General features: G+C 63.5%; 111 protein-coding genes and 4 pseudogenes. 61 read left to right on the forward strand and 54 right to left on the reverse strand.

All coding sequences use genetic code 11. The features are described 5' to 3' along the window. Positions 1 to 104 precede the first annotated feature (104 nt). Complete coding sequence (locus tag V1293_RS28075; protein ID WP_334514000.1) at positions 105 to 986, forward strand: DMT family transporter; 882 nt, start codon at positions 105 to 107, stop codon at positions 984 to 986. 26 nt (positions 987 to 1,012) lie between these two features. Here V1293_RS28075 and V1293_RS28080 read toward each other — a convergent pair whose 3' ends face one another. Next, positions 1,013 to 1,732, reverse strand: a complete 720-nt coding sequence (locus V1293_RS28080; RefSeq protein WP_334514002.1) for a TonB family protein — start codon at positions 1,730 to 1,732, stop codon at positions 1,013 to 1,015. Between V1293_RS28080 and V1293_RS28085 the strand changes: the two genes are divergently transcribed. Beyond that, positions 1,725 to 2,942 (forward strand): MFS transporter, encoded by a 1,218-nt coding sequence (locus V1293_RS28085; RefSeq protein WP_334514005.1) that lies wholly within the window; start codon positions 1,725 to 1,727, stop codon positions 2,940 to 2,942. The genes V1293_RS28080 and V1293_RS28085 overlap by 8 nt on opposite strands. A 46-nt stretch (positions 2,943 to 2,988) precedes the next feature. On the opposite strand, the gene V1293_RS28090 is transcribed toward V1293_RS28085, so the two are convergent. Further along, positions 2,989 to 3,825, reverse strand: coding sequence for an N-acyl homoserine lactonase family protein (locus V1293_RS28090; RefSeq protein WP_334516947.1), 837 nt, complete (start codon positions 3,823 to 3,825; stop codon positions 2,989 to 2,991). A 241-nt stretch (positions 3,826 to 4,066) separates the two neighbouring features. On the opposite strand from V1293_RS28090, the gene V1293_RS28095 reads away from it, so the two are divergent. From V1293_RS28095 to V1293_RS28105, 3 genes are all read left to right on the forward strand, one after another. After that, positions 4,067 to 4,306, forward strand: coding sequence for a hypothetical protein (locus tag V1293_RS28095; RefSeq protein ID WP_334514007.1), 240 nt, complete (start codon positions 4,067 to 4,069; stop codon positions 4,304 to 4,306). A 4-nt stretch (positions 4,307 to 4,310) separates the two neighbouring features. Then, positions 4,311 to 4,922 (forward strand): 2-hydroxychromene-2-carboxylate isomerase, encoded by a 612-nt coding sequence (locus tag V1293_RS28100; protein WP_334514009.1) that lies wholly within the window; start codon positions 4,311 to 4,313, stop codon positions 4,920 to 4,922. Positions 4,923 to 5,252: 330 nt separating this feature from the next. After that, positions 5,253 to 5,642: a hypothetical protein gene (locus V1293_RS28105; protein WP_334514011.1), complete on the forward strand. Its 390-nt coding sequence runs from the start codon at positions 5,253 to 5,255 to the stop codon at positions 5,640 to 5,642. A gap of 330 nt (positions 5,643 to 5,972) precedes the next feature. On the opposite strand, the gene V1293_RS28110 is transcribed toward V1293_RS28105, so the two are convergent. The 3 genes from V1293_RS28110 to V1293_RS28120 all read right to left on the reverse strand — a co-directional run bounded on the left by V1293_RS28110 (position 5,973) and on the right by V1293_RS28120 (position 8,140). Further along, a complete protein-coding gene (locus tag V1293_RS28110; protein WP_334514013.1) occupies positions 5,973 to 6,419 on the reverse strand; it encodes a hypothetical protein in 447 nt (148 codons plus the stop codon). 152 nt (positions 6,420 to 6,571) lie between these two features. Then, on the reverse strand, positions 6,572 to 6,931 hold the full coding sequence (locus tag V1293_RS28115) for a DUF883 family protein (protein ID WP_334514015.1): 360 nt from the start codon (positions 6,929 to 6,931) through the stop codon (positions 6,572 to 6,574). Positions 6,932 to 7,006: 75 nt separating this feature from the next. Beyond that, entirely contained in the window at positions 7,007 to 8,140 is a 1,134-nt protein-coding gene (locus V1293_RS28120; protein WP_442894377.1) for an AI-2E family transporter, read from the reverse strand. Between the two features lie 277 nt (positions 8,141 to 8,417). Here V1293_RS28120 and V1293_RS28125 point away from each other — a divergent pair, with 277 nt between their 5' ends. Together V1293_RS28125 and V1293_RS28130 are read left to right on the forward strand one after the other, a co-directional pair. Continuing rightward, on the forward strand, positions 8,418 to 9,185 hold the full coding sequence (locus tag V1293_RS28125) for a L,D-transpeptidase (protein ID WP_334514017.1): 768 nt from the start codon (positions 8,418 to 8,420) through the stop codon (positions 9,183 to 9,185). 28 nt (positions 9,186 to 9,213) lie between these two features. Next, entirely contained in the window at positions 9,214 to 9,864 is a 651-nt protein-coding gene (locus V1293_RS28130; protein ID WP_334514019.1) for a DUF2865 domain-containing protein, read from the forward strand. Between the two features lie 190 nt (positions 9,865 to 10,054). On the opposite strand, the gene V1293_RS28135 is transcribed toward V1293_RS28130, so the two are convergent. Further along, a complete protein-coding gene (locus V1293_RS28135) occupies positions 10,055 to 12,148 on the reverse strand; it encodes a methyl-accepting chemotaxis protein (RefSeq protein ID WP_334514021.1) in 2,094 nt (697 codons plus the stop codon). A 202-nt stretch (positions 12,149 to 12,350) separates the two neighbouring features. Here V1293_RS28135 and V1293_RS28140 point away from each other — a divergent pair, with 202 nt between their 5' ends. Beyond that, on the forward strand, positions 12,351 to 12,506 hold the full coding sequence (locus tag V1293_RS28140; protein WP_334514023.1) for a Thivi_2564 family membrane protein: 156 nt from the start codon (positions 12,351 to 12,353) through the stop codon (positions 12,504 to 12,506). Between the two features lie 64 nt (positions 12,507 to 12,570). On the opposite strand, the gene V1293_RS28145 is transcribed toward V1293_RS28140, so the two are convergent. The 4 genes and pseudogenes from V1293_RS28145 to cysD form a co-directional block, all read right to left on the reverse strand. Next, positions 12,571 to 12,771: a CsbD family protein gene (locus V1293_RS28145; protein WP_334514025.1), complete on the reverse strand. Its 201-nt coding sequence runs from the start codon at positions 12,769 to 12,771 to the stop codon at positions 12,571 to 12,573. Positions 12,772 to 12,855: 84 nt separating this feature from the next. Next, a pseudogene (locus tag V1293_RS28150) lies at positions 12,856 to 15,019 on the reverse strand (malate synthase G). 132 nt (positions 15,020 to 15,151) lie between these two features. Further along, entirely contained in the window at positions 15,152 to 17,089 is a 1,938-nt protein-coding gene (cysC, locus tag V1293_RS28155) for an adenylyl-sulfate kinase (protein ID WP_334514027.1), read from the reverse strand. Between the two features lie 24 nt (positions 17,090 to 17,113). Further along, a complete protein-coding gene (gene cysD, locus V1293_RS28160) occupies positions 17,114 to 17,908 on the reverse strand; it encodes a sulfate adenylyltransferase subunit CysD (RefSeq protein ID WP_334516949.1) in 795 nt (264 codons plus the stop codon). Between the two features lie 253 nt (positions 17,909 to 18,161). Here cysD and cysG point away from each other — a divergent pair, with 253 nt between their 5' ends. From cysG to V1293_RS28220, 12 genes are all read left to right on the forward strand, one after another. After that, positions 18,162 to 19,598: a siroheme synthase CysG gene (gene cysG, locus V1293_RS28165; RefSeq protein WP_334514029.1), complete on the forward strand. Its 1,437-nt coding sequence runs from the start codon at positions 18,162 to 18,164 to the stop codon at positions 19,596 to 19,598. Further along, positions 19,595 to 19,906: a DUF2849 domain-containing protein gene (locus V1293_RS28170; RefSeq protein WP_214489196.1), complete on the forward strand. Its 312-nt coding sequence runs from the start codon at positions 19,595 to 19,597 to the stop codon at positions 19,904 to 19,906. Before cysG ends, V1293_RS28170 begins: the two co-directional genes overlap by 4 nt. Before the next feature lie 24 nt (positions 19,907 to 19,930). Beyond that, positions 19,931 to 21,586 carry a nitrite/sulfite reductase gene (locus V1293_RS28175; RefSeq protein ID WP_334514031.1) on the forward strand — a complete coding sequence of 552 codons (1,656 nt, stop codon included), beginning with the start codon at positions 19,931 to 19,933 and terminating at the stop codon, positions 21,584 to 21,586. Continuing rightward, entirely contained in the window at positions 21,573 to 22,088 is a 516-nt protein-coding gene (locus V1293_RS28180) for a DUF934 domain-containing protein (RefSeq protein WP_334514033.1), read from the forward strand. Before V1293_RS28175 ends, V1293_RS28180 begins: the two co-directional genes overlap by 14 nt. A 5-nt stretch (positions 22,089 to 22,093) precedes the next feature. Beyond that, on the forward strand, positions 22,094 to 22,816 hold the full coding sequence (locus V1293_RS28185) for a phosphoadenylyl-sulfate reductase (RefSeq protein WP_442894378.1): 723 nt from the start codon (positions 22,094 to 22,096) through the stop codon (positions 22,814 to 22,816). A gap of 138 nt (positions 22,817 to 22,954) precedes the next feature. Further along, entirely contained in the window at positions 22,955 to 23,944 is a 990-nt protein-coding gene (locus tag V1293_RS28190; protein ID WP_334514036.1) for a sulfate ABC transporter substrate-binding protein, read from the forward strand. A 69-nt stretch (positions 23,945 to 24,013) separates the two neighbouring features. Beyond that, positions 24,014 to 24,820, forward strand: coding sequence for a sulfate ABC transporter permease subunit CysT (cysT, locus tag V1293_RS28195; protein WP_334516953.1), 807 nt, complete (start codon positions 24,014 to 24,016; stop codon positions 24,818 to 24,820). A gap of 10 nt (positions 24,821 to 24,830) precedes the next feature. Further along, positions 24,831 to 25,748, forward strand: coding sequence for a sulfate ABC transporter permease subunit CysW (gene cysW, locus V1293_RS28200; protein WP_334514038.1), 918 nt, complete (start codon positions 24,831 to 24,833; stop codon positions 25,746 to 25,748). After that, a complete protein-coding gene (locus V1293_RS28205; RefSeq protein WP_334514040.1) occupies positions 25,738 to 26,787 on the forward strand; it encodes a sulfate/molybdate ABC transporter ATP-binding protein in 1,050 nt (349 codons plus the stop codon). The genes cysW and V1293_RS28205 overlap by 11 nt, the downstream gene beginning before the upstream one ends. A 184-nt stretch (positions 26,788 to 26,971) precedes the next feature. Further along, on the forward strand, positions 26,972 to 27,469 hold the full coding sequence (locus V1293_RS28210) for a CAP domain-containing protein (protein ID WP_334514041.1): 498 nt from the start codon (positions 26,972 to 26,974) through the stop codon (positions 27,467 to 27,469). A gap of 136 nt (positions 27,470 to 27,605) precedes the next feature. Continuing rightward, positions 27,606 to 28,781: a patatin-like phospholipase family protein gene (locus tag V1293_RS28215; protein ID WP_334514043.1), complete on the forward strand. Its 1,176-nt coding sequence runs from the start codon at positions 27,606 to 27,608 to the stop codon at positions 28,779 to 28,781. Positions 28,782 to 28,787: 6 nt separating this feature from the next. Further along, a complete protein-coding gene (locus tag V1293_RS28220; RefSeq protein WP_334514045.1) occupies positions 28,788 to 29,576 on the forward strand; it encodes a 3-hydroxybutyrate dehydrogenase in 789 nt (262 codons plus the stop codon). Positions 29,577 to 29,605: 29 nt separating this feature from the next. Here the strand turns inward: V1293_RS28220 and V1293_RS28225 are convergent, their stop codons facing one another. The 4 genes from V1293_RS28225 to V1293_RS28240 all read right to left on the reverse strand — a co-directional run bounded on the left by V1293_RS28225 (position 29,606) and on the right by V1293_RS28240 (position 32,587). Beyond that, the gene (locus tag V1293_RS28225; RefSeq protein ID WP_334514046.1) at positions 29,606 to 30,436 is read right to left on the reverse strand and encodes a sulfite exporter TauE/SafE family protein; all 831 of its coding nucleotides are present in this window, start codon (positions 30,434 to 30,436) and stop codon (positions 29,606 to 29,608) included. 200 nt (positions 30,437 to 30,636) lie between these two features. Continuing rightward, positions 30,637 to 30,930, reverse strand: coding sequence for a type II toxin-antitoxin system RelE/ParE family toxin (locus V1293_RS28230; RefSeq protein ID WP_334514047.1), 294 nt, complete (start codon positions 30,928 to 30,930; stop codon positions 30,637 to 30,639). Beyond that, a complete protein-coding gene (locus V1293_RS28235; RefSeq protein WP_334514048.1) occupies positions 30,927 to 31,163 on the reverse strand; it encodes a hypothetical protein in 237 nt (78 codons plus the stop codon). The genes V1293_RS28230 and V1293_RS28235 overlap by 4 nt, the downstream gene beginning before the upstream one ends. Positions 31,164 to 31,219: 56 nt before the next feature. Next, positions 31,220 to 32,587, reverse strand: a complete 1,368-nt coding sequence (locus V1293_RS28240) for an oligosaccharide flippase family protein (protein ID WP_334514050.1) — start codon at positions 32,585 to 32,587, stop codon at positions 31,220 to 31,222. Positions 32,588 to 32,787: 200 nt separating this feature from the next. Between V1293_RS28240 and V1293_RS28245 the strand changes: the two genes are divergently transcribed. Beyond that, complete coding sequence (locus V1293_RS28245) at positions 32,788 to 33,039, forward strand: hypothetical protein (protein WP_334514052.1); 252 nt, start codon at positions 32,788 to 32,790, stop codon at positions 33,037 to 33,039. 160 nt (positions 33,040 to 33,199) lie between these two features. Here V1293_RS28245 and V1293_RS28250 read toward each other — a convergent pair whose 3' ends face one another. Then, positions 33,200 to 34,036, reverse strand: coding sequence for a protein-disulfide reductase DsbD domain-containing protein (locus V1293_RS28250; protein ID WP_334514055.1), 837 nt, complete (start codon positions 34,034 to 34,036; stop codon positions 33,200 to 33,202). 135 nt (positions 34,037 to 34,171) lie between these two features. On the opposite strand from V1293_RS28250, the gene V1293_RS28255 reads away from it, so the two are divergent. Then, positions 34,172 to 34,822: a YqgE/AlgH family protein gene (locus tag V1293_RS28255; RefSeq protein WP_334514057.1), complete on the forward strand. Its 651-nt coding sequence runs from the start codon at positions 34,172 to 34,174 to the stop codon at positions 34,820 to 34,822. A gap of 229 nt (positions 34,823 to 35,051) precedes the next feature. On the opposite strand, the pseudogene V1293_RS28260 reads toward V1293_RS28255, so the two are convergent. Next, positions 35,052 to 35,937, reverse strand: a pseudogene (locus V1293_RS28260) (TauD/TfdA dioxygenase family protein). Positions 35,938 to 36,035: 98 nt separating this feature from the next. Beyond that, complete coding sequence (locus V1293_RS28265) at positions 36,036 to 36,815, reverse strand: SDR family NAD(P)-dependent oxidoreductase (RefSeq protein ID WP_334514059.1); 780 nt, start codon at positions 36,813 to 36,815, stop codon at positions 36,036 to 36,038. Positions 36,816 to 36,912: 97 nt separating this feature from the next. Between V1293_RS28265 and V1293_RS28270 the strand changes: the two genes are divergently transcribed. The 3 genes from V1293_RS28270 to V1293_RS28280 all read left to right on the forward strand — a co-directional run bounded on the left by V1293_RS28270 (position 36,913) and on the right by V1293_RS28280 (position 38,657). Further along, entirely contained in the window at positions 36,913 to 37,431 is a 519-nt protein-coding gene (locus V1293_RS28270; RefSeq protein WP_334514061.1) for a GNAT family N-acetyltransferase, read from the forward strand. A 26-nt stretch (positions 37,432 to 37,457) separates the two neighbouring features. Continuing rightward, complete coding sequence (locus V1293_RS28275; protein ID WP_334514062.1) at positions 37,458 to 38,192, forward strand: SDR family NAD(P)-dependent oxidoreductase; 735 nt, start codon at positions 37,458 to 37,460, stop codon at positions 38,190 to 38,192. Between the two features lie 90 nt (positions 38,193 to 38,282). After that, complete coding sequence (locus tag V1293_RS28280) at positions 38,283 to 38,657, forward strand: CsbD family protein (protein ID WP_334514064.1); 375 nt, start codon at positions 38,283 to 38,285, stop codon at positions 38,655 to 38,657. A gap of 105 nt (positions 38,658 to 38,762) precedes the next feature. Here the strand turns inward: V1293_RS28280 and V1293_RS28285 are convergent, their stop codons facing one another. After that, on the reverse strand, positions 38,763 to 40,487 hold the full coding sequence (locus tag V1293_RS28285) for an SGNH/GDSL hydrolase family protein (RefSeq protein ID WP_334514066.1): 1,725 nt from the start codon (positions 40,485 to 40,487) through the stop codon (positions 38,763 to 38,765). 225 nt (positions 40,488 to 40,712) lie between these two features. Then, positions 40,713 to 42,077 (reverse strand): lytic murein transglycosylase, encoded by a 1,365-nt coding sequence (locus V1293_RS28290; protein WP_334514068.1) that lies wholly within the window; start codon positions 42,075 to 42,077, stop codon positions 40,713 to 40,715. Positions 42,078 to 42,320: 243 nt separating this feature from the next. Here V1293_RS28290 and galU point away from each other — a divergent pair, with 243 nt between their 5' ends. Beyond that, on the forward strand, positions 42,321 to 43,199 hold the full coding sequence (galU, locus tag V1293_RS28295) for a UTP--glucose-1-phosphate uridylyltransferase GalU (protein WP_334514070.1): 879 nt from the start codon (positions 42,321 to 42,323) through the stop codon (positions 43,197 to 43,199). A gap of 484 nt (positions 43,200 to 43,683) precedes the next feature. Here galU and V1293_RS28300 read toward each other — a convergent pair whose 3' ends face one another. Continuing rightward, positions 43,684 to 44,769, reverse strand: a complete 1,086-nt coding sequence (locus V1293_RS28300) for an AbrB family transcriptional regulator (protein WP_442894295.1) — start codon at positions 44,767 to 44,769, stop codon at positions 43,684 to 43,686. A 132-nt stretch (positions 44,770 to 44,901) separates the two neighbouring features. Continuing rightward, positions 44,902 to 45,165: a PsiF family protein gene (locus V1293_RS28305; protein ID WP_334514071.1), complete on the reverse strand. Its 264-nt coding sequence runs from the start codon at positions 45,163 to 45,165 to the stop codon at positions 44,902 to 44,904. A 177-nt stretch (positions 45,166 to 45,342) separates the two neighbouring features. Between V1293_RS28305 and V1293_RS28310 the strand changes: the two genes are divergently transcribed. Beyond that, a complete protein-coding gene (locus V1293_RS28310; protein WP_334514072.1) occupies positions 45,343 to 45,849 on the forward strand; it encodes a hypothetical protein in 507 nt (168 codons plus the stop codon). Positions 45,850 to 45,890: 41 nt separating this feature from the next. Here V1293_RS28310 and V1293_RS28315 read toward each other — a convergent pair whose 3' ends face one another. Next, positions 45,891 to 46,496 carry a TetR/AcrR family transcriptional regulator gene (locus V1293_RS28315; protein WP_334514074.1) on the reverse strand — a complete coding sequence of 202 codons (606 nt, stop codon included), beginning with the start codon at positions 46,494 to 46,496 and terminating at the stop codon, positions 45,891 to 45,893. 98 nt (positions 46,497 to 46,594) lie between these two features. On the opposite strand from V1293_RS28315, the gene V1293_RS28320 reads away from it, so the two are divergent. The 4 genes from V1293_RS28320 to V1293_RS28335 all read left to right on the forward strand — a co-directional run bounded on the left by V1293_RS28320 (position 46,595) and on the right by V1293_RS28335 (position 48,870). After that, positions 46,595 to 46,810: a thioesterase family protein gene (locus V1293_RS28320; RefSeq protein WP_334514076.1), complete on the forward strand. Its 216-nt coding sequence runs from the start codon at positions 46,595 to 46,597 to the stop codon at positions 46,808 to 46,810. 5 nt (positions 46,811 to 46,815) lie between these two features. Continuing rightward, on the forward strand, positions 46,816 to 47,292 hold the full coding sequence (locus V1293_RS28325; RefSeq protein WP_334514077.1) for a PaaI family thioesterase: 477 nt from the start codon (positions 46,816 to 46,818) through the stop codon (positions 47,290 to 47,292). Between the two features lie 90 nt (positions 47,293 to 47,382). After that, positions 47,383 to 48,168, forward strand: a complete 786-nt coding sequence (locus V1293_RS28330; RefSeq protein WP_334516957.1) for a sulfite exporter TauE/SafE family protein — start codon at positions 47,383 to 47,385, stop codon at positions 48,166 to 48,168. Between the two features lie 30 nt (positions 48,169 to 48,198). Next, the gene (locus V1293_RS28335) at positions 48,199 to 48,870 is read left to right on the forward strand and encodes a DsbA family protein (protein WP_334514078.1); all 672 of its coding nucleotides are present in this window, start codon (positions 48,199 to 48,201) and stop codon (positions 48,868 to 48,870) included. A 74-nt stretch (positions 48,871 to 48,944) separates the two neighbouring features. Here the strand turns inward: V1293_RS28335 and V1293_RS28340 are convergent, their stop codons facing one another. The 5 genes and pseudogenes from V1293_RS28340 to V1293_RS28360 all read right to left on the reverse strand — a co-directional run. After that, positions 48,945 to 49,151 (reverse strand): hypothetical protein, encoded by a 207-nt coding sequence (locus tag V1293_RS28340; protein WP_334514080.1) that lies wholly within the window; start codon positions 49,149 to 49,151, stop codon positions 48,945 to 48,947. Positions 49,152 to 49,204: 53 nt separating this feature from the next. Then, positions 49,205 to 50,275 (reverse strand): phospholipase, encoded by a 1,071-nt coding sequence (locus V1293_RS28345; protein ID WP_334514082.1) that lies wholly within the window; start codon positions 50,273 to 50,275, stop codon positions 49,205 to 49,207. Positions 50,276 to 50,416: 141 nt separating this feature from the next. After that, positions 50,417 to 51,388, reverse strand: a complete 972-nt coding sequence (locus V1293_RS28350; protein WP_334514083.1) for a S1C family serine protease — start codon at positions 51,386 to 51,388, stop codon at positions 50,417 to 50,419. 163 nt (positions 51,389 to 51,551) lie between these two features. Continuing rightward, positions 51,552 to 53,069 (reverse strand): AMP-binding protein, encoded by a 1,518-nt coding sequence (locus V1293_RS28355; RefSeq protein WP_334514085.1) that lies wholly within the window; start codon positions 53,067 to 53,069, stop codon positions 51,552 to 51,554. 127 nt (positions 53,070 to 53,196) lie between these two features. Beyond that, positions 53,197 to 53,350: pseudogene (locus V1293_RS28360) on the reverse strand (LysR family transcriptional regulator); the annotation flags it as partial. On the opposite strand from V1293_RS28360, the gene V1293_RS28365 reads away from it, so the two are divergent. Then, on the forward strand, positions 53,343 to 54,047 hold the full coding sequence (locus V1293_RS28365; RefSeq protein ID WP_334514086.1) for a hypothetical protein: 705 nt from the start codon (positions 53,343 to 53,345) through the stop codon (positions 54,045 to 54,047). The pseudogene V1293_RS28360 and the gene V1293_RS28365 overlap by 8 nt on opposite strands. A gap of 128 nt (positions 54,048 to 54,175) precedes the next feature. Beyond that, positions 54,176 to 54,535 (forward strand): SPW repeat protein, encoded by a 360-nt coding sequence (locus V1293_RS28370; protein ID WP_334514087.1) that lies wholly within the window; start codon positions 54,176 to 54,178, stop codon positions 54,533 to 54,535. A gap of 98 nt (positions 54,536 to 54,633) precedes the next feature. Here V1293_RS28370 and V1293_RS28375 read toward each other — a convergent pair whose 3' ends face one another. Both V1293_RS28375 and V1293_RS28380 read right to left on the reverse strand, forming a co-directional pair. Further along, on the reverse strand, positions 54,634 to 54,966 hold the full coding sequence (locus tag V1293_RS28375) for a hypothetical protein (RefSeq protein WP_334514089.1): 333 nt from the start codon (positions 54,964 to 54,966) through the stop codon (positions 54,634 to 54,636). A 117-nt stretch (positions 54,967 to 55,083) separates the two neighbouring features. Beyond that, positions 55,084 to 56,007, reverse strand: coding sequence for a division plane positioning ATPase MipZ (locus V1293_RS28380; RefSeq protein ID WP_334514090.1), 924 nt, complete (start codon positions 56,005 to 56,007; stop codon positions 55,084 to 55,086). Positions 56,008 to 56,276: 269 nt separating this feature from the next. Between V1293_RS28380 and groES the strand changes: the two genes are divergently transcribed. Next, entirely contained in the window at positions 56,277 to 56,591 is a 315-nt protein-coding gene (groES, locus tag V1293_RS28385) for a co-chaperone GroES (RefSeq protein WP_334514092.1), read from the forward strand. Between the two features lie 53 nt (positions 56,592 to 56,644). Further along, positions 56,645 to 58,285 carry a chaperonin GroEL gene (gene groL, locus V1293_RS28390; RefSeq protein ID WP_334514094.1) on the forward strand — a complete coding sequence of 547 codons (1,641 nt, stop codon included), beginning with the start codon at positions 56,645 to 56,647 and terminating at the stop codon, positions 58,283 to 58,285. Positions 58,286 to 58,426: 141 nt separating this feature from the next. Here groL and V1293_RS28395 read toward each other — a convergent pair whose 3' ends face one another. The 3 genes from V1293_RS28395 to V1293_RS28405 form a co-directional block, all read right to left on the reverse strand. Next, positions 58,427 to 58,732: a BrnA antitoxin family protein gene (locus V1293_RS28395; RefSeq protein ID WP_334514095.1), complete on the reverse strand. Its 306-nt coding sequence runs from the start codon at positions 58,730 to 58,732 to the stop codon at positions 58,427 to 58,429. Beyond that, complete coding sequence (locus tag V1293_RS28400) at positions 58,713 to 58,916, reverse strand: BrnT family toxin (protein ID WP_334514096.1); 204 nt, start codon at positions 58,914 to 58,916, stop codon at positions 58,713 to 58,715. Before V1293_RS28400 ends, V1293_RS28395 begins: the two co-directional genes overlap by 20 nt. Positions 58,917 to 59,488: 572 nt before the next feature. Next, positions 59,489 to 60,046, reverse strand: a complete 558-nt coding sequence (locus V1293_RS28405) for an HNH endonuclease (RefSeq protein WP_214493640.1) — start codon at positions 60,044 to 60,046, stop codon at positions 59,489 to 59,491. 194 nt (positions 60,047 to 60,240) lie between these two features. Here V1293_RS28405 and V1293_RS28410 point away from each other — a divergent pair, with 194 nt between their 5' ends. Next, positions 60,241 to 62,001, forward strand: coding sequence for a chloride channel protein (locus V1293_RS28410; protein ID WP_334514098.1), 1,761 nt, complete (start codon positions 60,241 to 60,243; stop codon positions 61,999 to 62,001). Between the two features lie 96 nt (positions 62,002 to 62,097). On the opposite strand, the gene V1293_RS28415 is transcribed toward V1293_RS28410, so the two are convergent. After that, a complete protein-coding gene (locus V1293_RS28415; protein WP_334514100.1) occupies positions 62,098 to 62,232 on the reverse strand; it encodes a hypothetical protein in 135 nt (44 codons plus the stop codon). Positions 62,233 to 62,280: 48 nt separating this feature from the next. Continuing rightward, a complete protein-coding gene (locus V1293_RS28420) occupies positions 62,281 to 62,706 on the reverse strand; it encodes a YybH family protein (RefSeq protein WP_334514101.1) in 426 nt (141 codons plus the stop codon). 207 nt (positions 62,707 to 62,913) lie between these two features. Here V1293_RS28420 and V1293_RS28425 point away from each other — a divergent pair, with 207 nt between their 5' ends. Then, positions 62,914 to 63,819 carry a LysR family transcriptional regulator gene (locus V1293_RS28425; RefSeq protein ID WP_334514103.1) on the forward strand — a complete coding sequence of 302 codons (906 nt, stop codon included), beginning with the start codon at positions 62,914 to 62,916 and terminating at the stop codon, positions 63,817 to 63,819. An 11-nt stretch (positions 63,820 to 63,830) separates the two neighbouring features. Here V1293_RS28425 and V1293_RS28430 read toward each other — a convergent pair whose 3' ends face one another. The 3 genes from V1293_RS28430 to V1293_RS28440 form a co-directional block, all read right to left on the reverse strand. Beyond that, complete coding sequence (locus V1293_RS28430; RefSeq protein WP_334514105.1) at positions 63,831 to 64,802, reverse strand: peptidyl-alpha-hydroxyglycine alpha-amidating lyase family protein; 972 nt, start codon at positions 64,800 to 64,802, stop codon at positions 63,831 to 63,833. 94 nt (positions 64,803 to 64,896) lie between these two features. Then, a complete protein-coding gene (locus V1293_RS28435) occupies positions 64,897 to 65,577 on the reverse strand; it encodes a response regulator transcription factor (protein ID WP_334514107.1) in 681 nt (226 codons plus the stop codon). 2 nt (positions 65,578 to 65,579) lie between these two features. Beyond that, on the reverse strand, positions 65,580 to 66,971 hold the full coding sequence (locus V1293_RS28440; protein WP_334514110.1) for a sensor histidine kinase: 1,392 nt from the start codon (positions 66,969 to 66,971) through the stop codon (positions 65,580 to 65,582). A 202-nt stretch (positions 66,972 to 67,173) separates the two neighbouring features. Between V1293_RS28440 and V1293_RS28445 the strand changes: the two genes are divergently transcribed. Then, complete coding sequence (locus tag V1293_RS28445; RefSeq protein ID WP_334514112.1) at positions 67,174 to 68,124, forward strand: DUF2380 domain-containing protein; 951 nt, start codon at positions 67,174 to 67,176, stop codon at positions 68,122 to 68,124. 15 nt (positions 68,125 to 68,139) lie between these two features. Here the strand turns inward: V1293_RS28445 and V1293_RS28450 are convergent, their stop codons facing one another. The 5 genes from V1293_RS28450 to V1293_RS28470 all read right to left on the reverse strand — a co-directional run bounded on the left by V1293_RS28450 (position 68,140) and on the right by V1293_RS28470 (position 75,112). Next, positions 68,140 to 69,900, reverse strand: coding sequence for a flavin-containing monooxygenase (locus V1293_RS28450; RefSeq protein ID WP_334514114.1), 1,761 nt, complete (start codon positions 69,898 to 69,900; stop codon positions 68,140 to 68,142). A 106-nt stretch (positions 69,901 to 70,006) separates the two neighbouring features. Then, entirely contained in the window at positions 70,007 to 71,098 is a 1,092-nt protein-coding gene (locus V1293_RS28455; protein WP_334514115.1) for a DUF2855 family protein, read from the reverse strand. 244 nt (positions 71,099 to 71,342) lie between these two features. Continuing rightward, positions 71,343 to 72,875, reverse strand: a complete 1,533-nt coding sequence (locus V1293_RS28460) for an acyl-CoA synthetase (RefSeq protein ID WP_334514117.1) — start codon at positions 72,873 to 72,875, stop codon at positions 71,343 to 71,345. A gap of 33 nt (positions 72,876 to 72,908) precedes the next feature. Further along, entirely contained in the window at positions 72,909 to 74,105 is a 1,197-nt protein-coding gene (locus V1293_RS28465) for an ABC transporter substrate-binding protein (protein ID WP_442894296.1), read from the reverse strand. Between the two features lie 32 nt (positions 74,106 to 74,137). After that, complete coding sequence (locus V1293_RS28470; RefSeq protein WP_334514121.1) at positions 74,138 to 75,112, reverse strand: NAD(P)H-dependent flavin oxidoreductase; 975 nt, start codon at positions 75,110 to 75,112, stop codon at positions 74,138 to 74,140. A gap of 196 nt (positions 75,113 to 75,308) precedes the next feature. On the opposite strand from V1293_RS28470, the gene V1293_RS28475 reads away from it, so the two are divergent. Next, positions 75,309 to 76,196, forward strand: coding sequence for a LysR family transcriptional regulator (locus V1293_RS28475; protein WP_334514122.1), 888 nt, complete (start codon positions 75,309 to 75,311; stop codon positions 76,194 to 76,196). Here the strand turns inward: V1293_RS28475 and V1293_RS28480 are convergent. Continuing rightward, on the reverse strand, positions 76,153 to 76,845 hold the full coding sequence (locus tag V1293_RS28480; RefSeq protein ID WP_334514124.1) for a DNA-3-methyladenine glycosylase family protein: 693 nt from the start codon (positions 76,843 to 76,845) through the stop codon (positions 76,153 to 76,155). The genes V1293_RS28475 and V1293_RS28480 overlap by 44 nt on opposite strands. Positions 76,846 to 76,882: 37 nt before the next feature. Here V1293_RS28480 and gluQRS point away from each other — a divergent pair, with 37 nt between their 5' ends. Next, on the forward strand, positions 76,883 to 77,785 hold the full coding sequence (gene gluQRS, locus V1293_RS28485) for a tRNA glutamyl-Q(34) synthetase GluQRS (RefSeq protein WP_334514127.1): 903 nt from the start codon (positions 76,883 to 76,885) through the stop codon (positions 77,783 to 77,785). Positions 77,786 to 77,849: 64 nt separating this feature from the next. Continuing rightward, on the forward strand, positions 77,850 to 79,106 hold the full coding sequence (locus tag V1293_RS28490) for an ATP-binding protein (RefSeq protein ID WP_334514129.1): 1,257 nt from the start codon (positions 77,850 to 77,852) through the stop codon (positions 79,104 to 79,106). On the opposite strand, the gene V1293_RS28495 is transcribed toward V1293_RS28490, so the two are convergent. After that, a complete protein-coding gene (locus tag V1293_RS28495; RefSeq protein ID WP_442894379.1) occupies positions 79,030 to 79,890 on the reverse strand; it encodes a YihY/virulence factor BrkB family protein in 861 nt (286 codons plus the stop codon). The genes V1293_RS28490 and V1293_RS28495 overlap by 77 nt on opposite strands. Positions 79,891 to 80,079: 189 nt before the next feature. Between V1293_RS28495 and V1293_RS28500 the strand changes: the two genes are divergently transcribed. From V1293_RS28500 to V1293_RS28525, 6 genes are all read left to right on the forward strand, one after another. Then, the gene (locus V1293_RS28500; protein WP_334514132.1) at positions 80,080 to 80,274 is read left to right on the forward strand and encodes a twin transmembrane helix small protein; all 195 of its coding nucleotides are present in this window, start codon (positions 80,080 to 80,082) and stop codon (positions 80,272 to 80,274) included. A gap of 22 nt (positions 80,275 to 80,296) precedes the next feature. Beyond that, positions 80,297 to 80,869 carry a cob(I)yrinic acid a,c-diamide adenosyltransferase gene (locus V1293_RS28505; RefSeq protein ID WP_334514133.1) on the forward strand — a complete coding sequence of 191 codons (573 nt, stop codon included), beginning with the start codon at positions 80,297 to 80,299 and terminating at the stop codon, positions 80,867 to 80,869. Positions 80,870 to 81,004: 135 nt separating this feature from the next. Next, positions 81,005 to 81,754, forward strand: a complete 750-nt coding sequence (locus V1293_RS28510; protein WP_334514134.1) for an electron transfer flavoprotein subunit beta/FixA family protein — start codon at positions 81,005 to 81,007, stop codon at positions 81,752 to 81,754. After that, positions 81,754 to 82,698, forward strand: coding sequence for an electron transfer flavoprotein subunit alpha/FixB family protein (locus tag V1293_RS28515; RefSeq protein ID WP_334514136.1), 945 nt, complete (start codon positions 81,754 to 81,756; stop codon positions 82,696 to 82,698). Before V1293_RS28510 ends, V1293_RS28515 begins: the two co-directional genes overlap by 1 nt. 165 nt (positions 82,699 to 82,863) lie before the next feature. Further along, a complete protein-coding gene (locus V1293_RS28520; RefSeq protein ID WP_334516958.1) occupies positions 82,864 to 83,745 on the forward strand; it encodes a 3-hydroxybutyryl-CoA dehydrogenase in 882 nt (293 codons plus the stop codon). A 199-nt stretch (positions 83,746 to 83,944) separates the two neighbouring features. After that, on the forward strand, positions 83,945 to 84,133 hold the full coding sequence (locus V1293_RS28525) for a putative motility protein (RefSeq protein ID WP_334514138.1): 189 nt from the start codon (positions 83,945 to 83,947) through the stop codon (positions 84,131 to 84,133). Positions 84,134 to 84,200: 67 nt separating this feature from the next. Here the strand turns inward: V1293_RS28525 and tlpA are convergent, their stop codons facing one another. Then, positions 84,201 to 84,878, reverse strand: a complete 678-nt coding sequence (tlpA, locus tag V1293_RS28530) for a thiol:disulfide interchange protein TlpA (RefSeq protein ID WP_442894297.1) — start codon at positions 84,876 to 84,878, stop codon at positions 84,201 to 84,203. 124 nt (positions 84,879 to 85,002) lie between these two features. Here tlpA and argH point away from each other — a divergent pair, with 124 nt between their 5' ends. The 4 genes from argH to V1293_RS28550 all read left to right on the forward strand — a co-directional run bounded on the left by argH (position 85,003) and on the right by V1293_RS28550 (position 90,282). Next, positions 85,003 to 86,400 (forward strand): argininosuccinate lyase, encoded by a 1,398-nt coding sequence (argH, locus tag V1293_RS28535; protein ID WP_334514140.1) that lies wholly within the window; start codon positions 85,003 to 85,005, stop codon positions 86,398 to 86,400. Positions 86,401 to 86,512: 112 nt separating this feature from the next. After that, entirely contained in the window at positions 86,513 to 86,776 is a 264-nt protein-coding gene (gene lptM, locus V1293_RS28540) for an LPS translocon maturation chaperone LptM (protein ID WP_334514141.1), read from the forward strand. A 70-nt stretch (positions 86,777 to 86,846) separates the two neighbouring features. Continuing rightward, on the forward strand, positions 86,847 to 88,112 hold the full coding sequence (gene lysA / locus V1293_RS28545; RefSeq protein WP_334514143.1) for a diaminopimelate decarboxylase: 1,266 nt from the start codon (positions 86,847 to 86,849) through the stop codon (positions 88,110 to 88,112). 967 nt (positions 88,113 to 89,079) lie between these two features. Next, on the forward strand, positions 89,080 to 90,282 hold the full coding sequence (locus V1293_RS28550; RefSeq protein WP_442894298.1) for a hypothetical protein: 1,203 nt from the start codon (positions 89,080 to 89,082) through the stop codon (positions 90,280 to 90,282). Positions 90,283 to 90,298: 16 nt separating this feature from the next. Here the strand turns inward: V1293_RS28550 and V1293_RS28555 are convergent, their stop codons facing one another. The 4 genes from V1293_RS28555 to V1293_RS28570 all read right to left on the reverse strand — a co-directional run bounded on the left by V1293_RS28555 (position 90,299) and on the right by V1293_RS28570 (position 94,589). Next, positions 90,299 to 91,309: an N-acetylmuramoyl-L-alanine amidase family protein gene (locus V1293_RS28555; RefSeq protein ID WP_334514145.1), complete on the reverse strand. Its 1,011-nt coding sequence runs from the start codon at positions 91,307 to 91,309 to the stop codon at positions 90,299 to 90,301. Positions 91,310 to 91,456: 147 nt separating this feature from the next. Further along, the gene (locus tag V1293_RS28560; RefSeq protein ID WP_334514147.1) at positions 91,457 to 92,968 is read right to left on the reverse strand and encodes a L,D-transpeptidase family protein; all 1,512 of its coding nucleotides are present in this window, start codon (positions 92,966 to 92,968) and stop codon (positions 91,457 to 91,459) included. 171 nt (positions 92,969 to 93,139) lie between these two features. After that, on the reverse strand, positions 93,140 to 94,048 hold the full coding sequence (locus V1293_RS28565) for an NAD(P)-dependent oxidoreductase (protein WP_334514149.1): 909 nt from the start codon (positions 94,046 to 94,048) through the stop codon (positions 93,140 to 93,142). A 160-nt stretch (positions 94,049 to 94,208) separates the two neighbouring features. Continuing rightward, on the reverse strand, positions 94,209 to 94,589 hold the full coding sequence (locus V1293_RS28570) for a carboxymuconolactone decarboxylase family protein (protein ID WP_334514151.1): 381 nt from the start codon (positions 94,587 to 94,589) through the stop codon (positions 94,209 to 94,211). A gap of 164 nt (positions 94,590 to 94,753) precedes the next feature. On the opposite strand from V1293_RS28570, the gene V1293_RS28575 reads away from it, so the two are divergent. After that, complete coding sequence (locus tag V1293_RS28575) at positions 94,754 to 97,396, forward strand: TIGR02302 family protein (RefSeq protein WP_334514153.1); 2,643 nt, start codon at positions 94,754 to 94,756, stop codon at positions 97,394 to 97,396. A 157-nt stretch (positions 97,397 to 97,553) separates the two neighbouring features. On the opposite strand, the pseudogene V1293_RS28580 reads toward V1293_RS28575, so the two are convergent. After that, positions 97,554 to 97,929 (reverse strand): annotated as a pseudogene (locus V1293_RS28580) (response regulator). 41 nt (positions 97,930 to 97,970) lie between these two features. After that, entirely contained in the window at positions 97,971 to 98,858 is an 888-nt protein-coding gene (locus tag V1293_RS28585; protein WP_334514154.1) for an MJ0042-type zinc finger domain-containing protein, read from the reverse strand. Positions 98,859 to 99,104: 246 nt separating this feature from the next. On the opposite strand from V1293_RS28585, the gene ftsE reads away from it, so the two are divergent. From ftsE to V1293_RS28600, 3 genes are all read left to right on the forward strand, one after another. Further along, positions 99,105 to 99,764 carry a cell division ATP-binding protein FtsE gene (ftsE, locus tag V1293_RS28590; RefSeq protein WP_334514155.1) on the forward strand — a complete coding sequence of 220 codons (660 nt, stop codon included), beginning with the start codon at positions 99,105 to 99,107 and terminating at the stop codon, positions 99,762 to 99,764. Continuing rightward, positions 99,757 to 100,728: a cell division protein FtsX gene (locus tag V1293_RS28595; protein WP_334514156.1), complete on the forward strand. Its 972-nt coding sequence runs from the start codon at positions 99,757 to 99,759 to the stop codon at positions 100,726 to 100,728. Before ftsE ends, V1293_RS28595 begins: the two co-directional genes overlap by 8 nt. 75 nt (positions 100,729 to 100,803) lie before the next feature. Next, positions 100,804 to 101,520, forward strand: coding sequence for a YdcF family protein (locus tag V1293_RS28600; protein WP_334514158.1), 717 nt, complete (start codon positions 100,804 to 100,806; stop codon positions 101,518 to 101,520). Between the two features lie 274 nt (positions 101,521 to 101,794). Here the strand turns inward: V1293_RS28600 and V1293_RS28605 are convergent, their stop codons facing one another. Together V1293_RS28605 and V1293_RS28610 are read right to left on the reverse strand one after the other, a co-directional pair. Continuing rightward, a complete protein-coding gene (locus V1293_RS28605; RefSeq protein ID WP_334514160.1) occupies positions 101,795 to 102,505 on the reverse strand; it encodes a class I SAM-dependent methyltransferase in 711 nt (236 codons plus the stop codon). Between the two features lie 359 nt (positions 102,506 to 102,864). Next, complete coding sequence (locus V1293_RS28610) at positions 102,865 to 103,470, reverse strand: gamma-glutamylcyclotransferase (RefSeq protein ID WP_334514162.1); 606 nt, start codon at positions 103,468 to 103,470, stop codon at positions 102,865 to 102,867. 111 nt (positions 103,471 to 103,581) lie between these two features. Here V1293_RS28610 and V1293_RS28615 point away from each other — a divergent pair, with 111 nt between their 5' ends. Beyond that, on the forward strand, positions 103,582 to 104,769 hold the full coding sequence (locus V1293_RS28615) for a DUF2125 domain-containing protein (protein WP_334514164.1): 1,188 nt from the start codon (positions 103,582 to 103,584) through the stop codon (positions 104,767 to 104,769). Positions 104,770 to 105,196: 427 nt separating this feature from the next. Here V1293_RS28615 and V1293_RS28620 read toward each other — a convergent pair whose 3' ends face one another. Further along, the gene (locus tag V1293_RS28620; RefSeq protein WP_334514165.1) at positions 105,197 to 106,105 is read right to left on the reverse strand and encodes a DUF2189 domain-containing protein; all 909 of its coding nucleotides are present in this window, start codon (positions 106,103 to 106,105) and stop codon (positions 105,197 to 105,199) included. A 537-nt stretch (positions 106,106 to 106,642) separates the two neighbouring features. Here V1293_RS28620 and V1293_RS28625 point away from each other — a divergent pair. The 5 genes from V1293_RS28625 (at position 106,643) to V1293_RS28645 (ending at position 111,172) form a co-directional block, all read left to right on the forward strand. Continuing rightward, complete coding sequence (locus V1293_RS28625; RefSeq protein ID WP_334514167.1) at positions 106,643 to 107,476, forward strand: cytochrome c oxidase subunit II; 834 nt, start codon at positions 106,643 to 106,645, stop codon at positions 107,474 to 107,476. Between the two features lie 75 nt (positions 107,477 to 107,551). Continuing rightward, on the forward strand, positions 107,552 to 109,327 hold the full coding sequence (locus V1293_RS28630; RefSeq protein WP_334514169.1) for a cbb3-type cytochrome c oxidase subunit I: 1,776 nt from the start codon (positions 107,552 to 107,554) through the stop codon (positions 109,325 to 109,327). Beyond that, complete coding sequence (locus V1293_RS28635) at positions 109,324 to 110,028, forward strand: cytochrome c oxidase subunit 3 (protein ID WP_334514171.1); 705 nt, start codon at positions 109,324 to 109,326, stop codon at positions 110,026 to 110,028. Before V1293_RS28630 ends, V1293_RS28635 begins: the two co-directional genes overlap by 4 nt. A gap of 10 nt (positions 110,029 to 110,038) precedes the next feature. Continuing rightward, entirely contained in the window at positions 110,039 to 110,761 is a 723-nt protein-coding gene (locus tag V1293_RS28640; protein ID WP_334514173.1) for a heme-copper oxidase subunit III family protein, read from the forward strand. A gap of 9 nt (positions 110,762 to 110,770) precedes the next feature. After that, complete coding sequence (locus V1293_RS28645) at positions 110,771 to 111,172, forward strand: cytochrome C oxidase subunit IV family protein (RefSeq protein ID WP_334514175.1); 402 nt, start codon at positions 110,771 to 110,773, stop codon at positions 111,170 to 111,172. Positions 111,173 to 111,200: the final 28 nt, after the last annotated feature.

Consider the following 111,200-nt stretch of genomic DNA (forward strand, 5'->3'; position numbering starts at 1 on the left):
CTTATCCGGCGTGCTCCATCAGCGCGCCGGATTTTTTTTCGCGCAAAAGAGCCTTGCGCGAGCTGACCATGGAGCTACCGGTTCCAAGCTGCTAGGCAAGCAGCATGGATGCGGCGCGGCGCGGCAAATGGATCGGATTTCTCTGTCTTGGCGTCACGGCCTTCGGGTGGGCGCTGAACTGGCCGCTGATGAAGCTGCTGCTGCAACAGTGGCCGCCGCTGTTCGCCCGGGGGCTCGCTGGCGTCGCCGCCGCGCTCATTCTGTTTGGAATCGCGAAGGCGAGGGGGCAACCGCTTGAAGTCCCGCGCGAGGCGGTGCCGCGGCTGCTGTTCGCGTCTTTCACCAACGTCTTTGCCTGGATGGGATTTTCGACGGTGGCGATGAAGTTCGTACCCGTCGGCGAAGGCGCGCTGATCGTCTACACCATGCCGATCTGGGCTACGCTGCTGGCATGGCCACTGGCCGGCATCCGGCCGAAGCTGGTGGATATCGCAGCCCTTGTCTTCGGCGTCGGCGGCATCGCCGTGCTGCTGGGCGGCGATGGATTTTCCTTCGACAGCGGACGGATCATCGGGATCGCGTTGCTGTTTTCCGCGGCGATCCTGTTTGCGATCGGCAACATCCTCAACCGCGTGGCCTTGCCGATGCCGCCGCTGGTCGTGGTCGCCTGGCAGGTCGGTCTCGGCTGCCTTGTGATGCTGGTCCTCGGCGTTGCGTTCGAGCAGCCGAACTATGGCGCGCTCACAGCGCAGGGCTTCGCTTGCTTCATCTACATGACGCTGGTGCCGATGGGCCTCTGCTATCTCACCTGGTTCGAGACCCTGCACCGCCTGCCGCCGTCATCGGCCTCGACCGGCATGCTGCTGGTCCCCCTGATCGGCGTGATCTCGGCGGCCCTGATTCTGGGCGAGCCGCTCGGCCTGCGCGAAGTGGTGGCGATGGTGCTCACGCTCGGAGGGGTGACGCTTGCGCTGCGGAAGGCGTGATGGGCGGATTGGCGCGCTGACGCGGCTCAACAGCCGCGGCAGATGGTGTCCACTTTAGCCTTCAGCTTGGCCTCCCCCTGCTCCCAGGACGAGGGCTGGTTCGCGAAAATATTGGGCCGGTTCGCAAAAATAAATGCGATTGCAAATCTCAGATCATCTTCTTTCAGGTTCGGCGGAGGTATCGGAAAGGGCTGGGCACGTTCGACGATCGCCAGGCTTTCTTCGTCGAGCGCGCGATTGCCCGTACTTTCCACCAGCCAGTGAGAAACCAGTCCGGCGTTTCGGTCCAGGACGAAGCCGACCTTGGCGGTGCCGCGCTGGTCCAATGCTGCCCGTGGAAAACGCTTGCCGTTCTCCAACTGGGCAGAGATCTGTTTGCTCCATTCCTCGACGGTGCCGGACTGCGCATTACCAGCCATAGCGATAGCGATGAGCAGTGCAATAAGGCTGATCCGGCGCAACATAGAGAACCTTCGATTTCCAACGCGCCGGATCATATTCGCGTTCCGGTTGATTGCAAGGCAGGTTGATCGCTCGACCTCCATTCCCTGCGCATAACTCGGCGGCGTAACGCTGGCCTCGCAGAAGGCGTGATGGGCGGATTGCTTGTTGAACTGCTCTCCACGCCCGCATAGGCTCGCCGCTAGCAACAACAAAAGAAACGGGAACGTCCCTTCGCCGATGCAGTCTGCCGCGCGGCCTTTCCCCCACCGCCGGGGCCTGATCATCGTTGCGACATTGGCCACCGCCTATGTCGCCAGCCATTTTTTCCGCGCCTCCAACGTCACCATCGGTCTCGACCTGATGCGCGATCTCGCCATCGGGCCGGAAGCGCTGGGGGCGCTGACCGGCGCGTTCTTCTTCGGTTTCGCCGCGATGCAGATTCCCTGCGGCTTCTTCTTCGATCGGTTCGGGCCGCGCTACACCGTGGTTGGCATGCTCGTCGTCGCGAGCCTCGGCGGCGCCACGTTCACGCTGGCGCCGAGCTGGCCGATGCTGTTGACCGGCCGGGCGCTGATGGGCGCCGGCTGCGGCGTGATGCTGATCGGCAGCATGGTGGTGATCTCGCGCTGGTTTCCGCCGGACCGCTTTTCCACGCTGACAGCCATGGTGCTGTCCATCGGCCTGCTCGGCAATCTCGCCGCCACCACGCCGCTCGCCTGGGCATCGCAGGCGGTCGGCTGGAGGGCGGTGTTCGGCGCCGTCGTCGTATTCACCGCACTGGCGACGATTGCGATCTGGCTGGTGGTGCGCGACGCGCCATCCGGTCATCCCTTCCTGAGCCGCAAGGTGGAACCATCAGGCGAGATGCTCAACGGCCTGATCGAGGTGCTGCGCAACCCGCGCCTGAAGCCGATCCTCGCGCTGAATTTCTGCAACTACGCCTGCACTTTCACCGTACAGGGCTTGTGGGGCGGCGCATTCCTGCGCGAGGTGCATGGCCTAAGCCCGATCGCGGCCGGCAATGTCCTGCTCTTCGCCGTGATCGCCTACCAGGCCGGCATGCTCACCTTCGGCCCGCTCGACCGCCGGCTCGACACCCGCAAGGGTATAGCGATCGGCGGCACGCTGGTGATCGTTTGCCTGCTGGCGATCCTGGCGCTGTTTTCCCACCCGCCAGTCTGGCTGCCGATAGCCGTCATCATCGCCATAGGGTGCTTCTCTGCCTCCAGCACCATGGTGATGACCCACGGCCGCGGCATCTTCCCGGATCGCCTGATCGGGCGCGGCATCTCGACCATGAACACGTCAGTGATGCTCGGCGTCGCCTGCATGCAGACGCTGTCCGGCATCATCATCGGCGCGTTCGAACCGCTCGCGAACGGCGCCCGCACCGAAGAGGCTTATCGCGCGCTGTTCGGGACGCTGACGCTGGTGCTGATTGTCGCGGTCACGATTTACAGTCGGTCGCAGGATGTGAAGCCGAGTGATGAAATGCGGGCGGTGAAGCGATAGCGGCCTGCCGACCCTGAAAAAGCTGGGCGCGACCGGCATTACCGCCTCACTCATAAAAGTCCGGCGCCATCTTCAGGCTGTCGCGTTGCATTTTGTCATGGTTGATCCAAAGCTGCGCGTTTTCCTTGGCGAGAATGTCAGCTATCCGCTGCAGTGATGCCGAGGTCTGCTCCTTGTTGAAATTGATGTCAGGCACGCGGCGGTTTTCCCAATTATCCCTGAAATGGACGGCGTCGCCCGAGAGCAGGACTGCGCCGGTGTTGGGCAGTTTGATCAATAGCGATTGATGGCCGGGCGTGTGCCCGGGGGTCGCGATGAGCATCACGCTGCCGTCGCTGAAGACGTCATGATCCCCCTCCAGCTTGTTGACCGCGGATGGTCCGGCTTGAAGGGCCCGGGCGAAGGGCGAAGGCCACTCGTATTCCGCCTTTTGCACCAACAACGTTGATTGCGGAAACATGCTGATATTGCCGACGTGGTCGGGGTGGGTGTGTGAGACGGCGACGTATTTGATATCCGAGGACTTGACGCCAAGCTGCTCGAACTGGTTCGCGAGCGTCTTCGGGCGTTTCCAATGGGTGGCGCGCGCATCCGTCGGCTTCTGGCCATCGGGCATGGCGGCAATCGCGTCGGTCACGCCGGTGTCCCACAGCAGCCAGCCCTGGCTGTGTTTGATCAGGTAGCAGTTGTCCACGAACTCCATGGACTTCCCGACGTTGACGCCGGGCGACCAGCGGGAAATATCGCCAGCAACGCCTTCGCCGCAATTGAGGATGTAGAGCCGCTCCACGCCGGGCTTGGCTTGAGCGTAGCTCGCTTCGTTGGAAAACAGGGTTGCCGAAGCAAGACTGAACGCCACGGCGATGGCTGATATTCTGGTCATGGGCGAAATCCCTTGGACCAATATTCCCCGGATCAACTCTGGAACGGCGGCAGATGGTAACAGACCGAGAACCGCATGTCTGCTTAGGCCACAACCCGACCGGGGCGCTCGTAACCGTGATGTCCGTTTGACGGACATCGTCAGCTTGGAGCCAAGCCCGCTCTAATTCCCGGTTGCAGTGCACGATTGCCATTCCGCCCCAGCGGGAGGATGTTTCAAGATAGGCACAAGGGAGAGCGGCATGAGCAAGGCAGTTCCCGACAATCACCGCAACCAGGATGGCGACATCTGCCACAAGCACGGCGCTACACCCATCGGCACATTGCGCAAGATTTACGGGCAAGGTTTTGCCGCCGGTTATCCCCCAACCGACAGGCTGAGCGAGGCTTTGCCTTACCTGAACGAGACATCGCTGAGTCAGCTTCGCCGCGACTACAAGACCGGTCATCTGGATCACAAGATCACCAACGCCTCGGGCTGAAAGCGTGCCGGTCACCATCGACTACTACCTGTCGCTCAACTCGCCGTGGACCTATCTCGGCAGCGCGCCGTTCGCCGAGATTGCGGAGCGCAATGGCGCGATCGTCAACATCAAGCCCTGCAAGTTCGGTCCGATCTTTGAGCAGACCGGCGGGCTGCCGCTGCCGAAGCGCTCGCCGCAGCGGCGCGCCTATCGGATGATGGAGTTAAAGCGCTGGCGCGAGGTGCGGAACGCTCCCATCCATCTCGAGCCGAAGCATTTCCCGTGCGACGACGCCGCGGCGGTCCGCCTGGTGATCGCGGCCAAGCTGCAGGGCAAGAATGCCCACAGGCTGTCGCTGGAACTCGGGCGTGCGCTGTGGGAACGCGAGGAAACGCTCGCCGATCCCACCACGATCGCGCTGGCGGCCGAGCGCGCCGGTCTCGACGCTGCGGAGCTGCGCGCAAGCGGGCCTTCAGACGCCGAACTCGACGCGCTGTACGAGAAGTTTACGCAGGAGGCGCTGAGCGCGGGCGTCTTCGGTGCGCCGAGCTACGTGCTGCCTTCGGGCGAGATCTTCTGGGGCCAGGACCGGCTGGACCTGCTGGAACGCGCTTTGAAAAAGCTGGCATCTTGAGAAGCTGACTTCATAGCGTTTTCGAACGGAGTGGAACCGGTTCGCGTGAAGAAAACGAATCAAAAAAATCTGGAGCTTCGGTTCTGAAGCTCCAGCCAAAAAAGCAGGGTGCGACCGGCATCACCACGGTCGCACCCTACGTCGCCGGTCAATGGGGCAGGGGGAATAACCGGCTGCCGGGATGACTCCGAACCCCCGGAGTCGTTCCATGGTGCCGCAAATATTTTTCGATATTTTCCGAACACGGTTAAGTGATCGAGAAGCGCCGGACCCCCTTCGGCTCGGCTCGGGTTGTCTGTGTGATCGCCATGGGGCGAGGGACACACCGCCATGTTACAGATATTCAAAGCAATTTTAGCCGCTCTCGCCGTCACTGCAGCATTTGGCGCCGTCCAGTTCGCGTCAGGCCATGATCTCGCCGGCCGTCGGCAAGTCGCCGCGGCCGCACCCGCAGCCGACGTCAACCGCACCGGCAAGGGCGACCGCGCAGCGCTTCGAGCCGCGCAAAGCCAGACCGAGACGATTACGATCCGGAGCGTCGGCCTCGACGACACGTCCGTGGTGGTGCGGGTTCCCGTGGCCCAGGAGGCGGTGCGGAACCGTCCGCCGCCGCCGGCCGCCAAGCCCGGCCCATCGAAGAACGCCATCGCCTGCGAACCGCCGGTCAGCGTGTTGACCGAAGTCGCCAAGCTGCTTCAGCCCGGCCGCTGCGTGACCTGATCGATCCTGGATCCGTAGATCCGTGAGGGTGGGCAAAGGCGCGCCAGCGCTGTGCCCACCATTTCACGTTCGCTCGGGATGGTGATTTCGAAGAGGGCAAACGAAGATGCAAACCTCGGGCGCAAATGCGCCGCGAGAGCGCCACCTCATATTCAGTCGTCATCACCCGCCTTGTGCGCAATTGCGCACTGGGGCGGGTGATCCAGTATTCCAGAGGCGTCAATGATTGACCGACCGATACACCGCGGCGTACTGGCTGCCCGCCTGCGCGGGCATGACAGCTCTCTCCGCATCATGCCGGTTACCTCGCATTCGCGAGGAGGAGACTTGCTACTCCGCCGGGGCTTCACCGCCGCTGGTGTTGGCGCGGCTGGCGAAAAATCCCAGTGCGAGCCCGCCGACGGCAAGGATCGGGATCAGCTTCTTGACGCCGATGGCGCGGATCACCTGGATGCCGGCTGCAACCAGCATCGGATCGGACAGCACGGTCTGCGCGGTGGACTTCGCCATCTTCGCTGCCTGCTTCGCGCGCTCCTCGTTCTGCCGCTTGCGCACCATATAGCTGCCGGCAGCGATCAAGGTGATGACGAAGAAGATGGCGGCGCCGGTCAGGCAGGCCTGCACCGGACCGTATTTCTCCAGCACGAACACGAAGGCGGCCGCGCACAGAAAGGCGGTCGTGACCAGCAGCGCCATGGCCGCCGCTGCCGCCAGCGAAGTCAGCCGCAGCGCGGTGCCGGTCGATTCCTTGAAATCATCGATCAGTCGCTGAAACATGGCCAAGCCTCGATTCGAGAGTCTCGATCTGAAAACGACGTCAACGAAACAAGCCTCAATACCTACGCCGCCGCGACGTCTGGCTCGCCGGCACGCGCCATCGAACAGTCTCGGCGTTGCAACTGCTTGCGCCAAAGCTACCTGCGCCAAACCTACCTGCGCCAGGTCACGCCGATCAGAAAGCCGATACCAAGCGCCAGCGCGACAGTCGCCAGCGGGCGCTGCGTGATGGCGTCTTCCAGTGTCTCCTCGATCGAGGACGCGGCGTCCTGGGCGGCGTCCATCATCGCGCTGCCGCGCTCGGACACATCGTCGACCGCCTGTTCTGCGCTGGCGCGCGCCTGCCTGTAGCCGCGGCGCGCCTGCTTGGTCGCGGTGCCGGCAAAACTGTTGAGGGCGTCGGTGATCTGTTCGGTCAGGGCTGCGATGTCGTTTTTCACGGCGGTTACATCCTTTGCCAGGCGTTCATAGGTGGCTTTGTCCGTCAGATTTGTCGTCGCGGCGTCGGACATCGAAAGCTCCCGGTACTGAATTCATTTGCCGAACAAACGCCCCGTCGAATGGGAAGTTCCCGTTGCGAAACCGCTTTAGTCCTCCGGCAGCTGCGGCGAATCCGGCGGCATCAAATGCGCCTTCACGATCAGCGCGACGATCAGGAGCGGCGACGACAGGAATGCGCCCATCGGACCCCACAGCCAGGTCCAGAACGCAAGCGCCAGGAATACGGCGAGCGCGTTCAGCGCCAACCGGCGGCCGACGATCATCGGCGTCAGGAAATGACCTTCCAGGAAGGTCATGCCCGCGAACATGGCCGGCGCCAGCAGGCCGGCGCTGATGGTGGGGAGCGCGACGATACCGACCACGACCAGGACGGCGAACATCGCCACCGGGCCGATGATCGGAATGAAATTCAGGATCGCCGCCAGCGCGCCGAGACCGGCCGGGTTGGGCATGCCCGTTACCGCACATATCAGGCCGGTAACGATGCCGACGCTGACATTGATCGTGGTCACCATCAGGAGATAGTTGCCGAGATTCTCCTCGATCTCGTTGAGTATCCGCAGCGTCCGCAGCCGCCACGTTCGTTCGCCGAAATTCATGATCAAGGCCCGGCGCAGCTCCCGCCAACTCGCGATGAAAAGGATCAGGGTTGCGATGAACAGCAGGAATTCGGCAAAGGTCGGCGACAGGAATTCCACTGTCGGCTGCACCCAGTCGATCTTGGGCAGATGCAATGTCGTCAGCGTGTCGGGACCGCCGAGCATGCTCTGCAGCTCCTGCCAGAGCATGAGCGGCCGGTCGAACACGTGCAGCTTGTCCTTCAGCATTGCCCCGAGCTCCGGAAGCTTGCCGCTCCATTCCACCGCGGGCGAGGCGATCAGGCCGACCATGAAGGCGACCCCGGCGCCGGCGGCCGCCACGATCAGCACGGCGGCGACCGCGCGCGGAATGCGGCAGCGTTCGAGGAAACTGGCAGCCGGCGACAGCATGGTGCCGACGATGAAGGCCATCGTGATCGGCAGAAAGAACGCCTTGGCAAGATAGAGGCCGGCGATGATGCAGATGAGCAGAAGGCCAACGAGGCAGATGGCCACCACTTCGGTGCGGCGGATCACCGGCGGCAATTCGACCTTGCTGTCGTGGGCCGGCGTGCCTTCGTGCCCGTTGGGAAGCTGGCGTTCCCCGGGCAAAGGTTTTGTCGGCGGAGATTTGGAAGCCAAAGGCTTTGCGATCGAAGGCTTGGTGGGCGAGGGCTTGGTGGGAATGACGCTCACAATGGTTTTCCCCCCGCCCGAGGCGGCAATCATAGGCAGACGCGACCTCGCGATCCGGACTGGCACCACAACGTGGCGCAGACACGCGGGTTCCAATCGCGGAGGTGTGAGCTTTGTCGCGCCCGACAAGGTTGCGCCGCAACGTTGCCGACGGAACTGCCGACCCCCGGGCGCGTTTGTTGGTGCAGAGCATCCAATGATGCACATCCAACGGGGCAGTCCCATGACACAGTCCTTTGATCGCCGGCCTTCGTCGCGCGTAACGGGCGCACTCGTTCTCGTCAGCGCCGTCCTGCTGGCGCCGGTATTGTCCAGCGATGCGCGCGCGCAGACCTTTGGCTACGCTTCCAGCCAGCCGAATGCCTATCCCAGCGATGAGGTGATCGCGTCCGACGAGGGCGCGACGCCGGAGCGGCTTCGCCGCGCCGTCGTCGCCTTCGGTACGGCGGAGGCGCCCGGCACCATCATCATCGATACCGGCAACACCACGCTGTATTACGTGCTCGGCCAGAGCCGGGCCATCAGGTACGGCGTCGGCGTCGGGCGCGACGGCTTTACCTGGTCCGGGGTGCAGACCATCAGCCGCAAGGCGGAATGGCCGGACTGGCATCCGCCTCACGAGATGATCGCGCGCCAGCCCTATCTGCCGCGCTTCATGGCCGGCGGTCCCGGCAATCCGCTCGGTGCGCGGGCGATGTATCTCGGCTCCAGCCAGTACCGCATTCACGGCACCAACGATCCCTCGACGATCGGAAAGTTCGTCTCGTCGGGCTGCATCCGCCTGACCAATGAGGACGTCATCGATCTGTTCAGCCGGGTTGATGTCGGAACGAAAGTCGTGGTGCTGCCGAAGAACGCGCCGGTGATGGCGCGCGGCGGGGATAGCCGGAGCGGCATCGTAGCGCGTCCAGCCGGCGCGCATCCGCGCCCGGTCGCGGCGACGCCCTCGGGCCGCCAGGCGATGAACCTGACGGCGCCGCAAGTCAACTGAGCCGGGTGGAGTATTGCAGGAGATGAAAATGCGCGTGCGATCAGGAAAGCGAGTAGCATGGGGGACAGCCGCGATCATATGCGCTTCGGTGCTGGCGCCTGCCGCGCAGGCCCAGGATTTTTTCTCGCAACTGTTCGGCGGGTTCGCCCGCCCGCGCCACCAGCCCTACATCCAGATGCCGTTCGGCAACGACGACGGCCAGGTGTACGCGCCGCGTGGCGAGGGGCGCGTCCGCTACGGTGGAGGCGGCGGCCAGGCGTATTGCGTGCGGACCTGCGACGGGCGCTATTTCCCGGTCACCGCCTCAGACAATGCGAGCCGCGCGGCCAGCTGCAACAGCTTCTGCCCGGCGAGCGAGACCAAGCTGTTCTACGGCAGCAGCATCGACAACGCGATCGCCGAAAACGGCAAGGCCTATTCGGAGCTGCCGAACGCATTCCGCTATCGCAACGAACTCGTCAGCGGCTGCACCTGCAACGGCAAGGACCAGGTCGGTCTGGCGCCGGTCAAGATCGAGGACGACCCGACGCTGCGCAAGGGCGACATCGTCGCCGGCGAGAACGGTCTTCTGGTCGCAGGCCGCAGCGCCGACAGACGCGGCGCCGAACTGAATTTCTCGCCCGCCTCTGACAAGGTCCGCGCGAAGTATGGGCGAGTGCCTGTCGTGGCGCGGGAGTGAGGGAGTGAAGCGCGGCGGCGAAGGCTTGCCCCTTCTCCCTCGCCCCGCTCTTGCGGGGGCGAGACGAGCGAAGCTCGCTCTTAGAGGGGCGGGGTGAGGGGCTCTCTCCGCGAGTGATGAGTGTCGTGAGACCTGTACCCCCTCACCCGGCGCGTTGCGCCGACCTCTCCCCGCAAGCGGGGAGAAGTTATTAAGCCGCGCGGATCTTGCCGAGGAAATCCGTGACCTGATTGCCGAGTTGCTGGCTCTGCGTCTCCAGCGTCTGGGAAGCCTGCTTCACATCCTCAGCGGCGGCGGCTGCTGCGTCCGCATCGGCCTTCACGCCGGTGATGTTGTCGGATACGTTCTTGGTGCCCTGGGCGGCAAATTGCGTCGAGCGCGTGATCTCCTGCGTCGCGGCGCCCTGTTGCTGCACGGCGGCGGCAATCGCGGTCGCGACCTCGTTGACCTCGCCGATGATGCTGCCGATGCCCTTGATGGCGTCGATGGCTTCGCCCGCGACCCGCTGGATGTCGGAGATCTGCTCGGAAATTTCCTCGGTCGCCTTCGCCGTCTGGCTCGCCAGCGATTTGACCTCGGAGGCGACCACCGCGAAGCCACGGCCGGCCTCGCCCGCGCGCGCGGCCTCAATCGTGGCGTTGAGCGCCAGCAGGTTGGTCTGCGCGGCGATGGTGTTGATCAGGCCGACGACTTCGCCAATCCGCCCGGCCGATTGGGCGAGGCCCTGGACGGTGCCGTCGGTGTTGCGCGCCTGGCCGACCGCGCGGCTGGCGATGCTGGCCGCATGCGCCGCCTGCTGGCTGATGTCATTGATCGAGGCGCTGAGTTCCTCCGACGCGGCAGCGACGGTCTCGACGCTCATCGACGCCTCGCCGGAAGCCTTCCCGGCGACCTGGACGCGCTCGTTGGTTTGGCGCGAAATCGTCGACAGGCCGGCCGAGGTGGTCCGCATCTGGCCGGAAGCGTCGCCGAGCTGGCTGAGCGTCTGGCGCACCATGCTCTCGAACTCGCCGACATAGCTCTCGATCGCCTGCTGCCGCGCCGTGGCGCCGGCATTGCGCTCGCGCTCCTGCGCCTCGATCCGCACCTTGTCGGCGGCGTGCTGCTTGAAGGTCTCCAGCGCGCCGGCCAGCGCGCCGATTTCGTCGTGGCGCGCGGCGTATCCGGTATCGACATGGAGGTCGCCGGCTGCGACCTTCAGCATGGCGTCGCGCATGATGTGCAGCGGCTTGATGGCGCGGCGGGTGACGATCGTTATGGCGCCGAACGCCAGCGCCAGCGCGCCGGCCAGCAGCGTGAGCTGCATCGTCAGCGAACGCTGGGCGGTGAAGCGCAGATGCGCGGCGTGATCCTTGGCGGCGTCGAGCGCGCCTTCGGCGACAGTGACAGCGGCACCGAGACGCCCGACCGTGACCGGGGTCCACTGGTTGGCGTTAAGCTCCGCTTTCTCGCCGGCCGCGATCTGCGTCAGCAGCCGGTCGCGCAGGGCCAGATAAGACGGTTCGAAATAGGCGGTCTTGGTCGCGGCGATCGCGCTCGAGATCGTCGGCGGCAACTGCATTCCCGACGCAGTCAGTTGCAGCGCGCCCCATGCGGCGTCGATGCCGCCGGCATATTTCGTGTAGGCATGGTTCGCCTCCGGCGAGACCTTTCCGGAGCTGAGGCCGGTCGACACGATCAGCGAGGCTTCGCCGGCGGTGTTACGCAACAGCCAGGCGATCTGCTTGATCGCCAGCAATTGGTCGATGGTCGCGTCCTGGTGATTGACGGCGGCGGAAAGGGCGCCGGAAAGCTTTTCGAGCACCTCCAGCATCGCGTTCGCCGCAGCCATGTATTCCTTGGCCAGTTCGGGACGGCGCTGCGCCTTCGGCTTGGCCACCGCTTCCCAGAACTCCTTCTGCAGCGTGCCCATCGTCTTGAACACGCGGTCGAATTCCGGCACGAGCGTCTGTTGCTGCGCGAATTCAAGGCCGCCGAGCAGGCCGAGCGCGCTGCCCATCGCCGGCATTTCGGTGTCGCGGATGTTGCGCAGATACTTCTCGATGTCGGGGTCCATCGGCGCATCGGAATTCAGCAACCGGTTGGTCGTGGAGCGGTCGGTGCGCAGATTGTGCATCGCCTTGAAGATGTTCGCCGAGGCATCGGCGATGACAGCAATGCGGCTCGCCGCCTGCAAACGGCCCCAGGAGTCCCAGGCGTTGAGCGAAAATCCAACCACCACGCAGAAGGAGGTGACGAGGATGACGGTCTTCAGCAGCGCGGATACGGTCAGACGGTTCAACATGGACGCTCCCCCAAGGCTTGCGGGCCATTTGGGGGAAGAACCGTAAAGACTTAACGAGGACGGCTTCGTAGAACTACGAGGGTTCCTGAAATGATTGGAGTTTTTCGATCACGCAATGTTCCCTCTGATGGAACCGGCAATGCCCGTTCACGTTAACAAGTTGCTAACAGCACATTTCCCGTGAATGCCGAAGGGGGCACGTATGCTTGTCAGTATCCTCATCACGTTCCTGGTCGTTATCCTCGTTCTCTATCTCATCAACCTCCTGCCGCTCGACGGCCGCGCCAAGCAGATCGCGCGGGTTGTCGTGATCGTGCTGGGCGTGATCTCGCTATTGAAATACATCGCCGTGTTCTAGGCCGATCACCAACGAAAAAAGCCCCGGCCAACGCCGGGGCTTTTGATGTTCGCGAAGCGTGACCTTACTTCAACGTCCGGAACCAGTCGTCCACGTCCTTGCGGATCTGGTCCTTGGCGAAGCCGTAGCGCTGCTGCAGCTTGCCTTCGAGTTGTTCGCGGCGGCCCTCGATCACGTTGAGATCGTCATCGGTGAGCTTGCCCCACTTCTCCTTGGCGGCGCCCTTGAACTGTTTCCAGTTGCCTTCAACCCTGTTCCAATCCATTGTCATCTCCTCCTGTATTGAGATGACGATCAACCGCAATCCGCGCCTGACGTTCCTGCCGGACCCGCGGCATCATGACATGGTTCAGCCTGCCGCCTTCGCCTCGCGGCGGCGCGCGGTGAGGATGTATTCGGTGTAGCCGTTCGGCTGCTCGCGTCCCTTGAAGACGAGGTCGCAGGCGGCCTGGAAAGCGACGCCGTCGAACGAAGGCGCCATCGGCTTGTAGAGCGGGTCGCCGGCATTCTGCTTGTCGACCACGGCCGCCATGCGCTTCAGCGATTCCATCACCTGATCCTTGCTGACGACGCCATGCGCCAGCCAGTTCGCCAGATGCTGGCTGGAGATGCGCAAGGTGGCGCGATCTTCCATCAGGCCGACGTCGTGAATATCGGGCACCTTGGAGCAGCCGACGCCCTGGTCGATCCAGCGTACGACATAGCCCAAAATGCCCTGGCAGTTGTTGTCGATCTCCTGCTTCACATCGTCGGGCGCCCAGTTCGACTGCGACACCGGAATGGTGAGGATGTCGGAAAGCTTTGCGCGCTGGCCGCCCCTGGCGAGTTCCTGCTGGCGCGCGATCACGTTGACCTGGTGATAATGCAGCGCGTGCAGCGTGGCCGCGGTCGGCGAGGGCACCCACGCGGTGGTCGCGCCGGCCTGCGGGTGGCCGAGCTTCTGGGTGAGCATGTCGGCCATCTTGTCGGGTGCCGCCCACATGCCCTTGCCGATCTGGGCATGGCCGGGCAGGCCGTCGATCAGGCCCATGTCGACGTTCCAGTCTTCATAGGACTTGATCCACGGCTGCGCCTTCATGTCGTTCTTGCGGATCATCGGCCCCGCTTCCATCGAGGTATGGATCTCGTCGCCGGTGCGGTCGAGGAAGCCGGTGTTGATGAAGCAGATGCGCTTCGACGCGTTCTGGATGCAGGCCTTGAGGTTGACTGTGGTGCGGCGCTCCTCGTCCATGATGCCGACCTTCATGGTGTTCTCCGGCAGCGACAGCAGCTTTTCGACCTCGCCGAACAATTCGCAGGTCAGTGCGACCTCGTCGGGGCCGTGCATCTTCGGCTTGACGATATAGACCGAGCCGGTGCGGCTGTTTTTGGTTTTCGAAGAACCCTTGAGATCATGGATCGCGAGCAGGCCGGCAACAGCGGCATCGAGCAGGCCTTCGGGAATCTCCTCGCCCTTCTCGTCGAGCACGGCGTCGGTGAACATGTGGTGGCCGACATTGCGCATCAGCAGCAGGCTGCGGCCGTGCAGCGTAAGGCCCTTGCCGTCGGGCGTCTTGTAGACGCGGTCGGGATTGAGCGAACGCTTGAGCGTCTTGCCGCCCTTCTCGAAATCGGCCGAGAGCGTGCCGTTCATCAGGCCGAGCGTGTTGCGATAGACCAGCACCTTGTCCTCGGCATCGACGGCGGCGACCGAATCTTCCATGTCGAGAATGGTGGAGACCGCCGATTCCAGGATCATGTCGGCGACCGCCGGCCGGATCATCCTTGCCGATCGCGTGGCTGCGATCGATCTTCACTTCGACATGCATGCCGTTGTTGACCAGCAGGATCGCGGAAGGTTGAGCAGCATCGCCGTGATATCCGGCGAATTGCGAAGCATACTTCAGCGCGGTCGCGTTGCCGCTCTTCAGCTTCACGGAGAGCTGGCCGGCGATGACGCTGTACGACGTCACATCCGTGTGGCTGCCGGTCGCGAGCGGCACGGCGGCATCGAGGAAGGCTTTTGCCCTGGCGATCACCTTGTCGCCGCGTGCCTTGTTGTAACCCTTACCGCTCTCGCTCGGATCGTGCGGGATCGCGTCGGTGCCGTAGAAGGCGTCATAGAGCGAGCCCCAGCGCGCGTTCGCCGCGTTCAGCGCATAGCGGGCATTGGTGAGGGGAACGACGAGCTGCGGTCCGCAGATCTTGCCGATTTCTTCGTCGACATTTGCTGTCTCTACCTTCTGAGTAGCCGGCTCGGGAAGGAGATAGCCGATCTCCTTGAGGAACGCTGTGTAAGCGTTCATGTCGATCCGCTTGCCCTTGTTGGCGCGATGCCAGCCGTCGATCTTGGCCTGCAGCGCGTCGCGGAAGGCGAGCAGCTCACGGTTTTTCGGCCCGAGCTTCTTGATGATGCCAGCGACACCGGCCCAGAACGCGTCGGGGGAAATCCCGGTTTTGGGGGTCGCCTCCTTGGCGATGAAATCGAACAGGACAGGGGCGATCTTCAATCCGTGGGCATCGACACGCTTCATGACGGGCTTTCTCAAAAGAAATGGCGTTTACAGGCCGCTTTCAGACGAAAAGCAGCAAAAAACGCGCCAAAGGGGCAGCGTTGGCCGCCCTTTTAGCCCTAAAGCCGGGTCGATGAGAAGGCCCCAAAACGCCTAGATATTGGCCGCCAGGTCCACCAGTTCGTCGAACAAAATGCCGGTTTCCGCCAGCATCCGCTCGATCTCGTCGGTCGCATCCGAAACCGTTTTGGCCGAGGTGTCGATGCTGAGCTCCGCCCGGGCCGGCGGCTGGTAGTCATTGCCGATCCCGGTGAACGCCTGCAGCGTGCCGGCGCGCGCCTTGGCGTAATGGCCCTTGGGGTCGCGGCTCTCGCAGATCTCGGCCGGCGTTGCGACATAGATCTCGCGGAACGTCGTGTCGGCGATGCGGCGGGCGGCGGCGCGATCGTCCGCTGACGGCGACACCGCGGCAACAACGGCGATATGGCCGTTGCGCGCCAGATGGGTCGCGACTTCGGCGAGCCGCCGGATGTTTTCGGTGCGGTCCTGCGCGGAGAAGCCGAGGTCGCCATTGAGGCCGGCGCGCAAGGTGTCGCCATCGAGCAGGATCGGCGAACCGCCGCGCGAAAACAGCCGGCGCTCCAGCGCGCGCGCCAGCGTCGATTTTCCGGAGCCCGGCAAGCCGGTCAGCCAGATCACCGCGCCGTTGTGGCGATAGCGCGCCGAGCGCTCCTCGGGTCGCAATGCGGATTCGACCGGCACGATGTCGATCGGGACGGCGCGTTGTCCGGCGTCGACCGACAGCACGAGGCCGCCGCCGGCGATGCGGCCATTGACCTCGATCACCAGCCGCCCGGTCCGCGGATTGTCCTGATAGGGGTCGGCCGCGATCGGCTGCGCCAGCGAGATGTCGATTTCGCCGACATGATTGCGCGCGATCGCCTTGGTTTCCTCGTTGGAGAGTTCGCCGGGATCGACCGCCTTCTCGATCGCGACCACGCTGGCGCGGCTTTCCCGCGTGCCGAGGCGGATCAGGATCTGATCGCCCTTCGACAGCGGTTTGTCGTGCAGCCAGAAAATCCGCGCGCGAATTCGCCGCGTGTCGCGCGGCGTCGCGCCGGCGTGTGCAATGACATCGCCGCGTTCGATGAACAATTCGCGATCGAGCGTGATGCCGACCGAACGGCCGGCGCCGTGGCTGCCTTTGAGCGGCGTCACCGGCCAGCTCTCGACCGTCTTGATCTTCGCGATCTTGCCGGCGGGCATGATGACGATTTCGTCGCCGGCGCTCAGATGTCCGGACTCGATACGGCCCGCCACGATGCGGCGGTCGTCGAATTTGTAGATCGCCTGCACCGGCAGCCGCAGCGCCAGTTGCTCCAGCGGCCGCGCCGGTTCGAGCGCGTCGAGCGCTTCGACCACCGTCGGGCCTCGATACCAGCCGATCCGCGGCGTGTGTTCGGCGACGCCGTCGCCATCGCGCGCAGAAATCGGAATCACGGCCGAGGGCGTCACGCCGAGACCGATCAGATGCGCCGAAATCTCGTCGCTGATTTCCTTGAATCTGGCAGCGCTGAAATCGACGCGGTCCATCTTGTTGACGACGATGGCGACCTGCTTGATGCCGAGCAGATGCAGCAGATAGCCGTGCCGCCGGGTCTGGTCGCGCACGCCTTCCAGCGCGTCGATGATCAGCACCGCGCCGTCGGCCTGCGAGGCGCCGGTGATCATGTTGCGGAGGAATTCGGCGTGGCCCGGCGCGTCGATCAGCACGACGTCGCGCGAACGGGTGCGGAAGCGGATCTGCGTGGTGTCGATGGTGATGCCCTGATCGCGCTCGGTCTGCAGCGCATCCAGGAGGAACGACCATTCGAACGGCATGCCGCGCCGCGCGCTGACCGCCTTCAGCATTTCAAGCTTGCCTTCGGGCAGGCTGCCGGTCTCGTGCAGCAGGCGTCCGACCAAAGTGGATTTGCCGTGATCGACATGGCCGACGATGACGATGCGAACCTGCGGTCGCGTCGTGCCATTTGGCATCGACGTGGTACCGTTCGGCGTGGCCGAGACGCTTGCGGGGAGGATCATGTTCATTGCGACGCTCACACCAGATGTCCGTTAGAGATAGCCGGCGACACGCAGCCGCTCGAAAGCGTCTTCGGTTTCGTGATCAAGCGCGCGGCCGGCGCGCTCCGGCACCTTGGTGCCGTCGAGCTCGGTCAGGATCTCGTCGATGCTGGAGGCGGTCGATGCCACCGGATTGGTGATGTCCTGATCGCCCAGCGAGCGATAGCGCCTGCCGTCCTTGGAGAGATAAAGCGGGATGATCGGAATGTTCTCGCGCTTGGTGTAGGCCCAGATGTCGGCCTCGGTCCAATGCAGGATCGGATGGATGCGCAGATGCGCGCCTGTTGGAGGCGAGGCGTTGAACTGGTCCCAGAATTCCGGGGGCTGATCGCGCACGTCCCAGCCGCCTTCAAGCCCGCGCGGCGAGAACACGCGCTCCTTGGCGCGCGTCGCTTCCTCATCGCGGCGGATGCCGGCGATCAATCCGTCAAAGCCATATTTGGTCAGCGCCCATTTGAGTCCCTCAGTCTTGCGCGCGGCGGAACGTGCGGCCGGCGGCAACGTCGGATCGACAGCGTCGATCGGCGGGCAGGGCTCGATCTTGAGATCGAGCTCCCACTCCTTGCCGAAGCGATCGCGGAACGCATACATCTCCGGAAATTTCTTGCCGGTGTCGACGTGCAATGCTGGAAACGGCACGCGGCCGAAGAAAGCCTTGCGCGCCAGCCAGATCATCACGTTGGAGTCCTTGCCCAGCGACCATAGCAGCGCGAGCTTCTTCAGCCGCGCGAATGCTTCGCGCAGAATGTAGATGCTCTGCGCCTCGAGTTCATCGAGATGGTCCATCGACGGCGGCGGCAGTCGTCCGTCGGCGAAAATTTGCGGGACAGCGGAGCCGTTTTTGAGGTCGGTGGCACGCAACCGGTCTTTGGCGGAGTCGGGGTTGAGAAGATGCATCTCTGGGCCTTGGCCTTGGGGGGCGAAAATTCTATAGTCGCGCTGCAATAGAGAAGAAATAATTTTCTCTTTGCGGGTGTTGAACGACACATATATAGAAAATAATTCCAGTCAACCCCGAAGTGGGGGAAGCGAGTTTCGCATGCGATTCCTGCCCGTGTTTCTCGATCTGCAAAGCGGCGTGGTGCTGCTCGTCGGAGCCGGCGAACTCGTGCGCGCGAAATTGCGCCTCTTGGCATCGGCCGGAGCCAACATCCGCTGGTACGCGACTGACGGCAGTCATGACGTTTCGGGGCTCGATGCGGCTGATGCCGCCCGGATCGAACACGCGACCGGCGATCCGCTCGCTTCCGATCTGTCCGGCGTGATCGCAATCCTTTGCGCCGGCGCCGGCGACATCGGCGTTGCGATGTCGGCGCGCGCCAAGGCGGTCGGGCTGCCCATCAATGTGATGGACGATCTCGCGCATTCCACTTTCATCTTTCCCGCGATTGTCGATCGCGGCGATGTCGTCGTTGCCGTCGGCACCGGCGGCGCGTCTCCGGTGGTGGCGCGCCGCGTGCGTGAGCGCATCGAGGCCGTGCTACCGGCGCGCATCGGCGATCTCGCCGCCTTCATCGGCAGCTTTCGCAAATCGATGCATGCGCGCATTCCCGAATTCCCGTTGCGCCGCCGCTTCTGGGAGCGCGTGATCGACGGCCCGATCGGCGCGCTGGTGCTCGCCGGCCGCAGGGGCGAGGCCGAAAAAGCGCTGAACGAAATCGCCGATCCCTCCGCCTTCGCCGGCGCGAGCAAGGACGGCAAGGCCGAGGGCAGGGTGACGCTGGTCGGCGCCGGACCGGGCGATCCCGATCTGCTCACCATCAAGGCGCTGCGCGCGCTGCAGGATGCGGATGTCGTTTTCTACGACGAACTGGTCTCGCCGGAAATTCTCGATCGCATCCGTCGCGACGCTTCGCGCATTCCGGTCGGCCGCCGGGTCGGCAAGCCCGGCATCGGCCAGGATGCGATCAACAAATTGCTGATTGATGCAGCGAAATCCGGACAGCGCGCGGTGCGGTTGAAGGGCGGCGATCCCTTCATCTTCGGCCGCGGTGGCGAGGAGATCGAAGTGCTGCGCGAGGCCGGCGTCGCCTGTTCGGTGGTGCCCGGCATTACCGCAGGGCTCGGTGCCGCCGCGCAATTCGAGGCGCCGCTGACTTATCGCCACGAGGCGCTGCGCATCACCTTCCTGACGGCGCACAAGGCAAAGGACGCCGAGACGGTCGACTGGTCGGTGCTGACCGACAAGAAAATGACCATCGTGGTCTATATGGGCATGACCGCGGCGCCATCGGTGCGTGCCGGTTTGCTTGCCGCAGGCCGGTTGCCGCAAACACCCGTTGGTGTGTTCGCGCGGGTGACGCGGCCGGATGCGCAGGCCGTGGTCGGCACGCTCGAGAATCTTCCTGCGCTGGTCGAAAAAATCGATGGCGGTCCCGCCATCCTCATCATCGGCGACGTCGTTGCGCATTCCGCGCCGTGGCGCCAGTCCAACCTCAATCAAGTCATCTCCAAACTGCTGGATGCTGCCGAATGACCTCTCCACTTCAACAAAAAATCAAGATCACCGGACCCTCGATGGTGACCGCCAACCGCACCTCGGATGGCATCGTGATCTATCGCACCGCGCAGCAGGGCTGGTCGGCAAGCTTGTCGGACGCTGCGATCGTCCGCACCTCCGATGAAGCGCGGGCGCTGCTGGCCGAAGCCAATGCCGACGACGTCGGCGCGGTCGGCGCCTATATCGCGCCGGTCGAGCTCAAGGACAGCGGCGAGATCAAACCCGGCAATTTGCGCGAACGCATCCGGTCGAAGGGTCTCACCATCGACCTGCTTCCGGCCTAAACGACGTATCAAGGCTGATCCATCATGTACGCATATGACGAACTCGATCGCACGCTGATCAATGAACGCGTGTCTGAATTCCGCGACCAGGTGAAGCGCCGTCTCTCCGGCGAACTCACCGAGGACGAATTCAAGATGCTGCGGCTGCAAAACGGCGTCTATCTGCAACTGCATGCCTACATGTTCCGCGTCGCCATCCCCTACGGCACGCTGTCGTCGAAGCAGTTGCGGCGGCTTGCGCATGTCGCGCGCCGCTACGATCGCGGCTACGGCCATTTCACCACCCGGCAGAACATCCAGTACAACTGGATCAAGCTTGCCGAATTGCCGGATGCGCTGGCCGATCTTGCCGAAGTCGGCATCCACGCCATGCAGACTTCCGGCAACAACATGCGCAACGTTACCTCGGACCAGTGGGCGGGCGTCGCGCCGGGCGAGATCGAGGATCCGCGCATCTGGTCGGAAATCCTGCGGCAACACACCACGCTGCATCCGGAATTCTCGTTCCTGCCGCGCAAGTTCAAGATCGCGATCACGGCCTCCGACCACGACCGCGCCGCGATCAAGATCCATGACATCGGCCTGCGTCTCTACCGGAACGCGGAAGGCGAGACCGGCTTCGAGGTGCTGGTCGGCGGCGGGCTCGGCCGCACGCCGTTCATCGCCAAGACCATCAAGCCGTTCGTGTCGCGCCGCGACATCCTCAGCTATGTCGAGGCGATTCTGCGCGTCTATAACCAGTACGGCCGCCGCGACAACATCTACAAGGCCCGCATCAAGATCCTGGTGCACGAGCTCGGCATCGAGAAGTTCGCTGCGGAGGTCGAGGAGGAGTGGCAGCAGATTCGCGACAGCGCGCTGACGCTCGATGACTCCGTGATCGAGGAAATCCGCTCGCGGTTCTCCTATCCGGCCTATGACAAGCTGCCGCACATGCCGGAAGAGCTGAAGAAGGCGGCGCATGATCCGCATTTCGAGGCCTGGCGCCGCAACTCGGTGTTCACGCACAAGGTGCAGGGCTATTCGATCGTGACGCTTTCGCTGAAGCCGGTAGGCGGGCCTCCGGGCGACGCCACTGCCGACCAGATGGACGCGGTCGCCGATCTCGCCGACAAATATTCCTTCGGCGAAGTCCGCGTCGGCCACGAGCAGAACCTCGTGCTGCCGCACGTTGCCAGGCGCGATCTGCCCGCGCTGTGGAAGGCGCTCGACAGAATCGGCCTTGCGACGCCGAATATCAATCTGGTCTCCGACATCATTGCCTGTCCGGGGCTGGATTATTGCTCGCTCGCCAATGCACGCTCGATCCCGATCGCGCAGGAATTGACGCGCCGCTTCGCCAATCACGACACGGCGAACATGATCGGCCGGCTGCACATCAACATTTCCGGCTGCATCAATGCCTGCGGACATCACCATGTCGGCCACATCGGCATTCTCGGCGTCGAGAAGAACGGCGAGGAGTTTTACCAGATCACGATCGGCGGCCGTGCCGACGAGAACGCCCAGATGGGCACCTTGATCGGCCCGGCGGTGCCTTACGTCGACGTCGCCGACGTGATCGAGGACATTGTCGAAGCCTATCTTGCCTTGCGCGCGCGCCCCGACGAATTGTTCGTCGATACGGTGAAGCGGCTCGGCGTCGAACCATTCAGGGAGCGGGTCTATGCCACTCGTTAAGGACGGAAAGATTGCAGCGGACCTGTTCGTCCATGTGCCCGACGGCGCCGAGTTGCCGGGCGATGGCGCGATCCTGGTTCCGGCGGCGCGGTTCCTCGAAGATCCGCAAGCCTTGCTGGCGCGCGCCGGCAAGCTCGGCGTGATCTGGCCGAACAATCGCGACATCGACGATCTCGTGCCGTATCTCGACCGGCTGGCGGCGGTAGCACTGGTGTTCCCGTCGTTCCGCGACGGCCGCGCCTACAGCCAGGCGCGGCTGTTGCGCGAGCGGTACGCCTTCGAAGGCGAGCTGCGCGCCACCGGCCAGGTGCTGCGCGACCAGTTCGTGTTCATGCTGCGCGCCGGCTTCGACGCTTTCGAGGTGAAAAAGGACAGCGACGCGGCGGCGTTTGCGGCAACCAGCAAGCGCTATTCGGTGTTCTACCAGCCGACCGGCGATGGCCGCGTCACCGCGCTCAATCGTCGGATGCAGTTGCGTCATTCGGAGAGTGCCGGCCAGTGAGCACGATCGTACAGCACGGCATCGCCGCTGACACGGCGATCCTTCATTCGGCGCAGACGCTCGATCATACCTTGCGCGACGCCTCGCCGGCGCATGTCATTGAAACCGCGCTTAAGCTTGTCGGCCGCGAACAGCTTGCCCTGGTGTCGTCGTTCGGCACGGAATCGGCGGCGCTGCTCAAGGTGATGGCGGACGTCGATCCCGCGATTCCCGTGATCTTTCTCGATACCGGGTGGCTGTTCGAGGAGACGCTCGCCTATCGCGACACGTTGATTGCTGCGCTCGGCCTTCGCGACGTTCGCTCGATCAAGCCGCTGGAAGAAGCGCTGTCACGCCAGGATCCCGATCGCGAATTGTGGTTTTCCGATCCCGACGCCTGCTGCCGTATTCGCAAGGTGGAACCGCTGGCGCGGGCGCTGAAGCCGTTCTCGGCCTGGATCAACGGACGCAAGCGTTTTCAGGGCGGCGCGCGCGCCGAGATTCCCGTCGTCGAGGACGACGGCGCGAAGCTGAAATTCAATCCGTTCGCCAACGCGTCGCGCGAAGAGATCGAGGCGATCTACAATCTCGCCAAGCTGCCGCCGCATCCTCTGGTCGCCTCCGGCTATTTGTCGGTCGGCTGCATGCCGTGTTCGAGCCGGACCGCGCCGGACGAGGATGCGCGTGCCGGCCGTTGGCGCGGCAGACCGAAGACGGAATGCGGCATTCACACGACGAAAACTTCTTGAGCGGCCGGATTTCATAGGACATTGAGGCTGCGGAACCGCAAACAATGAAATGCGGTTTCGTTGACGAAGCGGCCTTTCGTCGCGACTTATACGTTCGCGCTTGATGATATGCTTGATCAAGCCGAATGGAGATCAACGATGATCCGTCGCATTCTGCCGCTCGTCGCTGGACTGCTCTGGGCGAGTTCAGCTTTCGCCGCCGACTACACCCTGCTCAACGTGTCCTACGATCCGACGCGCGAACTCTACGCCGATTTCAACAAGGCGTTTGTCGCGGCCTATCAAAAAGAAACCGGCAAGAGCGTCGAGATCAAGCAGTCGCATGGCGGCTCGGGCTCGCAGGCGCGCGCGGTGATCGACGGGCTGCAGGCTGACGTCGTCACGCTGGCGCTGGCCTATGACATCGACGCCATCGCTGCCAAGGGCCTGGTGGCGGCCGACTGGCAGAAGCGCCTGTCGCTCAATGCCTCGCCCTATACGTCGACGATAGTTTTTCTGGTCCGCAAGGGCAATCCCAAGGCCATCAAGGATTGGGACGATCTGATCAAGCCCGGCGTGCAGGTGATTACGCCGAACCCGAAGACCTCGGGCGGCGCGCGCTGGAACTATCTGGCGGCGTGGGGTTTTGCGGAAAAGAAATTCGGCTCCGCCGACAAGGCGAAGAAGTTCGTCGGCGATCTCTTCAACAACGTGCCGGTGCTCGATACCGGCGCGCGTGGTTCGACGGTGACCTTCGTCGAGCGCGGCGTCGGCGACGTGCTGCTGGCGTGGGAGAACGAGGCGTTCCTGGCGCAGCGCGAATTCGGCAAGGACAAGTTCGAGATCGTGGCGCCGCCATTGTCGATTCTCGCCGAGCCGCCGGTCGCGGTCGTCGACAAGGTTGCCGACAAAAAAGGCACGCGCGCGGTCGCCGAGGCCTACCTGAAGTATTGGTATACCAAGGAGGGTCAGGAAATCGCCGCACGCAATTCCTATCGTCCGCGTGATTCGGAAATTGCGAGGGAGTACGAAAAATCCTTCGCCAAGGTCGAACTTTTCACGATCGACGACGTTTTTGGCGGTTGGACCAAGGCGCAGAAGGATCACTTCGGCGAAGGCGGTATTTTCGACCAGATTTACAAGAATTGATCTGGCCAAGAGCCGGCCATAGCGGAAGCAGGGGATTTTGTGAGCACAGCGGTCGCACGGCGCAGCACCTTGCCCGGGTTTGGTCTGACCATGGGCCTGACGCTGACGTGGCTTTCCGTCATCATTCTGATTCCGCTCGCCGGTCTGTTTCTCAAGACGCTCGAGCTTTCTCCGGGGCAATTCTGGGACATCCTCACCAGCCGCCGCACGCTCAATGCACTGAAGATTTCGTTCGGCCTTTCGTTTGCCGCCGCCTGCGTCAATCTGGTGATGGGGACGATCATCGTATGGGCGCTGGTGCGGTATCGGTTTCCGGGCCGGCGGCTGTTCGACGCCATCGTCGACATTCCCTTTGCGCTGCCGACCGCGGTCGCGGGCGTGGCGCTGACGCAATTGTTTGCGCAGAAGGGATGGCTCGGCGCGCCGCTCGCCGAACTCGGCATCAAGGTCGCGTTCACGCCGATCGGAATTTTCATTGCGATGGTCTTCATCGGAATCCCCTTCGTGGTGCGGACGGTTCAACCGGTGCTGATCGATCTCGATCCTGAAATCGAGGAGGCGGCGGCGAGCCTCGGCGCCAACCGCTGGCACACGGTGTTCCGGGTGATCCTGCCGAGTCTGATCCCGGCGCTCTTGACCGGCTTTGCACTGGCGTTCGCGCGCGCGGTCGGTGAGTACGGCTCGGTGATCTTCATCGCCGGCAACCTGCCGAACGTGTCGGAGATCGCGCCGCTCCTGATCGTGATCCGGCTGTCCGAATTTCGCTACGCCGATGCGACGGCGATTGCCGTCGTCATGCTGCTGGCGTCGTTCCTGATCATCTTCGCCGTCAATCGCCTGCAACGCTGGGCGCAAACCCGCATTCCCGCGCATTGAGGGCCGGTCGATGTCGACGCAAACGAGCTTTGTTACTCCGGCGACGCCGCTAAGGATCTACACGTCCACGGCGGCCCGCGCGGTGGCTTCGCCGAAGGATTTGCGAACCGAGCCCGCACCCGTCCGCTTCGTCATCATCGCGCTTGCCGTCACCTTCCTTACCGTCTTTGTGGTGCTGCCGCTGGTCGTGGTGTTCGCATCGGCCTTTTCGAAAGGCATCAGCGCCTATTTTTCTGCGCTGGCCGAGCCGGAGGCGCTGTCGGCGATCCAGTTGACCTTGCTGGTGGCGGCGATTTCGGTTGGCCTCAATCTCGTGTTCGGCGTGATCGCGGCCTGGGCGATTGCGAAATTCGATTTTACCGGCAAGACCTTCCTGATCACGCTGATCGACCTGCCGTTCTCCGTCAGCCCGGTTATTTCCGGCCTCGTCTTCGTGCTGCTGTTCGGCGCGCAGGGTTATTGGGGCACGTGGCTGCAGGCGCACAACATCCACATCCTGTTCGCGGTGCCCGGCATTGCGCTGGCGACGATTTTTGTGACGTTCCCGTTTGTCGCCCGCTCGCTCATTCCGCTGATGCAGGAGCAGGGCACGCAGGAGGAGGAAGCGGCGACCTCGCTCGGAGCGTCAGGCCTGCAGACCTTCTTCCGCGTCACTCTGCCCAATATCAAATGGGGCCTGTTGTATGGCGTACTCTTGTGCAACGCGCGCGCCATGGGCGAGTTCGGCGCGGTGTCTGTCGTGTCGGGTCATATCCGCGGCGAGACCAATACCATGCCGCTGCTGGTCGAGATTCTCTACAATGAGTATCAATTCGTGGCGTCGTTTGCGATCGCCTCGCTGCTGGCGATGCTGGCCCTGATCACGCTGGTCGTGAAGACCGTTCTCGAACAGCGTCTGGACGAAGGACAAATTCCAAGTGACCATTGAAGTCAAAAACATCGTCAAGAAGTTCGGCGCGTTCGCCGCCCTCGACAATGTCGATCTGAAGGTCGGCAAGGGCGAATTGCTGGCGCTGCTCGGCCCCTCCGGTTCGGGCAAGACGACGCTGTTGCGAATCATCGCCGGCCTCGACTGGCCGGACGCCGGCGAGGTGCGGATCGACGGCGAGGATGCGCTGGGACACGGCGCCAGCGAGCGCCATGTCGGCTTCGTGTTCCAGCATTATGCGCTGTTCCGCCACATGACGGTGTTCGAAAACGTTGCCTTTGGCCTGCGCGTGCAGCCGCGCGCCGTCCGCAAGGACGAGGCCACGATCCGCGCCCGCGTCAAGGAGTTGCTGGATCTGGTGCAGCTCGACTGGCTGGCCAACCGCTATCCCAGCCAATTGTCCGGCGGCCAGCGGCAGCGCATCGCGCTGGCGCGTGCGCTCGCCATCGAGCCGCGCATCCTGCTGCTCGACGAGCCCTTTGGCGCGCTCGACGCCAAGGTGCGGAAAGAGCTGCGGCAATGGCTGCGCTCGCTGCATTCCGAAATTCACGTCACCTCGATCTTCGTCACCCACGACCAGGAAGAGGCGCTGGAAGTCGCCAACCGCGTGGTTGTCATGGACAAGGGCCGTATCGAGCAGATCGGCACGCCGGGCGATGTCTATGACAATCCCGCCACCGCCTTCGTCCACGGCTTCATCGGCGAATCCATCGTGCTGCCGGTGGAGGTTGCCGGCGGCTCGGTGCGGCTCGGCGGCCGGCCGCTCAATATCGCCGCCGATGGCGCGGCCTCCGGCGCCTCAAAACTGTTCGTCCGCCGCCACGACATGCAGATCGGGCCGGCGGGAACCGGCTCGCTGGAGGGCGCGGTGCGCCATGTCCGCTCGTTCGGCCCGATTCAGCGGGCGGAGGTGGCGCTGACGGGCAGTGAGGGCAAGACCGTGATCGAGATCGATGCCCCCCGGGACCGGGAACTCCAGGCCGGCGAGATCATCGGCCTGCAGCCCCGCCGCTACCGGATCTTTGCGGCACAGGATTGACGGCGAAGTCGTCATTCCGGGGCGCGAAGCGAACTACGATGCGCGATTGCGCATCGGAGAATCTCGAGATTCCGGGTTCGATGCTTTGCATCGCCCCGGAATGACCGTGGATTTGGTCCCCCGTTCACCATTCAGCCACGGTTGGTATGCAACAACGGCCGTCCAGCTTTGGGGGATTCTTTCAGTGAAACGGGCGACTACCGCCATTATCGGGCTTTTTCTGCTTGCCGGCTGCTCGGCAGACGTCAAAATCCCGGATCAGCCGGCCATGTATCTCGACATGGCCCAACCCGGCGCCACGCTCGATACGGTCGCCGCCGCGACCATGATCTCGCAATACCGCCAGAACAACGGCCTCGGCACCGTGGTGGTCGATCCCGAGTTGATCAGGCTCGCCGAGCAGCAGTCGCAGGCGATGGCGGCGCGCAACAAGATGGACCACAATGTGAAGGGTCCGCTGGACAAGCGGCTGGGGGCCTCCGGCTATCCGGCGACGGTCGCGGTCGAAAACATTTCGGCCGGATATCACACCCTGGCGGAGGCCTTCTCCGGCTGGCGCGACTCGCCGCCGCATAAGGCCAACATGCTCAAGAACGGTGTCACAAAATTGGGCATCGCGGCGACTTATGCTCCAGGCACCAAATACAAGGTGTTCTGGACCCTCATCCTTGCATCAACCTGAAGCAGGCCCGGTTACGGGCTTCGATGCCTCACAGGGCGGTAAACTCGGCGTGATCCTTGCTTCGATCTCGCCGATTGACGCCGTCGCGAACTGCCGCCACGGTGCCGGCCTCTCTGTCCACTGATCGACGGTCACGATGGATCATTCAAACCCCGCGCCCGCAACCACGCCTGCCAAAGCGCAGCGCGTGCTGGTCCTGCAGGGTGGCGGCGCGCTCGGCTCCTATCAGGCAGGCGCCTTTCATGCGCTGTGCCGGGCCGGGTTCGAACCGGAATGGATCGCGGGCATTTCGATCGGCGCCATCAACGCCGCGATCATCGCCGGCAATGAAGGCGAGAAACGCGTCGACCGGTTGAAAGAGTTCTGGGAGATGGTGTCGTCCCCGGTGCCGTGGAATCCCGTCACAAACGGCGACCGCGCGCGCTCGCTGTTCAACGAAACCAGCGCCGCGCTGATCGCGACCTTCGGCGTGCCCGGCTTCTTCACACCGCGTATTCCGCCCGCGCCCTTGTGGCCGCCGGGCAGCCCGCAATCGCAGAGCTATTATGACACCGCGCCGCTGAAGAAGACGCTGGAGCGGCTGGTCGACTTCGACCGCATCAACGATCTCAAGACGAGGCTGAGCGTCGGCGCGGTCGGCGTGACCTCGGGCAATTTCAGATATTTCGACAATTTCGAGTTCAGGAAGCTCGGCAAGAAGATCGGGCCGGAGCACATCATGGCGTCCGGCGCGCTGCCGCCGGGATTTCCTTCCGTCGAGATCGAAGGCGAGCATTACTGGGACGGCGGCATCGCCTCCAACACGCCGCTGGATCACGTGCTGGGCGAGGAGAGCAACCGCGATCTGCTGATCTTCCAGGTCGATTTGTTCAGCGCGCGCGGCGATTTGCCGACGTCGCTGCTCGAGGCCGCCGAGCGTGAAAAGGACATCCGTTTTTCCAGCCGCACCCGCATGAGCACCGACAAGAACAAGCAGGTGCACAATATCCGCAAGGCGATGCGCGAGCTGCTCGGAAAATTGCCGGATCATCTCAAGAACGATCCGTTGGCAGAGATTCTCTGCAAAGCCGCCCAGGAAAACACCGTCACCGTGGTGCACCTGATCTACAAGAGCAAGAATTACGAATCCTCTTCGAAGGATTACGATTTTTCGCATGTCGCCATGCTCGAGCATTGGAACGCGGGCGTCCGCGACGTTCATCTGTCGATGCGTCACAAGGATGTGCTCGAGCGCCCGCAATCCGGCCAGACCATGATGGCTTACGATATGACGGGGAACGGTCCCAAATCCCGCGGAGGCAAGCAGGAGTGAATTGATATGGGTACATTAAAAGGCAAAACCGCCGTCGTGACCGGCTCGACCAGTGGCATCGGACTGGCATATGCGCGCGCTTTCGCCGGCGCTGGCGCCAATATCGTTATCAATGGCATGGGCGTCCCGGCCGATATCGAGCGCGAGCGTTCCGGCATCGAAACCGACTTCAAAGTCCGCGCGGTGCATTCGCCTGCCGACATGACCAAGCCCGTCGAAATCGCCGAAATGGTCGCGCTCGGCGAGAAGACCTTCGGCTCGGTCGATATCCTCGTCAACAATGCCGGTATCCAGTTCGTCGCCCCGATCGAAGAGTTTCCGATCGAGAAATGGGACGCGATCATTGCGATCAATCTGTCATCGGCATTTCATGCCATCCGCGCCGCCGTGCCCGGCATGAAGAAGCGCGGCTGGGGCCGCATCATCAACACCGCTTCCGCGCATTCGCTGGTGGCTTCGCCCTTCAAGTCGGCCTATGTCTCGGCCAAGCACGGCATCGCCGGGCTGACAAAAACGGTGGCGCTGGAGCTTGCGACCTTCAAGATCACCTGCAACTGCATCAGCCCGGGCTATGTCTGGACGCCGCTGGTCGAGCACCAGATCCCCGAGACCATGAAGGCGCGCAACATGACCAAGGAGCAGGTCATCAAGGACGTGCTTCTTGACGCCCAGCCGACCAAGGAGTTCGTGACGTCAGAGCAGGTTGCTGCGCTGGCACTGTTCCTGTGCAGCGACGATGCAGCCCAAATCACCGGGTCCAACTACTCCATCGACGGCGGCTGGACCGCGGAGTAGGAAATTGCGAACGGCCCCCGGGAGTGCGCCTAATGGGCAGCGCTCCCGGTAACGGCCGCGATACTTGCCGTCGACAAGTGCAACTCATTGAAGCCAAGCTTGCCGGCGACCAGAACAAGAACGGTGGCGAGTAGCAGCCTCAGCACCGTCTCCGGGACGCGGACCGCACAGTAACTACCGATCACGATGCCGGGCAGCGAGCCTATCAGCAGCACACCCATCAGCGCCCAGTCGACCGAACCCAGCGCCCAGTGGCCGATGCCGGCGACCAGCGTCAGCGGCACGGCGTGTGCAATGTCGGAGCCAACGATGCTTGCCATCGGCAGGCGCGGATAGAGCAGCAACAGCGCGGTGACGCCAACCGCGCCAGCGCCGACCGACGATATCGAAACCAGCACACCAAGCGCCACGCCGACCAGCACGGTCGCGTTGCCAGTCGTCGAGGCGCCGAGCCGTTCCATGCGCTGGCGGTATCGATCCATGATCGCCTTGCGGAAAATCAACGACGTCGCCGTGAGAATGAGCGCAAAGCACAGCACCAGATTGACCAGGCTGCGCGCGGCTTCTCCGTTGAGTTCGAGCTGCCACAGCACAAGCAGCGTGACGACGCTCGCCGGGATGCTGCCGCTGGCGAGACGGATCACCGCCGGCCAGTGAATGCTGCGGGCCACGCCATGCACCAGGCTGCCGCCGGTCTTGGTCGCCGCGGCGTATAGCAGGTCGGTGCCGACGGCGGTCGACGGATGGATGCCGAACAGCAGGATCAACAACGGCGTCATCAACGAGCCACCGCCGACGCCGGTCATCCCGACCAGCAGGCCGACGCCGAATCCCGAGGCAACATAAAGCGGATCAATCATTTCCGGGTGCAAGTTCCATTTCGCATATGCGAATATATATCAACGCAGGAGATAAACGTCCTATCGATGGCGGATCAGGCGAAATAAGAATATTTCATGCGCGCACCGGAATCCGGTGGTTGTTTTCCCCAATTTGCCGGTGCAGGGCGATACCGATGTTCTGCCTCGTCGATGGTGTCGGCCGTCCGGGCGGAACCCCATCAGTCGATCGTGTTCACAGGCCGTCGCGACGTGTGTCGAATGTGCAAGATATCGATCGTGTCGTTGCGCACGCGATAGAAAATCCGGAACGGATAACGCACGACGGTTACGACATGGACCTGAGATCGCTGCGAGACTTTCGGAGCAGATTCAGGGATGCGGCAAATGCGGTCAACGACATCTTCCAGCCGCCGTCCGACAGAATCAGCTATCGCGGGGCTTGCGCTGGCCGCGTAATAGGCCGAAATCCCATCGAGATCAGCGAGTGCTCGTCTTGAATAGACGAGCTTCATGCCTGGCGAAATTTTGCAAATGCCGTCGTGATTTCACCGTCGGTCGCGGTCTCGCCGGCGTCGATCGAGGCCATGGCCGCGTCAATGATCCGCAGTTCCTCTTGAGTCGCCTGATAGTACTGCCCTTGCAATTCATTCTCGATCTGGTTTGCGATCGCAACAAGCTCATCCTGTGCCTCTTCGGGCCAGGTTTGAGCGCGTTCCAGCAAATTCTTCAGGTCGGTCACGGTCATGGGAAGAATATATCATGCAGGCGGTTGTGTTCCAACCGTTCCAGTGGGCTCCAGGATCAGCGCTTCCCGAACGCCAGCACGTGCAGTCCGAGGCGCCGGCGCACGATCCAGAACAGCAGCACCGTCTCGAACGCCAGCGAGATCGAGGTCGCGGCCGCGGCGCCGTGGCCGCCGAAGCGCGGCACCAGCATCACGCACAGCACGACGTTCATGACGAAGGCGAGCGCATAGGCCAGCGCGCAGATATGCTGGTGGCCGAGCATGTTGAGCAGCCGCTCGACCGGGCCGATGGCGGAGCGCACCACGAGGCCGACAGCGGCAATGAACATGATGTCGTAGCCGACTAGGAATTGCGGTCCGAACAGCGACAACAGCGGCTTGCCCAGCGCCAGCAACAGGATGGTCGCGGCCAGCGATGGCCAGAACGTCCACTGGATCGCGTGCGCCACATAGGCCGACAGCCGCGGCCTGTCGCCCTGCGCGTGATACTCGGCAAAGCGATGCGCCGTCGTCGCCGCCATCGCGTAGTGAATGAAGGAGACCAGCGCCAGCGTCTTCACGACAGCGAAATAGACGCCGACTTCTTCGGAGGAGCGGAACTGCTGCAGCACCAGCACGTCGGTGTAGGACAGCAGCAGGTAAAAGCTTTCCACCAGCAGGGTCGGCAGCGAGACCGCGAGCCAGCCGCGGAAGTCATAGGCCTTGGGGCCGGGCTCGATGTGGCCGCCGAGCCTGCGGTTGAGCACGATCATCTGGCCGATCATCGCGATCCAGACCGCGGCGGCGCTGGCCCACATCGCGGCGGTGGCGCCGAGATTGAAGCCGAGCACGAAGGCGCCGGCGGTCAGGCCGATGATCAGCGACTGCCGCACGATGAATTGCGGCATCAGGCCGAGCTGCATCCAGTCATGCGAGCGGGCGATGCCGTCCTGGGTGTTGGCGACGACAAATGCCGGCAGCGTCAGGCAACCGATATAGAGGGGAACGATCGCGTTGGCGTCGATCCATGGCGACAACCCCCTCACCACGCCCGCCAGCAACAGCGCGACGATGGAGGAGACGGCGAGCGTCATCCAGCGGCTGCCGGAGAGGAAGCCGCGCAGCAGGGCATGCTCGCCCCGGGTGCGGTATTCCGGAATGATCTTCTGCGCGGATGCCGAGATGCCGAAATCCATCATGCTGCCGAGCAGCAGCACCCAGGTCCAGACATAGACATAGACGCCGTAATCCGAGCCGCCCATCCAGCGCGCCAGCAGGATCTGCGCGAAATAGGCGAGCGCTGCGCTGAAGACGCGGATGATGAAGATTGTGCCGGCCAGCCGCCTGGTGACGGAAGCCTCACTGGAGCCGCCAAGCAGCGCACGCAGGCGCGCGATCACGCCGGCGGGCGGAGCGGTTGCGGATTGCGTATCCATCACGGCCACAAGGGTGCATCCCCGAAACGCGCCGCGAGGCGGCGGCGATGCCCGGATGTATCAACCATTCGTTAAGATTCGGTTGGGTGGGAGGCTGCCGGGGGCCATTCACCAAGATCGCCCGGCCCACGCAATCCAGCTCGCTGGAACTTTTCCGGCCTTTTCCAACTTTAAGCTCCGGCCGCATTGTGTGGCCGGGGAGGAGAAATATGAAACTGCTTGTTACCGCTATTACAGTCGCCACTGCGCTGGCCTTCAGCCCGGCTTCCGCGAAGATGGCTTGCACGAGCGAAAACATGGCCAAGCTCGTCACGTCCAGCAACGCTATGCCTGACAGTCCCGGCAAGGCGGCGATGATGAAGGAGATGGGCGCGGCAAATGCCGCTATGGCGAAGGGCGATATGCGGGGTGCTTGCAAGAGCTATATGCGCGCCCAGCAGATGAGCGGTCAGAAAGGTTAGACAGTATTCTGCAGGAGAGCCGGCGCGGCCGGTTCTCCTCGGGTCGAAAGCATTCGCTGCACTGACTCGGAAAAGCCCGCTATCGCGAGGAGGTGTTTCTTGCGCGCTGGCGGAAGCTGGAGCCGCTTGGCGGGGGCTGCGCCTATACTGCCGGCGGACGTCAATTCAAATTGACATTGAACTCGTAGGCCCGGTCGCCGCCGACCAGCGTCAGTTTGAGCGCGGCGCCTTCAGGGATGGCGCCGGGCGGCAGGCCGTCGAGCTCAAAGGCAAAGCGTTTGATGCCGGGCGGGCTTGGCTCGACGAGCCTGGGAACCGGCAGCGCCCAGTCCGGCGTCGGCCCCTCGACGAACAGGGTGACTTCCTTGGCCTCGGGCGCTGTCACGTCGACCAGCACGTTGCTCTTTCCCTCGCGCTTGACGTCGCGGATGGTCAGCGGATTGGGGTCGCCGATATTGGCGGGCTTCGGCACCGTATTGAGCGCATCGGACAAATTGCCGTCCTCGGTGCTTGCCACGCTGGCAAAGGCCAGTTCGGCATGGGCTTCGACGGGAATGCAGAGCTTGTCGCAAACCGCGTAGCTGATATTGGCCCGCAGCGTCACCGGCTTGTCGGCGTTTTTGGCGACGATCCGCAACGGCAGCACGACCTGCTGCTTGTATCCCAGCGCGGTGCCGCCGGCGCCATCGTCGAATTTCTTCGGCGCCGGCCACAGCACGGTCACGGCTTCGACATTGTCCGATTTGGAGAAGTCGAAGCGGGGCGGAACGCCGGAATCGCCGGGCGTCCGCCAATAGGTCTTCCATCCCGGCTGCAACTGGATGGCAACGCCGCCGAGCAGCACCGTGCCGCTGCGCGATCCCGCCAGCAACCGCACTGCGGAATGCGCGTCACGTTGCCACGGCGACGCATCCTCGGCGCGAACCTCCGACGTCGCGCACGCGACACACAAAGCGGCGACGCCGAGCGCGGCGCGCAGGGGAACCATCACGATCATGGGACGTCTTTACAGGCAAGTTGCGGCGCAAACCATTGAATTGCGTGTGATCGGCAGGCGAATGGCGCCGGAAGCTTGATTGACAGAAACCGCACCCGATATCAGGATATGAATCAGCAAGAGAGGCCTTTGCGGATGAGCCCTGAAGGCAAGACACCGAAGCCCGTTCGCCGCAAAGCTGCCGGCATTGGCGACAATTCGTCCTCCGGCGGCTACCTGGACGGCCGGCTGCTGATTGCCATGCCGGTCATGGGCGACCCGCGCTTCGAGCGCTCCGTCATCTACATGTGCGCGCATTCGTCCGAGGGGGCGATGGGCATCATCGTCAACCGTCCGGCCGGCAGCATCGATTTTCCCGGGCTATTGGTCCAGCTCGACATCATCCAGAAGGCCGACCAGATCAAGCTGCCGGAAAACGCGGAGACCATGCAGGTGCTGAAGGGCGGCCCGGTCGACACCGGCCGCGGCTTCGTGCTGCACTCGAGCGATTTCTTCATCCAGGATGCGACGCTCAATATCGACGACGGCATCTGCCTGACCGCGACGGTGGACATCCTCAAGGCCATCGCCAAGGGCACCGGACCGAAGCACGCGATCCTGGCGCTGGGCTATGCCGGCTGGGCGCCGGGCCAGCTCGAGGACGAGATCCAGCACAATGGCTGGCTGCATTGCGACGCCGACCCGGAGCTGATCTTCGGCGACGATGTCGACGAAAAATACCAGCGCGCACTGCAAAAGATCGGCATCGACCCCGGCATGCTGTCGAACGAGGCCGGGCACGCGTAGGCGTGTTTTAGCGAGCATTCACAACAAGCACAGCGTCGTCCCTGCCTAGTGCGCAATTGCGCACGGGCGAAGGGACCCATACGCCGCGGCCTGCGTAATGGGCACACTGGGCGACGGCTTCGCTCAACAACTCACAACAGCAACCGGCTAACGCAGCGCGTCTGCTACCGCACCTCATCGATGGATCACGCGGTATGGGTCCCTGCGTTCGCAGGGACGCCGGAGGATATTACTCCGCCGCCTGCTGCTGCACCGTCGGCTCGGTGCCGGCTACCGTCGCACGTCGCATGTCGCGGGGCTGCGACTGGTCGTAGCGTCGCACGCGGTGCATGGTCTGGCGGTTGTCCCACATCACGAGGTCATGCACGGTCCATTTATGGACGTGGACGAATTCCGGCTGCGTGGCATGCTCGGTGAGATCGCGCAGCAGCAGCCGCGCCTCGGGCATGCTCATGCCCTGAATCGCGCCCGCGTGCGATGACAAATACAACGACTTGCGGCGGTGCACCGGATGCGTCCGCACCAGCCGCTGCAGCACCGGCTTGAACATCGCTTTTTCTTCGTCGCTATAATCCAGGAAGCCGAGCGAGCCGCGCGAATACATCAGCGAATGCTCGCAGATCATGTCCTCGATCTCGGCCTTGGTGTCGTCGTCGAGCGCGTCATAGGCTGCGCGCATGTCGGCGAATTCGGTGTTGCCGCCCTTGGGGTTCACGACCCGCGCCGACAAAAGCGAAAATTTTGCCGGGATCGGGCGGAACGAACTGTCGGAATGCCAGAGACAATTGCCGAGATTGAACAGATGGGTGCGGCTATCGCGCGGCAACGGCTTGCCGTCCTTGCCGAGATTGGAGACGGTTCAGCCCCGTGGTTAACCGGTAATCTTCCTTCTTGGTGATGTTGCCGCCGCGCGATGTCTCGCGCTCGCCGAAATTCAGCGCGAAGGCCAATTGCTGTTCGTCCGTGATGTCCTGGTTGCGAAACAGCAGCACGGCGTATTTGTCCATGCCGGCCTCGATGTCGGCCGCCTCCTGCGGCGTCAGGGGCTTTCGCAAATCAACGCCCGAAACCTCGCCGAAAAAATGCGGATGAAGCTGCCGGATCGTGACCGTCATGGCGTTTCTCCCAAAAGCCGCGGGCGGGTTAACCCGCTTCGTTTGTCAGAAAAATTACTCCCTGACGTGCCCAAGTCAACGCTGCGGACGCATGCCCGTTACGCGTTTCGCGCCATCAACCCGCCATCCACGGGGATAACCGCGCCGGTCAGGAAGGAGGCCGCCGGCAGGCACAGGCTCAGCGTCATGTGCGCCACCTCTTCGGGCTCGCCGTAGCGGCCGAGAGCGGTGCGGCGCTTGGCGTAAATCGTCTTGTGTTCTTCGGAAATGCGCTCGGTGATCGCGGTGCGGATCGGGCCCGGGCAGATGCAGTTCACGGTGATGCCCTCGCGGCCGAGCTCTACCGCAAGCGAGCGCGTCAAGCCGGTAACGCCGGCTTTCGCCGCCGAATAGGGGCTGTGCAATGCAGTCGCGCCGAGCGCCTCGGTCGAGGCGATGTTGACGATGCGCGGGCTCTTCGAGCGGCGCAGATGCGGCAACGCGGCGCGGATGATGCGCGGATGCGCGGTCAGCATTACGGCCAGCGCCTTGGCCCAGGCCGCTTCATAATCCTCGTCGTCGATCGCGACGCGCACGGAGACGCCGGCATTGTTGATGACGATATCGAGGGAGCCGAAATGAGCGGCGATGTCATTGACGACCTTGATGATGTCGTCAGGCTTTGCGACGTCGAGCGTCCATGCCTTCGCCGAACCGCCGGTTGTGGTGATCTCGCCGGCGACGGCCTGGGTGGTCTCGGCGTTGATATCGGTGACGGCGACGTTGGCGCCCTCGGCTGCGAACACGAGCGCGGTGGCGCGGCCCATGCCGCTGGCGGCGCCGGTGACGAGAACGGTCAGACCTTTGACCGAGCGGCTGAGCTCTTTGAAATCCGACATGGAATGACTCGCGGAATGGGAACTGATCGCGGTGCAGGATTGACAAGGCTGGCACCGATCCGCAGACAGGTCAAACCAGGCAGGAACAGGTGCAACGGTGGCCGATATTCCCCCTCTGCAGATTCGTCGCCTCGAGACTTCAGACACCGCCCTCTACAGGGACATCCGGCTGGAGGCGTTGCAAAGAAATCCCGAGGCTTTCTCCAGCACGTTTGAGAGAGAAAACGCGCAACCGCTGTCGTGGTTCGAAGCGGTCGTTGGCCGCACAGATATCTTCGGCGCATTCCTCGACGGAGTGCTGGTGGGAATAGCCGGATACGCCGCGCAGGAAGGTTCGAAGCAAGCGCATAAGGGGCTGCTTTGGGGGATGTATGTTCGAACCGCTGCGCGAAATTTGGATCTTGGAAAAAGACTTGTCGCGGCAGTGCTCGACCATGCGGAGGGGCGCGTTGAGATGGTTCAGCTGACTGTGGTGAACGAGAACAAGGCTGCGTGCCGGCTTTACGGTGTCATGGGCTTTGTCGAGTACGGCTATGAAAAGCGAGCCCTCAAGCAGGACGGCCGACATTACGACGAGGTTCTGATGGTCAAATTCCTCGACGAAGGCGTCAGTTAAAACACAATCAAAAAGGATCGCGAGCGATGAACGAACTGGATTTCAGCGGCAGGCAGGTGCTGGTGGTCGGCGGCTCCAGCGGCATCGGTAACGGCATCGCGCAGGCCTTCCGCGCCAAGGGCGCGCGTGTCGCCGTCTGCGGTACCCGCGCAAGCGCAGCCGATTATTCGCCCGGCGAAGGGTCGCATCTCGAAGGTCTCGATTACTTCCGGCTCGACGTCAGCGACGCGCAGGCGATCGGAGCCTTCAAGCCGCCGTTCGAAAAGCTCGACGTGCTGGTGCTGGCGCAAGGCGCGGTGATCTACCGCCGCGGCGAATTCGAGATGGATGGCTTTCGCAAGGTCGTGGAAGTCAATTTGATGAGCCTGATGGCGTGCGCAACCAGATTTCAGGCGATGCTGAGCGCGAGCCAAGGGTCGCTGATCATCGTCAGTTCGACCGCCGCCTTTCATTCCACCATGGGCAACCCGGCTTACAACGCCTCGAAGACCGGCGCCGTGGGCTTGACGCGCACGCTCGGCGAGGCGTGGGCCGAGAACGGCATCCGCGTCAACGGCATCGCGCCGGGCCTGGTCGACACCAAGATGACCAAGGCGACGACATCAAATCCGAAACGCCTCGAAGGCGCGCTGGAGCGGATCCCGCTGAAGCGGCTCGGCACGCCTGCCGACATGGCCGGCGCGGCGCTGTTCCTGGCCTCGCCGTTGTCGTCCTACATCATCGGCCAGACCATCGTGGTCGATGGCGGGCTTATACTTTGAGCCGAGCGTTCTGAACCGAGGCATTTCGAGCGCTTCAGGAACCCGGAGGGGGCTCGCCGGTTAGGTCCGCAGAAAACAGGAGTGACCGCAATGGACAAGGATCGGATTGCCGGCTCGGCCAAGGATTTCGCAGGTAGGGTCGAAAGCACTGTCGGCGACTTAGCGGGCGATGCGAAGGCGCAAGCCGAGGGCCGCGCGCGCGAAGCGGCCGGCACGGTGCAAAATATCTACGGCCAGGCCAAGGATGCCGCCCGCGACGCCACGGATGCCGCCGTCAACTATGCCAAGGATGCCTATGAACACAGCGGCGACACCGTTCGCAGCGGCCAGAAAGCGGTGGCGAAAGCCGTGCAGGAAAATCCGCTCGGCGCGCTGCTCGTCGCAGGTGGAATTGGTTTTGCGCTGGCGCTGTTGATGACACGCCCGCCGCGCCGCCCGCCGCCGCGCTGGCGCTATTACGGATAAGTCGTCATCCCCAAGTAACGGTGTCGCCGCCGAGAAGCGCCGCATCGTTCGGATCCGGCGATGCGAAGCATCGGAGGCGCGCGATGCGCGCGTCTTCCTGAGACGTCAGAAGCGCGTGAGATTGCCCGGCGGAACCTCGGCCGATCGTCCGACGCTGCCCGGCGGGCGCGGCACGCCCGGGGCCGCCGGTCCACGCGGCGGTGCGGCCGCGGGCGGCGCGGGCTGGCGCGGCGTGCCGAAGCCGAAGAAGTCGCGCAGCGATGGCTGCGCGCCGTTCTGGGCGGGGCGAATCTGCTGCGGAAGAATCTGCTGCGGAATCTGTGGCTGCTTCTTCTGTTGCTGCAGCGTTTGCTGCGGCGGCGGAAGCAAGAGCTGCTTCTGTCCGGGCACTGCAGCCACCGTTCCGCCCGGCGCGGTGGCCGCAACCGGCGTATCGCCCTTGGCCTGCTCGCGGCCGATTTCCCGGCGCGGCCAGGCGTAATCGTCGGCGCGGCCGGCCGGCGGCGCCAGCGCCTCACCCTTGACCAGCGTGCGCGCAGCGAGCGCATCGACCGCCGCCGGGCGCGTGCCGGGACCGCCGAGCAACTGATCGGTGCCGACGGACGAGGCCACCAGCGGCATCACCGGTCCGGCCAGCGGACGCGGCGCCGGCTGGCCGGGCGCGACATTGGCCTCCGGCGTTGCCGGCTCGATCGGCACGGCAATCGGCCCGGAGCGGGAAGCGAGCAGGCGCGTCACCTCCCGCTCGACATAATGTGCGAGCTTGCGCGCGCCGGGCCTGGTGAAGAACACGCCGTCGGCGGTGCGCAACTGCCGGATCTGACCTTCGAAGTCGGGCCCTTTTTGCAGGAAGCGGCCGGCTTCATCGACAAAGCCGTCCCAGATATCGACATAGGTGATGCCGGCCTTGCCCGCGCCGTCGCGATACAGCGCATCCAGGAACAGCATGTCGGATGTTCCCTTCTGCCCGCGGATCGCAGGCAGGCCGACCCACAACACCGGCACGCCTTTGGATTTCAACACGCCAATCAGCTCTTCGATCTTCTTGGCGTAGAGTTCGACCCAGCGCTCGTCGCGGAATTCGTAGAGCCCGCCGCCCGCGCGTGCGCTCTTTTCGGAGTTGGCGGTTTGCGGCGTGTCGTTGTCGGCCGCGTCGTCAAGCGACAATTCGGCGTCGACCGGCTTGTCGTCGCGTTTTGCCGCGTCAGCCGAGCCTTCCGGTTTCGGCTTGGCGTCCGCCGGCTTGGCGTCGGGCTTGCCGCGCGCGTCCTTCTTGTCGGTCTTCTTCTCGGTGACCGCCTCGCGCATGGCCACGCGATCGTTGAGGCCGAGCATGACGACGATGGCGTCAGGCTTTTCGGTGGCGAGGATGCCCTTGGCGGCCGCGGCCCAATCGGCGGGCTCGCCGCGCGGCTGATATTTGATCAGGCCCGAGACGGTCTTGTGCTTGCGGATCACGCCCATGTCGGGCTGCTCGGCATAGGCGTCTTCCAGGCCATAGCCGAGCCAGTCGGCCATGGCGTCGCCCAGCACCAGCACGTTACGTTCCGGCACCGTGTCGCGCTTGGCGGGCCCAGGCGCACGGGAGAAATCCTGCCGCGGCGCCTGCGGTTGCTGCTGCTGTTGGAATGGCGCAAAGAAATCGCCGCCGAACCAGCCGCCGCCACGCTGCGGCGCTTGCCGCTGCGGCGGCCCGCCAAAGCCGCCGAAATTGAAAAACTGCGCGGAAGCCGGTCCCACGATCCCGACCAAAAGCGCGATCGCAACCGCCAGCACCACCAGCGGGCCGGTGTCGGTAAACACGCGCAAAAAGGACTTTGGCTTTCGCATCCGGCTCGGTCGCAATGGGTCGTGATGTGTCAATTATAGTAGCGGAATCGGGCCGCAAGCGGGCAGATTTTCCCCATAAACCGGGGTTCCGGCCCGACCGTCAAGGCTTTCGCCGAATTGGGGTTTTCAGGGTTGGTTTCGGGGCGGAAAAACCTGACTTTCATAGCATTTTCGAGCGAAGTAGAGACCGGTTCGCGTGAAGAAAACGCGTCAAAACCAAAGACATTACCGCCCCCGCAGCCGCTCCAGTACGTCGGAAGAGGCAAATCCGTCCGCCGGCGCCCCGATTGAGGCCTGGAAGCTGCGAAGCGCCTCCCGCGTCTGGCCGCCGAACTGGCCGTCCGGCGTACCCTTGTAGAAGCCGCGCTGGGCCAAAAGCTGCTGCAGTTCCAGCCGTTCGGCGCGCGACAGCACCCGTTCCTGCCGCGGCCAGGGCTGCACGAAGGCGGGTCCGCCGCGCAGCCGGTCGGCAAAATGACCGATCGCCAGCGCATAGGCCTCCGCGGGGTTGTATTTCATGATCACCCGGAAATTCTGCAGCATCAGGAAGCCGGGCCCCTGCGCGCCGGCAGGCGCCAGCAGGTAGGCCTTCTCGGTTGCGTCAGGGAACGGCTTGCCATCGGCTCGCTTTATTCCCTGGCCCTGCCACTGCACGATCGTCATCGCCTTGGCCTTGTCCGCCAGCATGAAATTAAAGCCCTCGGGCAGCACCACCTCGTAGCCCCAGCTCCGCCCGGTCTGCCAGCCGTCCTTCTTGAGGTTGTTGGCGGTGGAAGCGATCAGGTCGGCGGCGTTGTCGACGACGTCGCGACGGCCGTCGCCGTCGCCATCGACGGCGTAGCGCTTGAAGGCGGTCGGCATGAACTGCGTCGGCCCGAACGCGCCGGCCCAGGAGCCGCGCATCTGTTCGGGACGCAGATCGCCGCGGTTGAGGATTTCCAGCGCAGTGAGGAACTCGTCCTTGAAATAGCTCTGGCGGCGGCCGACGCAGGCCAGCGTCGCCGTCGACTGCACCACGTTACGGTCGCCCATCTGCGTCGAGTAGTTCGATTCGATGCCCCAGATCGAGGCGATCGCGTAGCGGTCGACGCCGTAGGCTTTCTCCGCCGCGTCGAACTGCGGCTTGTATTTCGCGAGGATCTCGCGGCCCCTGGCGAGGCGGTTGTCGTTCACGAGGATGTCGAGATAGTCCCAGATCGCCTTGGTGAATTCGGGCTGTGAATCCATCAGGTCCATGATGCGCAGATCAGGCTCGAGACCTGCGGTGAAGCGCTCGAAATTCGCTTGGGTGATGTTGCGCCGTGCGGCATCAGGCCACATCGAGGCGACGCAATTTTGAAAGTTCGCAGCCGCCTCCCGGATGGCGGAGGCGGTCATCAGGGGATGGCCGGAGGCGCCGTCCTCGCCGCTCCAGGGCGGCGGGCCGCCGTCCGGGCCGGGCGCGGCCTGCGGCGCCGGGCCGGACTTCGGACCGGAAAAGATGTTGCCCAAAAAGTCCGAAACTCCGTTGCCGGAGGATTGGGCTTGAGATTGGCTGCTGGAACACAACAGCGCGGCCGCGATTATGATCGCGCCGGTTCGATTGCTCATCGCTCGTTCCATCAGACCCATGCCGTGCCCGTCCGTCGCAACCAATCCCGTGCCAGAAGGCCCTGTCACGGTTTCCAATAGCTTAACAGAGGGGATTTTGTTGTCGCGACCGGGGCGTGCAAGGGGAGGCGAGGTGGCCACCATACATCCGCCTTTGTTCAGGGCTGCAAACCGGCTATCAACGTGCAATCAAAGCACTTTCCTCATTTCCAAAGTTCTCAATATCAAGGCCCCCGACATCCCATGAAAATCCGCAAAGCCGTCTTCCCGGTCGCCGGTCTCGGCACCCGCGTCCTGCCCGCCACCAAGGCGATGCCGAAGGAAATGCTGACCATCGTCGACAAGCCGCTGATCCAGTACGTGGTCGACGAGGCCAAGGAGGCCGGCATCGAGCACTTCGTCTTCGTCACCGGGCGCAACAAGGGCGTGATCGAGGATCATTTCGACCGGATGTTCGAGCTCGACACCACGCTGGCCGCGCGCGGCAAGAAGGCCGAGCAAGACATCCTGGCGCGCGACCAGCCCGCGGCTGGCGCCATGAGTTTCACCCGCCAGCAGGCACCGCTCGGCCTCGGACACGCGGTCTGGTGCGCGCGCGACATCGTCGGCGACGAGCCGTTCGCGGTGGTGCTGCCGGACGAACTGGTGCTGAACAGCCCGGGCTGCCTGAAGCAGATGATCGAGGCTGCGGCCAAACTTGGCGGCAAGTCGAATCTGCTGGCGGTGGAGGCGGTGCCGGACGACCTCACCCATCAATACGGCATTTGCGGCGTCGGCAAGCGGCTCGCGAAAAACATGTTCGAGGTCGACGGCATGGTGGAGAAGCCGCCGAAGGGCACGGCGCCGTCCAACCTGTCGATCACCGGGCGCTACATCCTGCAGCCGGAAATCTTCAAGATTCTCGAGACTCAGGAGCGCGGCGCGGGCAACGAGATCCAGCTCACCGATGCGATGAAGACCCTCGCCAAAACGCAAAGCTTCTACGGCGTGGAGTTCGCGGGCGAGCGGCACGATTGCGGCTCGAAATCCGGTTTCCTGCGCGCCAACATCGCCTACGGCATGGCGCGCGACGACCTTCGCGACGGCTTGCGCGCGGAGATGAAGAAGTATCTGGAGAAGTGAGGAGAGCAACGCGACGCGCTGCTCTCCTCATTCCGGGATGGTCCGAAGGACCAGACCCGGAATCTCGAGATTCTCAGGTGCGCAATTGCGCACCATAGTTTGATGCTTCGCATTGCCCCGGAATGACAACTCCTAAGCCACCAGCGCGAGCTGGGGGATCGCGGCGAGCACCGACTGATTGCGGCCATTGGCCTTGGCCGCGGAGAGCGCCTTGTCGGCCGCTTCGATGAATGCGCAAGACGTACGCGCAGGAAGCGTACGGCGAAGTCGTGTGGTCCTGACGCCGCGGTGCCGGCGTCAAGTTGCGCAGATTTATTTTTGCGTAGCGACGGTGGCAGGAAAGCCGTTCACCGGGGAGCGCCTATAAGCCGTAAAGCCATTGCGCAGGGAAGGCCGGGATGCTCCCGCTGGACCTGTATGCTCGTGTGCCGCCTTTTGCCGCGTGCATTGGCACGCGAGACATCCGCCGGCAATGACGGGCACCCTAATCGTCGACATCCTCCTGGGGCCGCCCGAACAGATGCACGATGCCCGGCGTCGTGATCGAGACGAACACGAAGCGCGACAGGTGATGGGCGCCGACGAAAATCGGATCGATATGCAGCGTGAGCGCCAGCGCCAGCATGGCGTCCATCGCGCCCGGCGCGAACGCCACGACGACGTCGGCGAAGCGCACATGGGTGGTCAGCACGATTACCGTGACGAAGATTGCGGAAATGATGATGGCGACGGCGAACGAGCCCAGCGCCGCGTTGATGTGGCTGAGCAGCGTCGACTTCTTCACCCGCGCGAACCGCGTGCCGATCAGGGCGCCGATGCCGACCAGCGCCACGCCGCGCATCCACGGCGGCAGGCCACCCTCGATCATTCCGGTGCCGTGCAGTACGCTGGAAGCGATCATTGCGCCGAACATCCAGCTCGCCGGAAAACTCACCAGCCGCAGCACCAGCGCGACGGCGACCGACGCTGCGATCAGCCCGGCCAGTCCGGCCGGCGAGGCGATCGCCGTCGTGATGGTCGGCAACGCCGAAGGCCCTATTCCGGTCAACGCCAGCAGCAGCGGCAGTGCGGCCGTGAGAACGATCACGCGGACGGTCTGCACCACGGCAATGCCCGCGACGTCTGCGCCCTTCTCGGCGGCAAGGATGACAATTTGCGACAGCGCGCCGGGGCTGCCGGCGAGCAACGCCGAGGTCTGGTCCCAGCCGTGCACGCGCTGCAGGTAGAAGCTCGAACCGAAGGTCGAGCAGAACGTCGCCAGCGCCAAGAGGCCGATGGTCAAGGGATAGGCGCTCATGTGCTGGATCAATTGCCGCGACACCAGCGAGCCCAGCGTGATGCCGAGCAGCACCAGCACGGTCTGCGTCAGGATCGGCGGCATGGTGACCGGCCGCCCGGACAGTGCGGCGATGCCGACGGCGGCCATCGCGCCGGAAATCAGCCCGCCCGGCAGGTTAAGCCACAAAAACAGCAGGCCGCCGGCGGCGCCGATAACGAGCGTCTCGAGCGTGCCCAGAATTTTGGCACGGTCGGCAACAGCAGAGGACATCGAGGCGGGGATCAGGCTCACGCCGCCTTATGGCAAATCCGCACGCGAGGGACAAATGCGCCACGCGATTGCAGCAATGCGCGGCGGCGCCGGCGATGGCCCACCGGCGTCGTCAAAAAATTCGGCACGGCCCTCGCGCAGGAGGCGGGGCGGTTACTTCGCCTTTTCGGCGGCGGCCTTCTTGCACTCGGAGCGGAATTTCTTGCGCTCCTTGCCGTGAAGCCCCTTGGCATCGGCTTGCTTCGAACATTCGAGCGAGGCGGTGGTGCGCGGTTTCTCGGCCTTCTTTTCCGCCGGCGCCTTGGTTTCGGTCTTGGTCGCCTCGGTCTTGGCCGGGGCCGTGGTTTGCGCTGACGCGGAGCCCATGAGCAGAAGGGAAACGGCGATTGCAGTGGCGAGGGAGGATATTTTCGTCATGGGGCACCTCGGATTGAAACAAGGAGGCAAGCGTTGCGTTGCCATGCTGAACCGCAGGTGAATGGAGTTGAACAGGCTGACACAAAATTTTTTACCGGAGGGTCGGTCTGCGCGTTGTAGCAAGCTGTGGTTGCGCTAGGATGGCAGGCGCAGATGACTTCCCCAAGGAGACCAGGGATGACTATTCAAGCAAAAATACTGGGTGCGATTGCGGTGTCGGGTTTGGCTGCGTTTGCGATGACGACGTCGCCGGCGCAGGCGCTGACCGCGCAGGAATGCAGCGCCAAATACCAGGCCGCGAAAGCCGCCGGCACGCTCGGCGGCCAGAAGTGGAACGACTTCCGGAAAGCCCAGTGCGGCGCCGACGCTGCGCCGGCTGCCGCCGCCGCTCCGGCGGCTGCACCCGCTGCGGCTCCGGCGGCCGCGCCCAAGGAAGCCAGGAAGGAATCAAAGAAGGCAGCCAAGGAAGCTGCGGCGCCGGCCGCGCCATCAGGCCCCGCGGTCTATCCGAGCGCCGTCGATCCCAAATATTCCAAGGAGACCGCCGGCAAGGCGCGCATGCACACCTGCGTGGATCAGTACAACGCCAACAAGGCCACCAACGCCAATGGCGGGCTGAAGTGGATCCAGAAGGGCGGCGGCTATTACAGCGAATGCTCCAAGAAGCTGAAGGGCGCGGCCTAGCGGCAACGGAAAGCGGGCGCGGCCGGATGTTTCGGCCGCGCCTACAATTCGCGGAGCAATGTTTCGGCCGACTTCGCCATCAGTTGCGCGCGCTTGCGCGGGCCGCGTTCGAGAAACAGCAGGCTCTGGCCGAACACGAAGCAATAGAACAGGAACGCCTGCGCGTCGGCTTCCTCCGCCGGCAGGCCGGTGGCGCGATAGAGCTGCCCGACATTCTTCAGCCGCGCGACGTCGACGCTCGCCACCGCGTTGGCGGCAAGCTCGTCGGAGCGGGCCCATTGCCGGATCGCGAGCTCAACCGCCATGCCCTCGGTATTCATCCGCTCGGAGTAAAGCGCGATCAGCGCCTTCAGCCGTTCGCGGGCGGTGGCGCCATCGAGGCTGGTGTGTTTTTCGATCGCGGCGATGCGGCCCTCGCTCCAGCTTTGCAGCATGGCCTCGAGCAGCGCCGCGCGGTCGCGGAAGCGGCGGTAGAAGCCGCCCTTGGTGACCCCGAGGCTTTTGGCCAGCACCTCGACCCGCACCCCCTCGACGCCGGTCCGGGCGATTTCCCTCAGGCCGGCCTCGATCCAGGTCTCGTTGCGCACCTCGCCGGTCCGCGCGTCTGCCTTGGTGTCGCTCCTGGCGTCGCTGTTGGGGTCGCTCATCGTCCGGCCTCACCGAGTATTGATACGGTGCCGTATTGCTAACCCGCCGACACCATGATACGCTACCGTATCAGAATGAGAAAGGCGGGAGCGGAACGATGCAGACGGACGCGACCTATCGCGGCACGGTCTATCCCTGGCAATGCGATCATGTCGGGCACATGAACATCATGTGGCATGTCGGAAAATTCGACGAGGCGAACTGGAATCTGTTCGCCCGCGTCCACATGGACCGGCAGGCGCGGAAGTCGACGCCGTTCGCGGCCGCGATCCGCAACGCGGCTGCAAAGCATCTCGACCCGGCGATGGCGTGAGCCGCATGTTACGCTTCCAGCCGAAGAACCCGGATTATCGCGCGACCGCGATTCACACGTTCGAGCAGCAGCGCGCGATGAAGACGCTCGGCATTTCGATTGCGCGGCTGGAGCCGGGCGAGGTCGACCTGGCGATGGACTATCGGGTCGACCTCACCCAGCAGCACGGCTTCGTCCATGCCGGGATCATCACCGCAGGTCTCGACACTGCCTGCGGCATCGCCGCGTTCACGCTGATGCCGGCGGCAACGGGAATCCTCACCGTGGAATTCAAGACCAATCTGCTCGCGCCCGCGCGCGGCGAGCGGTTCGCCTTCCGCGCCACCGTCGTCAAGCCCGGCCGCACATTGACGGTGTGCGAGGCCCGCGCCTATGCAACGCATGACGGGGTCGAGACGTTGATCGCGACCATGAGCGGCACGCTGATGGCGCTGGCGGCCCGCGAGGGGGCCGCGAAGGACAGGGCGCGCGCGCCGGCCTGACCCTGATGCAGTGCATACTTATGCTATCGGCATAGCAGGACGTGAAAAATCCTTCTAAGGTCCCGCCGTGCAACTGAGTCTTTCAACTTGATCATCTCCGCCGCGCAGGGCGTGCTGGGACTGGCGTCGGGGATGCTGGTCGGGTTTTCGCTTGGCCTGGTCGGTGGCGGCGGCTCGATCCTGGCGGTGCCGTTGATGGTCTATGTGGTCGGCGTGGCCGAGCCGCATGTCGCGATCGGCACCAGCGCGATTGCGGTGGCGGCCAATGCCGCGATCAACCTGTCCAACCATGCGCGCGGCGGCACCGTGATCTGGTCCTGCGCGCTGATCTTCGCCGCAGCCGGCATGGCCGGCGCCTTCGGCGGCTCGATCCTCGGCAAGATGGTCGACGGCCAAAAACTGCTGGCGCTGTTTGCGCTGGTCATGATCGTCATTGCGCTTCTGATGCTGAAGACGCGCTCGCGCATCGGCCTGCCTGACGTCAAGGTCTCGATGTCGAACGTGCCGGCCATCGTCAGCCTTGGCCTCACGACCGGGACGATATCGGGATTCTTCGGCATCGGTGGCGGATTCCTGATCGTGCCGGCCCTGATGCTGGCGACCGGCATGCCGATCATGAACGCGGTGAGTTCGTCGCTGGTCGCGGTCACCGCGTTTGGCCTGACGACGGCCGCCAGCTATGCTTGGTCCGGGCTGGTGTCGTGGGCGTTGGCGGGGCTGTTCGTGGCGGGCGGCATCGCCGGCGGTTTGGCCGGCACGCGTTCGGCGCGCCACCTCGCCGAGCGCCGCGGCGCGCTCAATATCGTGTTCGCCGTGGCCATTATTGCGGTGGCGCTCTATATGCTGGCGCGTAACATATCCCTCTCTCCGGCGTAGACAGGGGATGCAGCCCTTCGCGAGACTCAAATGAAGCGATCGAATAATCCGGCCGGGACCAACCCGGGACGCACACGGCGCGAAGCGCTTGGCTTGCTGGGCGCGAGTGCGGCTCTCCTCGGCGCGGCACAGCGATCGGCGTTCGCGCAAGGCAGCGACGACGTGCTGACCGAAGCGCTGGTGCTGCGGGACCCTGATGTGCCCTCCACCGGCAATTCCGAGGGCGACATCAACATCGTCGAATGGTTCGACTACAATTGTCCCTATTGCCGCAAGATCGCGCCCGAGATCCAGCAGGTGGTGCAGGACGACGGCAACGTCCGCCTGGTCCTGAAGGATTGGCCGATCCTTGGCGAGGTCTCGAAGTTCGGGGCGCGGATAGCGCTGGCAGCCAGGTATCAGGACAAGTACATGGCCGCGCACGAGGCCATGATCGGCGTCAGCTCGAGACTGACCGAACCGCGTATCCGCGAATTGCTGGCCGGCGCCGGCATCGACATGGATCGCCTCAACCGCGACGCCACGACGAATGCCAAGGCGATCGACACCATCCTCGCCCGCAACCACGACCAGGCGATGGCGTTCGGATTCAAGGGAACGCCGTCGTTCATCGTCGGCAAGTTCCGCGTGCCGGGAATCCTGACCATGGCGGAATTCGAGATGGTGATTGCCGACGCGCGCAAGGCAAAGAAGACCAACTAGCGATCAGAAAAAACGCGCAGAAAAACGCCGTCGTGAGTGACGACGGCGTGATCCCTGCGCTCCTGGCGCCTGAATTACTTCGACGAGATCTTGACCCAATCCTCATGGGCGCGCGTCTTCAGCCTGTTCCAGTCGGCGGCCGCCACGTCCCAGTTGACGATGGTGCGATTGGCCTGCGCGACCTGGCCGTTCGCGACGCTCGACGTCTGTATGGAATCATAGACATAGACGCCGCAAACCAGCAGCAGCGCACCCAAGATCATTCCGACAAACGTCCGCATGGCAATCCCTCCGTGGCGGCTGATAACGCAGTGCCGGGAGGATGGTTCCGTGTCTACGGGCCGGCCAGCCAGTGCAAAATCTCCGCGTTCATCTCGCGCGGGTAGGTGTGGCTGAGATCATCGATCTCGCGATAGGTGACGTTAGCACCCGCGGCCGACAGCGCCCGGCTGGTCTGCCGCGCCACTTCCACCGGGAACATCCAGTCGAGCCGGCCGTGCACGATGTGAATGGGCAGGTCGCGCAGCCTGTCGGCGTCGGCCATTTCCGCCATCAGCGGATGAAACGTCGCCGATACCGGCGCGAGGTGGGTGAAGGGCGAGGCGCCATCGAAGCCCGTCACGTAGCAGAACGTACCGCCGTCGCTCATGCCGGTCAGCAGCATCCGCTCCGGATCGACTTTCCACCGTGCGCGCACGGAGTCCAGGATGCGCATCAGGTTCGGCGTATCGGTGTCGTTGCCCATCAAGGCCCAGGTGTTGCCGGTGGCGGTCGGTGCGACCAGGATCGCGCCGCGGCTGCGGGCGTCGCGCAGCCAGCTCCACAGGAAGCCGCGGCCATTGCCGCTGCCGCCGTGCAGCGCCATCACCAGCGGCCATGCGCGGTCGGGCGTGTAATATTCCGGCACGTAGAGTGAGAAGCCGCCGCGGCTGCCGGGCTCGTTCTGATTGTGAAAGACGCCGGTGTTTTCGTTGGCCGTCGCCCCCAGCCGCGCTGCGAGGCCGGCGTCGTCGCGCAGCGACGGATCGATGAAGTAGTCGTTCACCGGCGGCAATCTAGCCTTTAGCGCATACAGCGCCTCCTGCGCGCGCGGGGCATAACGAAGGGCACGAAAGACGTTGACGAACTCGCCATGGCCGTTTTGTACGACGCGCAGGGCCGCGAACGCCGCCAGCGCCGCATCGCTCGCCGTCTCCAGCGGGGTCTTGATATCTGCAAATTCCGCCGGCCATTGATCGAGCCGCGGACGCACGGCGCGCAAGGCTGCGTCCGGCTCGCCTGCCGCTTCCATCACGCCGTCGAAATCCGGCGGGTTCAGGTAGCGCGCGACGAAGCCCAGGGCTTCCAGCGATCGCAGCAGCGGCGGCAGCACGGCCACGATGTCGTCCACCACGGCCTCACTCATTGCGCATTCCCCGTCCCAAAGCGTTTTCCAGCGAAGCGTTTCCTCGGACCTGATCCGGGGATGGTAACGGGTTCGCGTCAAGAAAACGCGTCAAATCGAAAATCCAGAGCCCCGTTCCGATATCACCGGAACGGAAAGGCGCTAATGCAGCCTTGGCGCCTTCAGCAGCTTGGCGCGATCGATCGAGCTCAGCACCACGTCGAAGGTGACGCCCTCGTGGTAGACCGTGAGCGGCACATCGACGCCGGCGGCGCCGAGCGACCAGAATTTTCGGTAGAAGTCGGTCTGGCTGGTGATCTTGTCGCCGTTGACCGCAAGGATGACGTCGCCCGTCTTCAATTCGGCACGCGCCGCCGGTCCCTTGCTGCCGATGCCGACCACCACGACGCGGTTGTCGATTTCGGTGGTGTACATGCCGAGCCATGGCCGCGCCGGCTTGTTGACGCGACCGAATTTCCTGATGTCGTCGAGCACCGGCTTCAGCAGGTCGATCGGCACGATCATGTTGACGTGCTCGGCCTTGCCGTCACGCTCGCGTTCGAGCTGCAGCGAGCCGATGCCGATCAGTTCGCCGCGGCTCGAGATCAGCCCGGTGCCGCCCCAATTGGGATGCGCGGGATGGGTAAAGATCGCTTCATCCAGCAAATATTCCCAATAGCCGGCGAATTCCTGCTTGGCCGCGATCTGGCTGGCGACCGAGCGCGTGCGCCCGCCGGCGCCGCCGACCACCACGCGGTCGCCGATTTGCGTGGCCGCGGAAGAGCCGAGCGGCAGCGGCGCGAGATCGAGGTCACCGAGCGCCTGCACCAGGCCGAAGCCGGATTCGAAATCGAAGCCGAGCGCATGTCCCTCCACCACGCGGCCGTCGCCGCGATGCAGCCACACTGCTTCAGCCTCGGTGATGAGATAGCCGATCGTCAGCACCAGCCCGTCATCGATCACGACGCCATTGCCGGCGCGTTCGGTGCCGAGCGTCTCCGCGCTGAAGGCGTCGGGCGGGATGATCGAATGCAGCCCGACCACCGACGACAGGGCTTTGTCGAGGTCGAAAGCGTAATCGCCCGCGCGCGGCTGGTTTGCGGGCGGCACTCTCCACTCGGTCAAAGAGGGCATGGATGGTCTCCTGGCGAACCGGCGCGCTTCGGGGCGAGGCGAAGACGCAGGAAATTCATGACAATCTATGCTGCAAACGGCCGTCTTGAAAGTGTCCCCCAAAATGGGCCGCCACGCGACCCATAAGAGGGCAGATTCACAAATGTTCCGTGGCAATTGAGGATCATTCCGCGCTTGCCCGCGCCCGGGCGGGCATGATCCGGAAACCGCGGTCCTCCCTCAGCCAGCCGGCGCGTTCGTCACGCAGCAGCGTGCGGCGGACCTTGCCGGAATCGTCGCGCAGGCCGACGGTGACCACCTCAAAACTTTCCGGGTGCTTGTAGCGGCTGAGCCGGTCGGCCAGGAACGCGGCCATGCCGTCGGCAACGGCCTGCGCATCCGTGCTGCCGTCGAGTTCGAGGATGGCGTGCACGCGCTGCCCGAATTCCGGATCGGGGAGGCCTACGACGACGCAGGAGCGCACCTCGGGATGCTCCGTCACCGCGGCCTCGACTTCCGCCGGATAGATGTTGGCGCCGCCGCGCAAAATCATGTCGGCGAGGCGGTCGCCGAGATAGAGATAGCCTTCGGCATCCAGCCTTCCGATATCGCCGAGCGATTCCCAGCCGTCCGCGCGCCGCTTCGGCTCGGCGCCGAGATAGTGATAGGTCGAGCCGGCGCCGTCATTGGGCAAGAAATAAATTTCGCCGGTCTCGCCGGTGGCGACCTCGTTGCCGTCTTCGCCGATGATGCGCAGGCGCGCGGTCTCGCCGATCTTGCCGACCGAGCCGCGGTGTTCGAGCCATTCAACGCCCGATATGATCGTAGCGCCCTGTGCTTCGGTGCCGCCATAGAGTTCGTAGATGCGCTCGGGCCCCAGCCACTCGATCCATTTTTCCTTTAGCCATGGCGGCATGGGTGCTGCCATGTGAAACACGATCTGCAGGCTCGACAAGTCGTAGCGGTTGCGCACCTCGTCGGGCAGCGCCCAGATCCGGTGCATCATGGTGGGCACGAAGTTGACCCACTGTACCCGGCTGGCCTCGATCAGGCGCAAGCATTCCTCGGCGTCGAACTTGACGAGGCCGGTGACGCGTCCGCCGTTGAACAGCGCGGTGTGCGAAACGATGAAGGGGGCGTTGTGGTAGAGCGGGCCGGGGTTGAGCAGGGAAGCACCGAGCGGCATGCCGAGCGCCGCCGGTCCGGCGGTATCGATCACGGCAGGTCGGTGATCGAGGATCACTTTCGGGCGACCGGTCGAGCCGCCGCTGGTCATCGCCTTCCAGTAGCGCGCCACCGGATTGTTCACCGGTTCGTCCGACACGCCTTCCGGCACGAAATCGGCGGGCAGTGAATTGGGCGCGTTCCAATCCGGCTGGCCGCCGACCACCAAGGATGGTTTGAGGATGTCGAGCACCGCGGCAGCCTCGCCGCGCGGCAATCGCCAGGTCAGCGACGTCGGCGTCGCGCCACATTTCCACACCGCAAAAGTGGTCTCGAAAAATACATTGCTGTTGGGCAGCCCGATGGCGACGAAATCGCCGGGCTTGACGCCCTTGGCGGCGAAGGCGCGCGCGCGTCGGTTAGCGTTGCGCTCGAGTTGCTCCCAGGTGAGCACGTCGGCCCCGTGACTGACGGCGATCGTGCCCTTTGGCTTGCGTTCGGCATACCAGCGCGGCACATCGGCGATGGGAATGAGCATGGGGGCGTTTCCGTTGAGGGCGTTGATGCCGCTCTTGTGGTTCTGACGAGGCGGGCGCCTCAAAAGTATCGTGACAGAATTAGATGGCCGGGTGAAGGGCGCAGCTTGCCTCCCGGGGCTGGTGGCATCATGTCCGACCCAGGCGCTCGCCGAGGAATTCAACGAAGCGCTGCGTCTTCGCGGGCAATAGCCGCGTCTCGGTGATGGCATAGACGGAAATCGGAGAGGCCTGCCACGCGGCGCAGCCGGCCTGCCGCCAGATCGTCGGCGACGATGGCCTCCGCGTGCAAGGGCCAAAACTTTCGCGATGCCGACCTGCCGGGCATCGAGTTCATCAAGGCTGACCTGAGCCTGATGCGCGAGGCCCAGCGCGTCGCCCGGCTGTTGCCGGCGGAGGAACTTGACCTTGTCATTTTCACGACCGGGATCATGGCCGGCCCCACGCGCGAGGTGACCGGGGAGAACATCGAGCGCGACATGGCCATCAGCTATCTGAGTCGACGGGTCGTCGTTCGCGAGATCGGTCCGCGCCTTGGAATGCGTCGGCCCGCGGCTCAGATGAAGCCGCGCGTCTTCATCATGGGCTTTCCCGGTAAGGGGCAGGCCGGCAAGCTTGACGATCTCAATGCCGAAAAATCCTACGGGTCTCACCGGGCTCGAGAACGCGCCCGGAGCGCGTCCGCGGCGAGCGGACAATCCAGCCCACCTCCACCTGGTTTCAACCCCCTGGTCGAAATTCTCGATTTGGAACCAGCTGCACCTTGTCCGGTTAAGCCCGCAAACAATCTCAATTTTGGAGAGCGCAAATGGATGAACCCAACTTGCCCCGGCACGTTCTGGAGCGAGCGGAACGCCGGTGGGCGTCGGTGCTTTCGCATCAAGCCATGCGGACGGTCACGAAACCCGCGGGAACACCGCAGCCTTCGCCCGACAACACAAGGCAGCCGTCCGGAAGCAAGCCAGGCCAGCCGACCTTGAAGCGGCCCGGATGGAACCAGACGTTCTGATTTGCGTTTGCAACACGGAGACATTGGGAGCCGTTTCTCCCGTTTCACTATCGGCATAGGCGCCGATAGCGTTTGCATCGGCTCCCGGAAGGAGGAGCCATGAACGTGTGGTCGAATGAAAAATATTGCGACTTGGCGAACCTGATCCTCGGCGCGGTGCTAGTTCTCTCGCCGTGGATTTTCGGATTTGCGGCTGGAATTCCGTCGCAAAATGCCTGGATCACTGGCATTGTCATCGCAATCCTTTCCGTCGCTGCCCTTGCAGCATTTGCGCAGTGGGAAGAGTGGCTGAACCTTGTCGCCGGGCTTTGGGCGATCGTGTCGCCATGGTTGTTGGGATTCCAAGGAACAACCGCGATGACCGTCCATGTCGTGATCGGCATCCTTGTTGTTGCGCTGGCAGCCGCCGAGCTATGGCTGCGGTATCAAAATCCGCCGCGGTTGACCGCCGGGAGCTGAGAACGCCGTCACCCCGGCCGCAAAGCAGACCGCAAAAAGAAAGGCCCCGCCTCGGCGGGGCCTTCCTGCGCGGGAGTCGGGCGTCTACGCGACCGGGCTCACCAGCCGGAAACCGGGTAGCCGACTTCCGTGGTGTAGTCGTAGGGGGCGTAGCCGAAAGAAGGCACCGGTGCGCCAAACGCGGGGGCTGGCACATAGGTCCGAGGGCTCACCACGACGGTGCGTGGCCGTACAATCGGCGGTGCCGCGATAACCGGCGCCGGTGCGACGTAAACGCTGCCCGGAGCCACTGGCGCCGAATAGGGGTCGGCATACGAATCCACATACGAATCCACATAGATTGCCTGCGCCGATGCACCGGTGACGCCGAAGGCCAACGCGCCGGCGATCGCCAGGCCGGCCGTCGAGCAAATGCGCGATCTCGTTGTCATGTTCCGCAATCTCCTTTACTGCCTTGTTACGGCTTCCAACCGAACCCACGCCACGCGCGGTCGTTCCCGGCGCTCACGAGTTTTTGGCCGCAAGTTCCATCGTGATGGCCTCGCAGTTTAGGAACCGGCCAGGATATCGGTATCCAGCGGGCGATCGCGTGAAGCAAACCATTCAGCGCGAAGCGCTGCGCGGCGGCGACCGCGATCGTTGATCGGCAGCTTCAATGCCTCGAGCAGTCCCTGAACCTCGCCGCGCGCGGGCAGGCGTGACGCCTCCCCGTCGATGCCGGGCATTGTCTCGCATAGCTCGTCCAGCGCGGTGAGCCCGCGGGGGAAAAGATCCCGATAAATCGGCCGCTCGTGAAAGCCGGTCGCTACCCGGAAACCTGCATTAAGGGCGAGCTCCTGCAAGCAGCCGCAAAGAACCTGGGCGGTAGATGATCGTTGCGGCGAAATCCGGTTGCGAACGACCACCCAATCGATGCGGCCGCCATCGACCGGCCGGCGATGGCGGCGCGTCTCGCGCACCAACTCGCCGTAATGGCTGACCCCGGTGACCGTCAACGTGACCGGATCGAGCGTCGCCAGCACATCGAGGTCGAGAAAACTGTCGTTGAGCGGCGTCACCAGGGTGTCGGTGATCGAATGCGCGAGCCGCATGAGATAGCTGTCATGCGGGGGCGTATCGATCACGACGAAGTCATGGCGATCCTGCGCAGCGGCTATGGCCCGCTGGAAACTGGAGCATTCGGCGGCCTCGTTTTCCGCCACCATGGCACCTTCGACGCGTGCGATGCAGAAATGCGTCGGCAACTCCAGATCTATCTGGCGCCGCCGCGCCCAGCCGCGCCGGCTCTCGACATAATGGGTGAGGGTCCGCTGTCGGCCGTCGAGGTCGACGGTTGCGACGCGCTGGCCGGCCTTCAGCAGCGCAACGGCGACATGCATCGCGATTGTGGTTTTACCCGAGCCGCCCTTCTCGTTTCCGACCACGACGACATGCGGCGGCGAGCGCAATTGATGTACGGGCGCGGTAAGCACGGCTGCGCCTCGAACCGTCGGTTGCTTTCAAGCCTGCTCAGGAGACACGCCGCCGCAAGGCGGTGGCAGTCCTGCACGGCAGGCAAGGAGATAACTGACCATGCAACCGTTCGTTCCTGGGACGCCTCCAGCCGCCTGCCATCAACCATTTTGCCGCAAGCCACTTGAAGCGCAACGCTGATCCACCTAGGTCGCATACTGCAGCCAGCGATCGCCCACTCGATGGCTGTGATCCCGTCAACGTTCGCAAGCCGCTTAGGAGGAGCGCAATGAAATTCCGTCCGCTTCATGATCGGGTAGTCGTTAAACGTGTCGAGGCCGAGGAGAAGACTGCCGGAGGCATTATCATTCCCGATACCGCCAAGGAGAAGCCGCAGCAGGGCGAGGTCGTTGCGGTCGGCCCCGGAGGGCGCGACGAGGCCGGTAGGCTCGTTCCGATCGACCTTCAGGTGGGCGATCGCGTGCTGTTCGGCAAATGGTCGGGCACCGAGGTCAAGATCGACGGCACCGAGTATTTGATCATGAAAGAAAACGACATCATGGGCGTGCTGGTGGAGTCCGGCGCCAGCCGCAAGGCGGCTTGAAAGCCCACCCGACGTAGTGAGCAACCGAAGAACAGTATCTTAGGAGCAAGACCATGGCTGCCAAGGAAGTCAAATTTTCGGTCGATGCCCGCGAGAAGATGCTGCGCGGCGTCGACATTCTCGCCAATACGGTGAAAGTCACGCTTGGTCCGAAAGGACGAAACGTCGTTATCGAAAAGTCGTTCGGTGCGCCACGCATCACCAAGGACGGCGTGACGGTCGCGAAGGAGATCGAACTCGACGACAAGTTCGAGAACATGGGCGCCCAGATGGTGCGCGAGGTGGCGTCGAAGACGTCGGATCGCGTTGGCGACGGCACCACGACTGCCATCGTGCTTGCCCAGGCGATCGTGAAAGAGGGGGCGAAGGCCGTCGCCGCAGGCATGAATCCGATGGACCTCAAGCGCGGTATCGACCGCGCTATCGATACGCTGATCGCTGATATCGAGAAGAACTCGAAAAAGATCACCTCGAACGACGAGATCGCGCAGGTTGCGACCATTTCGGCCAACGGCGACGCCGAGATCGGCCGCTTCCTGGCCGATGCCATGAAGAAGGTCGGTAACGACGGCGTCATTACCGTGGAGGAGGCCAAGTCGCTGCAGACCGAACTCGACGTGGTCGAGGGCATGCAGTTCGACCGCGGCTATATCTCGCCCTACTTCATCACCAACGCCGAGAAGATGCGGGTCGAGCTCGAAGATCCGTACGTTCTGGTCCATGAAAAGAAGCTGTCGGGACTGCAGCCAATGCTGCCGTTGCTTGAATCGATCGTGCAGTCAGGCAAACCGCTGCTCATCATTGCCGAGGACGTGGAGGGCGAGGCGCTTGCCACCCTTGTCGTCAACAGGCTGCGGGGCGGACTGAAAGTCGCGGCGGTGAAAGCGCCCGGCTTCGGCGATCGCCGCAAGGCGATGCTTCAGGACATCGCCATCCTTACCGGCGGCAGCATGATCTCCGAGGATCTCGGTATCAAGCTGGAGAACGTTACCATTAGTATGTTGGGCCGCGCCAAGAATGTGAGGATCGAAAAGGAGGATACGACAATCGTCAGCGGCGCCGGCAAGAAGGCGGATATCGAGGCTCGCATTGCCCAGATCAAGGCCGAGATCGAGGAGACGACCTCCGACTACGATCGTGAGAAACTCCAGGAACGGCTCGCCAAGCTCGCGGGCGGCGTTGCGGTGATCCGTGTTGGCGGGGCCACCGAGGTCGAGGTGAGGGAGCGCAAGGATCGCGTCGACGACGCGCTGCATGCGACCCGCGCGGCAGTCGAGGAAGGCATTCTGCCCGGCGGCGGCGTTCCCCTGCTCCGTGCCGTCAAGGCGCTCGATAGGTTGAAAGCGGCCAACGCGGATGAGCGCTATGGCGTCGAGATCGTGAAGAAAGCGCTGTCATGGCCGACGCGCCAGATCGCCATCAACGCCGGCGAGGATGGCTCGCTCGTGGTCGGCAAGATCCTGGACAAGGATACATACGCCTTCGGATTTGATGCCCAGACCGGCGAGTTCTGTAACCTGATCTCAAAGGGCATCATTGATCCCACCAAGGTGGTGCGCACGGCACTCGAGGACGCCGCGTCGGTGGCGGGCCTGCTGGTCACCACGGAGGCTATGGTCGCTGAACTCCCGAAGAAGAAATCTCCGCCGACGGCGCCTGGCGCGAGCATGGCCGACATGGACTATCAAATCTGAATAGGCCGCGAGGTGATTGGCGCGCCCGCAATGCCGCGCCACTTTACGATTTTGCACGATACTGTGCGATGTCGCCGCCGCGGCCCGCGCGAACATCGCCGGATCCTCATCGCGTCGCGGACGTGTGAGCCCTGCGTGATCTCAAGCCCGAGACCGCCGACCCTTGCTTGCCTGACCTTGCACGTACTCGCGCAACGCCCGATTGATGCGTGTTTGATAGCCTTCATTGGATTTCGTGTGGCTCTTGAACCAGGCGACGACATCGGCATCGAGGCGAAGTGTCAGTTGCTGCTTGACGGGCCGATAGAACAGCCCACGCTTGGCGCCGGACCAGTCAAGGAGTTCCGGCGCGTCCGACGTGTCGATGGCGCTATCGGGTAGCGTCCCCAGCGACTTCAGTTCCGCCAGTTGCTCACGCGTCAACCGCTTAGAAGTTTCCTTCTTCATAGGCTTTCCTTTCGTGGGCGGTGGCCTTTCGCGCGCTGATGATGCGGCCGACCGGCTCGCCTGCTTCGGATTCGGCTTCCGGCCAGGTGTGAATCACCAGCAGCAACACCGGCCCGACAAGTCCGATGGTGTGCCAGCGATCTCCATCCGGATGCGGGTCGGGCTTCGAGGCTGAGCGGATCATCAAACACCAGCACCGCGGTTTCGAACAACAGGCCGTGCTTGGCACGGTTCACCGCCGCTTTATCCGGGTCCCACGTCCAGCGCACCGCCGCACTACACAAGGACGGTCGAGCAGCGGCAACGCGCAGACGATCACTCGCTGCGGCGGGCTAATGCAAGTTCGACTGCGGGTAGGGCTCCTCGCCCAAAATCACACCGGACAGCGCTATTGCGGGCCCTCGGGGTTTTAACGGATTGTGCAATGATGGAGGAGTGCCGCTGATTTGCCCGACGTGTCAAGTATTCGCGCAAAGCGTCCATGTCGACGATCGCCCGCTACTTTGCATGGGGTTGTTTTCGATATTTTGGTTGGGGGCCATAGCGACGCGGTGTGGCAGCGAGGTATCCTGCCTGAGGCCAGGCGCTGGCGAGGCCTTCGCTGTACCGAAATGCCGCGCCAGTCACCGGAGATCCAATCTCGCTACGGCGGATGCCTTCGGAGGCGAAACGCACTTGTCTTGATGTCGCTGCCGGCTTGAACCGAAGGGATCGCCAACCGATGGAAGCTTGGATAAATCCGCGACGCGCCGAACCTTACGGATCGAGCTCGGTATCCCAATATAAATAATCCAGCCAGCTATCGTGCAGATAGTTCGGCGGAAACAATCGCCCGTTCCGATGCAGTTGATGGACCGTCGGCGCGAACGGGTGTTGCCGCGGAAACATCCGCGCCTGCTGCGGCGTCAGATTGCCCTTGCGCAGATTGCACGGCGAGCAGGCCGCGACGACATTTTCCCAGGTGGTCTGGCCGCCCTTGCTGCGCGGGATGATGTGATCGAAGGTCAGGTCGTCATGCGCGTGGCAGTATTGGCAGACAAAGCGATCGCGCAGGAAGACGTTGAACCGGGTGAAGGCGGGATGCGTGGTCGGCTTGACGAACGACTTCAGCGACACCACGCTCGGAAGCTGGATCTCGAAGCTCGGGCTGTGCACCGCGCGGTCATAGTGCTCGACGATGTTGACGCGATCGAGAAACACCGCCTTGATCGCGTCCTGCCACGACCAGAGAGACAGCGGGTAGTAACTCAGCGGCCGGAAATCCGCGTTCAGCACCAGTACCGGCCAACCGCCCTGCGAGACATGTGCGTTCAAGTAACGCTCCTGACCCCCATGTTAGCTGCGAAGCAGCATGCGCCTTTGCATACTACAGGCAGCGTGACGGGATTGTGAAGAGCGTTCCGGGCCTTATCCGCCGGTGTCACCGTTCCGCCCGGATTTGCATCGTGGCCGCGAAGACCGCTAAATCGGACGGACAGGCGTCGTTTGGCCGCTGGCGGACCTCAGAAATGGGCACCCCTTCACGTTATCTTGAGGCGCCGCGCCGGTTGCGGGCGTTCGTTCGCGCCCATGAAACGAGCCTGGTGGTGCTGGCGGCGATGATCGGAACCATCGGCGGCTTGGTGGTGCTGGCGATGAGTGTGGCGGTGGCGGCCCTGCACGCGCTGCTGTTCAACATCAGCATCACGGAGCGGCTTTCCAGCCAGCCGAGTATCGAGGCGCTGCGGGCTGTGCTGGTTCCGAGCCTCGGCGGCTTGCTGCTGGGGGCGGCGTTACTGCTGTTGCTGCGCTGGCGTCCCGCGCGCGAGATCGATCCGATCGAGGCCAACGCCTTGCATGGCGGGCGGATGTCGTTTCGCGGCAGTGTCATCGTGGCCCTGCAGACCACCTGGTCCAGCGGCGTCGGGGCGTCGGTCGGCCTTGAAGCGGGATATACCCAGCTTGCGAGCGGTCTTGCCGCATCGCTCGGCCGTGGATTTCACCTGCGCCGCGCCGACCAGCGCATCATGGTCGGCTGCGGAGCGGCGGCTGCGATCTCGGGCGCGTTCGGCGCCCCCCTCGCCGGTGCGTTCTATGCGTTCGAACTCGTGATCGGAGGCTATACGCCAGCGAGCCTGACGCCGGTCGGCGTCGCCGCCGTGGCGGGTTATTTTGTCACGCATGGATTTCAGGAATTGTCGCTCGGCATCAGCATCGGCCCGGTCGGCGACGTGGTCGGGCGCGATCTTGCGGTTGCCGCGCTGCTCGGCGTTCTGGCGGCGCTGTTCGGCATCCTCATCATGCGCGGCGTGGCGTTATGCGAGGCGGGACTTGCGAAGACCCGTCTCTGGCCGCCGCTGCGCCCGGCACTCGCCGGCCTCGCGGTCGGTCTGCTCGCGCTGCTGACGCCACAGGTGATGTCATCGGGGCATGGCGCACTGCATTTTTCCGGCCTCGTCTCGATGCCGTTGCAGATCATCGCCGGAGTCTTCGTCCTGAAGGCGCTGGCCTCGATCGTCTCGCTTGGCTCCGGCTTCCGCGGCGGATTGTTCTTCGCCACGCTGTTCATGGGCGCGCTCGGCGGCCGCCTGTACGCCGCCGGCGTCGACCTGGTCTGGCCGGGTCTTGCGCTGGATCCCAATGTCTATGCCGTGATCGGGATGAGCGCGCTGTCGGCGTCCGTGATCGGCGGCCCGCTGACGATGTCGTTCATCGCACTGGAATCGACCGGCAACCTTTGGCTCACCACGGTGGTGCTGGTCGCGGTCATGATCTCCACCCAGATCACCCGCGAATTGTTCGGCTACTCCTTTGCGACCTGGCGCCTGCATCTGCGCGGCGAGACCATCCGCAGCGCCGCCGACGTCGGCTGGATCCGCGATCTCACGGTCCGGCGCCTGATGCGGCCGGATGTCGCCACGGTCGATGCCGGTATCGGGATCGAGGCCTTCCGGGTGAAATTTCCGCTGGGGTCGAAGACGCAGGTCGTCGCGGTCGATGCTACCGGGCGCTATGTCGGGCTCGCGGTGGTAGCCGAAGCACACGCACCGGAAATCGACGCCGCGCGCGGCCTTGTCGGCATCCTGCATCATCGCGACGTCGTGCTGCATCCGGTCATGAACATTCAGGAAGCCATCGCTGTCTTTGATGCTGCCGAAGCAGAATCGCTGGCGGTCGTCGAAGCCGATGGCGAACGCCGGCCGGTCGGGATTCTCACTGAAGCCCATGCCATGCGTCGCTACGCGGAAGAATCCGACAAACGCAGGCGGGAGGCGATCGGCGAGGTTTGAGCAGTAGCCGTTACGGCTTGGCAGCGCTGGTGACGAGCTTCAGGCCCAGGCCGAGCAGTGCCGCCGCGCCGAAGATGGCGCCTCTCACGCCCATACCTACGCTGTGGCAAGCGCCCGGATTCGGCTTGATGCGACAGCCACGCGAGCCACCATCACGAAGCTCGGCCCGGGGCTGATCACGCCAATGCTGAGCGCGGCGACGATGCTGGCGAGCGTTGCTAGTTCTTGCATTGTCTATTCTCCTGGTGGTCTGCACGGGCTTGAGTATCACGGGCTGGGCTATTCAGTGTGCGGCGGGGCTTTGACCGCCCATTCCGGATCGGCGCCGAACGGATGGTCCATGAAAAACACCCAGCTGCCATCAGGTAACCGGCGATGAACCTCCATGCCGTGATGATGCACTTCGGTTGGCTTGCCGTCCTTGTCGGTGCCCTTGATCAGCCATTGCGATCGCGTCATCGCGAAATCGCCGGAAACCGTCGTGTGATGGGTCACGACATCCATGTGCGGCTTCAATCCGACATAGGCGGCCATCGTCTTGCGGATGCCGTCGGCGCCGCGCGCAATGCTGCTGCCGCCATGGACCTCGTCGACCTGAACGATCGAGGCGTCAGGGTGATACATCGCCGCCGCGGCATCGACGTCCTGTGCGTTGAACGCGCGCGCCAGCCAGAGATTGCAAAGTTCGGGGGACGGAGCTCCCATGGCTCAACTCCCATGTTCAGGGTTGGTCGATCAGCGAGATGACGCAGCGGCCGCATGCTTCGGTGCAAAGCTGCACCGGTGTCATGCTGTGTTCCCTCATCGCGCTTTCGCGTTGCTCCGACAGGTAACGTCTGGCGGCGCGGAAAGCACATTGGAATTGCGCCAGCGTCACTTGCGAAACTGCAAGGAACCCCTAGCTGTGCAGCCATGGAGGACTGGAACGAGCCCCAACTCGTGTTGGCGGTGCATCGGGCAAGCAGCCTCACTGGCGCCGCCAAAGCGTTGGATATCGACCACTCGACCGCGTTCCGGCGCCTGAATGCCCTGGAAGCGCGGCTTGGAGTTCGCCTGTTCGAACGGCTTCCCGGCGGCGCATACCAGGCGACATCGGCCGGAGAGCGTATGGCTGCGGCGGCCGAGCGGATGGAAGATGAGGCGCTCGCCATCGGCCGCGACATTGCCGGTCGCGACCACCGTCTCTCCGGCCGCTTGCGCGTCACTTCCTCCGAGACGTTGGCTCATCGAAAGCTGACCAGCCATCTCGCAACGTTCCGGCAGACCCATCCCGGCATCGTCGTCGAACTCGTGGTCGACAATCGCGTGCTCAACCTCTCGCGGCGCGAGGCTGATATCGCGCTTCGCCCGATGCGGCCGAAGGAAGGTGATCTGTGGGGTCGCAAGCTCGCCGATGTCGCATGGACGATATATGGCGCTATAGCCTATCTCGAGGAGAGCGGCGGGGGCCTTTCATCCCCGGAAGATCTCGGCCGTCACGCCCTGATCGGATGGGAAGAAACGGCTGTTGGCATCTTGGCTGCCGATTGGCTCAATCGAACGGCGCCGGACGACGCCTTCGTCTACCGGACCAACAGCCTCGTCAATCAGTTCACCGCCGCGAAAGCCGGCATCGGTCTCGTGCTGCTTCCCTGCTATCTCGGCGACGAAGATGCCGATCTCGCGCGCGCGCTGCCCGGTCCAGTGCCGGATCTGGCTGGCGAACTATGGATCGTGACCCACGCCGACCTCAAACGAACCGCGCGGGTCCGCGCCTTCTTCGACCTCGTCGGGGAGGGCCTTGCCCTTGAGCACAATCTGTTCGAGGGACGAGGCTGACTAGCCACAGCCTAGATCTTCTCCAACTTCTGCAGGCAGCGGCTCACCCGAACCTCCGGCGGCATCGGCGTGTCCGGAAAGCTGGTCTTCCAGTCGGTGACGCCGACTTCCCCGACATAGATGTCGCCCTTCGAATCCATGGCGATGCCGTGGGGGGCGAGGAATTTGCCGGCCTCCAGCCCCGGGCCGTTCTCGCCGCCGAGGCGGGCGATGCGTTTGCCTTTTGAATCCGTGATCGAAAGCCTTGGGCCGAGATTGGGCACCTTGCGATTGACGGCCATGCCGGGCCCGAGTTCGCCGACAATGAAGGTCGGCTGCTTGCCGCTACCGCAGCGGCACAACGCGCAAGGCCGGTGCAGAAAGTTCCACTGCGTCTCATACTTGCCGTCGCCGTCGAACACCTGCACGCGATGGTTTTCGCGGTCGGCGACGTAGACCCAGCCGTCGGAATCGGTTGCGATATTGTGGACGATGTTGAATTGGCCGGGATCGGTGCCAGGCTCGCCCCAGGTCTTGAGCAGCTTTCCATCAGGCGAATATTTGTGGACGCAGGCATTGCCATAACCGTCCGAGACATAGATCTCGCCCTTCGGCGATAGCGCGGTATGGGTGCAGCGGTGAAACGGCTCGCCGCTCATGAACGGTGTCGGCTTGTTCGGAATGCCGATGGTCAGCAGCACCTTGCCGTCGGTCGTGCACTTGCGCACGGTGTGGTCGCCGTCATCGGTGCAATAGAGATTGTCGTCGGCATCGATGTGCAGGCCATGCGCGCGGTTGAACAGGCCTTCGCCCCAGTTCGTGATGAAATTGCCCTCGCGGTCGAGCACCACCATCGGATGGTCGCCGCGGTTGAACACATAGATGCGGTCCTTGCTGTCGACAGCGACCGAAGCGGCGTCGGTCAGGCTCCAGCCATCCGGCAGCTTCGCCCAGTTTTCGACCACGCGGTAACGGTGCTCGCCCGAGCCGAGAATAGCCGGCATGCGTTTCTCCCCATCTGATATTTGTTGGCCAGAAGTGTCGCAGAGACCTGTCCGAAGCACGAGGGGAATTTGCGCATGGCACGTTTCTCCCAGACTAGCTCCCGATATCCTCCGCGGCGATGATCCGCTGGCGCAGCGCCAGGCGCACCAGTTCGATGTCGGAGCCGACGCCGAGCTTGGCGCGGATCTGATAGCGCGTGTTGGCCACGGTCTTGACGCTGATATGCAGCGTGTTTGCGATCTCATCCACGGACTTCTCCGCCAGCAGCATGCGCAGGATTTCGAATTCCCGTGGGCTCAGTGCGTCGATCGCCGAAGGCTCGTCGGCGAGGCTGTTGATGGCGAGTTCGTGGTCGATGTCGGGGCTGAGCGCGATGCGTCCGGCCATGACCTCGGTGATCGCGCGCAGCAGCGCGTCGGGCGGGTTGCTTTTGGTGACATAGCCGCGTGCGCCGGCCTTGATCGCCTGCACCGCATAGGCGGCGCTCTGGTGCATGGTGAAGACGAGAATGCGCGCGGACTTGTCCCATTGCCGGATGCGCCTGATGGCCTCGACCCCGCCAATGCCCGGCATCGACAGGTCCATGATGACGAGGTCGGGCCTGGCTTCCTTGTAGACGCGATAGGCATCCGCCCCGTTGCCGGCTTCGGCGACGACTTGAAGGCGATCCTGCTTCTGCAACAGCGAGCGATAGCCCTCGCGCACGATGGCGTGGTCGTCCACCAGCATCACGCGCGTGCGGCCTGCGGTGTCCGTCATGTCCAAGGCTGCCATGTCTAAGGCTCCGCCCGCATGGTGGGAATGCGCGCGACAAGCCGGGCGCCGCCCGCCTCCCGCCGTTCGAATTGCAAGCTCCCTCCGAGCGAAACCACGCGCTCCTGCATGCCGAGCAGTCCCATGCCGGCCTTCGGCGTGAGGCTCATGGGCGCCGCTTCGCCGTCATCCTCGACGGTCAGGACGATGTCGGCATCGCCGGCCTCGAGACGCAATTGCACGCACCTGGCTTGTGCATGCTTTGCCGCATTGGTGATCGCCTCCTGCGCGATCCGGTAAAGACTGGCGCTGACACCGGGCGGCAAATCGTCGGCCTCGCCAGTGACAGCAATCTCAAATCGGGTGCGGCCCTTCTCAAAACCGTTCCAACTCGCCACCAGGCTTTCGAGGCTGAGGGTGAGGCCGAGTTCCTCGACATCCGGCGGACGCAGCCGCACCAGCGCGCCGCGCAGGGTATCCATCATATGCGCGGTCGTGCGCGAGATGCCCCGGCATTCCTCGTAGAGCGGCGGGCATTCGCGCTCCGCGGTGTGGGCGGCCGCGGCGGCCTGCGCCGCAATCGCGGAAAGCGACTGGCCGAATTCGTCGTGCAACTCGCGGGCAAGATGGCGCCGCTCCTCGTCCTGCACTTCGATCAGCTTTCGCGTCAAGGCGTTGCGTTCGGCAAGCGTGGTCTGCAGCCGCTCTGCAAGGGTGTTGAAGACGCCGGAGATGACAGACAATTCCGCGAGATCGAAACGGGGCAGGCGTGCGGAAAGATCGTTCGCCGCAAGCCGGTTCAGCCCGGCGCCAATGGCCCGGGTCGGCCGCAGCGCGCGCGCCAGCGCGGCATAGACCGCAACGCAAAGCCCCGCCAGCGCGAACGCCATGATGGAGAGCAGCCGGCTCGCCTCGCGCCAACTCTGGCCGATCTGGGCGGCGGGGTCGAAGGTGGCAACCGCGACGCCGCGGGCGCTGCCCGCCACGAGAACCGGCATCGAGATCGGCTCACCCGGACGAAAGATGGCGCGATAGAGCGATGCGAAGATTTCGGGCGCGGCGGTTTCGTCGGCGGGCGCCCCGCTGCAGACGCCTTGGCGAAACGCGCCGGCGTTGTCGCGGTAGGCGATGCAGAGGCCCGGCTCCATCAGCGCTGCGATCCCCTGCAGATCCGGAGTTGCGTTGATGGACACGGAGAGCCACCGCGCCTGCGATAGCTGCAACGAAATATCCCGGGCCACGATCTCGGCGATACGGCTCGCCTTGGCCTTCGCGACACGGTCGCTGTCAAACAGGGCGTAGGCCGCGACTGCGATGAAGCAAATGGCCGCGAGCGCCGCGACGCGTAACGCCAGCCGCAGCTTCAGATCGATAGCGGGCGGGCGGCTCGCCACGGAGTTGGATGCCTGTCGCAAGCTTCCTCCCCAAGCTTCCTGCCAATGGCTTCGACTATAGAGGCAAATTTCGCCGGGAAGAAAGCGGGGCAAGAGGGGCAGGGACAAGATCGGGTATTTCACCCGGCCAATCCAGGGAAAGCTGCCGTTTCGGGCGGGGCAGCAGATCGGGCGAACTTGCAACGAGTAAGACAGCTCCGACTTGGCAGTTTCGAGGTGTTCCATGCGCTACATCGCCCTTATCCTCGCTCCGGCAATGGTGCTTGCAGCGCTATCGGCGGCTGCGACCGCCGAGACGGTCCCACCGTCTCCGATCAAAATTGCGGTGTTTCCGTTCGAGCTGGAGGATTTCAGCGCCGGGGCCGCCTACGTGCCCCCTGATGACATCGACCGCGAGCAATTGCGGCTGTCGACCGAGGAAGGCCGTCGGCTGATCGCGGCATCCGGGCGCTACCAGTTGGTCGACGTCAGCGCGGTGAACGACCAGGCGGCGAAAGCTGGCAAGCTGCGGGATTGCGACGGCTGCGAAGCCAGGATCGCTGCCGGCCTCGATGCAGATCAGTCGATGATCGGGATCGTCACGCGCATTACCCGAACAGAATACACGGTGACCTACAAACTTCGCGACGCACGATCCGGGACGATCGTCGCGATCGGCCAGACCGACCTGCGCATGGGCGCCAACGTGGCCTGGAGCCGCGGGGCGCGGTGGCTGATCGAGAACCGTCTGCTGGTGCAGGCGCAGGACAAGCAACTCATCTTCGCCGTCGCCGAAATCCACTATGTCGACACCTCGGGTGAGGTGATCGATCAAAGCGCCGACCATCGCCGGCGGCTGCGTGAATTCGAAGCCGCGTTGCGCAGCGATATGGTAGCGAGCGGAAAGATAGCGAATGCAGCGCTTGAATGTCCGCCAAACGCCTGCTCGGTGGGCGACATCGGTGACAGTCAACTGTTGAGCAAGGCGAAGGAGGCTGGCGCCACCCATCTATTGATTGGCCGCTTTCACAAGATGAGCACGCTGATACAGCAGGCCAAATTCGACGTCATCGACGTGAAAGCGCGGAAAGTCGTGTTCGATCGCTATATCAGCTTCCGCGGCGACGACGATGCGGCCTGGCGGCGAGCGGAATCCTTCCTTGCCCGGCAAATCCTCGATCACGGCGAATGGTGAGCGGCAGCGCTGGCGTCAGCGCTGCAACAAGCCTTCCTCGATCGCCTTGATCTGCAGCGAAAGATGCTTCGAGCCAATGCGGCATTGCGCGAGGCCGCCAGCGATCAGCCACAGGCCGGGCTGGCCGGTGCGCGTGTACATGTTGCGCAGTTCCTGCTCCTCGCCAAAACCCCAGATCGTGCCGACGCGCTTTTCTACGTCGGCGCCGAACAGCTTTCGCACCAGCTCTTCCTGGCGCCTGTAGCCGGTTGCCAGCACGACGAGGTCGGCGGCAACAGTCTCGCCGCTTTTCATGTCAGCGCCTTCGGCCGTGAACGTTTCGAGATCGGCGAATTGCCTGAGCGCGATGTCGCCTTTGACGATCAGGTCGGAGCAGCCGACGTTGAAATAGTAGCCGCCGCCGCGGGTGAGATACTTGAACTGCCAGCCGGTGTTGTCTTCGCCGAAATCGAGCTTGAAGCCGACGCGTGCGAGGCCGTCGAGCAATTCCTGGTCGAGCGCCTTCGATTTTTCTGCCGTCAGCGCGTGGCTCTTCCGCGCCAGCTTGAGCGGCATCGAGGTCGTGATCAAGTCGTTATCCTCGAGCGTGCCCTCGTTATAGGGCGCGTACACCAGTTGTGCCGACGGCTCGATGCTGACGATCAGCGTCGACGAGCGCTGGAACAGGGTGACGTCGGCTCCGCTGGAATGCAGGTCCTGGGCGATGTCGTGGCCGCTGTTGCCGGTGCCGATCACGATGGCGCGCTTGCCCTTCCAGCTCTCGCCGTCGTCATACTGGCTGGAATGCATCACCTTGCCGGCAAAGTCCTTCAGGCCAGCGATATCAGGTACGCTTGGAATGCCGCTGACGCCGGTCGCCAGCACGACGTGGCGCGGGTGCATGGTGCGCTTGGAGCCATCGGCGCAACGCAGCGTCACCGTCCAGCGGCCTTGCTGCTCGTCATAGCTGCCGCCCTCGAACTCGGTCTTGGTCCAGAAATTCAGCTCCATGGCCTCGACATAGGCCTCGAACCAGTTGGCGAGCTTGTCCTTCGGGATATAGGTCGGCCAGTTCGGCGGGAAGTGCAGGTAGGGCAGGTGGTTGACCTGCACTTGATTATGCAGCGTCAGCGCGTGGTAGCGCTTGCGCCAGTTGTCGCCGATGCGTTTTTCGCGATCGACGATCAGCGTGTCGACATTCAGTTGCTTCAGGCGGGCGGCGATGGAGAGGCCGGATTGGCCGCCGCCGATGACGAGGACGGTCGGATCGTGGTCGGCATAGCCGGCCGATTCCTTGCGCTGGTCGAGCCAGTTCGGCCCGCGAAAGTCCCGTGAATAGGCGTTGCCGCGCGGCCGGTTGACGCCAAGCTGTTCCTCAAAGCCTTTGAGCTCGCCAAGTTCGGTCAAGAGCGTCCAGGCTTTCAGCCGGTTGCCATCGTCCACATCGGGGATCAGGCGGATGATGCCGCTGCCGCGCCCGACTTTGGTTTCGAACCTGAAGATCGCTTCGATCGCGCGGGTGCCGGCGCGCGTCACCTTGCGCGGCGCTGCGCGATTGGGATCGATCGCAAAGCCGCTCGGCGCTGCGCTGCGGGCCAGCGGCGGCAGCGCTTTCAGGATCGCGTCGGCGCCATTGAGCGTCTGGATGTTCCAGCTCAGCGCCAGCACGTCGCGCCAGTAGCTGTCGGGGTGGAACAGGGCCTTCAGCAGGGCGCTATCGGGTTTTCCGAGCGCCTCCTCGAATTGCGCGAGCCAATTGTCGGCGGCTACCGAACTGTCGTCCGTCCTGTCGAGCATGGGCGTTTCCCATCACCAGCCGTCTTTGCGGCGTTTCCTTATCCTGCGGAGCCTATACCTATTCGGGATGGCGCAGAAAGGGCGTGAGGAGATATCGGTCATGCCGCTAGAGCGACAGGATCAGCCCCTGGTCCGGCGGGACGCGGCCGTTGAGGGTGTCGAGATAGGCGCGTTGCACGGCCGCAGGCCCGTGGTTCCGGATCACCCTCGTCCATCGATCGAGGTTTGGCGCGAAGCCGGACCACGCGGCGCCCCACTGCTGGCTGAAGCCGGCCGGTCCCCATTCCTTGGTGCGCTTGCGGATTTGGTCCGGCGCGAAGAAAAATTGTGGCTTGGCGCCCGGAAGTACCTGCGCCCGTTCATCGCGCGACGATTTTCGATGCGTGAGCCCGATGATTCCACTGTATTTCATTTGCTCGCCGAAGTGCCCGTGCAACGTCGCGCGCAACGGGCTGTTGCCGGCCATATCGACATAGGCGACCGCGGAATTCGTCGGCAGCGAGGTGACGTTGTCATAGGTCACGACCTCGTCGTAGCAGCCGAGCGATTTGACGAAAGACGTGTTGCCCGCCGAGGTCAAGCCGATCACCTTGATGCCGTTGCTCCTCGCATGCAGGAGATGCGCAAGCCCGTACGCGGTCTTGCTGGATGCCGAGGACAGCATCACGCTTTTCGCGCCGTAAAATTCGTTTTCGGCGAGAAAGTCATCGACCAGGAACGACAGCATGAACAGCGGCCGCAGCAGCGCCTGATAGTCGCCCTGCTTGCCCGCAAACGCCGGATCGCCGCTGACCCGCGTATACGCATTATAGACCGGCGCCACGCCCTGCCGGTGCGCGGCGGCATCGCGCAGGCCGCGCTTGGAGACGTCGGCGGCCTCGATGACGAGATGCGTCGCCATCGGGAAATAGCCGAACAGGGTTTCGCCTGCGGCGATCGCGGGATGCTTCGAGGCCATCACCTCGCCAAATCCCCATACCGGAACGTTGCCGAAACCGTCCGGCGCCGGAAACAGTTGCCAATACTTCAGACGCTCGCCGAGCACGGCATAGGTAATGTTGTTGGCGGTGAAGGCGAAGCGCGTGACCTTCACCAGCAGCGCGTCATCGGGCAGTGCGGCCGCGTCGGGCAGTCGCGTCTCGATCACTTTGCATTGCTGCAGATCGTTGCGGGCGACGACGAACTCGGTGGCTTGCATGGTTTCGATCCCTGCGTTTCACGTGCAGCGATCTTTGCGCCGTCCGATGACCGTTTTGCAACAGCAATGATGTTTAAAACGCTGTTCGATTTGCGTCAGCGGTCGCGTGCGCAGGCCGCCAGTTCCGATCTTCGTCATGCCCGGGCTTGGCCCGGGCATCCACGACTTGCTTTTGCACCGCTACGAAGACGTGGATGGCCGGGACAAGCCCGGCCATGACGCGGAGGGTGCGGAAGGAGCCGGCTCACGCCATCGCGCGCAGCTTGCCTTCGGTATACAGATCGCGCAGCTTGCGCTTGAAGATCTTGCCGGTGGCTTCGCGCGGCATCGCGTCCATGAACTGGATGTCCTTTGGCACCTTGAAATTGGCGAGGCGTCCGCGCAGAAATTCCTGCACTGCGGCCGATGACAGCGCGGCATTCGCTTCCGGCTCGATGCACGCGAACAGCCGCTCGCCGAATTCGTCATCGGGGATACCGAACACCGCGCAGTCGCGCACGCCATCCATGCCGATCAGCGCGTTCTCGATCTCCGCCGGATAGATGTTGACGCCACCAGAGATCACCATGTCGCGCTTGCGATCGCACAGGAACAGATAGCCGTCTTCGTCGAGGTAGCCGACGTCGCCGACGCTGACCAGGCCCTCGCGTCCGGCCTCGGCGCGCGCCTCGGCCTTGCCGTGATAATCGAAATCCGGCACCGAAACCTGTCGCATGAAGATTTCGCCGGGCTCGTTGACGTCGCACAATTCGCCATCGGGACGGAAGATTTTGATAATGCCGCCTTCGATGGCGCGGCCGACGGTGCCGGGTTTTGCCAGCGCCTCTTTGGCCGAGTGCCATACCGGAATGCCGGTTTCGGTGGAGCCGAAGTATTCGTTGATGACCGGGCCCCACCACTCGATCATGGCGCGCTTGACCTGCGGCGGGCAGGGTGCGGCGCCATGCACGATGAAGCGCAGCGACGACAGGTCGTAACGCCGCTTGATTTCATCCGGCAGCCGGAGCAGTCGCACGAACATCGTCGGCACCATGTGCATGTGGGTGACACGATGACGCTCGATCAGTTGCAGCATGTCCTCAGGATCGAAGCGGGGCTCGAGCACGATCTTGCAGCCGCTGCGGAACGCCAGCATGCCGTAGGAGTTCGGCGCCGAATGGTACATCGGGCCGTTCATCAGGATGACCTGATCCTCGTTCGGTTTAACGCCATAGGCGATGCCGCCGACGCGGGCCGAGGCCGCAACTTGTTCCGGCTTCATCGGCTTGCGGCGCACGCCCTTGGGCAGGCCGGTCGTCCCCGACGTATAGAACATCGGCGCGCTGCCGATCGGGGCGTCCTGCGATGCCGCATGCGTGTCGCGCCAGCGGTCCCAATCCGTCATGCCGTCGGGCACTTGCGTCAGCGACGGCGCAACGTTGAACGCCGCGGCGATTTCCGGCGGCGTCGTCACCACCAGCAACCGCACGTCGGCGGGCAGGCCGCCTTTGATCTGCGGCAGCAAATCAGCATGGCAGACGAGGATTTTCGCGCCGCTGTCGGCCAGGATGTAAGCGACCTCCTCGGCCTTCAGATGCCAGTTGATCGGCACCACCGGGCTGCCCAGCGCCGCCGCCGCGCTCGATGCTTCGAAGAACGCAAAATCGTTGCGCAGCATCATGCCGACGGGTGTGCCGCCACCGAGCCCCAGCGCCTTGAATCCCGCCGCCGCCCGCGCGATGCGGGCGTGGATCTCGGGATAGCTGATCTGGCGTTCGCCGCTGATGATCGATGTCAAATTATCCTCCTTGGCCGGCCAAAGCCCTTGGCCTTAGCCATCATCCAGAATGTCGTCGAAGCCGATCCAGCTTTTGCCGTCGAAGCGGCGCAGCCGCAATTGCTGGAACGGCAGATAGTCGTCGGCATCGGTCGATACCGTGATGCCCGGCAACAACAGCGGCAGCGGCAGCTCGCGCAGCGACGCCGCCTGTTTCATGATGTTCTCGCGGCCGAGATCGTCCTTGCATGCCATCAGCACCTTCACCATGAGATTGGCATAATGATAGCCTGCCGCGTAGTTCGAATTGGTCAAATCCGCATTCGGCAGATACTGCTTCATGAAGGCGAAATATTCCTTCACGCCGGGATCATTGGCCCATTGCGCGTCCAACGTGTCCTTCACGTTGCTGGATGAGATCAGGCCGACGGCGTTGTCGAGGCCGGCCGGTTCCAGGAACGAGATCGATGACGCCGAGGTCGGCACGAAGAACAGGTCCGGCTTCCAGTTGATCTCGGCAACTCCCTTGATCATCTGCGAGGTGAATTTGCCGAGCACGACGCCGAACATCACGTTGGCGCCTGAGGCCTTCAGCGTCGCAAGCTGCGAACTGATGGTCGGCGCGCTGGTCTCGTAGCTCGCTTCCGAGACGATCATGCTCGCGGCCTTGTCGCCCAGCGCGCGCTTGAAGCCGGCGACGTAATCGCGGCCGAAATCGTCGTTCTGCGAAAGGATGGCGATTTTGGCGTCAGGCTTGGTCCGCAGGATATGCTTGGCATAGACGACGCCTTCGGACTGGTAAGCTGCCATTCCCGGCATGGTCCAGCGGAAATTTTTCGGGTCGGCCCATTTGGTCGCGCCGCTCAGCACGAAGAGCTGCGGCACCTTCTTGCCGTTGAGGTAGCGATGCACCGCGTTGTTGGTGGCGGTCCCGAGCGAACCGAACATCAACAGCACTTCTTCCTGCTCGACGAGTTTTCGCGTCTGCTCGACCGTCTTGGGCGGGGAGTAGGCGTCGTCGAGGCTGATGAACTTGATCTTGCGGCCGTTGATGCCGCCCTCGGCGTTGATCTTCTCGAAATAGGCCTCCTGCGCCCGGCCGATAATGCCGAAGCCGGATGCCGGGCCGCTATAGGGCAGCGTCTGCCCGATGCGGATTTCCTCCTTGGCGTCGTCGCCGACAGCCGCGGCGCTTCCGAGCAAAGCGAATGCGATCGTCAATACAGCTCGCGATACTCTCATTATTCCCATCCCTCTATCTTGTTTTATTTGATTGGCGCGTCTTAGGCGCGCGCTCGGTTTAGAAAGTCGCTGCGAGCCTCAGTGAATTCGGCCTTCAGCCGCTCCACCAGTTCGGCGACCGGCGGTGCGTCGGCGATCTGGCCGATGCCCTGGCCGGAGCCCCAGATGTCGCGCCAGGCCTTGGCCTTGGTGTTGCCGCCGGAGCCGAAATTCATCTTTGTCTTGTCGCTTTGCGGCAGATTGGCGGGATCGAGCCCCGCGGCCACGATCGAGGGGCCGAGATAGTTGCCGTGCACGCCGGTGAACAGGTTCGAATAGACGATATCGTGCGCGGCATGCTCGACCAGCGCGGCCTTGTAGGCCGGATCGGCATTGGCTTCCGCCGTCGCGATGAAGCGCGTGCCCATGTAGGCCGCATCCGCCCCGAGCGCGAGCGCCGACGCGATACCCCAGCCGTCGGAGATCGCGCCGGACAGCAGCACGGTGCCCTTGAACCACTGCTTGACCTCGCGCAGCAGCGCGAACGGCGACAGCGTGCCGGCATGGCCGCCGGCGCCGGCGCAGACCAGAATGAGGCCATCGACGCCATGTTCTGCCGCTTTCCGTGCATGCTTGACGTTGATCACGTCATGGAACACCACGCCGCCATAGGAATGCGCGGCCTCGACGATTTCGATCGGCGGGCGCAGCGAGGTGATGATGATCGGGACCTTGTGTTTCACGCAGGTCTCCATGTCCTTCATCAGCCGGTCGTTGGAGGCGTGGCAGATCTGGTTGACTGCATAGGGCGCGACCTTCTTCTCCGGATGCAGCGCCTTGTATTCGCCGAGTTCGTTGTCGATCCGCGTCAGCCACTCGCCGAGTTTTTCGACGGGACGGGCGTTCAGCGCCGGAAAGGAACCGACGATGCCGGCCTTGCACTGGGCGATAACGAGCTCCGGTCCGGACACGATAAACAGCGGCGAACCGACCACGGGCAGCTCGAGCGAATTGGCAAGCGAAGCAGGCAACGGCATTCGGTCTCTCCCTTTGCAACGCAAGGCCGGCGGTGCCGGGATGCGTCTGTTGATGTTGATTTGAAAGCGTCGGGCCGGGCGGAGGCGCTGGCCGCGCGCTACTTGTTGGGGCCCATTGTAGGGCTGGACGGGATGCGCCGTCCGTTCAATATTGAACGGACAATCAATCAGGAATGAACAGAGCGGGGAGGCGCCGATGGACTGGGACCTGTGCAAGACCTTCGTCGCGGTGGCCGAGACCCGCAGCTTCGCGGCGGCCGCGCGCCGGTTGCGCTCCAGCCATCCGACGGTCGGACGCAAGATCGCCGAACTGGAAGGCCAGCTCGGCATTCCCCTGTTCGCCCGGTCCAACGAAGGTCTTTCACTGACCTCGCACGGACAGAAATTTCGCGAGCATGTCGATGCGATGGCGGCGGCGGCGTTGCGTGCGGAAGCCGCGGTGTCGGCGACCGGCGCGCAGGCGCGCGGCGTGGCCAAGCTGTCGATTGGTTCGACGCTCGCCTCACACTGGCTGATGCCACGGCTCGGTCCGTTCCTGCGCGCGCATGACCATATCCAGCTTGAGATCATCACCCATCCGTATCCGGCCAGCGTGCGGCGCCGCGAGGCCGATGTCGTGCTGAGGCCAGTGGACAGCGGCGAAGAGAATTTGATCGGGCGCAAGATCGGCCGCCTCGGCACCGGCTTCTACGCCTCGCGCGACTATGCCGCGCGGCGGCGCCTTCCCGAACGGCGGGACGAATGGAAAGGCCACAGCGTCATCGGCTTCGCCGACCGGTTGTCGAACGAACGTCTGGCGCGCTGGAGCGACGCGATCACGCGGCAGGGATCGATGGTGATGCGATGCTCGTCGCAGGGCGACATGCTCGCCGCGGCGCGCGCGGGCCTCGGTATTTCAACGCTGTCCTGTTTTGTCGCGGCCGCCTATCCGGATCTCGTCCGAGTCGCGCCACAGAAGCTTGCCAGCGTGGCCGATCTCTGGCTGCTCGCGCACCCCGATCTGGTGGAACTTCCGGCGGTGCGCGCCGTGATCGATTTCGTCACGGCTTCCGCGCAGGAGGATCGGGTACGGCTGCGGGGATGAGTTTATCTGCGAGCACGCCTTCGCGCTTCTTCAGCACGCGATAATAGCTCCACCACAGATGCGCCGCGGCGCCGCGCAGCGGACGCCATGGTTCCGCCAGCGGCGCCATCTGCTTGGCGGTCGGGCGCGCCTGCAGGCCGAGGCCGATCTTGATCGCTTCCTGTATGGCGATATCGCCCGCCGGCCAGGCGTCGCCATGGCCGAGACAGAACAGCAGATAGACGTCGGCGGTCCACGGGCCGATGCCGTGCAGCGCCGTCAGCGTATGATGCGCCGCATCGGCGTCCTCTTCCGCCAGCACCTCGAGGTTCAGCCGCTCGGCGGCAAGTTCACGCGCGATATTCTTCAGCGTCTTGATCTTGGCGGCCGAAAGCCCGAGCCGGCCGAGACGGTCGGCGCGGGCCTTGCGGATGGAATCATGGTCGAACGGGTCGAACGCGGCCACCAGCCGCGCCCAGATCGCGCCGGCGCTTGCGGTGGACAATTGCTGCCCGCAGACGATCGCAGCCAGCCCGGCAAATCCCGGCTCGCGCTGCCGCAGCGCCGGCATGCCGGTCAATTCAAGGATCGGCTTGAGCCGCGCGTCCTGCTTGACGAGTGCGAGGACGGCGTCCTCGAGGTCGGACTGGCTGTTGAGGTGGATGGTCATTGCCCCTTAAAACCATCATGTCCCGTGAAAGAGATCAATGCCGCCACCCGTTTTCCGATTTGCACCAAGCCCGAACGGCTACCTCCATCTCGGTCACGCCTATTCGGCGCTGCTGAATTTCGACCTCGCGCGTCGAGCCGGCGGCCGGTTCCTCCTGCGGATCGAGGACATCGACGCGACCAGGTGCCGGCCCAAATTCGAGGCGGCGATCTACGAGGACCTCGCTTGGCTGGGGATTCGCTGGGAAACGCCGGTGCGGCGGCAATCGGAGCATTTTGCCCGCTATCGGGAGGTGGTCGAAAGGTTGGCAGGCCTGGGCCTGATCTATCCGAGCTTCGAGAGCCGCGCGGAAATCGCCCGTCTGGTTGCGCAGCGCGAGGCCTGCGCGCCCTGGCCACGCGATCCCGACGGCGCGCCGCTCTATCCGGGAACAGCAAAATTGCTGTCGCCGGACCAACGCCGGCAGTTGATCGCGCAAGGCGCGCCTTACGCGCTGCGGCTCGATATGCAGGCCGCGCTCGCGCGCACGAAGGAACTGGCCTGGCACGAGGATGGCGCAGGTCCCGGCGGCGAGAGCGGCGTCGTGCGCGCTCAGCCCGAAGCCTGGGGCGACGTCATCCTGGCGCGCAAGGAGACGCCAACCAGCTATCATCTGTCCGTTGTGATCGACGACGCCCTGCAGGGCGTGACCGACGTGGTGCGGGGCAGGGACCTGTTCTGGTCGACGAGCGTGCACCTGCTGTTGCAGCAACTGCTCGGCATCCCGCAACCGGTCTATCGGCATCACCGGCTCATTGAAGATACGTCGGGACACAAGCTCTCGAAATCGACGCAAGCCACGGCGTTGCGCGAATTGCGCCGGCAAGGCGCCACGCCTGCGGACATTCGCGGCCTCGTCGGCCTGCCCGACGACTTCCGCAATACTACTGGGGGTTGTTGAAAACGTCTCCGTGACATCGGCCGCCATCGCGTGTCATGCTGGTTGCGGCAGAGGAAGGGGGAACATGGCGGCGAAGCGGCGCTCACGGCGCATCACACGACCAGTCAAGAAGCGGCCAGCGAAAAAGCGCGTATCCAGGGCCGCGGCAAAAGTGCGCGGTATCCGCAAATCCGCCGTTGCCGTCTCCGGCATGGTCGAGACCGCGCTGGCGGCGTTTGCGCACGAGGTCCGCACGCCGCTTACAGGCATTCTGGCGATCAGCAATCTGCTCGCGACCTCCGATCTCGACGAGCGCGAACGGCGCTGGGTCGACACCATCAAGGCGGGGGCGGAACATCTGGCTAGTCTTGCGACCCTGTTCGTCGATGCGGCGCGCAGCGGCGGTCCCGGGCTCGAGGTGCGGCGGGATTTCTTCGACCTGCGCACGCTCGCCCGCAATGCCGGCGATTCGTTGACCGGGCGTGCGGCGGCCAAGGGCCTACAATCGTCGGTCGTCATTTCCGAAAAACTCCCTGCATTTGCGATCGGCGATCCCGTCCGCCTGCGCGCCGCGGTGGAGAACCTGATCGACAACGCCGTGAAATTCACCGAACAAGGCAGCGTCGCCCTCCAGGTTGCGCCCCTGCGCAGCCCGAAAGGCAAGGTCGCCGTTGCATTCGAGGTCTCCGACAGCGGGATCGGCCTCACGCTGGGCGAGGTCAAACGGCTGTTCCGGCCGTTTTCGCAGGCCAATGTCTCCATTGCATCGCGCTTCGGCGGCGCCGGTCTCGGATTGTCGTCGGTCAAGCAACTGGCGCGCGCCATGGGCGGCGACGTCACCGTGACGCAACGCCGTGGCGGCGGCGCCACCTTTACCTTCAATGTCGTGATGTCATCGGCAAATGACGCGGTAACGGCGGCGTCCGGCGCCGATGGCGAGGTGTCGATCAGTTCACAGCGATCGTTGCGCCTGCTCAGTGTCGAGGACAATCCGTTCGGCCGCGTCGTGCTCAACGCGATCCTGACCGAACTCGGTCACCAGGCCGAGTTCATCGGCCAGGGCGAGGCGGCGCCCGAGCGGCTTGCGCAGGGCGCATTCGATGCGGTGCTGATGGACATGATCCTGCCCGGCATCAACGGCGTCGAGGCGATCAGGCGCATTCGTGCGCTTCAGTCGCCGCTCGGGCGGATTCCGATTATCGGCATATCCGGCCGCAGCGAGGACGAGGCGGCATCACGCGCCGCCGGCGCCGATATCTTTCTGGTCAAGCCTGTGTCTCCGCGCGCCCTCGCGACTGCGCTGCATGAAGCGACATCCCCTTCGGCAAATGCGACTTCATGATGGCCGCATTCAGTTCGCCGCCGTAAACGAAAATCGCCGCAATGAAATACAGAAACACCAGCGCGATGATGACCGAGGCAAGCCCCGCATACATCGTTACGTAGTTGCTGGCGAAGCGCGCCAGATACTGGCCGAAAACGATGCCCGAGATCAGCGACGCCACCATTGTAAAGACGATGCCCGGGAGGATCTGCAGAAAGCTTCGCCGGCCGCAGGGCAGCCAGGCATGCAGGACGAACAGCGCCACAATCATCGCCGTGATCGTGATGCCGTAGCGGGCGAAAAACAGAAAGTTTTCGTTGTTCTCGACGAAGAACGGAATGTGGCGGCGCGCCGTTTCCAGGATCAGCGGGCCGAGCACGATCAGGAACGCCATGGCGAGCGACGTAAAGGCGGCGACCAGGGTATAGCCGATCGATTCCAGCCGCAGCCAGTACCACGCCCGCGGTTCGACCACCGAATAGGCGCGGTTCAGCGCGACCCGCAGCGCCTCGACGCCGTTGGAGGCGAAATAGACCGCCAGCACCGCGCCGACGGTCAGGATGTCGCCCCGCGTCGTGGTCAGCACATCGTGGATTTCGCCTGACAGCGCGTCCGCGACCTGTTGCGGCCAGGTCTGCATCAACAGCCCCACCGCGCCGTCGGCGAGCTCCTTGGAGCCGAAAAAGCCGGCCAGCGACGTCAGCACGATCAGGAACGGGAACAGCGCCATCAGCGTCGACAGCGCGATGTGGCTCGCGATCGCCCAGCCGTCATCGGCGAGGAACGTATAGAACGCCTCCATCACGACGAGGTAGACGTAGCGAATGAGCCTCACATCTCACCTCGGCCAGGGTACGGAGGTCCGGTCCTAAACTTGGGCCAGCTTCTGATAATATTGGATTAAAGGCCAGATCGTCGAGCGGTTGCGCGAGATTGTGTGAGGGATTGTGAACGTGTGGAAGTCGGCGCTTGCCGGTGTTATGTAGCGCCTATGGCATCCTTTCTGAGTTCGATCGTCCTTCCGATCGCGGTTGCGGCCGTGGCTATCGTGCTGCTGCTCGGCCTCGTCAACATGATGCGGGGCGGCTCGCCGAACCGCTCGCAGAACCTGATGCGGCTTCGGGTGCTGCTGCAATTCATCGCCATCATCATCGTGATGGTCACGGTCTGGGCGATGGGAAAATAAGGGCAGGAAAAGGGAAGCGCCAATGGTCGTACTCAACCGCATCTACACCAGGACCGGCGATGACGGCACCACGGCGCTCGGCAACGGCGAACGCCGCCCCAAATACGATCTGCGCATCGCGGCCTATGGCACGGTGGATGAAACCAACGCCGCGATCGGCGTGGTGCGGCTGCACCTCGGCGAGGCGCGCGAACTCGACGCGATGCTGGGCCGGATCCAGAACGATTTGTTCGATCTTGGCGCCGACCTCGCGGTGCCCCAGCGCGACGGCAAGGCCGAGCGCCTGCGGATGCTGTCGAGCCAGGTCGAACGGCTCGAACGCGACATCGACAGCCTGAACGAGCATCTTGCGCCGCTGACCTCATTCGTCCTGCCGGGCGGCACCCCGGCTGCCGCATACCTGCATCTCGCCCGCACCATATGCCGCAGGGCGGAACGGATCATGGTGGAACTCGCCGCCAACCCCAAGGAGCCGGTCAGCGAGGCCGCCATTCAATATATGAACCGGCTGTCGGATTTTCTGTTCGTCGCCAGCCGCGCCATGAACGATAATGGGGCCGGAGACGTGTTGTGGGTGCCGGGTCAGAACCGTTAAGGTAGGCCTTATCCGGGGCTGATTTTTGGCTTTCGCGCGTTGACCGCCGATAGCGGGACCTTTAGGTTCCGCGCCCAAGCCATAACGAGCTAATACCAAGCCAATTAAACCCAGAATTCAAGCGAAAGAGGATCGATGAAGGTTCTTGTGCCGGTAAAGCGGGTGGTCGATTACAACGTCAAGGTCCGCGTCAAGAGCGACGGAACCGGCGTGGAACTGGCCAACGTGAAGATGTCGATGAATCCGTTCGACGAAATCGCCGTCGAGGAAGCGCTGCGCCTGAAGGAAGCCGGCAAGGCGACCGAAGTGGTGGTGGTGTCGATCGGCCCGGCGCAGGCCTCGGAGACGATCCGGACCGGTCTGGCCATGGGCGCCGACCGCGGCATCCTCGTCAAGGCCGAAGGCAATGTGGAGCCCTTGGCGGTCGCCAAGATTCTGAAAGCCGTGGCGGAAGCGGAAAAGCCCGGCCTGATCATTCTCGGCAAGCAGGCGATCGACGACGATTCGAACCAGACCGGCCAGATGCTGGCTGCCCTGCTCGGATGGTCGCAGGCGACCTTCGCCTCCAAGCTCGAAGTCGAAGACGCCGACTTCAAGGTTACCCGCGAGGTCGACGGCGGCCTGCAGACCGTGAAACTGAAGGGACCGGCGATCGTCACCACCGATTTGCGGCTGAACGAGCCGCGCTATGCCTCGCTGCCCAACATCATGAAGGCGAAGAAGAAGCCGATCGACGACAAGAGCGCGTCCGACTACGGCGTCGATCTCACACCGCATCTCGAAGTGCTGAAGACCGCGGAACCGCCGGGCCGCAAGGGCGGCGTCAAGGTCAAGGACGTCGCTGAGCTGGTAACGAAACTCAAGACCGAAGCCGGGGTTCTCTGATGACGACGCTATTGATTGCCGAACACGACAACGCGTCGATCAAGGACGCGACCAACAAGACGTTGACGGCAGCGGCTGCGCTCGGCGCCGATGTCCACGTGCTGGTCGCCGGCGAGAACGCCAAGGCGGCGGCCGATGCCGCAGCCAAGCTTGCCGGCGTCACGAAGGTGCTGCTCGCCGACAACGCCGCCTATGCCCACGATCTCGCCGAGCCGCTGGCCGCGCTGATCGTGTCGCTGGCGCCTTCCTACGACGCCTTCGTCGCGCCCGCGACCTCGCGCTTCAAGAACGTGATGCCGCGCGTCGCAGCCCTGCTCGACGTGATGCAGGTGTCCGAGATCATCAAGGTGGTTTCATCAGACACGTTCGAGCGGCCGATCTATGCCGGCAACGCGATCCAGACGGTGAAGTCCAAGGACGCCAAAAAGGTCATCACGGTGCGGACCTCGACCTTTGCCGCGGCGGGTGACGGCGGCAGTGCGCCGGTGGAGAACGCCACGGCTGCGGCCGATCCGGGCCTATCCAGCTTCGTCGGTGAGGAAGTGGCAAAAAGCGACCGTCCGGAACTGACGTCGGCCAAGATCATCGTCTCGGGCGGCCGCGCCATGCAGAGCCGCGAGAACTTTGCCAAATATATCGAGCCGCTCGCCGACAAGCTGGGTGCGGGCGTCGGCGCCTCTCGCGCCGCGGTCGATGCCGGCTATGCGCCCAACGACTGGCAGGTCGGCCAGACCGGCAAGGTAGTGGCCCCGGAACTATATGTCGCCATCGGTATCTCCGGCGCGATCCAGCATCTCGCCGGCATGAAGGATTCCAAGGTGATCGTTGCGATCAACAAGGATGAAGACGCGCCGATCTTCCAGGTTGCCGATTATGGCCTGGTGGCGGACCTCTATCAGGCGGTTCCTGAACTGACCGAAGCGCTCGGCAAGCTCGGAAAGTAACCACAGCGATAAACGACGGCCGGATGCGCAACATCCGGCCGGTGTTTTATGCTAGAGCGTTTTCAAGCGAAGTGGATTTTGGCCTTCGCGTGAAGAAAACGTGCCAAAGACCAGGACCAGGGGATGAACAGGCGCGATGTGCGCGCCGTTCCGGTGGATGACAAGATGGCGGTGACAATCAAGAAGGTCGGCGTGATCGGCTCGGGTCAGATGGGCAACGGGATTGCGCATGTGGCGGCGCTCGCCGGCTTCGACGTGGTGCTCAACGATCTGTCCGATGAACGGCTGAAGTCGGCGATGGCGACCATCAACGGCCATCTGTCGCGCCAGGTCGCCAAGCAGACTATTACCGAGGACGCGCGCAAAAAGGCGCTCGGCCGCATTACCACCACCGAGACGCTGGATGGTTTGGCGGACTGCGATCTCGTGATCGAGACCGCGGTCGAAAAGGAAGAGGTCAAGCGCAAGATCTTTCACGAGCTCTGCGTGGTGCTGAAGCCGGAAGCGATCGTCGCTACCAACTCCTCATCGATCTCGATCACGCGGCTCGCCGCCTCGACCGACCGTCCCGAGCGCTTCATCGGCATTCATTTCATGAATCCGGTGCCGGCGATGGAACTGGTCGAACTGATCCGCGGCATCGCCACCGACGATTCCACCTTCGAAACGGCAAAGGAATTTGTCGGCAAGGTCGGCAAGCAGATCGCGGTATCGGAGGATTTTCCGGCCTTCATCGTCAACCGCATCCTGCTGCCGATGATCAACGAGGCGATCTACACGCTCTATGAGGGCGTCGGGAACGTCGAGGCGATCGACGCCGCCATGAAGCTCGGCGCGCATCACCCGATGGGGCCTTTGGAACTCGCCGATTTCATCGGTCTCGATACGTGTCTTTCGATCATGCAGGTGCTGCATGAGGGGCTGGCGGATTCGAAATACCGGCCGTGCCCGCTGCTCGTGAAATACGTCGAGGCCGGCTGGCTCGGCCGCAAGACGCAGCGCGGCTTCTACGACTACCGCGGTGACAAGCCGGTCCCGACGCGCTGATTTTCCGTCATTGCCGGGCTTGACCCGGCAATCCATCTTTTTTGAAAACGCTCCTTGGGAAGCGCGATGGATGCGCGGGTCAAGCCCGCGCATGACGTCCGAGGGTTGTGGCTGCCGGTTTTTTTCCGATCCGGCCTATCTCCAGAATTCGTTAACCGGTGCCTGGGTAGGGTGCCCTCAGGCTTGAGGAGTGCTGCGTATGGATATGATGGCGATGGTTTCGAGCATGCTCGCGATGAAGGCGGCGGGCACGCAGCAGCAGATCCAGACCTCGATCATCAAACAGAACGCGGATGCCGAGAAGGCCGCGGTCCAGACGCTGCTGGGCGCGCCCTCGACGGCCAATCTCGCCCCCGGCGTTGGCGGCAACCTCAATATTGCGGCCTGAAATTCCCGTACAGGGGTTGTGCAAGGGCACGCTTTCGCTTTGCCCACCCGATCCTATCGCTGAACTGCTAAGACCCCGCCTTCATCGGCTCCATCGCCGCCTTGATCAGCTTGATCGCGTCCTCGCTGGCCCATTCGGCGGGGCCGGCCAGGTTGGCGATCTCGCAGCCCTGGCGGTCGACCAGCACCGAGGTCGGCATGCCCAGGGCCTTGCCTATGCTCTTAAGATCCTGAAAAACCTTGGCTTTTGAGTCAGCGAAATAGCTGAGCCGGGTCAGATTGGCCTCTTTGAGGAAGTTTCGGGGCTTATCGGGGTCGCGGGTGTCGATATTAACGGCGACCACCTCGAAATCCTTGCCCCCGAGCTTGGCCTGCAGGCTGTCGAGCGCCGGCATTTCCTTGCGACAGGGCACGCACCAGGTGGCCCAGAGATTCACCAGCACCGTCTTGCCACGCCATTCCGAGAGCTTTCGGGGCTTGCCCTCGGCGTCCTCAAAAGCGAGGTCGGGCAGCCGCAAGGGCGCCGTCGCCATGGTCAGCGCGGCCACCTCGCCATGCGCCAGCGGCGCGATCTTGCGGGCCAGCTCGACGGCGCCCGCACAGGTCGGATCGCCGCCCGTGCCGCGCTTGAAGCCACCGAGCCCGTAAAACGCGCCTAATCCGATCACGCCCGCGGCCGCCACCGCGCCAATGGCGAGCGGGATCCGGCGCGTCGCGGCCGGGCGGGGCGGGGAAATTTCGGGCATATCGTTTGTCATCCAGTATCAGATACGGCTATGCAGGGCCCAAGGTTACGGTCGAGTTACGGCCGAAACCGGCACGGCGTTTCGCAGCCGGTTCGACGATTTAGATGGCAGGGCCAGGGAAGTCATGAGCAACAAGATGTGGGGCGGCCGGTTCACCGAGCGTCCCGATGCGATCATGGAGGAAATCAACGTCTCGATCGACGTCGATCGTCACATGTATGCCCAGGACATCGCCGCGTCCAAGGCCCACGCCGCGATGCTGGCCACGCAAGGCATTATCACCGCTGTTGATGCGAAAAATATCGGCAAGGGTCTAGACACGATTTTGTCAGAAATCGGCAAGGGCTCCTTCGACTTCAAGCGCGCGCTCGAAGACATCCATATGAATGTCGAGAGCCGGCTTTCCGAACTGATCGGGCCGGCCGCGGGACGGCTGCACACCGCACGCTCCCGCAACGACCAGGTCGCGACCGATTTCCGGCTCTATGTCCGCGATACGATCGACGTAACAGATGCGGCGCTGGCCGCGTTCCAGCATGCGCTGGCTGCCCGCGCGCTCGAACATGCCGCGACCGTGATGCCGGGCTTCACCCATCTGCAGACCGCGCAGCCCGTCACCTTCGGCCATCATCTGCTCGCCTATGTCGAGATGGCCGCGCGCGACCGCGGCCGTTTTGCCGATGCGCGCAAGCGGCTGAACGAATCGCCGCTGGGCGCTGCGGCGCTGGCCGGAACCTCGTTTCCGATCGACCGGGCCGCCACCGCAAAAACGCTCGGCTTCGACCGGCCGATGGCCAATTCGCTGGACGCGGTCTCGGATCGCGACTTCGTGCTCGAAACGCTCTCGGCGGCCTCGATCGCGGCCGTGCACATGTCGCGGTTTGCCGAGGAAATCGTGATCTGGACCTCGCCGCTGGTCGGCCTCGTGCGGCTCAGTGACAAGTTCACCACCGGCTCCTCGATCATGCCCCAGAAGCGCAACCCCGACGCGGCCGAACTGGTGCGCGCCAAGACCGGCCGGGTGATCGGCGCACTCAACGGTCTCCTGATCGTAATGAAGGGGCTGCCGCTCGCTTATCAAAAGGACATGCAGGAGGACAAACAGGGCGCGATGGAGGCGTTTTCCGCGCTGTCGCTCGCGATCCGGGCGATGACCGGCATGGTCATCGATCTGGTGCCGGACGAAGCGCGGATGAAGGCGGCCGCCGGCGAGGGCTACGCCACCGCTACCGACCTGGCCGACTGGCTGGTGCGGACGCTGAAAATGCCGTTCCGCGATGCCCACCATGTCACCGGGCGAATCGTCGGCCTCGCGTCGAAGCAGGGCGTGGCGCTGCACGAACTGCCGCTCAAGGCGATGCAGGAGGTCGAGCCCGAGATCACGGCGGACGCGCTGCGCGTGCTGTCGGTGGAGGCTTCCGTCAAGAGCCGGACCAGCTATGGCGGCACCGCACCGAAGAACGTGCTGTCGCAGGCCAAGGCCTGGCTGAAGCGGCTGGAAAAAGAGCAAAAATTGGGCTGAGGAAAGAATTTCGCTGCAATTGCTTAGGTTTTTCTTGGGTTTCCGTGGCCGATCGGCACTCGCCAGACCAAGGCAATCTTTGTATGGTGCGGCGCGCATTGGGGATTTCGTCGTGATCAGTAACTACCGCCCGTCATCGTCGGGATGGGCCATCATCCTGTTGAGCGTGACCGCGCTCGCGCTCGGGGGCTGCGGACGCAAGGCCGGGCTCGATTTGCCGCCGAACGCGGCCGCGCAGGCGCAACCCACGTCGGATACCGAGGCCGATCGCGCGGCGCAGCCCGGCGTGTTCAACTCGACCTATGGGTCTGAAGCGGCGCCCAGCGCGCCCAAGGGCGGCAAGAAGAAATTCGTTCTCGATCCGCTGCTGGACTAGAGTCTTGTTTTGACGCGTTTTCTTGACGCGAACCGGTGTCCACTTCGCTCGAAAACGCTGTGAGCGCGCCATGAATCACTTCGACTATCGCAACGGCGTGCTGCACGCCGAGGCCGTCAACTTGTCCGAACTCGCGGACGCCATCGGCACGCCGTTCTACTGCTATTCGACCGCGACGCTGGAGCGCCACTACCGCGTCTTTACCGAGGCCTTTGCCGGCGAGAAGACGCTGGTCTGCTACGCCATGAAGGCGAATTCCAACCAGTCGGTGCTGCGCACGCTGGCCAAGCTCGGCGCCGGGGCCGACGTGGTGTCGGGCGGCGAGTTGAAGCGCGCGCTGGCCGCGGGGATTCCGCCGAGCAAGATTCTTTTCTCGGGCGTCGGCAAGACCGAGCCCGAACTACGCGCGGCGCTGGCCGCCGACATTCTCTGCATCAACGTCGAGTCCGAACCCGAACTGGAATTGCTGTCGAAGCTCGCGGTCGAGACCGGCAAGACCGCGCGGATTTCATTGCGGGTCAATCCGGACGTCGATGCCGGCACCCATGCCAAGATCGCCACCGGCAAGTCCGAAAACAAGTTCGGCATCCCCATCGAGCGGGCGCGCGAGGTCTATGCCCTCGCGGCGAAGCTGCCGGGCATCGAGGTAACCGGCACCGACATGCATATCGGCAGCCAGATCACTGATCTAAGCAAGATGGAAACCGCGTTCCGGATTCTTTCCGATTTTGTGCAGACGCTGCGCGCCGACGGCCACACCATCGAGCATATCGATTTCGGCGGCGGGCTCGGCATTCCCTATCACGCCGACCGCGAAGCGCCGCCGCTGCCGTCCGCCTATGCCGCCATGGTCAAGCGGGTGACGCATAATCTCGGCTGCACGCTGACGTTCGAGCCCGGACGGATGATCGTCGGCAATGCCGGCATCCTCGTCTCGCGCGTGATCTATGTGAAGCCGGGCGAGGCCAAGAACTTCGTCATCATCGACGCCGCGATGAACGACCTGATCCGCCCCACGCTATACGAAGCCCATCACGACATTCTCCCCGTGCGCGAGGCCGCCAGGGGCGTGCGAACCATCACCGCCGACGTCGTCGGGCCCGTGTGCGAAACCGGCGACTATCTCGCGCTCGACCGCAACCTGCCCGAGCCCAAGGCCGGCGATCTGCTGGCGATCATGACCGCCGGCGCCTATGGCGCGGTGCAGTCCGGTTTCTACAATACGCGCGCGCTGGTGCCGGAAGTCCTCGTCAAGGACGACCGGTACGCCGTGGTCCGCCCGCGCATCGAGGTCGAGGATTTGATCGCGATGGACAAGCCGGCGCCGTGGCTGTGACTCCGTAGGATGGGCGGAGCGAAGCGATACCGCCCGGCTTGAGATCGCCGAAATAGCGAGCTTCAGCCGTACGCCCGACGCGAGACGGCGATTGCGGGACTTTCCGTTCCCTGGATTGCTTAGGGTCCCATCGAGCCTGGAACCATGTCACACAGTCGGGTTCCATACAGACATCGGCTCGAATCAGATTTTTATTTCGGCGCATGCTGGGACACCATGCGGATGGGCATGCCCGGCAGAGGACAAGGACGGCCCCAACGGTTGATGCCTGGCCCGAAGCTGGGGGCATCCTTCTAATGTGCCGCACGGCGGCGTCGGGCACACAGATTAAGCGCGCTCAACTGCGGCGCGTTCGTATGGCAAAATCCCAACAGGAGGGAGTTGATTTGATGATGCTCGAAACAATTCTGGCATTGTTGGGCCTCGCGACTTGTGCGCTGGTCCTCGTCTCATTCTGGGGCTCCGACCTCTTCGGAAGCCGCACGCGGAAGCGGAGTTAATAGCGCGTCCGGTAAGCAGCCAGGGCGTGGGCTGCGAAGATTGCGAGGCTGAATAGTGCTGGAATCGCCGCAGAGGCGGCGATCATGGCTGCGCTTCCTGCTGGCCTGTTTCGGCGAGATAATTGCCGCACGACTGCATCCAAGTCAGATCGAAGATGAATTGCATTTTGGCCGTCCCACATGCGCTGTTTTGGTGACGACAAGGATACCCGGCCGCTTGTTTCAGGACGTTTTCGTCCGCTCAGGGAAACGGTTTTGTCCTGGAAAAACACGCCGCCGGTATCGCAATACACGTCCCGGCGGCGCTTGATCCAAACTGGGCCACTGAAATGCCCAGCCAGCCTATCAAGAGCAATGCCTGTGCCACGTCCGTCTACGAACCGGGAGCTTTCGCCTCGCCAAGCTGCGCGTTCGTTGTTTACGCTCCAATGAGTCGGATCCGATGAAACTTGGGCAGGGGAGTCGCCATGGGGACAACAAGCCATACTGCTGCGCCCACGGCAGCTCTTGCTCTCGGACTCTTCTTCACACCACCGGCTTCCATCGCCACTGATGCGATCATCAGCACGGTCGCGCCGCTCGTCGCGGTCGCCATCGGCAATCTCGGCTTCATGTCGCCTGCATTGGCTGAGCCGGCCGCACTTACGAAAAAACAATCGGACGCGCTCAATACATACAATAATTCACGAAGCAATTTTGAGCAGGTCCTGGGTCAGCGGCGCGCGCAGATCAATTCGAATCAACCGATACCGAACTTGCCGGGACAGGCGCTCTATCTTGCACGCAACAACATGATGAGCGCGTACAAAGACCTCACCGACGCGCTTCCGTCCAGAATAGGCGGACCCAACAAATACGGAATCCCTCCGGCGTACTTTAGCGCCGACAATGAGCCGCTGCTCGACGAGTACAGGAGACTCTTCGACCTCATGCAGGCGCCGCCGGCCAACGCGCAAAGGTCAGATACGCCATTCAAGGACGTTGTCGATCTGGGCACGGCCATTGCGCGAGCCCGGGGTCTTGATGCGACCAATGCCGAAGCAGCAGGCCGCATCAGCCTGGGGCTGTTCTTTGCCGAGACAAACGGCAATCAAAACATCGGGAATGCGCGCTCGAATAAATACAAGGGCAGTTTGCAAACAGGCGTACCCGAAGATCAAAATGGACGAAAGAAATGGGCAGCGATAAAAAAGTCGATAGCAGATCGTGATCCTGCACTGAACGCTCGCGACGACAACGAAGAGGCGCGGGTCGGCAATCTGGATCATCGGTTCAACCACTGGACCGCCGTGCGCGATGGCCTCATGAACGCGCACGCGGATGTTTTCCCGCAAGTACCGGCGATCGTGAAAACGCTGCCCGATCCGATCGATCAGATGAAGCTCTTTGAGCTCATCCAGATTATTCCGAGCCCGACAAGATCCGCACTCCAGTCACGCAACCTGGTCGACTATCGAATTTCCGACCCGAAGGTCATGGCGTATCTGCGAAACAACAGCATTTTCACCTTTGGACAGGCCGACAGGGCCAGGACGTCTGCGACCTTCCGCGAAATTCTTGATGCGATGTGGCTCTTCAACGACAAGTTTGAACGCGCGCTTGCCAAATTCGAGGAGATCAAAAGCAGTCAAAAGGTTGAAGCTGGCAGGCCGGGTTCGGATGCGAGGTGAGGCCGTCACCCCGCCATCAGAGCGGACCGAGCATGGCCCATCTGGGCTCGCAAAATTCCTTCACGGCCGCGGTGACGCCGCTGCTGATGATGTCCCGCCGCTCAGGCGAACTCATCTTGAGTTCTTCGTCCCGGTTGATGATCGAGCCAGCTTCCAGCAGGACGGCAGCCATCCGGGTCTTTCTCAGCACGATGAGTTCATCGTAGCGATAGACGCCGGTTTCCTTGTTCAGCAGCGGACGCTGGTGCCGGCCCATGATGGCCTGGGTATACTGCGTGGCATACTCAAGGCCCTGCGCCTTCATTTCCTTGCCGATCAGTTCGGCGAACGAGAGGCTCGTCTTGAAATCCGGATTGTTGCGGGAGACGAAGACGGAATAACCGCTGAAGCGGTCGCTGAAGTGGCTTTTCTTTCCCCCGAATTCCCAGTCCTCGAGGAATTTGTCGGGCACGGAGTCATGGTGGATCGACAGGAGGAGATCCGCGGGCAGATTGTTGGCGGCAGCGACGCGTTTGACGAGGCTGCGCCTGGCCTTGCCCTCGGTCAGGAGCAATTTGGTCTGAGCAAAGCCTTCGGCCTTCAACTTCTCCTCGATCCGCTTCGCAAGGCGCAGATTGAAGACAAACTCGGAGACGTTGCGGGCGCTGATTGCGCCTTCCGATTCGGCGGTATGTCCCACGTCCAGAACGATGCGGAACTTCGTGGGATCGCAACGGGCTGCGACCGGTTTCAAAGCGGCAGGGCTCAAGTGGACCGGACCCAGCGCGGCAAGCTTTACGGTGTGGCGCTTTGGCGCGGCGGCAGGCTTCGCCAAAGTGGCCGGCTTGCGCGACGTGACGTGCTTCGGCGATTTGGCCTGTTTTGCCGATTTGGCCGGCTTTGACGAGCTTTTGAAGACATCCGACAGCCAGCCGGCATCGCTGACCTCGATCGGCAGGAGCGCCATTGCCGCCAAAGCGCCGATGATGGTGCGGCGGCGGGGGCAAGCGATTCTGCCGAGAACACAAATGAACTCGCGGCGCTTCATGCCTGCCCCTCCCGAAGGGCATCATAGCAGTAGAGATCGCGATACCGGAAGGGGGCGGTGACGCCGATTTCAGGTCATCGGGTGCCTGGGTGCAGCCTCGGGGTGCCGCGCAAAGAACGGGCTCATCAGGTAGAAAGAAGAACGGGCTCACCAGGTGAAAAAGGAACTCCCGAAAGGCGAGCGCCCGAAAGGCTGGCTGCGTGGGTATGCGTAGCGGAAGTCGCTCCCCGGACTGCGCCGCCGCCGCTTGATGCCGCCTTGCGGCTCGCCGCTCAACAGCACCACGAATTCCGTTCCCTTGCCGGTTTCCGAACTCAGCGCCTCGTCCGTGACGATCAGCGAGGATCGCGGCGCAATGCCTGCGATGCGATTCAATGCGTCCTGCGGAATGGCGATGCGGTCGAGCGCGGCCTTTGCGCTGCCCGGGTCCGTCGGTACCGGCTCAATGTCGCGACCGCTGCTCCCGCGCGCGCGGTCTTTTGACTCAGCCGTGTCGCCCGGCGCGCCTCCGCCGCGCAATGAGACGACGCTCCATCGCAAGTTGGCGTCGTCGGTCGTGCGCTCGATCGCGGTGAAGACGTGCGTGCCGATCGGACGATCGGGGTCTGCAATCGTGACCGGACTTTCAAAGACCGGCTCAAATGCCTGCCGGACATAAAGCCGCTGGGTCTTGCGGCTGATCAACACCGATACCGGCAGGAGTTCGCGCGCGACCTGACGGGCCGCCTCGGCTGCCGCGGCCCGCTCGGTCTCCGCTGCGGCGGCGGCTTCGCGCGCAGACGTGACGGCATCGAGCTTCAGTTGCAGATCCGCTTTGGCGGCGTCCCATTGCGCCTGCAGCTCGGCGAGCCTGGCAGCCGCCTGCACCTTGGCGCCCTCAGCCTGCTCCTTTGTCTCCGCCGAGACGGCAGAGCCAAGTGCCGTCTCGGCGGCCGCCAATTGCGCTTCGGCTTTGAGCTTCAGATTTTCCGCCGTGCGCACCGGCGCCGTGGCCCGCGTGGCCTCACGAGAGGCGGTAACCGCGGCGAGTCTCACCTTGACCGCATTCTTCGCCGCCTCTTGCGCCTCTGCGGTACGGGCGGCGGCGAGGGCGGCGGCACCGGGCTTCGCTTGGAACAGCAGCGGATGGGCAATCTCAACAGGCGCCACATCGCCTGGCGCCACGATCACCCGCATGCCCATCGCGGTCGCGCCGAACAGGCGTTCGGCGAAGTCGAAGGGCAGCCGGATACAGCCATGGGACGCCGGACGCCCCGGCAGGACGCCGCCATGGAGCGCGATGCCCGACCAGGTGATGCGCTGCATGTGCGGCATGAAGGCGTCGTCATACAGGTTCGAGTAGTGCTCCTCGACTTTCTGGATGACGCTGAAGATGCCGGCGGGCGTCTCGCGTCCCTTGGTGCCGCTCGAGACCGGCGCGCGCAGGATCCATCCCCTGGAATCGTAGACGGTGATCCGCTGGCTGCGGAGCGAAACGATCGCCATGGTCGGCTCACCGGCGCTGCGCGACTGAATGGACTCGATCGGGCGTTCGCCCGGACCGCTTCTGGCGGCGGCACCGTCTGCCGCCGCGATCAGCACGGCCAGAGCCGAAACGGCAAGATAGGCGGGCAGCAGCCGCTTCTGCTTGCACTCCGGAATTACGCAACGAGACGTCATGCGCGTCCCAACTGATCGATCAGATCAACGCCAGTTTGTACTCAAGTATATTCAGAACGTAACGCCATTCGGTCGGACTTGCCAATCTGGAACCCCACAAATGCGCATGGACCCGCGTCGCGCACCGCACCACCGCCCGTCACGGGCCAGCTCAGAAAGCGATCGCCTGCGCTACTTCGCCGCGTGGCCGCCCTTCGCGCCGCCGACCACGACGCCTGCCGCCTTTTCGATCGGCTTGATCGCCGCGGTGAAATCCGACTCCGCGCCCTCGTCGCGGATGATGACTTCCCACAAGCGCCCGACCGCTTCGGCGACCTCCATCGACAGCCCCAGCGATTTCATCTCCTCCAGCGCGAGCCGCACGTCCTTCACCATCAACCCGGTAGCGAAGCCGAAATCGAAGCTGCGCGGCAGCACCGAGCGCGGAAACTTGTCACGGCTCGCGGTATTGAGCCCGGAACCGGCGTTGATCACGTCGATCATCACGGCCGGATCGAGCCCGGCCTTGACGCCCATCACCACGGCTTCCGACGTCGCCACCATGGCGGTGGCCGACAGGAAGTTGTTGGCGAGTTTCATCGTCTGCGCAGATCCGGGCTTTTCGCCGATGAAGAACACTTTTCCGATCACGTCGAGCGCCGGTTTTGTCACCTCGAAATCGGCGCGAGGCCCGGATACCATCACCGCCAGCGTTCCCTTCTCGGCGCCACCGACGCCGCCGCTGACGGGACTGTCGATCTGCACGATGTTCTTCGCGGCCAGCAAGCCGTGAATCCGTGCAGCCATCTGCGAGCCGACGGTGGAGAGATCGACGAAGCGTTTTACGCGCTTGCCCTCGATCACGCCGCCCGGGCCGGTCGCAACCTCAAGCGAGGCCTGCAGCGACGGCAGGCTCGCCAGCACGGTTTCGCAGCGGTCGGCGATGTCCTTGGGTGACGATGCAGCCCGCGCGCCGAGCGCGACGAGCTCGTCGGTCGCTTCCTTGCGGGTATCGAAAACGGTGAGCTGATGTTTCGCCTCGATCAGCCGACGCGCCATCGGGAAGCCCATTTTCCCGAGGCCGATGAATCCGAGTTCCATGGTGTCTCCTCGTATTCGTCATTGCGAGGCTTGTCCGCCGTAGCTCGAAGGCGGAAGCGCACCTCAGTTCGATTGCTTCCGCCTTCGCTAAAGCTACGGTGGACAAGTCGCTTCGCTCGCAATGACGGTTGAAACGGTTTGTTCTTATTTCGATGTGCTCTCAGCCCTTATCGAGCTCCGCAAACACTTCGCGCGCGATGCGAAAGCTGTCGACGCCGGCTGGGATGCCGGCATAGATCGACACCTGCATGAAGATCTCGCGGATCTCGTCGCGGCTGACGCCGTTGGTCAGCGCGCCCTTGATGTGCGCCTTCAATTCGTGCGGACGATTGAGGATCGAGATCATGGCCAGGTTGAGCATGCTGCGGGTCTTCTTCGGCAGCTCCTCGCGGCCCCACACCGCGCCCCAGCAATATTCGGTGACGAGTTCCTGGAACGGCTTGTTGAAGCTGTCGGCGTTCTTCAGCGCGTTGTCGACGTAGGCCTCGCCGAGCACCGCTTTGCGAATTTCCAGCCCCTTGTCGTGTGTCTTCTGGTCCATGACGTTTCCTCGTAATTTTTACGGTTCGGGGCCGACGTTACGGGGCTAAAGCCCGGCAGTCACGCCTTCGTGTTATGCGTATTTCCCGGTGTGGGTTACCCCGGGAACAGGTGCCTCATTGCCGCCGTTGTGCTAGGCTGATTGTCGACAACCCGGAGAGATTGTTGAACGGCGCTCCCCCCGACCCCACGAAATCCGCCCGCGAGCCGGATGCCTTCGCGCGGCTTCAACTGACGCAGGCCCAGCAACGGGCTCAATATGCGATTGCGTGGGAGCGCGCCTGGCCGAGCTTCGCCCGGATTTTGAGCGTCGTCGGACTGTTTCTGGTGGCGTCCTGGGCCGGTTTGTGGCTGGCGCTGCCATTCGTTGCCCGCGCGATCGGCATCGGCCTGTTTATCCTGCTGGCCTTGGCGGCGTTGTTCCCGCTTTCGCGGTTTCGCTGGCCGACCCGCGAAGAGGCGTTGAGTCGGCTCGACCGCGGCACTGGCATTCGCCACCGCCCGGCGACCGCGCTGACCGATACGCTCTCAACCAAGGACCCGATCGCGCAGGCGCTGTGGCGGGAGCAGCGCGAGCGCACGCTGGCCTCGATCAAGCGGATTCGCGCCGGGCTGCCTTCGCCGCGGCTTCCGATCCACGATCCGTGGGCGCTGCGCGCGCTGGTCATGGTGATGCTGGCTGCCGCCTATTTCGCCGCCGGCGATGAGCGCGCGCTGCGAATTGCCGCCGCGTTCGACTGGAACGGCGTGCTGGCGCCGGCCAACGTCCGGGTCGACGCCTGGGTGACCCCGCCGGCCTATACCGGCAAGCCGCCGGTGATCCTGTCCGCCGCCAACAGGGATGCGGCTTCGCCCGATAGCGCAGCACCGCTGCCGGTGCCGTCAGGCAGCACGCTGCTGGTGCGCTCCAGCGGCGGCAGCATCGACGTCGTGGTCGGCGGCGGCGTGACCGAGGTTGCGCCGAGCGAGCAGGCTCCAAAGGGCACCAACGAACGGCATTTCAAGATCACGGGCGACGGCACCGCGCATGTCCGCGCGCCGTCCGGCCAGCCGCTGTGGCGGTTCGCCGCCACGCCCGACCGCGCGCCGAGCATCTCCCTTGCCAAGGATCCGGAGCGCCAGGCCCGCGGTTCGCTGCAGATGTCCTACAAGCTCGAGGACGACTACGGCGTCACCGAAGCGCGCGCGCAATTCGCCGCCCGCAACGCGGATGCGGCCAAGGAAACTAACAAGGAAACTAACAAGGAAAGCAATAAGGACGGCAAGGCCAAGGAGGCCGACAAGGCCGAGCCGCGGCCGCTGTTCGAGCCGCCGCAGTTTCCGCTGGTGCTGCCGAATGCGCGTACCCGCAACGGCGTCGGCCAGACGGTGAAGGACCTCAGCGAAGACCCTTACGCCGGCGCCGACGTCACGCTGACGCTCACGGCCAAGGACGAGGCCGGCAATGAAGGCAAGAGCGAGCCTTTCAATATGCGGCTGCCGGAGCGGCTGTTCACAAAACCCCTGGCGCGCGCCCTGATCGAGCAGCGCCGCATCCTGGCGCTGGACGCCAACCAGAATGCGCAAGTCTATACCGCGCTCGATGCGCTGATGATCGCGCCGGAATTGTTCACGCCGGAGACTGGTCACTATCTCGGCCTCTTCAGCGTGTCGCGGCAATTGGAAGCGGCGCGCACCGACGCTGCGCTGCGCGAGGTCGTGGCCAGCCTGTGGGCGCTTGCCGTCACCATCGAGGACGGCAACATCAGCGATGTCGACAAGGCGCTGCGCGCGGCGCAGGAGGCGCTCAAGCAGGCGCTGGAGCGTGGCGCCACCGACGAGGAGATCAAGAAGCTCACGGACAATCTGCGCGCCGCGCTGGACAATTTCCTGCGACAGCTCGCCGAGCAGTTCCGCAACAATCCGCAGCAACTGGCGCGCCCGCTCGATCCCAACACCAAGATGCTGAGCCAGCACGATCTCAAGAGCATGCTCGACCGGCTGGAGCGGATGTCGCGTTCCGGCGACAAGGAAGCCGCCAGGCAGCTGTTGGAACAGCTGCAGCAGATGCTGGAAAACCTGCAGATGGCGCAGCCCGGCCAGGGCGGCGACGACATGGAGCAGGCGCTGAACGAACTCGGCGACATGATCCGCAAGCAGCAGCAATTGCGCGACAAGACCTACAAGCAGGGCCAGGATTCCAGGCGCGACCGCAACCGCGGCAAGCAGGGCGACCAGAGCATGGGCGATCTGCAGCAGGATCAGCAGGGCCTGCGCGACCGGCTCAAGAAATTGCAGGAAGAACTCGCCAAGCGTGGCATGGGGCCGGGACAGCGCGGCCAGCAGGGCCAGCAAGGTCAGCAGGGCCAGCGCGGCGAACAGGGCCAAGGCCAGCAGGGTCAAGGCGGCGACCAGGGCGATGGCGAGGACGGGCTCGATCAGGCCGATTCGGCGATGGGCGACGCCACCGGCCGGCTCGGCGAAGGCAATGCCGACGGCGCGGTGGACTCGCAGGGGCGCGCGCTCGAAGCGCTGCGCAAGGGCGCCCAGAGCCTCGCCGAGGCCATGCAGCAGGGTGACGGCGATCAGCCGGGCGACGGCCCCGGCAATCCGAGAGGCCGCCAGCAGGGCGCGGCCAACTCGACCGATCCGCTCGGACGGCCGATGCGCCACAACGAATTCACCGACGATTATACGGTGAAGATCCCCGGCGAGATCGACGTGCAGCGGGTGCGCCGGATCCTCGAAGAACTGCGCCGCCGTCTCGCCGATCCGTCCCGTCCGCAGATCGAACTCGATTACATCGAGCGGCTGTTGAAGGATTATTGAGGGGTTTCGGCTCAACCGACCATCATCATGCACACTGTCATCACCCGCGAAGGCGGGTGATCCAGTATTCCAGAGACATCAGCAATCGAATCGAGAGGTCTCGGCGTACTGGATCCCCCGCCTTCGCGGGGGACGACGAGTGAAGGCTGGGATCCGGCTAGGCCTTCCCCGCCGCCAGCGCATCTGCCACAGCCGTACGGATGTCGTGCACCGAAAACGGCTTCGTCACCACGTCGTGCACGATGGCGTTGAGGCCGGAGGCGCGTTCGCGCTGATCGGCGAAACCGGTCATCAGCAAAATCTTCAGGTTGGGAAAATCACGCGCCGCCGTCAGCGCCAGCGCGATGCCGTCCATCAGCGGGCATCTGGATGTCGGTCAGCAGCAGATCGAAGGCGCCGCGTTCACGGGTCAGGATATCGAGCGCTTCGGCGCCGTCCTCGGCGGTGACGGTCTCGTGGCCGTCCATGGCGATGGCGCGCGCCACCAGCGAGCGCATGGAATCCTCATCGTCTGCAATCAGCACGCGTGTCATGAAGTCGTCTCTCTCGCCTCAGCGGAACGGGCGGCCTTCCTTCAGGCCTGACCGGCCAGATCCCGCTTGTTGAAAAAGCGTACGTCGATATTGCGGCCTTCGGGCGGCGGCGAAGCCAGCCGCGACTTGAAGTAGGCGCGCTCGCCGGGCTTGAGCACCGGCTGCTCGAGCACCGCGTTCCAGGCGTAGATCTCCGTGCCCTGCGCGTCGCGCACGCTAAAGCGCAGGCGCGGCAATTCGACCGGTTTTTTGGTCTCGCCGACGATCGTGCCTTCGATGACCAGGACCGGCTTGCCGTCCACGGTCTCGTTAGAGACCTTGATGTCCCTGAACGCCAGCCCGCGCAGGTTCACTTCCAGCCCGACCATCGTGTAGAACGTGGCGGTTTGCGGCAGCAGCCGAACCACGTCGCTGCGCCAGATCATCAGCGCCAGGATCAGCGCGCCCATCGCGGCGCAGGCGGTCGGCAGGCCGACGGAGGGCATGAAGGGGATGCGGGGCAGGGAGGGCAGCCGGAACAGACGGGCCAGCCGCTGGCGGTGCGTGGTGACCGGGATCTCCTGATGGTCCTCCGCATCCTGCCGGGCGGCCGACGGCCAGTCGCTGTCGCCGCCTGGTTGCGAACCTTCGCCTTCGGCCGGCCAGCCGGCCGAAATCGAGGGGCTGTCGACCAGCGGGGTGTCCTGCCCCTCTTCCTCGCGCGCCAGCGCCTCCGATTCGGCCGCCGCGGCATCGTTAGCGGCCGGCGGGGCCGGTTGCGCCGAACTTGGCATTGCGGTCGGCACGGCGGCGGCCAATTCGACCGCGTCCTCCGGCCGCGCCAGCCAGGTTTCCTTGCAGCGCGAGCAGCGAACAGCGCGTCCGGTGGCGCCGAGGGTGGCCGGATTGATGGCGTAAGATGTTGTACAATGGGGGCAAACGATATGCATGGAGCCCATCTCTACCGTGACTTTGCCCGGATGCTACATAGCGACTGTTAACGAATCGGAAACCATAACGGTCGCAAAACCGTTTTGTCCGGTTAGTACCCAAACCAGCGAGCTGCGACCCCCAAGTTCAGGTTCGGGTCCAGGTTCAGGTTCAAGTCCGGGGGACGCTGCCCACGCCGAGCGGAGCTCGGCCACTGCCCACGCCGAGCGGAGCTCGGCCACGGCGCATGTCGAGCGGAGCTGAGCTTGGTTCGGTTCGAAAATGTCGGTTTGCGGTACGGGCTCGGCCCGGAGATTTTGCGCGACCTCTCCTTCATGATTCCGGCTCATTCCTTCCAGTTTCTCACCGGCCCCTCGGGCGCGGGCAAGACCTCGCTGCTGCGGCTGCTGTTTCTGTCGATTCGGCCGACGCGCGGCCTGGTCAACCTGTTCGGCCAGGACGTCTCGCTGCTCGGCAAGGATCAGGTTGCGAACATGCGCCAGAAGATCGGCATCGTGCTGCAGGATTTTCGCCTGCTCGACCACATGACGACCTATGAGAACGTGGCGCTGCCGTTCCGCGTGATGGGCCGCGAAGAATCCAGCTATCGCCGGGAGGTGATCGACCTGCTGAGGTGGGTCGGCCTCGGCGAGCGCATGGATGCGCTGCCGCCGATCCTGTCGGGCGGTGAGAAGCAGCGCGCCGCGATCGCGCGCGCGGTTATCTCGCGGCCGCAATTGCTATTGGCGGACGAACCGACCGGCAGCGTCGACCCGACGCTCGGCCGGCGCCTGCTGCGGCTGTTCATCGAATTGAACAGGCTGGGCACCGCGGTGATCATCGCGACCCACGACATCACGCTGATGGACCAGTACGAGGCGCGGCGAATGGTGCTGCACCAGGGACGGTTGCACATCTATGAGTAGAGTCGGGGACGAACATGGGCCGCTGGTGGATCTCGGGACCGAGCGCCCGCAGGTGCCGGCGCGCGCGCGCAACATGTCGCCGATCGTGCCGCGGGCGTCGATCTCCGGCCGCGCGCTGGTCGCCGTCGTCGCCATCATGACGTTCCTCGCTTCCATCACCACCGGAACCGTGCTGCTCGTCAGCGCATCGGCCGCGGAATGGCAGTCGGAAGTCGCCAGCGAAATCACCATGCAGGTGCGCCCCCAGACAGGGCGCGATCTCGAGCGCGACGTGACCGCGGCGGCGGAGGCAATGCGGACGCAGCCCGGCATCGTCCAGGTCAAGCCGTTCAGCAAGGACGAATCGGCCAGACTGCTGGAGCCTTGGCTCGGCAGCGGACTGTCGATCGAGCAGTTGCCGGTGCCGCGCGTCGTCGTCGCGCGTGTCCAGCCCGGCACAACGCTGGACCTCGCGGGGTTGCGCAAGGCGGTGACGCAGGTGGCGCCGTCGGCGAGCGTCGACGATCACCGCGCCTGGATCGAGCGCATGCGCTCGATGACCGGAGCGACCGTATTTGCCGGCATCGGCATCCTCGTGCTGGTGATCGCGGCGACGATCATTTCGGTATCGTTCGCGACCCGCGGCGCGATGGCGGCGAACCGCCCGATCGTCGAGGTGCTGCACTTCGTCGGCGCCGGCGACCGCTATATCGCCAACCATTTCCTGCGGCATTTTCTGAGATTAGGGCTGGAGGGCGGGGTGATCGGCGGCGGCGCCGCAATGCTGGGTTTCGGCTTCTCCGAATCGATCGCCGCCTGGTTCTCGGGCACCCCCGTCGGCGATCAATTCGCAGCGCTGCTGGGGACGTTTTCGCTGCCGCCCTCGGGCTATCTGGCGCTCGCGGTACAGGCCGTGGCGATCGCCGCCATTACCGCCTGGGCGTCGCGACGAACGCTGTTCGCCACGCTGGACGACATCGATTGAGCGGGGTGGGGCCGGGACTCCACTTCGCGTAAAAACCTTCTAGAATTGTGCGTGGGAAGAGGATCGCCGGACCATATGGCTTTGCAGCACGACGATAGCGCGCCGAGAGCGCCGGCCGTACGGCAGCGTGGATGGCTGCGCGCGGTCATCGTCGGCGCCATGGCGATCCTGTTCGTCGGCGCGGCCGTGGGCTTCATCGCCTTTCTCTCGCAATTGCGCGGCGTTGAAATCAAGCCGGCGCGCAACGCCGACGGGATCGTGGTGTTGACCGGCGGCTCGTCGCGGGTGTCGGATGCGATGGAATTGCTGGCCGGCGGCTACGGCAAGCGACTGTTGATTTCGGGCGTGCATCCGACCAACGCGGTGAGCGATATTTCCCGCTCGCTGCCCGACAACCAGTCGCTGCTGTTGCGCTGTTGCGTTGATCTCGACCGTTCGGCCGTCAACACGCGCAGCAATGCCGCGGAGACGCGGCGCTGGGCCCGCGAGCGCGGCTTCAAGTCGCTGATCGTGGTGACGTCGAACTACCACATGCCGCGCGCCATCCTGGAATTGGCGCATGCGATGCCCGACGTCACGCTGATTCCGTTCGCGGTGGTCGGCGACCGATGGCGCGACGAGCCGTGGTGGACCAGCGGCGCGACGCTGCGTCTGTTGCTGTCGGAATACGCGAAATATGTCGCAGCCGAGGTGCGCGTGCGGCTGGCCGGCGCCGGCATCGATCTCGTGCCCGAACTCTCCGATCAGCCTGTTCAAGCGCCGCGCCGGCCGGCGACGGCACAGGCCAACTGAGCTTCGTTCCGTCGACGTAGTCCGCGGTCTCTCCAACCTTCTTCGCGCAGCGGGCGGCGCACGACCGATTCGAGCCGCCGAGATAGTTGGGGCGGCATTCAGCCTCCAGGCATGCCTCGGCAATGTGCCGCCTTTAGATGGCAATCTTCATAGGCGGTATCCATCCCGCTGCGATGCTTCGGCATGGAATGCTGGTCCAGTACACGAGCTTTCTCAACGAGAGGGCCGGCAAGCCACCGCGATCGATGCGTGCTGGCCTCTCAGACCCTGTTGATTATTTAGTGGCGTACACATTGTGCCCGAAAATCGAAAGTCCAAGCGTTTCCGCAGCGGCGCGAGGAAAAAACTTCCAGTCCTTCAAGGAAAGTGGTGAGAACTTGAAGCGCCTTGCCTTCAGTCCGACACGCTCGAACATGCTTTCGATGTCCCGTGCGGAAAAGTAGTTGATATGGTCGGGCGGTACCCAGAGGTTTCGCTTTCGCCAGGTGGGTGAGATGGCGCGGATGTCGTCCAAGTTCGGAGTGATGACAATGAGGAGCCCACCGGGGTTAAGTGAGGCTGCTGCGGTCTCTAGCATCCTTGCCGGTTCAGCAACGTGCTCCAGTACATTGTCGATTACTATGGCGTCTGCCGTCTGCTCGCCGTTGAATGTGTGCTGAACAATGGGAATGCCGGCCCTGATGCCGAAGTCGGAAAGTCCGCGCGCTGGTTCATAGGCAACGTATTGGATTGGATCTGGCCGCAACAGATATCCGACCTCGCCCCGGCCGCATCCTATCTCAAGAACCTGCTGCCCTGCGGTCAGGTGCGCGAGGAGTAACCGCCTGATCTGGAAGTGCCGAGGACGGAAAGCCCAGTCGATCTTGTCGATGTCAATGTGATTGGCTGTGTCTGCCTCTGGATCGGCCACAAATACGAAGCGGCACTCGCGGCACGACACGATTTTGAATGTTTGGCCGCCGCGTTCCATCTCGAACTTGAGCAAGAAGTTCCCCGCTTTGCAGAGCGGGCATTGTATTCGTTGGCTGCGCGCATTCATAACAAGTGACCTCAACTGCCGAGAGATCGAATCCAATATCACGACTCAACAGCGAGCAATAGATGGCCGAAACGATCAAGACAGCGAATGCGAAATACTGGCGATTGCCAGGGTCACTCACAATTTTGCAGGTATAGGCTAGCTATCAGGCAGTAGACGCCAGGACGGGCGCTCCCTGGTGCGTCAGCCGTTATCGACGAGCGAAATTTGTTCCAGAACTGGCAACGGTCTTCAGGGCGACCCTTGGCGGCTCCAGGGATTGGGGAATAAAGCGCGGGCGCTTCGCGTACTCGGAACGAGCCAATCTAGAATGCGTCTTGGGCGTCCCGATCGGGTGTATGAAGCGCATGCGAATCGTGCAGCATCGCCGCGAGCCGGTGCAATTGGGAATCGCGAAAACCTTCCGCCTCGATCGCCTTCACGGTGGCCAGCACATAGTCGCGGTTGACGCCGGACTGGCCGTGCCCTTGCAGCACATGGCGCAATTGCTCTGCCGGCGACAGCCGCCCGGCATATTGCACATGGCCGCGGTCGACCACGTAGACGAGTGCGCTGACGCGCTGGCGCGCCTCGTTCTCCAGCCACACCGATCGTTTCACCTCGCGGTAGACCGAGGTGACCTGCTCACGCTCGCGCAAATAGGCGATGGTCGCGGCGCTGTTCTTTTCCGCGACCCGGAACGCGACGCCGCGGCAGGCGCCGCCGCGGTCGAGCCCGAGCACGAGGCCCGGCTTCTCCGGGGTGCCGCGATGGATGAAGGAATAGACGCACAGCGCGCGGTGTTCGCCGATCAGCCGCGCCGGAATCCGTTCGATAAATTCGAAGCCCGGGCGCCACATCAGGGAGCCGTAACCGAACACCCAGAGGTCGCCTGTCGAGAATTCCGTATCGTTGAGATCAGTCGCGGACATGCCCTCGCACCGCTACCAGAACCGAACGACAAAGCGAAGTGAAATCAATGCCTTTTGTTTGTGATCGGCGGATGCTTACATTTGACAAAATCGCTAGCCAAAGGACGCCGCATGCCTGACATGACCCCCGCGCCGCGCCGGCGCCCGCTGTGGCGCCTCTTCATCATGCCCGCACTGCTCGTCGCCGCCGCCGCGGCATGGAGCGCGTTCTGGTTCTATGCTGCGTCCGAAGTCGGCGTCCGCGCCGACGCATGGGCCGCGCAGGAAGCCAAATCCGGCCGGGTCTATGCGTGCGGCAAGCGCGAGGTCGCGGGCTTTCCGTTCCGCCTCGAAGTCCGCTGCGACGACGCCAGCGTTGCGCTGGTTTCGCAGACGGCGGAAGCGAAGGCGCCGTTCACCGCGCGGCTCGGCGAGATCATGGTGATCGCGCAGATCTACCAGCCGAAACTCTTGATCGCCGAATTCAAGGCGCCCGCCACGCTGGCCGATCGCGGTCAGCCGCCGTCGCTGAAGGTGAACTGGACCACCGGCCGCAGCAGCGTCAGCGGACTGCCTGACATTCCGCAGCGCGCTTCCATCGTGTTCGACAATCCCTCGATCGACCGCGTCAACGGACCGGTCGAGACGCCGCTCGCGCGCGCCGGCCATCTCGAACTGCACGGCCGGTTCGCCGAAGGCTCTGCGCAGTACAATCCCGTCATTGAAACCGTGTTGCAGATATCGGGCGGCAGCGTGCAGGAAGTGCACCCGCTGCTGGCTGCGCCGTTCGATGTCGACGTTCAAACCAGGCTGAGCGGCTTGAAGGATTTCACGCCAAAGCCCTGGCCGGAACGGTTCAGGGAGTTGCAGGCGGCAGGCGGCCGTGTCGAGGTCGTGCGCTCGCGGGTTCAGCAGGGCGATTTGGTCTCGATCGCCGCGGGCACGTTGAGCGTCAACGCCCAGGGCCGGATCGACGGCGAATTGCAGATGACGGTGGCGGGGATCGAGAAAGTGATTCCGGCGCTCGGAATCGAAAAGATGCTGGAGGAGGGCGTGCCGCAGGCAACGCTCGATCGCGTAGCGCCTGGCGTGAAATCGCAAGACCTCAACAATTTATTCGGCGCGCTTGACCGGGCGATCCCGGGGCTGGGCAAGGTCGTCAAGCAGAACGCCAACACCGGCGTCGCTGCGGGCATCAATGCGCTCGGCAAGGAGGCGGAGCTGGAAGGCAAGAAGGCGCGCGCCTTTCCGCTGCGCTTCGTCGACGGCGCGGTGTTTTTAGGCCCGCTGAAAGTAGGGCAGGTGCCGCCGCTGTTCTAGGACGCCAGCCCAATTCAGAGTGGTCGATGGACGTCCGCTTTGGTTTGCACTCCGGACTCAAGTCAGACAGCGACCTGCTGAATTACAGCGCTTGGCCGGAACGTTTTCGAGCCTGGATGCTTGAGTCCGGTTGTATTGTGCGGGGCAGCGACAAATAGAGAGGCGAGAATGTTCCTGACGGGACTTGGCGCGCTCCTCGTTATCGGCGGAATCCTGTACTTGGCACGCACGGCTATTTGGCGGGGACCGCTCAGTGGCCGGGATTCCTCCCGGCCCGCTCGCGATACTTTGGAGCCGCCACGGCGCAGCTTGCGATTCCTGGGGCTCGGAACGAATTGGCCGGGCCTTTTCCTTATGGCACTCGGTGCCATTCTGTTGGTATCGGGGACCGGCTTCTAGCCTCCGGGATCCGTTCAATCATTGCGAGCTAGCGCTCGCGGCTCCACGGGAAGAGATTGGCCGGGAAATCCGCCGCGTAGCGGTGTCCTTTCCGCAGGCGGGGTTCCTCCTGTGGAGGGTTGGGATCCGGCTCCACCACCTTCCGGTACAGATGCCAGGTGGCATGGCCGAGCACCGGCAGAACGACGGCGAGACCGACGAAGAGCGGTATCGAACCGATCACCAGCAGCGCCGCGACGATCAGCCCCCATCCGGCCATCGCAACCGGATTCATCATCACAGCCCGCAGCGATGTTCGGATGGCGTCTATCGCAGTGGCGTGCCGGTCGAGCATCAACGGAAACGACACGACACTGACGCACAGCGAAATGACCGCGAACAGAAAACCAACGCCGCAACCGACGATGATGAGCGACCATCCTTCCGGCGTCGTCAGCACGCGCGTTGCGAAATCGGGGATGCTCGCAGCCGGTGCGTGGCCGAAGATTGTGACGTAGATAGCGTTCGCTACGCCGATCCAGGCTCCAAACAGAACGAGCAGCAGCACGCCGAGTTCGATCATGGCGCCGAAAGCCGGGGCGCGCAGCACGTGAAGCGCATCCCATACGCCGACATCCTCGCCGCGCTCGCGGCGGCGGCTGAGCTCATAAAGACCAATCGCGGCAAAGGGTCCAAGCAAGGCAAACCCTGCCGCCAGCGGAAACAGCAGCGGCAGTATCGAATAGCCAAGGACCATCCTGAACAGCGCAATACCGAGAACGGGATAGATCACGCACACCACAACGGCGTGACTTGGCATGGCCTTGAAGTCTTCCCAGCCGAGGCGCAACGCCTCGCCCAGGTCGGATAGTTCGATCTTGCGAATGGGATATGTGGCGGCGTCGCCGAAAACGTGCCGTCCAAACTTTGCGATGCTGTCAGAATACGTGGTGGCCATGGACACAACCTCCCGTGCTCGCAGAGCGGCGGTCAAAACGACGCGCCGCAACCCGCGTGTCTCCGCATTGATGTGCGAGAGTCGCGGTCGAGCCGAGTACGGCAAACCCAAGTTCATCGAAAAGGAGCTTAACCGGACGAAACTTGTCGCGACTCCCCCAATAAGCTTAGCGCGATTGGCGTCAAATAGCACTCATGAAAATAGCGGTCGCGGTTGGGTGAATTATGCACGCCAGCGATCATTTGGTGCATTGCGTCATCGTCGAGCGATTGTGCAGGCACCAGTGTGGTGCATCCCAACGTTCTTTATTGATCTATTGACGCGCGGCGCGACGCGTATCATCTTAATTAACAGATGCCCGGATCCGATAATTAGCGGTCGTAACGTGTGCTCCGTGCCCGTTTTGATGTCGCGACCGGTCAAATGAGTGAGGCAAGACGCACTGCGATGGCGCATGTGAAGTCGGCCATCGAGACAGATGCGAGCTCTAACCTCTGATACGTCTCCGTTGCCTTTAATGGCAAGAAGGAGCGAGGGATGGTTGTCGCCATCATATTGCTTTTGGTCGCAGTCGGCTCGGTGCTGTTTCACATCTACAGCCCGTGGTGGTGGACGCCGATCGCCACCAACTGGAGCTACATCGACCACACCATCAGCATCACCTTCTGGATCACCGGCGTCGTTTTCTTCGCCGTGATCGCTTTCATGGCCTATTGCGTCTTCCGCTTTCATCACAAGGAAGGAAGACAGGCGCACTATAATCCGGAAAACAAGAAGCTCGAGTGGTGGCTCAGCATCGGGACCGCGATCGGCGTCGCGGCCATGTTGGCGCCGGGCTTGTTCGTCTGGCACCAGTTCGTCACGGTGCCGGCGGACGCCACCGAGATCGAAGTCATGGGCCAGCAGTGGCAATGGAGCTTCCGCCTGCCGGGGAAGGATGGCCGGATGGGCACGACCGACGTCCGCAACATCGGTCCCGACAATCCAATGGGCTTGAAACGCGACGACCCGCACGGGCAAGACGACGTCGTGATCGAAAGTGGCGAATTGCACCTCCCGGTCGGGAAGCCGATCAAGGTTTTGCTCCGCTCCGTCGACGTCCTGCACGATTTCTACGTGCCTGAGTTCCGGGCCAAGATGGATATGGTCCCCGGCATGGTCACCTATTTCTGGATGACTCCGATCCGGACTGGAACGTTCGATGTGCTCTGCGCCGAGTTGTGCGGCGCTGCGCACGCGCAGATGCGCGCCAAGGTCATCATCGAGGAAGAAAGCGAGTATCACGCCTGGCTGGAGAAGCAGCAGACGTTTGCAGAATTGTCACGCCGGAACGCCGTTAAGAAGGCGACGTACAAGCCCGGCGAGAAGTAGTGCCGCTGCGCAGATAGATCGGGTGCGTGAACCGATTCATTCACCCCCGATGGAAGCGGCCGAGGAGGTATTTCTATGGTCGATGTTCCGTATGATGCCGTCACCGACGTCCCGCCTGCCGAAGTGGCGGAGGTTGATCTCTATCATCCCAGGAGCTGGTGGACGCGGTATGTCTTTTCGCAAGACGCCAAAGTCATCGCCATCCAGTACTCGCTCACAGCGACGGCCATTGGGTTGGTGGCCTTGGTGCTGTCGTGGCTGATGCGGCTGCAATTGGGATTTCCCGGCACATTCTCCTTTATCGATGCAAATCAATATCTCCAGTTCATCACCATGCACGGCATGATCATGGTGATCTACCTGCTTACGGCATTGTTTCTGGGGGGGTTCGGCAACTACCTGATCCCGCTGATGGTCGGCGCCCGCGACATGGTCTTCCCTTACGTGAACATGCTGAGCTACTGGGTCTACCTGCTCGCCGTCCTGGTGCTGGCGTCGGCCTTCTTCGTGCCGGGCGGGCCCACCGGCGCCGGCTGGACCCTGTATCCGCCGCAGGCGATTCTGTCCGGCACCCCCGGGCAGGATTATGGCATCATTCTCATGCTGTCCTCGCTGATCCTGTTCATCATCGGCTTCACCATGGGCGGGTTGAATTATGTGGTGACGGTGCTGCAGGCGCGCACCCGCGGCATGACGTTGATGCGGATGCCGCTGACGGTGTGGGGCATCTTCACGGCCACGGTAATGGCGCTGTTGGCCTTCCCTGCGCTGTTCGTCGCCTCCGTCATGATGCTGTTCGACCGCGTGCTGGGAACCAGCTTCTTCATGCCCTCCCTCGTCGAGATGGGGCAGCAGATGAAGTATGGCGGCGGCAGCCCGATCCTGTTCCAGCACCTGTTCTGGTTCTTCGGCCATCCCGAAGTCTACATAGTCGCCCTGCCAGCCTTCGGCATCGTTTCGGATCTGATCAGCACGCATGCGCGAAAGAACATCTTCGGCTATCGCATGATGGTCTGGGCGATCGTGGCAATCGGCGCGCTGAGCTTCGTCGTATGGGCGCACCACATGTATGTGAGCGGCATGCACCCGAAATTCGGGTTCTTCTTCGCCACCACGACGCTGATCATCGCCATCCCGACCGCCATCAAGGTCTACAACTGGGTGCTGACCCTGTGGCGCGGCGACATCCATCTCACCGTCCCGATGCTGTTTGCGCTCGGCTTCATCATTACGTTCGTGAACGGCGGGCTCACCGGCCTCTTCCTCGGCAACGTGGTCGTGGATGTCCCGCTATCGGATACCATGTTCGTCGTCGCGCATTTCCATATGGTGATGGGCGTGGCGCCAATCATGGTTGTGCTGGGCGCGATCTATCATTGGTACCCCAAGGTAACGGGACGGATGCTCAACGACGCGCTGGGCAAGTTTCATTTCTGGGTCACGTTCCTCGGCGCCTATCTGATCTTCTTCCCCATGCACTATATTGGACTGCTCGGAGTTCCGCGCCGGTATCACGACATCGGCGAAGCGGCGTTCATCCCGTCATCGACCCATACGCTCAACGCCTTTATCACCGTCATGGCCTTGACCGTGGGCTTCGCCCAGATGGTGTTCCTGTTCAATCTCGCCTGGAGCCTGTTCAAGGGCCGGCCTTCAGGTGGCAACCCATGGCGGGCGACAACTCTGGAGTGGCAGACGCCGGAGACCCCGCCCGGCCATGGCAACTGGGGCAAGGAGCTCCCGGTGGTCTATCGATGGGCGTATGACTACAGCGTGCCGGGTGCCGCGCAGGACTTCATTCCGCAGAACCAGCCCCGGGCGACGCCGGCCCTGCAGGGAACTGCGCCGTGAGCGCCATTGTGCTGTTCATGGCGGTGGTCGCGGTCATCGTCGGATGGTGGCTCTCGCAGCAACGGCTGACGGCCAAGCCCTGGCTGGAAGAAGGTGCGATTGGTGACTTCCCCGGCACGGACGCGATGACCTGGCCCGCAGCGAAGATCGGACTGGGCGTATTTCTCGCCGTCGCCGGCTCGCTGTTCGCGCTCTTCATCAGCGCTTACTCCATGCGCATGAACATGGTGGACTGGCGGACACTGCCCGTGCCAGGGCTGCTGTGGGTCAACACCGGCGTCCTGGTCTTGAGCAGTGTCGCGCTGCAATGGGCATACATGGCCGCGCGCCGGGACAACATGGACGGTGTAATCGTCGGCCTGTGCGCAGGAGGCGCATCCGCCGTTACATTCCTGGTGGGGCAATTGTTGGCGTGGCAACAGCTGAGGGCCGCGGGCTATTTCGTGGCGTCCAATCCAGCCAATTCCTTCTTCTACATGATCACCGCGGCGCACGGGTTGCACCTGATGGGCGGCCTGGTGGCGCTCGGCGGAACGACTGCCAAGGTGTGGCGTGGCGCCGAGATGCCCCAGGTGCGCCTGAGCGTGGAGCTCTGCGCCATCTACTGGCACTTCCTGCTGTTGGTCTGGCTGGTCTTGCTTGGTCTGTTGACGGGCTGGACGGACGATTTCGTCGACATCTGTCGGCGGTTGCTCAGTTAGGAGAGACCAGATGGCAGGGACTTTGCTGACAAACCCTGGAGAATCGCCTGCGCGGGCTGCCGGCTGGCAAGGCATTGCTGCCGACTGGTCCTCGGATCAGCGCGCATTCAAGAATGTCTCCTGGGGGAAGGCCATGATGTGGATCTTCCTCCTGAGCGACACCTTCATCTTCAGTTGCTTCCTGCTCTCCTACATGACCGCGCGAATGTCCACGACCGTGCCGTGGCCGAATCCTAGTCAGGTGTTCGCTCTCGAGATTGCGGGGCACCATATCCCCCTCATCCTGATCGCCATCATGACCTTCATCCTGATCAGCAGCAGCGGGACGATGGCGATGGCCGTCAATTTCGGCTACCGCCGCGATCGCGTCAGAACCGCCATCTTGATGCTGGTCACGGCGGCATTTGGCGCAACCTTCGTCGGAATGCAGGCGTTCGAATGGACCAAGCTGATCATGGAGGGCGTCCGGCCCTGGGAAAACCCGTGGGGCGCGGCGCAGTTTGGTTCAAGCTTCTTCATGATCACCGGCTTCCACGGCACCCACGTGACGATCGGCGTGATTTTCCTGATCGCGATTGCGCGAAAGGTCTGGCGGGGCGACTTCGATGTCGAAAGACGCGGCTTTTTCACGAGCCGGAAAGGCCATTACGAGATTGTCGAAATTACCGGACTGTACTGGCACTTCGTCGATCTGGTGTGGGTGTTCATCTTTGCCTTCTTTTATCTCTGGTGAGGTCGGCGCATGACAAACGTGGCAACCTATGCAGAAGTCCAACAACCTTCGCTTCACACTCATGTGCATGAGGCAGTCGCGGCTGCAGCCACGCACACAAAGGGGCAGCAGCACCCGATCAAGCTCTATCTCGTGGTCTGGGGATGGTTGTTCGTCCTCAGCACCGGCTCCTATCTCGTCGACTATTTTGGCCTGCACGGCTATCTCAGGTGGTCGCTGATCCTGCTGTTCATGGTGCTGAAGGCCGGATTGATCGTCGCCGTCTTCATGCACATGGCATGGGAGCGGCTGGCGCTCGCCTATGCCATCCTGCTGCCGCCGGTGCTGGTGCTGGTGTTCGTCGCCATCATGGTGTTCGAATCCGAGTACACGCACCTCATCCGTGTCCTGTTCTTCACGTCACCGACTTAGATGCTGCCACCTCGCATCAGAAGGAGGA

It is taken from the genome of Bradyrhizobium sp. AZCC 1693, assembly GCF_036924745.1.
Lineage (GTDB): Bacteria > Pseudomonadota > Alphaproteobacteria > Rhizobiales > Xanthobacteraceae > Bradyrhizobium.

Coding starts and splice junctions, on each gene's coding strand:
- V1293_RS28320 (WP_334514076.1), top strand. CDS start 46,595: ATGCAGACGGACGCGACCTATCGCGGCACGGTCTATCCCTGGCAATGC.
- V1293_RS28175 (WP_334514031.1), top strand. CDS start 19,931: ATGTACGCATATGACGAACTCGATCGCACGCTGATCAATGAACGCGTG.
- V1293_RS28415 (WP_334514100.1), bottom strand. CDS start 62,232: ATGCAAGAACTAGCAACGCTCGCCAGCATCGTCGCCGCGCTCAGCATT.
- gluQRS (WP_334514127.1), top strand. CDS start 76,883: ATGCCGCCACCCGTTTTCCGATTTGCACCAAGCCCGAACGGCTACCTC.
- V1293_RS28515 (WP_334514136.1), top strand. CDS start 81,754: ATGACGACGCTATTGATTGCCGAACACGACAACGCGTCGATCAAGGAC.
- V1293_RS28520 (WP_334516958.1), top strand. CDS start 82,864: ATGGCGGTGACAATCAAGAAGGTCGGCGTGATCGGCTCGGGTCAGATG.
- V1293_RS28505 (WP_334514133.1), top strand. CDS start 80,297: ATGGTCGTACTCAACCGCATCTACACCAGGACCGGCGATGACGGCACC.
- V1293_RS28475 (WP_334514122.1), top strand. CDS start 75,309: ATGGACTGGGACCTGTGCAAGACCTTCGTCGCGGTGGCCGAGACCCGC.
- V1293_RS28110 (WP_334514013.1), bottom strand. CDS start 6,419: ATGTTTCAGCGACTGATCGATGATTTCAAGGAATCGACCGGCACCGCG.
- V1293_RS28345 (WP_334514082.1), bottom strand. CDS start 50,275: ATGAGTGAGGCCGTGGTGGACGACATCGTGGCCGTGCTGCCGCCGCTG.
- V1293_RS28435 (WP_334514107.1), bottom strand. CDS start 65,577: ATGGCAGCCTTGGACATGACGGACACCGCAGGCCGCACGCGCGTGATG.
- V1293_RS28510 (WP_334514134.1), top strand. CDS start 81,005: ATGAAGGTTCTTGTGCCGGTAAAGCGGGTGGTCGATTACAACGTCAAG.
- V1293_RS28595 (WP_334514156.1), top strand. CDS start 99,757: ATGAGTAGAGTCGGGGACGAACATGGGCCGCTGGTGGATCTCGGGACC.
- V1293_RS28445 (WP_334514112.1), top strand. CDS start 67,174: ATGCGCTACATCGCCCTTATCCTCGCTCCGGCAATGGTGCTTGCAGCG.
- galU (WP_334514070.1), top strand. CDS start 42,321: ATGAAAATCCGCAAAGCCGTCTTCCCGGTCGCCGGTCTCGGCACCCGC.
- V1293_RS28465 (WP_442894296.1), bottom strand. CDS start 74,105: ATGGGAATAATGAGAGTATCGCGAGCTGTATTGACGATCGCATTCGCT.
- V1293_RS28135 (WP_334514021.1), bottom strand. CDS start 12,148: ATGTTGAACCGTCTGACCGTATCCGCGCTGCTGAAGACCGTCATCCTC.
- cysD (WP_334516949.1), bottom strand. CDS start 17,908: ATGGACCATCTCGATGAACTCGAGGCGCAGAGCATCTACATTCTGCGC.
- V1293_RS28245 (WP_334514052.1), top strand. CDS start 32,788: ATGAAACTGCTTGTTACCGCTATTACAGTCGCCACTGCGCTGGCCTTC.
- V1293_RS28640 (WP_334514173.1), top strand. CDS start 110,039: ATGGCAGGGACTTTGCTGACAAACCCTGGAGAATCGCCTGCGCGGGCT.
- V1293_RS28365 (WP_334514086.1), top strand. CDS start 53,343: ATGGCCTCCGCGTGCAAGGGCCAAAACTTTCGCGATGCCGACCTGCCG.
- V1293_RS28560 (WP_334514147.1), bottom strand. CDS start 92,968: ATGACGTCTCGTTGCGTAATTCCGGAGTGCAAGCAGAAGCGGCTGCTG.
- V1293_RS28355 (WP_334514085.1), bottom strand. CDS start 53,069: ATGCTCATTCCCATCGCCGATGTGCCGCGCTGGTATGCCGAACGCAAG.
- V1293_RS28455 (WP_334514115.1), bottom strand. CDS start 71,098: ATGCAAGCCACCGAGTTCGTCGTCGCCCGCAACGATCTGCAGCAATGC.
- V1293_RS28230 (WP_334514047.1), bottom strand. CDS start 30,930: ATGAAGCTCGTCTATTCAAGACGAGCACTCGCTGATCTCGATGGGATT.
- V1293_RS28555 (WP_334514145.1), bottom strand. CDS start 91,309: ATGAAGCGCCGCGAGTTCATTTGTGTTCTCGGCAGAATCGCTTGCCCC.
- V1293_RS28290 (WP_334514068.1), bottom strand. CDS start 42,077: ATGAGCAATCGAACCGGCGCGATCATAATCGCGGCCGCGCTGTTGTGT.
- V1293_RS28490 (WP_334514129.1), top strand. CDS start 77,850: ATGGCGGCGAAGCGGCGCTCACGGCGCATCACACGACCAGTCAAGAAG.
- V1293_RS28225 (WP_334514046.1), bottom strand. CDS start 30,436: ATGATTGATCCGCTTTATGTTGCCTCGGGATTCGGCGTCGGCCTGCTG.
- V1293_RS28395 (WP_334514095.1), bottom strand. CDS start 58,732: ATGAAGAAGGAAACTTCTAAGCGGTTGACGCGTGAGCAACTGGCGGAA.
- V1293_RS28610 (WP_334514162.1), bottom strand. CDS start 103,470: ATGTCCGCGACTGATCTCAACGATACGGAATTCTCGACAGGCGACCTC.
- groES (WP_334514092.1), top strand. CDS start 56,277: ATGAAATTCCGTCCGCTTCATGATCGGGTAGTCGTTAAACGTGTCGAG.
- V1293_RS28615 (WP_334514164.1), top strand. CDS start 103,582: ATGCCTGACATGACCCCCGCGCCGCGCCGGCGCCCGCTGTGGCGCCTC.
- argH (WP_334514140.1), top strand. CDS start 85,003: ATGAGCAACAAGATGTGGGGCGGCCGGTTCACCGAGCGTCCCGATGCG.
- V1293_RS28145 (WP_334514025.1), bottom strand. CDS start 12,771: ATGGATTGGAACAGGGTTGAAGGCAACTGGAAACAGTTCAAGGGCGCC.
- tlpA (WP_442894297.1), bottom strand. CDS start 84,878: ATGCCCGAAATTTCCCCGCCCCGCCCGGCCGCGACGCGCCGGATCCCG.
- V1293_RS28325 (WP_334514077.1), top strand. CDS start 46,816: ATGTTACGCTTCCAGCCGAAGAACCCGGATTATCGCGCGACCGCGATT.
- V1293_RS28620 (WP_334514165.1), bottom strand. CDS start 106,105: ATGGCCACCACGTATTCTGACAGCATCGCAAAGTTTGGACGGCACGTT.
- V1293_RS28130 (WP_334514019.1), top strand. CDS start 9,214: ATGCGCGTGCGATCAGGAAAGCGAGTAGCATGGGGGACAGCCGCGATC.
- V1293_RS28645 (WP_334514175.1), top strand. CDS start 110,771: ATGACAAACGTGGCAACCTATGCAGAAGTCCAACAACCTTCGCTTCAC.
- V1293_RS28335 (WP_334514078.1), top strand. CDS start 48,199: ATGAAGCGATCGAATAATCCGGCCGGGACCAACCCGGGACGCACACGG.
- V1293_RS28220 (WP_334514045.1), top strand. CDS start 28,788: ATGGGTACATTAAAAGGCAAAACCGCCGTCGTGACCGGCTCGACCAGT.
- V1293_RS28585 (WP_334514154.1), bottom strand. CDS start 98,858: ATGCATATCGTTTGCCCCCATTGTACAACATCTTACGCCATCAATCCG.
- V1293_RS28450 (WP_334514114.1), bottom strand. CDS start 69,900: ATGCTCGACAGGACGGACGACAGTTCGGTAGCCGCCGACAATTGGCTC.
- V1293_RS28480 (WP_334514124.1), bottom strand. CDS start 76,845: ATGACCATCCACCTCAACAGCCAGTCCGACCTCGAGGACGCCGTCCTC.
- V1293_RS28215 (WP_334514043.1), top strand. CDS start 27,606: ATGGATCATTCAAACCCCGCGCCCGCAACCACGCCTGCCAAAGCGCAG.
- groL (WP_334514094.1), top strand. CDS start 56,645: ATGGCTGCCAAGGAAGTCAAATTTTCGGTCGATGCCCGCGAGAAGATG.
- V1293_RS28425 (WP_334514103.1), top strand. CDS start 62,914: ATGGAGGACTGGAACGAGCCCCAACTCGTGTTGGCGGTGCATCGGGCA.
- V1293_RS28550 (WP_442894298.1), top strand. CDS start 89,080: ATGGGGACAACAAGCCATACTGCTGCGCCCACGGCAGCTCTTGCTCTC.
- V1293_RS28310 (WP_334514072.1), top strand. CDS start 45,343: ATGACTATTCAAGCAAAAATACTGGGTGCGATTGCGGTGTCGGGTTTG.
- V1293_RS28400 (WP_334514096.1), bottom strand. CDS start 58,916: ATGATCCGCTCAGCCTCGAAGCCCGACCCGCATCCGGATGGAGATCGC.
- cysG (WP_334514029.1), top strand. CDS start 18,162: ATGCGATTCCTGCCCGTGTTTCTCGATCTGCAAAGCGGCGTGGTGCTG.
- V1293_RS28275 (WP_334514062.1), top strand. CDS start 37,458: ATGAACGAACTGGATTTCAGCGGCAGGCAGGTGCTGGTGGTCGGCGGC.
- V1293_RS28115 (WP_334514015.1), bottom strand. CDS start 6,931: ATGTCCGACGCCGCGACGACAAATCTGACGGACAAAGCCACCTATGAA.
- V1293_RS28090 (WP_334516947.1), bottom strand. CDS start 3,825: ATGACCAGAATATCAGCCATCGCCGTGGCGTTCAGTCTTGCTTCGGCA.
- V1293_RS28255 (WP_334514057.1), top strand. CDS start 34,172: ATGAGCCCTGAAGGCAAGACACCGAAGCCCGTTCGCCGCAAAGCTGCC.
- V1293_RS28630 (WP_334514169.1), top strand. CDS start 107,552: ATGGTCGATGTTCCGTATGATGCCGTCACCGACGTCCCGCCTGCCGAA.
- V1293_RS28250 (WP_334514055.1), bottom strand. CDS start 34,036: ATGATCGTGATGGTTCCCCTGCGCGCCGCGCTCGGCGTCGCCGCTTTG.
- V1293_RS28375 (WP_334514089.1), bottom strand. CDS start 54,966: ATGACAACGAGATCGCGCATTTGCTCGACGGCCGGCCTGGCGATCGCC.
- V1293_RS28410 (WP_334514098.1), top strand. CDS start 60,241: ATGGGCACCCCTTCACGTTATCTTGAGGCGCCGCGCCGGTTGCGGGCG.
- V1293_RS28430 (WP_334514105.1), bottom strand. CDS start 64,802: ATGCCGGCTATTCTCGGCTCGGGCGAGCACCGTTACCGCGTGGTCGAA.
- V1293_RS28500 (WP_334514132.1), top strand. CDS start 80,080: ATGGCATCCTTTCTGAGTTCGATCGTCCTTCCGATCGCGGTTGCGGCC.
- V1293_RS28190 (WP_334514036.1), top strand. CDS start 22,955: ATGATCCGTCGCATTCTGCCGCTCGTCGCTGGACTGCTCTGGGCGAGT.
- V1293_RS28600 (WP_334514158.1), top strand. CDS start 100,804: ATGGCTTTGCAGCACGACGATAGCGCGCCGAGAGCGCCGGCCGTACGG.
- V1293_RS28305 (WP_334514071.1), bottom strand. CDS start 45,165: ATGACGAAAATATCCTCCCTCGCCACTGCAATCGCCGTTTCCCTTCTG.
- V1293_RS28075 (WP_334514000.1), top strand. CDS start 105: ATGGATGCGGCGCGGCGCGGCAAATGGATCGGATTTCTCTGTCTTGGC.
- V1293_RS28350 (WP_334514083.1), bottom strand. CDS start 51,388: ATGCCCTCTTTGACCGAGTGGAGAGTGCCGCCCGCAAACCAGCCGCGC.
- V1293_RS28105 (WP_334514011.1), top strand. CDS start 5,253: ATGTTACAGATATTCAAAGCAATTTTAGCCGCTCTCGCCGTCACTGCA.
- V1293_RS28170 (WP_214489196.1), top strand. CDS start 19,595: ATGACCTCTCCACTTCAACAAAAAATCAAGATCACCGGACCCTCGATG.
- V1293_RS28370 (WP_334514087.1), top strand. CDS start 54,176: ATGAACGTGTGGTCGAATGAAAAATATTGCGACTTGGCGAACCTGATC.
- V1293_RS28525 (WP_334514138.1), top strand. CDS start 83,945: ATGGATATGATGGCGATGGTTTCGAGCATGCTCGCGATGAAGGCGGCG.
- V1293_RS28565 (WP_334514149.1), bottom strand. CDS start 94,048: ATGGAACTCGGATTCATCGGCCTCGGGAAAATGGGCTTCCCGATGGCG.
- cysC (WP_334514027.1), bottom strand. CDS start 17,089: ATGAACATGATCCTCCCCGCAAGCGTCTCGGCCACGCCGAACGGTACC.
- cysW (WP_334514038.1), top strand. CDS start 24,831: ATGTCGACGCAAACGAGCTTTGTTACTCCGGCGACGCCGCTAAGGATC.
- V1293_RS28235 (WP_334514048.1), bottom strand. CDS start 31,163: ATGACCGTGACCGACCTGAAGAATTTGCTGGAACGCGCTCAAACCTGG.
- V1293_RS28315 (WP_334514074.1), bottom strand. CDS start 46,496: ATGAGCGACCCCAACAGCGACGCCAGGAGCGACACCAAGGCAGACGCG.
- V1293_RS28285 (WP_334514066.1), bottom strand. CDS start 40,487: ATGCGAAAGCCAAAGTCCTTTTTGCGCGTGTTTACCGACACCGGCCCG.
- V1293_RS28125 (WP_334514017.1), top strand. CDS start 8,418: ATGACACAGTCCTTTGATCGCCGGCCTTCGTCGCGCGTAACGGGCGCA.
- V1293_RS28265 (WP_334514059.1), bottom strand. CDS start 36,815: ATGTCGGATTTCAAAGAGCTCAGCCGCTCGGTCAAAGGTCTGACCGTT.
- V1293_RS28570 (WP_334514151.1), bottom strand. CDS start 94,589: ATGGACCAGAAGACACACGACAAGGGGCTGGAAATTCGCAAAGCGGTG.
- lysA (WP_334514143.1), top strand. CDS start 86,847: ATGAATCACTTCGACTATCGCAACGGCGTGCTGCACGCCGAGGCCGTC.
- V1293_RS28420 (WP_334514101.1), bottom strand. CDS start 62,706: ATGGGAGCTCCGTCCCCCGAACTTTGCAATCTCTGGCTGGCGCGCGCG.
- V1293_RS28180 (WP_334514033.1), top strand. CDS start 21,573: ATGCCACTCGTTAAGGACGGAAAGATTGCAGCGGACCTGTTCGTCCAT.
- V1293_RS28625 (WP_334514167.1), top strand. CDS start 106,643: ATGGTTGTCGCCATCATATTGCTTTTGGTCGCAGTCGGCTCGGTGCTG.
- V1293_RS28340 (WP_334514080.1), bottom strand. CDS start 49,151: ATGCGGACGTTTGTCGGAATGATCTTGGGTGCGCTGCTGCTGGTTTGC.
- V1293_RS28140 (WP_334514023.1), top strand. CDS start 12,351: ATGCTTGTCAGTATCCTCATCACGTTCCTGGTCGTTATCCTCGTTCTC.
- V1293_RS28280 (WP_334514064.1), top strand. CDS start 38,283: ATGGACAAGGATCGGATTGCCGGCTCGGCCAAGGATTTCGCAGGTAGG.
- V1293_RS28495 (WP_442894379.1), bottom strand. CDS start 79,890: ATGGAGGCGTTCTATACGTTCCTCGCCGATGACGGCTGGGCGATCGCG.
- V1293_RS28470 (WP_334514121.1), bottom strand. CDS start 75,112: ATGCCGTTGCCTGCTTCGCTTGCCAATTCGCTCGAGCTGCCCGTGGTC.
- V1293_RS28095 (WP_334514007.1), top strand. CDS start 4,067: ATGAGCAAGGCAGTTCCCGACAATCACCGCAACCAGGATGGCGACATC.